Origin of the sequence: Apibacter adventoris (assembly GCF_002964975.1) — a bacterium.
Classification (GTDB): domain Bacteria; phylum Bacteroidota; class Bacteroidia; order Flavobacteriales; family Weeksellaceae; genus Apibacter; species Apibacter adventoris.
The window spans coordinates 57,672-157,814 of record NZ_PSZM01000024.1 but is presented as its reverse complement, the minus strand read 5'-3'; the positions used below and the strand labels follow the sequence as shown (position 1 = coordinate 157,814).

At 28.6% G+C, this 100,143-nt stretch carries 89 protein-coding genes, 3 tRNA genes, 1 rRNA gene and 2 pseudogenes (1 of these 95 cut by a window edge); 58 read left to right on the top strand and 37 right to left on the bottom strand.

Going from position 1 to position 100,143, the window contains the following annotated elements; all coding sequences use genetic code 11:
- Window positions 1-711 (bottom strand): 16S ribosomal RNA (locus C4S77_RS03800); the annotation flags it as partial.
- A gap of 563 nt (window positions 712-1,274) precedes the next feature.
- Here C4S77_RS03800 and radA point away from each other — a divergent pair.
- From radA to C4S77_RS03785, 3 genes are all read left to right on the top strand, one after another.
- On the top strand, window positions 1,275-2,633 hold the full coding sequence (radA, locus tag C4S77_RS03795; protein ID WP_105246183.1) for a DNA repair protein RadA: 1,359 nt from the start codon (window positions 1,275-1,277) through the stop codon (window positions 2,631-2,633).
- A gap of 176 nt (window positions 2,634-2,809) precedes the next feature.
- Complete coding sequence (locus C4S77_RS13460; protein ID WP_105246181.1) at window positions 2,810-3,700, top strand: M23 family metallopeptidase; 891 nt, start codon at window positions 2,810-2,812, stop codon at window positions 3,698-3,700.
- 18 nt (window positions 3,701-3,718) lie between these two features.
- On the top strand, window positions 3,719-4,120 hold the full coding sequence (locus C4S77_RS03785) for a bactofilin family protein (protein ID WP_105246180.1): 402 nt from the start codon (window positions 3,719-3,721) through the stop codon (window positions 4,118-4,120).
- Window positions 4,121-4,169: 49 nt separating this feature from the next.
- Here the strand turns inward: C4S77_RS03785 and C4S77_RS03780 are convergent, their stop codons facing one another.
- Entirely contained in the window at window positions 4,170-5,435 is a 1,266-nt protein-coding gene (locus C4S77_RS03780) for an NAD(P)/FAD-dependent oxidoreductase (RefSeq protein ID WP_105246178.1), read from the bottom strand.
- Between the two features lie 129 nt (window positions 5,436-5,564).
- Here C4S77_RS03780 and C4S77_RS03775 point away from each other — a divergent pair, with 129 nt between their 5' ends.
- Window positions 5,565-6,158 (top strand): DUF3109 family protein, encoded by a 594-nt coding sequence (locus C4S77_RS03775; RefSeq protein WP_105246176.1) that lies wholly within the window; start codon window positions 5,565-5,567, stop codon window positions 6,156-6,158.
- A 30-nt stretch (window positions 6,159-6,188) separates the two neighbouring features.
- On the opposite strand, the gene C4S77_RS03770 is transcribed toward C4S77_RS03775, so the two are convergent.
- From C4S77_RS03770 to tamL, 6 genes are all read right to left on the bottom strand, one after another.
- Window positions 6,189-6,707 carry a TlpA family protein disulfide reductase gene (locus C4S77_RS03770; RefSeq protein WP_105246191.1) on the bottom strand — a complete coding sequence of 173 codons (519 nt, stop codon included), beginning with the start codon at window positions 6,705-6,707 and terminating at the stop codon, window positions 6,189-6,191.
- A gap of 22 nt (window positions 6,708-6,729) precedes the next feature.
- A complete protein-coding gene (gene lptB, locus C4S77_RS03765; protein ID WP_105192328.1) occupies window positions 6,730-7,458 on the bottom strand; it encodes an LPS export ABC transporter ATP-binding protein in 729 nt (242 codons plus the stop codon).
- Window positions 7,459-7,625: 167 nt separating this feature from the next.
- Window positions 7,626-7,763 (bottom strand): tryptophan-rich sensory protein, encoded by a 138-nt coding sequence (locus C4S77_RS13515; protein WP_221405077.1) that lies wholly within the window; start codon window positions 7,761-7,763, stop codon window positions 7,626-7,628.
- 7 nt (window positions 7,764-7,770) lie between these two features.
- The gene (locus C4S77_RS03760) at window positions 7,771-8,091 is read right to left on the bottom strand and encodes a TspO/MBR family protein (protein WP_221405076.1); all 321 of its coding nucleotides are present in this window, start codon (window positions 8,089-8,091) and stop codon (window positions 7,771-7,773) included.
- 213 nt (window positions 8,092-8,304) lie between these two features.
- On the bottom strand, window positions 8,305-9,453 hold the full coding sequence (locus C4S77_RS03755) for a sensor histidine kinase (protein ID WP_105246174.1): 1,149 nt from the start codon (window positions 9,451-9,453) through the stop codon (window positions 8,305-8,307).
- Between the two features lie 15 nt (window positions 9,454-9,468).
- Window positions 9,469-12,327: a translocation and assembly module lipoprotein TamL gene (gene tamL, locus C4S77_RS03750; protein WP_105246172.1), complete on the bottom strand. Its 2,859-nt coding sequence runs from the start codon at window positions 12,325-12,327 to the stop codon at window positions 9,469-9,471.
- 3 nt (window positions 12,328-12,330) lie between these two features.
- Here tamL and C4S77_RS03745 point away from each other — a divergent pair, with 3 nt between their 5' ends.
- The 7 genes from C4S77_RS03745 to C4S77_RS03715 all read left to right on the top strand — a co-directional run bounded on the left by C4S77_RS03745 (window position 12,331) and on the right by C4S77_RS03715 (window position 18,678).
- Window positions 12,331-13,065 carry an RNA methyltransferase gene (locus C4S77_RS03745; RefSeq protein WP_105246170.1) on the top strand — a complete coding sequence of 245 codons (735 nt, stop codon included), beginning with the start codon at window positions 12,331-12,333 and terminating at the stop codon, window positions 13,063-13,065.
- Window positions 13,066-13,126: 61 nt separating this feature from the next.
- Window positions 13,127-13,888 carry a lipopolysaccharide kinase InaA family protein gene (locus tag C4S77_RS03740; RefSeq protein WP_105246168.1) on the top strand — a complete coding sequence of 254 codons (762 nt, stop codon included), beginning with the start codon at window positions 13,127-13,129 and terminating at the stop codon, window positions 13,886-13,888.
- A 21-nt stretch (window positions 13,889-13,909) separates the two neighbouring features.
- The gene (locus tag C4S77_RS03735; RefSeq protein WP_105246166.1) at window positions 13,910-14,875 is read left to right on the top strand and encodes a YheT family hydrolase; all 966 of its coding nucleotides are present in this window, start codon (window positions 13,910-13,912) and stop codon (window positions 14,873-14,875) included.
- A gap of 142 nt (window positions 14,876-15,017) precedes the next feature.
- On the top strand, window positions 15,018-15,584 hold the full coding sequence (locus C4S77_RS03730; protein ID WP_105246189.1) for a cob(I)yrinic acid a,c-diamide adenosyltransferase: 567 nt from the start codon (window positions 15,018-15,020) through the stop codon (window positions 15,582-15,584).
- Between the two features lie 249 nt (window positions 15,585-15,833).
- On the top strand, window positions 15,834-16,382 hold the full coding sequence (locus tag C4S77_RS03725) for a hypothetical protein (RefSeq protein WP_105246164.1): 549 nt from the start codon (window positions 15,834-15,836) through the stop codon (window positions 16,380-16,382).
- Between the two features lie 243 nt (window positions 16,383-16,625).
- Window positions 16,626-17,237 carry a thiamine diphosphokinase gene (locus tag C4S77_RS03720; RefSeq protein ID WP_105246162.1) on the top strand — a complete coding sequence of 204 codons (612 nt, stop codon included), beginning with the start codon at window positions 16,626-16,628 and terminating at the stop codon, window positions 17,235-17,237.
- Between the two features lie 7 nt (window positions 17,238-17,244).
- Window positions 17,245-18,678 (top strand): hypothetical protein, encoded by a 1,434-nt coding sequence (locus C4S77_RS03715; RefSeq protein WP_105246161.1) that lies wholly within the window; start codon window positions 17,245-17,247, stop codon window positions 18,676-18,678.
- Between the two features lie 11 nt (window positions 18,679-18,689).
- On the opposite strand, the gene ffh is transcribed toward C4S77_RS03715, so the two are convergent.
- The gene (gene ffh, locus C4S77_RS03710; RefSeq protein WP_105246159.1) at window positions 18,690-20,039 is read right to left on the bottom strand and encodes a signal recognition particle protein; all 1,350 of its coding nucleotides are present in this window, start codon (window positions 20,037-20,039) and stop codon (window positions 18,690-18,692) included.
- A gap of 179 nt (window positions 20,040-20,218) precedes the next feature.
- Between ffh and C4S77_RS03705 the strand changes: the two genes are divergently transcribed.
- The gene (locus C4S77_RS03705) at window positions 20,219-21,151 is read left to right on the top strand and encodes a manganese-dependent inorganic pyrophosphatase (protein WP_105192305.1); all 933 of its coding nucleotides are present in this window, start codon (window positions 20,219-20,221) and stop codon (window positions 21,149-21,151) included.
- 73 nt (window positions 21,152-21,224) lie between these two features.
- Here the strand turns inward: C4S77_RS03705 and C4S77_RS03700 are convergent, their stop codons facing one another.
- From C4S77_RS03700 to C4S77_RS03680, 5 genes are all read right to left on the bottom strand, one after another.
- Window positions 21,225-22,961 carry a thiamine pyrophosphate-dependent enzyme gene (locus tag C4S77_RS03700; protein WP_105246157.1) on the bottom strand — a complete coding sequence of 579 codons (1,737 nt, stop codon included), beginning with the start codon at window positions 22,959-22,961 and terminating at the stop codon, window positions 21,225-21,227.
- A gap of 681 nt (window positions 22,962-23,642) precedes the next feature.
- Window positions 23,643-25,160, bottom strand: a complete 1,518-nt coding sequence (gene gpmI, locus C4S77_RS03695) for a 2,3-bisphosphoglycerate-independent phosphoglycerate mutase (RefSeq protein ID WP_105246155.1) — start codon at window positions 25,158-25,160, stop codon at window positions 23,643-23,645.
- A gap of 139 nt (window positions 25,161-25,299) precedes the next feature.
- Entirely contained in the window at window positions 25,300-27,144 is a 1,845-nt protein-coding gene (gene glmS, locus C4S77_RS03690) for a glutamine--fructose-6-phosphate transaminase (isomerizing) (RefSeq protein ID WP_105246153.1), read from the bottom strand.
- A 37-nt stretch (window positions 27,145-27,181) separates the two neighbouring features.
- Window positions 27,182-28,690: a DUF4270 family protein gene (locus C4S77_RS03685; protein WP_105246151.1), complete on the bottom strand. Its 1,509-nt coding sequence runs from the start codon at window positions 28,688-28,690 to the stop codon at window positions 27,182-27,184.
- 8 nt (window positions 28,691-28,698) lie between these two features.
- Entirely contained in the window at window positions 28,699-29,508 is an 810-nt protein-coding gene (locus C4S77_RS03680) for a glycogen/starch synthase (protein ID WP_105192295.1), read from the bottom strand.
- A 46-nt stretch (window positions 29,509-29,554) separates the two neighbouring features.
- Between C4S77_RS03680 and panC the strand changes: the two genes are divergently transcribed.
- Together panC and C4S77_RS03670 are read left to right on the top strand one after the other, a co-directional pair.
- Window positions 29,555-30,460, top strand: a complete 906-nt coding sequence (panC, locus tag C4S77_RS03675) for a pantoate--beta-alanine ligase (protein ID WP_317614909.1) — start codon at window positions 29,555-29,557, stop codon at window positions 30,458-30,460.
- A 242-nt stretch (window positions 30,461-30,702) separates the two neighbouring features.
- Window positions 30,703-31,725: a lysylphosphatidylglycerol synthase transmembrane domain-containing protein gene (locus tag C4S77_RS03670; RefSeq protein ID WP_105246147.1), complete on the top strand. Its 1,023-nt coding sequence runs from the start codon at window positions 30,703-30,705 to the stop codon at window positions 31,723-31,725.
- A gap of 239 nt (window positions 31,726-31,964) precedes the next feature.
- Here the strand turns inward: C4S77_RS03670 and C4S77_RS03665 are convergent, their stop codons facing one another.
- The 4 genes from C4S77_RS03665 to C4S77_RS03650 all read right to left on the bottom strand — a co-directional run bounded on the left by C4S77_RS03665 (window position 31,965) and on the right by C4S77_RS03650 (window position 36,407).
- Window positions 31,965-32,564 carry a 50S ribosomal protein L25/general stress protein Ctc gene (locus tag C4S77_RS03665; RefSeq protein ID WP_105192291.1) on the bottom strand — a complete coding sequence of 200 codons (600 nt, stop codon included), beginning with the start codon at window positions 32,562-32,564 and terminating at the stop codon, window positions 31,965-31,967.
- 10 nt (window positions 32,565-32,574) lie between these two features.
- Window positions 32,575-33,510 carry a ribose-phosphate pyrophosphokinase gene (locus C4S77_RS03660; protein ID WP_105192289.1) on the bottom strand — a complete coding sequence of 312 codons (936 nt, stop codon included), beginning with the start codon at window positions 33,508-33,510 and terminating at the stop codon, window positions 32,575-32,577.
- Window positions 33,511-33,630: 120 nt separating this feature from the next.
- Window positions 33,631-35,142: an SGNH/GDSL hydrolase family protein gene (locus C4S77_RS03655; protein WP_105246146.1), complete on the bottom strand. Its 1,512-nt coding sequence runs from the start codon at window positions 35,140-35,142 to the stop codon at window positions 33,631-33,633.
- 23 nt (window positions 35,143-35,165) lie between these two features.
- Complete coding sequence (locus C4S77_RS03650; protein ID WP_105246144.1) at window positions 35,166-36,407, bottom strand: OmpP1/FadL family transporter; 1,242 nt, start codon at window positions 36,405-36,407, stop codon at window positions 35,166-35,168.
- Between the two features lie 238 nt (window positions 36,408-36,645).
- Between C4S77_RS03650 and C4S77_RS03645 the strand changes: the two genes are divergently transcribed.
- From C4S77_RS03645 to C4S77_RS03615, 7 genes are all read left to right on the top strand, one after another.
- On the top strand, window positions 36,646-36,891 hold the full coding sequence (locus tag C4S77_RS03645) for a FeoA family protein (RefSeq protein WP_105246142.1): 246 nt from the start codon (window positions 36,646-36,648) through the stop codon (window positions 36,889-36,891).
- 9 nt (window positions 36,892-36,900) lie between these two features.
- Window positions 36,901-38,934 carry a ferrous iron transport protein B gene (feoB, locus tag C4S77_RS03640; protein ID WP_105246140.1) on the top strand — a complete coding sequence of 678 codons (2,034 nt, stop codon included), beginning with the start codon at window positions 36,901-36,903 and terminating at the stop codon, window positions 38,932-38,934.
- A 348-nt stretch (window positions 38,935-39,282) separates the two neighbouring features.
- Window positions 39,283-40,509 carry an isocitrate dehydrogenase (NADP(+)) gene (locus C4S77_RS03635; RefSeq protein WP_105246138.1) on the top strand — a complete coding sequence of 409 codons (1,227 nt, stop codon included), beginning with the start codon at window positions 39,283-39,285 and terminating at the stop codon, window positions 40,507-40,509.
- Window positions 40,510-40,568: 59 nt separating this feature from the next.
- Window positions 40,569-40,820, top strand: coding sequence for a type B 50S ribosomal protein L31 (locus tag C4S77_RS03630; RefSeq protein WP_105192279.1), 252 nt, complete (start codon window positions 40,569-40,571; stop codon window positions 40,818-40,820).
- A gap of 216 nt (window positions 40,821-41,036) precedes the next feature.
- Complete coding sequence (locus C4S77_RS03625; protein WP_105246136.1) at window positions 41,037-41,348, top strand: hypothetical protein; 312 nt, start codon at window positions 41,037-41,039, stop codon at window positions 41,346-41,348.
- Between the two features lie 77 nt (window positions 41,349-41,425).
- Window positions 41,426-42,145 carry a bacillithiol biosynthesis deacetylase BshB1 gene (gene bshB1 / locus C4S77_RS03620; RefSeq protein ID WP_181042806.1) on the top strand — a complete coding sequence of 240 codons (720 nt, stop codon included), beginning with the start codon at window positions 41,426-41,428 and terminating at the stop codon, window positions 42,143-42,145.
- A 39-nt stretch (window positions 42,146-42,184) separates the two neighbouring features.
- A tRNA-His gene (locus C4S77_RS03615) sits at window positions 42,185-42,258 on the top strand.
- A 380-nt stretch (window positions 42,259-42,638) separates the two neighbouring features.
- Here the strand turns inward: C4S77_RS03615 and C4S77_RS03610 are convergent.
- From C4S77_RS03610 to C4S77_RS03600, 3 genes and pseudogenes are all read right to left on the bottom strand, one after another.
- Window positions 42,639-43,622 (bottom strand): aldo/keto reductase, encoded by a 984-nt coding sequence (locus tag C4S77_RS03610; protein WP_105246133.1) that lies wholly within the window; start codon window positions 43,620-43,622, stop codon window positions 42,639-42,641.
- Between the two features lie 126 nt (window positions 43,623-43,748).
- A pseudogene (locus C4S77_RS03605) lies at window positions 43,749-44,069 on the bottom strand (SDR family oxidoreductase); the annotation flags it as partial.
- A gap of 189 nt (window positions 44,070-44,258) precedes the next feature.
- A complete protein-coding gene (locus tag C4S77_RS03600) occupies window positions 44,259-44,975 on the bottom strand; it encodes a helix-turn-helix domain-containing protein (RefSeq protein ID WP_260209382.1) in 717 nt (238 codons plus the stop codon).
- A 557-nt stretch (window positions 44,976-45,532) separates the two neighbouring features.
- Between C4S77_RS03600 and C4S77_RS03595 the strand changes: the two genes are divergently transcribed.
- Window positions 45,533-46,351: an AraC family transcriptional regulator gene (locus tag C4S77_RS03595; RefSeq protein WP_105246128.1), complete on the top strand. Its 819-nt coding sequence runs from the start codon at window positions 45,533-45,535 to the stop codon at window positions 46,349-46,351.
- A 237-nt stretch (window positions 46,352-46,588) separates the two neighbouring features.
- Window positions 46,589-47,449, top strand: coding sequence for a carboxymuconolactone decarboxylase family protein (locus tag C4S77_RS03590; RefSeq protein ID WP_181042805.1), 861 nt, complete (start codon window positions 46,589-46,591; stop codon window positions 47,447-47,449).
- Between the two features lie 956 nt (window positions 47,450-48,405).
- Here the strand turns inward: C4S77_RS03590 and C4S77_RS03585 are convergent.
- Both C4S77_RS03585 and C4S77_RS03580 read right to left on the bottom strand, forming a co-directional pair.
- Window positions 48,406-49,158, bottom strand: a complete 753-nt coding sequence (locus C4S77_RS03585) for a LytR/AlgR family response regulator transcription factor (RefSeq protein ID WP_105246126.1) — start codon at window positions 49,156-49,158, stop codon at window positions 48,406-48,408.
- Window positions 49,159-49,160: 2 nt separating this feature from the next.
- Window positions 49,161-50,183: a sensor histidine kinase gene (locus tag C4S77_RS03580; protein WP_105246124.1), complete on the bottom strand. Its 1,023-nt coding sequence runs from the start codon at window positions 50,181-50,183 to the stop codon at window positions 49,161-49,163.
- 145 nt (window positions 50,184-50,328) lie between these two features.
- Here C4S77_RS03580 and C4S77_RS03575 point away from each other — a divergent pair, with 145 nt between their 5' ends.
- The 7 genes from C4S77_RS03575 to C4S77_RS03545 all read left to right on the top strand — a co-directional run bounded on the left by C4S77_RS03575 (window position 50,329) and on the right by C4S77_RS03545 (window position 56,188).
- Complete coding sequence (locus C4S77_RS03575) at window positions 50,329-51,231, top strand: DUF6268 family outer membrane beta-barrel protein (protein WP_105246123.1); 903 nt, start codon at window positions 50,329-50,331, stop codon at window positions 51,229-51,231.
- A 3-nt stretch (window positions 51,232-51,234) separates the two neighbouring features.
- The gene (locus C4S77_RS03570; RefSeq protein ID WP_105246120.1) at window positions 51,235-51,990 is read left to right on the top strand and encodes a CPBP family intramembrane glutamic endopeptidase; all 756 of its coding nucleotides are present in this window, start codon (window positions 51,235-51,237) and stop codon (window positions 51,988-51,990) included.
- A gap of 221 nt (window positions 51,991-52,211) precedes the next feature.
- Window positions 52,212-53,168, top strand: coding sequence for a DUF6268 family outer membrane beta-barrel protein (locus C4S77_RS03565; RefSeq protein WP_105246118.1), 957 nt, complete (start codon window positions 52,212-52,214; stop codon window positions 53,166-53,168).
- A 90-nt stretch (window positions 53,169-53,258) separates the two neighbouring features.
- Window positions 53,259-53,537 carry a DUF3887 domain-containing protein gene (locus C4S77_RS03560; protein ID WP_181042804.1) on the top strand — a complete coding sequence of 93 codons (279 nt, stop codon included), beginning with the start codon at window positions 53,259-53,261 and terminating at the stop codon, window positions 53,535-53,537.
- Between the two features lie 287 nt (window positions 53,538-53,824).
- On the top strand, window positions 53,825-54,541 hold the full coding sequence (locus tag C4S77_RS03555) for a serine hydrolase domain-containing protein (protein ID WP_105246114.1): 717 nt from the start codon (window positions 53,825-53,827) through the stop codon (window positions 54,539-54,541).
- Between the two features lie 45 nt (window positions 54,542-54,586).
- A complete protein-coding gene (locus C4S77_RS03550) occupies window positions 54,587-55,516 on the top strand; it encodes a hypothetical protein (protein ID WP_105246112.1) in 930 nt (309 codons plus the stop codon).
- Window positions 55,517-55,765: 249 nt separating this feature from the next.
- Window positions 55,766-56,188, top strand: a complete 423-nt coding sequence (locus C4S77_RS03545) for a hypothetical protein (protein WP_146106031.1) — start codon at window positions 55,766-55,768, stop codon at window positions 56,186-56,188.
- Between the two features lie 11 nt (window positions 56,189-56,199).
- Here the strand turns inward: C4S77_RS03545 and C4S77_RS03540 are convergent.
- The 6 genes and pseudogenes from C4S77_RS03540 to C4S77_RS03515 all read right to left on the bottom strand — a co-directional run.
- Window positions 56,200-57,659, bottom strand: a pseudogene (locus tag C4S77_RS03540) (TraM recognition domain-containing protein); the annotation flags it as partial.
- Window positions 57,548-57,817, bottom strand: a complete 270-nt coding sequence (locus C4S77_RS03535; RefSeq protein ID WP_105246108.1) for an Arm DNA-binding domain-containing protein — start codon at window positions 57,815-57,817, stop codon at window positions 57,548-57,550. The gene C4S77_RS03535 and the pseudogene C4S77_RS03540, both read right to left, overlap by 112 nt.
- 274 nt (window positions 57,818-58,091) lie before the next feature.
- Window positions 58,092-58,165 (bottom strand) — tRNA-Asp (locus C4S77_RS03530).
- Between the two features lie 26 nt (window positions 58,166-58,191).
- Window positions 58,192-58,265, bottom strand: a tRNA-Asp gene (locus C4S77_RS03525).
- A 148-nt stretch (window positions 58,266-58,413) separates the two neighbouring features.
- Entirely contained in the window at window positions 58,414-59,031 is a 618-nt protein-coding gene (locus tag C4S77_RS03520) for a YceI family protein (protein WP_105192253.1), read from the bottom strand.
- Between the two features lie 42 nt (window positions 59,032-59,073).
- Window positions 59,074-59,316: a hypothetical protein gene (locus C4S77_RS03515; RefSeq protein ID WP_105246106.1), complete on the bottom strand. Its 243-nt coding sequence runs from the start codon at window positions 59,314-59,316 to the stop codon at window positions 59,074-59,076.
- 167 nt (window positions 59,317-59,483) lie between these two features.
- Here C4S77_RS03515 and C4S77_RS03510 point away from each other — a divergent pair, with 167 nt between their 5' ends.
- On the top strand, window positions 59,484-60,053 hold the full coding sequence (locus tag C4S77_RS03510; RefSeq protein WP_105246104.1) for a TlpA disulfide reductase family protein: 570 nt from the start codon (window positions 59,484-59,486) through the stop codon (window positions 60,051-60,053).
- A gap of 11 nt (window positions 60,054-60,064) precedes the next feature.
- Window positions 60,065-61,447 (top strand): phosphoglucosamine mutase, encoded by a 1,383-nt coding sequence (glmM, locus tag C4S77_RS03505; protein ID WP_105246102.1) that lies wholly within the window; start codon window positions 60,065-60,067, stop codon window positions 61,445-61,447.
- Window positions 61,448-61,538: 91 nt separating this feature from the next.
- Here the strand turns inward: glmM and C4S77_RS13165 are convergent, their stop codons facing one another.
- Window positions 61,539-61,715, bottom strand: a complete 177-nt coding sequence (locus C4S77_RS13165; RefSeq protein ID WP_221405075.1) for a hypothetical protein — start codon at window positions 61,713-61,715, stop codon at window positions 61,539-61,541.
- A gap of 58 nt (window positions 61,716-61,773) precedes the next feature.
- Here C4S77_RS13165 and C4S77_RS03500 point away from each other — a divergent pair, with 58 nt between their 5' ends.
- Entirely contained in the window at window positions 61,774-62,556 is a 783-nt protein-coding gene (locus C4S77_RS03500; RefSeq protein WP_221405074.1) for a metallophosphoesterase, read from the top strand.
- A 45-nt stretch (window positions 62,557-62,601) separates the two neighbouring features.
- Here the strand turns inward: C4S77_RS03500 and C4S77_RS03495 are convergent, their stop codons facing one another.
- Complete coding sequence (locus C4S77_RS03495) at window positions 62,602-64,638, bottom strand: dipeptidyl-peptidase 3 family protein (RefSeq protein WP_105246098.1); 2,037 nt, start codon at window positions 64,636-64,638, stop codon at window positions 62,602-62,604.
- Between the two features lie 204 nt (window positions 64,639-64,842).
- On the opposite strand from C4S77_RS03495, the gene rlmH reads away from it, so the two are divergent.
- The 4 genes from rlmH to asnB all read left to right on the top strand — a co-directional run bounded on the left by rlmH (window position 64,843) and on the right by asnB (window position 68,678).
- Window positions 64,843-65,316 (top strand): 23S rRNA (pseudouridine(1915)-N(3))-methyltransferase RlmH, encoded by a 474-nt coding sequence (gene rlmH / locus C4S77_RS03490; RefSeq protein ID WP_105246096.1) that lies wholly within the window; start codon window positions 64,843-64,845, stop codon window positions 65,314-65,316.
- On the top strand, window positions 65,309-66,121 hold the full coding sequence (locus C4S77_RS03485) for a CPBP family intramembrane glutamic endopeptidase (protein WP_105246094.1): 813 nt from the start codon (window positions 65,309-65,311) through the stop codon (window positions 66,119-66,121). The genes rlmH and C4S77_RS03485 overlap by 8 nt, the downstream gene beginning before the upstream one ends.
- Window positions 66,122-66,259: 138 nt before the next feature.
- Window positions 66,260-66,838 (top strand): RdgB/HAM1 family non-canonical purine NTP pyrophosphatase, encoded by a 579-nt coding sequence (gene rdgB, locus C4S77_RS03480; RefSeq protein ID WP_105246092.1) that lies wholly within the window; start codon window positions 66,260-66,262, stop codon window positions 66,836-66,838.
- 175 nt (window positions 66,839-67,013) lie between these two features.
- Window positions 67,014-68,678, top strand: coding sequence for an asparagine synthase B (gene asnB / locus C4S77_RS03475; RefSeq protein WP_105246090.1), 1,665 nt, complete (start codon window positions 67,014-67,016; stop codon window positions 68,676-68,678).
- A 147-nt stretch (window positions 68,679-68,825) separates the two neighbouring features.
- Here asnB and C4S77_RS03470 read toward each other — a convergent pair whose 3' ends face one another.
- A complete protein-coding gene (locus tag C4S77_RS03470) occupies window positions 68,826-70,103 on the bottom strand; it encodes an N-acetylmuramoyl-L-alanine amidase family protein (RefSeq protein ID WP_181042803.1) in 1,278 nt (425 codons plus the stop codon).
- A gap of 92 nt (window positions 70,104-70,195) precedes the next feature.
- On the opposite strand from C4S77_RS03470, the gene C4S77_RS03465 reads away from it, so the two are divergent.
- From C4S77_RS03465 to C4S77_RS03455, 3 genes are read left to right on the top strand one after another with little or no spacing between them, the layout of a single operon-like run.
- Window positions 70,196-72,766, top strand: a complete 2,571-nt coding sequence (locus C4S77_RS03465) for a putative LPS assembly protein LptD (protein ID WP_146106030.1) — start codon at window positions 70,196-70,198, stop codon at window positions 72,764-72,766.
- Between the two features lie 38 nt (window positions 72,767-72,804).
- Window positions 72,805-73,182 (top strand): RidA family protein, encoded by a 378-nt coding sequence (locus C4S77_RS03460; protein WP_105192231.1) that lies wholly within the window; start codon window positions 72,805-72,807, stop codon window positions 73,180-73,182.
- 8 nt (window positions 73,183-73,190) lie between these two features.
- The gene (locus C4S77_RS03455; RefSeq protein WP_260209378.1) at window positions 73,191-73,622 is read left to right on the top strand and encodes an MFS transporter; all 432 of its coding nucleotides are present in this window, start codon (window positions 73,191-73,193) and stop codon (window positions 73,620-73,622) included.
- On the opposite strand, the gene C4S77_RS03450 is transcribed toward C4S77_RS03455, so the two are convergent.
- Together C4S77_RS03450 and xerD are read right to left on the bottom strand one after the other, a co-directional pair.
- Window positions 73,611-74,105 carry a YkgJ family cysteine cluster protein gene (locus C4S77_RS03450; protein WP_105192227.1) on the bottom strand — a complete coding sequence of 165 codons (495 nt, stop codon included), beginning with the start codon at window positions 74,103-74,105 and terminating at the stop codon, window positions 73,611-73,613. The genes C4S77_RS03455 and C4S77_RS03450 overlap by 12 nt on opposite strands.
- Window positions 74,105-75,016, bottom strand: a complete 912-nt coding sequence (gene xerD / locus C4S77_RS03445; protein ID WP_105246084.1) for a site-specific tyrosine recombinase XerD — start codon at window positions 75,014-75,016, stop codon at window positions 74,105-74,107. The genes C4S77_RS03450 and xerD overlap by 1 nt, the downstream gene beginning before the upstream one ends.
- Window positions 75,017-75,373: 357 nt before the next feature.
- Between xerD and rocD the strand changes: the two genes are divergently transcribed.
- The 14 genes from rocD to rpiB all read left to right on the top strand — a co-directional run bounded on the left by rocD (window position 75,374) and on the right by rpiB (window position 90,930).
- On the top strand, window positions 75,374-76,609 hold the full coding sequence (gene rocD, locus C4S77_RS03435; protein WP_105246080.1) for an ornithine--oxo-acid transaminase: 1,236 nt from the start codon (window positions 75,374-75,376) through the stop codon (window positions 76,607-76,609).
- Window positions 76,610-76,936 carry a nucleotide pyrophosphohydrolase gene (locus tag C4S77_RS03430; protein ID WP_105192219.1) on the top strand — a complete coding sequence of 109 codons (327 nt, stop codon included), beginning with the start codon at window positions 76,610-76,612 and terminating at the stop codon, window positions 76,934-76,936. It begins immediately after the preceding gene.
- Window positions 76,937-77,008: 72 nt separating this feature from the next.
- A complete protein-coding gene (locus tag C4S77_RS03425; RefSeq protein ID WP_105246078.1) occupies window positions 77,009-78,202 on the top strand; it encodes a 3-phosphoshikimate 1-carboxyvinyltransferase in 1,194 nt (397 codons plus the stop codon).
- Window positions 78,203-78,320: 118 nt separating this feature from the next.
- A complete protein-coding gene (locus tag C4S77_RS03420; RefSeq protein WP_105246076.1) occupies window positions 78,321-79,160 on the top strand; it encodes an FkbM family methyltransferase in 840 nt (279 codons plus the stop codon).
- A gap of 41 nt (window positions 79,161-79,201) precedes the next feature.
- Window positions 79,202-80,164 carry a glycosyltransferase family 2 protein gene (locus C4S77_RS03415; RefSeq protein ID WP_105246074.1) on the top strand — a complete coding sequence of 321 codons (963 nt, stop codon included), beginning with the start codon at window positions 79,202-79,204 and terminating at the stop codon, window positions 80,162-80,164.
- Window positions 80,165-80,203: 39 nt separating this feature from the next.
- Window positions 80,204-81,301 (top strand): EpsG family protein, encoded by a 1,098-nt coding sequence (locus C4S77_RS03410; RefSeq protein WP_181042802.1) that lies wholly within the window; start codon window positions 80,204-80,206, stop codon window positions 81,299-81,301.
- 48 nt (window positions 81,302-81,349) lie between these two features.
- On the top strand, window positions 81,350-82,108 hold the full coding sequence (locus tag C4S77_RS03405; RefSeq protein WP_260209377.1) for a glycosyltransferase family 2 protein: 759 nt from the start codon (window positions 81,350-81,352) through the stop codon (window positions 82,106-82,108).
- Window positions 82,095-83,213 (top strand): glycosyltransferase family 4 protein, encoded by a 1,119-nt coding sequence (locus tag C4S77_RS03400; RefSeq protein ID WP_105246070.1) that lies wholly within the window; start codon window positions 82,095-82,097, stop codon window positions 83,211-83,213. Before C4S77_RS03405 ends, C4S77_RS03400 begins: the two co-directional genes overlap by 14 nt.
- Window positions 83,214-83,217: 4 nt before the next feature.
- Window positions 83,218-84,339: a DegT/DnrJ/EryC1/StrS family aminotransferase gene (locus C4S77_RS03395; protein WP_181042801.1), complete on the top strand. Its 1,122-nt coding sequence runs from the start codon at window positions 83,218-83,220 to the stop codon at window positions 84,337-84,339.
- Window positions 84,340-84,354: 15 nt separating this feature from the next.
- A complete protein-coding gene (locus tag C4S77_RS03390; protein ID WP_181042800.1) occupies window positions 84,355-85,395 on the top strand; it encodes a polysaccharide biosynthesis protein in 1,041 nt (346 codons plus the stop codon).
- A gap of 30 nt (window positions 85,396-85,425) precedes the next feature.
- Window positions 85,426-86,232 (top strand): polysaccharide biosynthesis/export family protein, encoded by an 807-nt coding sequence (locus C4S77_RS03385; RefSeq protein ID WP_105246064.1) that lies wholly within the window; start codon window positions 85,426-85,428, stop codon window positions 86,230-86,232.
- On the top strand, window positions 86,232-88,736 hold the full coding sequence (locus C4S77_RS03380; protein ID WP_105246062.1) for an exopolysaccharide transport family protein: 2,505 nt from the start codon (window positions 86,232-86,234) through the stop codon (window positions 88,734-88,736). Before C4S77_RS03385 ends, C4S77_RS03380 begins: the two co-directional genes overlap by 1 nt.
- A gap of 13 nt (window positions 88,737-88,749) precedes the next feature.
- Complete coding sequence (locus C4S77_RS03375) at window positions 88,750-89,952, top strand: BaiN/RdsA family NAD(P)/FAD-dependent oxidoreductase (RefSeq protein WP_105246060.1); 1,203 nt, start codon at window positions 88,750-88,752, stop codon at window positions 89,950-89,952.
- A 516-nt stretch (window positions 89,953-90,468) separates the two neighbouring features.
- Window positions 90,469-90,930 carry a ribose 5-phosphate isomerase B gene (gene rpiB, locus C4S77_RS03370; RefSeq protein ID WP_105246058.1) on the top strand — a complete coding sequence of 154 codons (462 nt, stop codon included), beginning with the start codon at window positions 90,469-90,471 and terminating at the stop codon, window positions 90,928-90,930.
- Window positions 90,931-91,229: 299 nt separating this feature from the next.
- Here rpiB and upp read toward each other — a convergent pair whose 3' ends face one another.
- Both upp and uvrA read right to left on the bottom strand, forming a co-directional pair.
- On the bottom strand, window positions 91,230-91,889 hold the full coding sequence (upp, locus tag C4S77_RS03365) for a uracil phosphoribosyltransferase (RefSeq protein ID WP_105246056.1): 660 nt from the start codon (window positions 91,887-91,889) through the stop codon (window positions 91,230-91,232).
- 309 nt (window positions 91,890-92,198) lie between these two features.
- Entirely contained in the window at window positions 92,199-95,021 is a 2,823-nt protein-coding gene (gene uvrA / locus C4S77_RS03360) for an excinuclease ABC subunit UvrA (protein WP_105246054.1), read from the bottom strand.
- A 693-nt stretch (window positions 95,022-95,714) separates the two neighbouring features.
- On the opposite strand from uvrA, the gene C4S77_RS03355 reads away from it, so the two are divergent.
- The 3 genes from C4S77_RS03355 to C4S77_RS03345 all read left to right on the top strand — a co-directional run bounded on the left by C4S77_RS03355 (window position 95,715) and on the right by C4S77_RS03345 (window position 99,397).
- Window positions 95,715-96,824 (top strand): hypothetical protein, encoded by a 1,110-nt coding sequence (locus C4S77_RS03355; RefSeq protein ID WP_105246052.1) that lies wholly within the window; start codon window positions 95,715-95,717, stop codon window positions 96,822-96,824.
- Window positions 96,825-96,936: 112 nt separating this feature from the next.
- Window positions 96,937-98,136: a hypothetical protein gene (locus tag C4S77_RS03350; protein WP_146106029.1), complete on the top strand. Its 1,200-nt coding sequence runs from the start codon at window positions 96,937-96,939 to the stop codon at window positions 98,134-98,136.
- A 100-nt stretch (window positions 98,137-98,236) separates the two neighbouring features.
- Complete coding sequence (locus C4S77_RS03345) at window positions 98,237-99,397, top strand: hypothetical protein (protein ID WP_105246050.1); 1,161 nt, start codon at window positions 98,237-98,239, stop codon at window positions 99,395-99,397.
- Window positions 99,398-99,537: 140 nt separating this feature from the next.
- Here the strand turns inward: C4S77_RS03345 and C4S77_RS03340 are convergent, their stop codons facing one another.
- Window positions 99,538-99,861, bottom strand: a complete 324-nt coding sequence (locus C4S77_RS03340) for a zinc ribbon domain-containing protein YjdM (RefSeq protein WP_105246048.1) — start codon at window positions 99,859-99,861, stop codon at window positions 99,538-99,540.
- A 193-nt stretch (window positions 99,862-100,054) separates the two neighbouring features.
- On the opposite strand from C4S77_RS03340, the gene proB reads away from it, so the two are divergent.
- On the top strand, window positions 100,055-100,143 hold the 5' portion of the coding sequence (gene proB, locus C4S77_RS03335) for a glutamate 5-kinase (protein WP_105246046.1). The gene runs 991 nt beyond the window's last position; only the first 89 of its 1,080 coding nucleotides appear in the window; it begins with the start codon at window positions 100,055-100,057; its stop codon lies off the right edge, out of view.

Below are 100,143 nucleotides of genomic sequence, written 5' to 3'. Positions count from 1 at the left end.
GGTGTTCTGTGTAATATCTATGCATTTCACCGCTACACTACACATTCCAGCTACTTCAATACTATTCAAGACTCGCAGTATCTATGGCAGTTCTACAGTTAAGCTGTAGGATTTCACCACTGACTTACAAATCCGCCTACGGACCCTTTAAACCCAATAAATCCGGATAACGCTCGCATCCTCCGTATTACCGCGGCTGCTGGCACGGAGTTAGCCGATGCTTATTCGTATGGTACCTTCAGCACATTACGCGTAATGTGGTTTATTCCCATACAAAAGAAGTTTAAAACCCATAGGGCTGTCGTCCTTCACGCGGGATGGCTGGATCAGGCTCTCACCCATTGTCCAATATTCCTCACTGCTGCCTCCCGTAGGAGTCTGGTCCGTGTCTCAGTTCCAGTGTGGGGGTTCACCCTCTCAGGCCCCCTAAGGATCATTGCCTTGGTAAGCCGTTACCTTACCAACTAACTAATCCTACGCATGCCTATCTATATCCGATAAATCTTTTAATACAATGTAAGGCTACATCATATGTTATCCGGTATTAATCCGAGTTTCCCCGGGCTATCCCCGTGATATAGGTAAGTTACATACGCGTTACGCACCCGTACGCCGGTCTCTCTTGAAGCAAGCTCCAAAATACCCCTCGGCTTGCATGTGTTAGGCCTCCCGCTAGCGTTCATCCTGAGCCAGGATCAAACTCTCCATTGTAATTCTTTTAATCTTACAAAAGTTTTTTCCTGCACCCTAATTCTTAATAGAGCTTTCCCAAGTCGTTTTTGCTACTTTTTATCTTAAAATTTTTATGTCAATGATCTGTTCGTTTTCAATTTAATATTTTGTTGTTATTAAATTGGAGTGCAAAGATAGGACTTTTTTTATTGCTTCCAAATTTTTACAAAACTTTTTTTTAATATTTTTTTTATATTTTTGATAATGCATTAATTATCTGTAAGTAATGAATCAATTATTATTTTTATTTAAATCTCTTTAATATTATATCAAGTTAAATCTTTCTTATTAAAATATGTTAATCATAATTTTTATTAGTATTATATCTATCTATAAGTTAAATTATTTAAAAATTTCATTCATTTTACAAATTTTAAATTTTATTGTATTATTACTATCCATAAAAAGGTTAAATATAACCTCATCTCTTTTCTCGTTCTTATGATTTTTTTAATAAAATTTTTTATAGATAATATTTTAATTATACTCATTATCTTTTATAATAACTTTAACTTTGTAAATATTTAAATTAAACAGAATAAATGAAAAAGACAAAAACAACTTTTTTTTGTCAAAATTGTGGAACTCAATACCCCCAATGGGTAGGCCAATGTAAGGTTTGTGGTGAATGGAATACTATTGTTGAGGAATTGGTAGTGATGGAAAAAGAAAATAAATATAATTCTTCTTTTACTGATAAAAAGCCTAAAAATACAATACATAGAATAACTGAAATATCCTCACAAGAGGAAACGCGTATTATCACTGGTAATCTGGAATTAGATAATCTTTTAGGGGGAGGAATTGTTCCCGGTAGCGTTATTTTAATAGGTGGAGAACCGGGAGTGGGAAAATCAACACTTTTATTACAAATTTCATTACAAATATCTAAAAAAGTTTTATATGTATCCGGAGAAGAAAGTAATAATCAGATTAAAATGAGGGCCGACAGAATGGAAATACTTAATTCTGATTGCTATATTTTAACTGAAATTCAAACTCAAAAAATTATAAAAAAAGCACAAGAATTAAAACCAGATCTTGTGGTGATAGATTCTATACAGACTTTATATTCTTCTTATATTGAATCTTCTCCCGGAAGTATTTCTCAAATAAGAGAGTGCACATCAGAATTAATTAAATTTGCAAAAGAAACTTCTGTTCCTGTTATTTTAATAGGACATATTAATAAAGAAGGCACTATTGCCGGACCTAAGATTTTAGAACATATGGTAGATGTAGTCCTACAATTTGAAGGGGATAGAAATTATATTTTCCGTCTACTGAGAGCCAACAAAAACAGATATGGATCTACTTCTGGATTAGGTATCTATGAAATGTTTTCATCTGGACTGAAAGAGATCAAAAATCCTTCTGAAATATTGATATCTAAAAAAGATGAAAATCTATCTGGCAATGCTATTGGTGTTACTCTTGAGGGTTTACGACCTATGTTAGTTGAAATTCAAGCACTTGTATCTACGGCCGTGTATGGTACTCCGCAAAGAGTTACAACGGGATTTGATGCAAAGAGACTCAATATGTTACTGGCTGTATTAGAAAAAAGAGCCGGTTTTCACTTAGGGGTAAAAGACGTTTTTTTAAATATTACAGGGGGCATTAGAATAGACGATCCCGCTATTGATTTAGCGGTAATAAGTGCTATTTTATCTTCTAACGAAGATATTCCTTTACCTGATAATTGCCTTTTTACTGGAGAGGTAGGATTAAGTGGAGAAATTAGAGCTGTAAATCGAATTGAACAAAGAATTTTAGAAGGAGAAAAATTAGGTTATGATGTTATTTTTATTTCTAAATATAATAAAATTGATACAAAGAAATATAATATAAGAGTTGAAAAAGTATCTAAAGTAGAAGATATTTATAAAATTTTATTTTGAAAAGTTTCTTGTTTTCTTTGTTAATTTAACTTTCCTATTCTTTACTTTATTAATAAAATATAAAAAAAATATCTCGTTGTTTTATTAAAGAATTGTTAAATTTTTATTTTATTTTTTGTATTTACTAAATATCTAATACTTTTACTGCTCATTTTAATAATAATGTTAAATTTTCTATGAAAAATTCTAACTATTCTACCATTATAATTACCAATAAACATAGTAACAAGACTAAAATATACACAATAAAGGATAAACATGTAAAAAATATTACTCTTTATAAAAAATTGGTTTTTTATTTTTCTTTGTTTGCTTTAATTTTATTTCTTAGTCTTTTTATTTTTATAAAATATGAGAGACATGAAAAAGAAAAATTATATAATAAAGTTGTAATGCTTGAAAACAAACTGGGAAATAAATTAAATAATCAAAAAAACAATAAGAATTCAATTCATCAAAAGCTAGATAATCTTAATAAAGCAGAAGATTATTTACTTAAAATTGAAAAATATTTAAATGAACGTGAGGTTAAAACTCTAACATCTTCTAAAAGAAATGAAAGAAATAATCGTGCTGAAGTAGGTGGAGAATATTATTCTGTAGAAGAAATGAATTCTGATTTAATTAAATCTAAGCAAGAAAGAGTTTCGGAGATACTAAATAAAATTCAATCTATTCCTATAGGACTTCCACATATTGGTCGTCTTACTTCTACTTTTGGTGTAAGGGGAAATCCTTTTTCTCATCAAGGAGGAGAATTTCATCCTGGTTTAGATTTAGCAGGTACAATTGGAGATCCTATTAAAAGCACCGCGGATGGAAAAGTTATTTTTGCAAGTATTAAAGGTGGTTATGGAAACTGTGTAATTATTAAACATGCATACAAATATGAAACCCTTTATGGGCATTTATCTGAAATTGATGTTAAAGTCGGTCAAAATGTAAAAGCGGGAGACGTTATTGGAAAATTAGGTAGTACTGGCAGATCGACCGGACCACATGTTCATTATGAAATTATACATAATAACGAAAAGAAAAATCCTATAAATTATTTATATATTCCATAAACTAAATATTTAAAATATATGTTCGCATCAAAAAAAAATGATTCTTCTAAATCAATACCTGAAAATATTACTACAATTATTGCAGAACATTGTTCTATTGATGGATCTATAGAATGCAAAGATTATGTAAGAATAGATGGACATGTTTTAGGCAATGTTGTAAATAAGGAAGGTGGAGTTATACTTGGAAAAACAGGCATGGTAAAAGGAGATATTAAAGCTAAAGAATTGATTGTTTTTGGCATTGTTGAAGGTAATATACATGTTGACAATTTATCTCTAAAAGAATCCGGAACCATCTTAGGAAATATGGAACTTAAAAATTTTACAGTTGAAAACGGAGCTGTTTATAAAGGTACTGTAAGCATGGATACTTCTATTTCTGACTCTATTCCTCAAAATCAAAAAAATAAAAATTAAAAGTATGTCCATATTTAAAAAATATGGACATTTTTTGCGAGTTTAATAGTTATTTTTTAGGCTCTCCTATTTTATAATTTATACCTAACGAAGTGTTTTTAGAAAAATACATTGTTAGCCATCTATAAAAGGTATTCAATTTATTTCCTATAGATACTAATGATATTAAATGAATAGAAGACCATATAGCCCAAGCAAAAAAACCTTTAAGAAACATTTTGGGAGCGACTAAATCTGCTACAGCTTTATTTTTACCAATAATAGCCATTGATCCTTTATCTATGTAATGAAAGGGTTTCCAATCCTTGCCATTTATTTCCCTTTGCAGATTTTTTGCTAAATTTTCTCCTTGTTGCATGGCTACTTGTGCTAATTGTGGATGCCCTTCTGAAAATTTAGGATCGGTAGTCATAATGCAAGTATCTCCTACAGCAAATATATTATCATAACCTTTTACTTTATTAAATTCATCTACCTGCATTCTTCTACCTCTGGCATATAAATCTTTAGGAAAGCCATCAAAAACCCTGGATGTTACTCCTGCTGTCCAAATAATAGTTTTAGTATCGATTTTGGTTCCATTAGCAAAAAAAATAGAATTTTCATCACAATCTTTTACTTGGGTATTTAATAAAATTTCTACTCCTAATTTTTTCAACGTATCATATGAAACTTTATGTGATTTATCGCTCATAGGTCCTAAAAGTACATCTGATCCTTCTACCAGATAAACATTTACTTTCGATTTTAATTCACGATAATCTAAAGGAATCATATGATTCATAATTTCCCGTACTACCCCAGCAATCTCTACTCCAGCAGGCCCACCTCCTGTTATAACAATATTTAATAATTGTTTTTGCTTATCCAAATCTTCTTCTCTTGAAGCCTTTTCTAATCTCTCCAAAAGTGTATTTCTTAGTAATAAAGCATCATTTAAAGTTTTCATAGGAATAGAAAATTTTTCTATGTTTTCCATTCCAAAATAATTACTTTGTGTACCTGTACCTATTATAAGAATATCATAATCTATTTCTCCATTAGATAATATAACTTTATTTTCTTCAGGCTTTACTTCAATTAATTCGGCCTGACGAAAACTTACATTCTTTTTATGTCTTATAAATCTTCTGAAAGGATAACTTATGGCTACAGGATCTAATACACTGGCTGCTACCTGATATATAAGGGGTGGAAAAAAATTGTAATTGTTCTTATCTATTAAGACGATTTCATAATTTTTATCATTTTTTAACTGCGTTAAGATATTTATACCGGCAAAACCACCACCAATTAGTAAAATTTTTTTTTTCATATGTAAAGTTTTATATATTTAAGTGAAATCAAATGCATAACAAATACTTCGCCAAAAACAATTTATTTACTATTTTTTTAAATTTAATATAAATTATAACCGTACCTTTGCTTTCATATTTTTTACTATATGATTCAAATAGACGACACTATTATTTCTTTAGATGTTTTTCGTAAAAAATTTGTTTGTAACCTTAATAAATGTAAGGGTATTTGTTGTGTAGAAGGAGATTCGGGAGCTCCTCTAGATAAAGATGAATTACCTATACTAGATCGAATTTACTCTAAAGTTTCTCCTTATCTAAGAGAGAAAGGTCGAAGAGCTATTGAAAAACAAGGAAAATATATTACTGATTTTGATGGAGATTATGTCACTCCTCTAATTGATGGGGAAGAGTGCGCATATGTTATTTTTGATGAAAATCAAACAGCTAAATGTGGTATAGAAAAAGCCTATGAGGAGGGGAAAATAGAGTATAAAAAACCTATATCTTGTCACCTATATCCGATAAGGTTACAAAAATTGCGTAAATATATCGCTGTTAACTATGATGAATGGTATATTTGTTCTGATGCCTGTGTTTTGGGAAAAGAATTAAAAGTTAGAGTATTTGAATTTTTAAAAGAACCTTTGATACGAAAATTTGGAGAGGATTGGTACGCACAATTAATAGAAGCCGGACAACTTATAGAGGATAGTCTACCCCAAATAAAAATAAATTAATTAAATATTTTTTATCTACTTATCTTGTAATTACTGCAATAATAAATTTATAGTTTCTTGAAGTTCGGGATCTTTTGCTGAAATTGCATAATATTTGGCTATTTTACCTTTAGTATCGATAACCATGTAACGAGGAATCCAATTCAAATCAATAAATTCGTTAAAAGGATTTTTCCAACCAGAAGAAAACCAGTAGTTATCACCCATAGATAAATTATATTTTTCTATACCTTTTTTCCAAGTATCCTCAGATCTGTCTAAAGATAAGTATATAAAATCTACTTGTGGATTATTTTCACTAAGTTTATGAGTTTCAGGCATACTTAATAGACAATCTTTACACCAACTTGCCCAAAATTCTATTACGACTATTTTGCCCAAATGTTTTTTTAATACAGAATGTATTGAAGTTTTATCTCCTTCTATATTATCTACAGTTTGTACCAATGATTCTTGGCTAAACTCTTTCTTTAAAATTTCTGGAACTTTTTGCGCAGTTAATGGATAAAATAGAAAACTTAATAAAAAAGAATAAAAAATATGTCTCATGGATCTAATGATTATTAAAACTTTAGATTTTTTCAAAACGAAAGTTTTCACCTAAATATACTTGTCGAACCAAAGGATCATTAGCTAAATCCTCTGGATACCCTTCTTTTAATATATTTCCTTCAAACATTATGTATGTACGATTGGTGATTGCTAAAGTTTGTTGTACGTTATGGTCTGTAATTAATATACCTATATTTTTATTTACCAAAGAACGAACGATTTTTTGTATATCTTCTACTGCAATTGGGTCTACTCCAGCAAAAGGTTCGTCTAATAGAATAAATTTAGGATCTGTAGCCAGACAACGAGCTATTTCACACCTTCTACGTTCACCACCTGAAAGTAAATCCCCTCTATTTTTTCGAACATGTTCCAAACCAAATTCTTCAATAAGTGAATCTGTTTTGGTTTTTATTTCATTTTTAGAAAGTTTAGTCATTTCCAAAACTCCCTTTATATTATCTTCTACAGACAATTTACGAAAAATTGATGCTTCTTGGGCTAAATATCCTATCCCCTTTTGTGCTCTTTTGTACATAGCATCTTGGGTAATATCTATTTTATCTAAAAAAATTTCTCCTTGTGTGGGCTTTATCAAGCCTACTATCATATAAAAAGTTGTAGTTTTCCCTGCCCCATTAGGTCCTAAAAGACCAACAATTTCTCCTCTTTGTACATTTAGGGAAACATCTTTTACTACCCTTTTACTTCCATATGTTTTGATTAAATGGTCTCCTTTTAAAATCATAGGTTCAAAAATAATATTTTTTTTAATCCGTAGATGATAGAATATTGTTAATTTTTTACTAAGTGATGATAAAACACAGAATAAACAAAATTTCTATTTTTTTTTGATTATTAAATTTTTGTAATTAATATTAAATGAAATGAGTCATGAAACAAATCTCTTGTTTTTTAATTATATATTACAATATAACTGTTTAAATAAGTGGCCAATCCCAACCAAATTATATAAGGAAAAAACAACCATGCGCTTATTTTTTGTATAGAATAACACTTAAATGTAAAAATTAAAACAGCACAATCTAGCAAAATAATGTTAAATAAGTCCTAAAAGAGGGTTTTGATAATAAAAGAAAGAAATACTCCAAGTAAAATTGAAAAATAATTGTATACAAAAATAAAATACTGCAGATTTTTTTTGTAAACCCTTTAAATTGAAAATGAGCCCAATGGATATGCCCATACATAAGTAAATAATACCCCAAGCTATAGGAAAGGCTATATTTGGCGGTGATAATATTGATTTATGTAAATATGGATACCAAGTTCTAAGCGAATCAGATTGAAAATACTTAGCTGTACTACCAATTAATAAACAAATAAATGTTGGGACTATTATATTACACCATTTTTTCATATGATTAATTTTTTTTAATACAACAATATTTATAACACAAAAATAATTTTAAATTATATATTATTTTTTTATTAATCACTGGAATTTATCTATAATATTACCATTGGATTTTACCTTCTTAATTAATAATAATACTATAGCTTTTTAATAAAACAAATAAAGGAATTATATATTTTTTATTTTAAGGCTTAGTATTTTGCAGTATAAGCGGTATTATTTTTTTAACATAATTCTGAATGTAGTACCTTTTTGAACTTCTGTATGTAATACAAATATTTTTCCGTGATGATAGTCTTCAATGATTCTTCGGGCTAAAGATAGACCTAAACCCCAACCTCTTTTTTTAGTAGTAAATCCGGGCCTGAATATTTTTTTAGTGTTTGGAGATGAAATTCCAGAACCTGTATCTGAAATATCTATGTATAAATGATGTTTATTTTCCTTTATTTCCAGTTTTATATATCCTTCACCTTTCATAGCATCAGCTGCATTTTTTACAAGATTTTCTATAACCCAACTAAACAAAGATATGTTCAATTTTACTGGCATAGGTTTCTCCGGTGCCTGAAAACAAAATTGAATATGGTTGGATACTCTATTTTCCAGATAATAAAATGCTTGTTGTGAAACTTGTACTAAGTCTGCTTCTTCCAAGGAAGGTAAAGAACCTATTTTAGAAAACCTATCTGTAATGGTAAGAAGACGAGTTACATCTTTTTCTATATTCTGAACAGGTTTGGGATCTATCGGTTCATTTTTGAGGATTTCTACCCACCCTATAATTGAGGAAAGAGGAGTTCCTATTTGATGTGCTGTTTCTTTCGCCATACCTGCCCACAAAAGGCTTTGCTCTGTTTTTTTGGTTAATTTGTAATACCAGTAAGTAAACCAAAAGAACAAGGAAATAAAAAGAAATAACAATATGGGATAGTATTCTAACTGGGAAAGAAATATAGAGTTTTTATAATATACATATTGTTTTCCAAAAGGTAGAATTATAGGAATGGGAGCATAGGAGTCTCCCATATTTTTTAATTCTTTTTTAAGTTTTCCGGGATTAGATATAATTTTTTTATCTACATTTTTTGAATCCAGATAATTACCTTTTTCATCTACTAAAATAACAGGAATAGTAGTATTTTGCTCTATTAATTGTACTAAAAATAGTTGTGTATTGGAGGGTAATGACTGTTCTGTATTTAATAATTGTAAAGTTTTTGCATAATTAGTTATTTTTACGGATTCTTCTTTTTTTAATTGATTGACCTTTTCATTAGAAAAAATAACAGTTATTACAGCTACCATAAGAGCTACAAAATATCCTAATGAGTTACTGAGCCTTATACTAGAATAGAATTTCATTATAATAGTTTTAAATTAAAACGGATAATCTATAGCAAAATTAATTTGTGGTTTTAAAGGTTTAATGTATTTAAAATACCACCGATCATCTTCATCTCTTGTAGGATCATGGAATTTATAAGCAAAATCAAAACGAATAATAAAATTGCTTATATTCCAACGAATTCCCCAACCTCCTCCAATACCTAATTCTTTATAGAAGGAATTAAATTCAAATTTATTGTGAGAATTTTTCTGAGTTCCCCATACATTGCCTGCGTCTACAAACAAAGCACCTTCAAATCCTTTACTTGGTAAAGGCAATCTATATTCTACTGAGGAAAATAACTTGAAATTATCTAAAGCTACTAATTCATAACCGTTCTTAGAACTTAATTTTGAAGTTCCAGGCCCAAATCCGAAAGCTTTCCATGCTCTAACATCACTAGGTCCCCCGACAGAATAACTCCGATCAAAAGGCATATCAAAAGAATTACCATATGGAATTCCTATACCGGCAAAAAAACGAGAATTTAAGGATCTTTTCCCTGAAAAATTCCAATATTTTCTAATATCAATATCTAATTTTATAAATTGTGAGTAAGGAACTCCAAATATTTCTTTTACTATTTTATTGTTTGAGGTTTTAAAATCTTTTAAGGAATTATTAAAGAGAGATAGCAGATTACCTGCAAACTCAACCTGAGTTCTAAAATAAAGTAGATTTTTTTTTGGAAAAAATCCTAACCTCTGATCATAAGTAAAATCATATTTAAATGATGATATTAACACATTCTGAGTAAATCTATATCTTCGTCTTTCGACCAAATTATAATAACTATCATACAATTTCGCATTTTGTTTTTGTAAATAGTCTTGAAAAGTTCTGTCGTCTTGTAAAGTAACTAATAGCTGATCGTCTTTAAGAGTTTTGGTATCATTATAATCTACACCGGCCGAAGGATTATATTTAAAATAATATTCATATACTTCATTTCTTGTTTTTCCATCTTCCTCATAGATATTAAAATAATTTCCTGGATTTAGAAATTGCGTATATTGTAAATTCCAAAGAGAAATTTGATGTATGGTAGTTCGCGTTGGAGTTACATTATAAGATATTGCCGCATTATAATTATGTCTATCAAGACCAATATTGTATTGAGCATTATAACCAAGCGATATGGCAGAGGAAGGTCCCCATTTTTTAGGAACTAAACTTTTAACATTAAACGGGACTAACAATCTTGGAAAAGACAAACTGGCTTGTATTGATATTTCTGAAGCATTAAAGAGTTTTTGGTTATTTTTTTTAGATTCTATATTACCTAAAGATCCGCCAAAAGTTATACTTAGATTTTCTGCACCTCTGAAAAGATTTTTAGCTGTAAATGTTAGGTTGGGGGTTATCCCAAAATTGGCAACACGAGAACTAAATGATTCAAATCCTATTTCATAAGAATATTTATCCATAGGTGATAATATTATATTAGATATAAGAGTAGAATCTGAACCTCTTTCAGCAAAGGTATTAAATCCTAAAATATTGAAATTATTTACCTTATATATATTCCTACGAGTTTCTATTTCGGAATTTAAACGATATTTATCACCTATTTTAAACACCATCATATCCGAAAGTACACGGTTTTTATATCTTCCTCCACTTTTATTTACTATAAGTATAGAATCTCGTGTTAGAGTTTTAATTTTCTTACCATTAATTTTAACAATTTTTCCTAAATTATCTTTTTTAAATTCTTTTTTTTTAACTATATAATAAGTTGAATCTATAGGCACTCCATGGTTCGGTTGATATCTGGCTCTATCTAAAGTAACATTAACCTGATTATAGGTAAACCTTTTGAAATGAGGGGCTTTTTTTATCGTGTCTGATTTCAAGGAATCGGTTGATGTGTTATTATTCAATAAACTCTTACTTATTTTTAAAGTTACAGGAACTTCATAGATACTTTTTGCAGTATCTACATAAAAAATAACTTCATCTTTTAAATCATTAAATCCAAAATATCCTAAATTTTTAAAAATATTTTCTAGTTTAGAAATTTCATTTTCAAACACATATGCATCTAACCTATCTCCTTTTTTTATAATAGAATCTCTTCCAAAAATAGAATAAATAAATTTCTCCTTACTCATGGTATCTTTTTTATTTTTCAACCTTTCCTTTACATATCGTAAATACCCTGCATACATAGGATTTAAAATTCCATCATCAATATCATACTTTACAGATCCTATCGTCATAGGTCTGCCTAACCTTATATCATACTGTGTTTTGGCTTTCTTTTTATTGGTAATAAGACTATCTGTAACTATAGCTTTACGCCAACCTCTATTAATAAAATATTTTTGTAAGTTTTCTGCAGACCCTCTAGATATATTTTCATCTATCATTACAGGAGCTTCGCCATTATGATAAAAAAAACGATCTATCCAACGTGACTTTCCAACATATTCTTTCATATTATATTTTATGTATAAAGAGTCTAATAAACTTTGTTTTCGTTGTTTTGAGTTTACAGCGTAATATTCGCTATAAACAGAGTCAAATTTTGGGTTAGAAATATCATATAGCCAAAGCCTTAAAGGAATATAAAATAGAATTTTCCTATTAGGCTTTTGTTTTACATAGTTAGGTAATTCATCTAAATAAGGACTTCTATATTTATTTAAAATAGGTTGTCCTTTTTCATTTAAATATGGATTTCCATACGAATCCAAATACGGACTTCCTTTTTTATCTAAATACTTAAAATTACTTCCAATAAAAAGATGTTCATTTTTAGCTACTTTATTAGTTCTACAAGAAAAAACAAATAGTATTTGAACAAAAATTAATATCTTTAATGTAATATTGTTTTTTAATTTCATTTTATGTTGTCCTCAAGTAAAGTTAAACTTATTCAGTCTCTTAATAAAAAAAAATATAGACAAAAATATAATTTATTTGTGGTTGAAGGTATAAAAAACATTAAAGAGTTTGTTTTCTCGAATTTTTTAATTTCTAATATATATACTACGGAACCTATTCCCTTTATGCAGGAGCATCAATATCAAATTATATCTCATGAAGAATTAAAAAAAATCAGTTTTTTAAAAACTCCGCATAATGCTCTGGCTTTAGTGGAACTGCCTGATACTTTACCTTATTCTATTCAGGGAATTCAAATTGCTTTAGATTCTATACAAGATCCCGGGAATTTAGGAACTATTATACGTTTGGCAGATTGGTATGGTATAGAGCAGATTTTCTGCAGTGAAACGTCAGTAGATGTTTATAACCCTAAAGTAGTTCAAGCAACCATGGGATCTTTAGCAAGAGTACAAGTAAATTATACAGATTTAAAAAAATTATTAACTACCTCTCCTATTCCTGTTTGTACAACAGACATGGATGGGGAAAATATTTATACCTCTTGCCTTCCTCAAGAGGCTTTTCTCGTAATGGGAAATGAAGGAAACGGTATATCGGAAGATATTAAATCAATTTCCAATCTTAAGCTTACGATTCCCAGATTTGGGAAAAAACAAAAAACAGAAAGTTTAAATGTAGCTATATCTACAGGAATTATATTAAGCGAATTTTTTTCTCAAAAAGAAAAGATTTAATTTGAAAAACTAAAAAGAAAAAACTATTATAAAACTACAAAAATAAGAAATATTTGTCAATATGAAATGGAAAATTCACATTATTGAAGAATTTAAATATGAAAAACATTTGTTTTTTGATATTATTAAAAATTTCAATACACTAGGATGTCTTATATTTAAAGAAAGGAATACTTTAAGAAAGATTCATAACGATGTATTAGGTACTTTAGCTGTAAAATCTTTTAAAAAACCTATTTTAATAAACCAATATATTTATTCAACATTTAGAAAATCAAAAGCTTATCGTTCATTTTATAATGCAAAATTTTTACTTTCAAAAAATATAAATACTCCTAAGCCTATTGCTTTTTTTGAACAAAAAAAAGGTAAAAAACTAATTCACTCGTTTTATTTTTCAGAATATTATAATTATGATTTTACTTTTAGAGAACTTATTGAAAAAAAAGAAATGTTTGCAGACTGGAATATAATTTTACAGAAATTTACCGAATTTATCTATAAAATGCATAATTCACAAATCTTATTCAAAGATTTATCTCCGGGCAACATATTAATAAAAAAAATAAACAACCTATATGAATTTTCATTAATTGATTTAAATAGAATGGCTTTTAAAGATTTATCATGGGATGAAAGATTACAAAACTTTATACGATTGTCTATGACTGAAGATATGATTAATATAATTGGTAAAACATATGCTAAACTTACAAATAGGAATGAAATGGAAACTATAAAAATTTTAATAGATAAAAATCAAATTTATCTCACTAAAAAAAGCCAAAAACAAAAATTTAAAAAATTAATAGGAAAAAAATAATTTATTATTTAACTTTAATAAATGCAATATATTAATCAATCAAGTTATGAGCCTCCAGACAATATTATTTATAAAAATGCTCATATATCTACTATTATACCCGGAATATTAAAAAAATATCCAATTCCTCCATATGTAAGGGAGCGGTTAGAATTAAGCGATGGGGATTTTTTACTTCTGGATTGGTGGAAACAAAGTAATACTGACAAACTGATTATTATTTCTCACGGTTTAGAAGGTCATTCTAGAAGAACTTATGTCAATAGCTGCGCCAATTATTTTCATAATGACGGGTATTCTATTTTAGCATGGAACCAAAGAAGCTGTGGAGGAGAAATAAACAGGTTACCCAAATTGTATCATATGGGACTTATTGAGGATTTAAATGAGGTAATAAAGCATGCTATTGATCACGGTTATAAAGAAATTGATTTAATAGGATATTCTATGGGAGGCATTTTATCTTTAAACTTTCTTGGTCGAATGCATACTCCTTCCTGTATTAAAGCTTGTGTTACTTTTTCCACTCCTCTAGATCTCCTTTCTAATGCAGCAGTTTTCAGAAAACGTTCTAATATTATTTACCTGAAAAATTTCATGGTAGATTTTATACGTAAACTTAAAATTAAACAATCTCAATTTCCTGAAATTTTTGATGAAAAAAAATTACGAGATATTAAATCTTTTGATGAATTAGACGATTTTTTTACAGCACCTCTATTTGGTTTTAAGAATAAAGAAGACTATTACAAAAAAAATTCGCCTTTATTTATTTTAAACGAAATAACTATTCCTACTTTAATAGTGAATGCTGAAAATGATCCTTTTTTAACACCTGAAAGTTTTTTAAATAACTTTGATATTCCTAATCATAACCTCTACTTTGAAAAACCCAAATTTGGTGGACACGTAGGTTTTAGTTTAAAAGATACCTCTTATTCCTGGGCAGAAATACGGGCTAAGCAATTTATTGAATCAATATCTTAAATCTAAAAAACTACTAACTATCAATTTATTCACACACAAAACAGTTTTTTATACTTTTTTATCTATTTAAAAAAGAATGAAAAAAAGGAATTTGAAAAGTCATTTTTTCGTAATTTACTCTTTTCAATTAAATTTATATTTTATGAAAGTATATACAAAAACAGGAGATACGGGAACTACATCATTATACGGAGGTGATCGTGTATCTAAAAATCATATGCGAATTCATACTTTTGGAGAAGTGGACGAGTTAAATTCTTATATCGGTCTGATAAGAAGTTATAACAATCAAAAAAAAATTGACAACCAACTGCAAATTATACAAAATTCCTTATTTGATCTAGGTGCAGAATTAGCTACTCCAGAAAATAAAATAATCTTAGCAAATGGTAAGCCACGTCTTAAATCTCTAATTTCAGAAAAATATATTACCCAACTTGAAAAATGGATTGATACAATGGATAAGCAACTTCCGACTCTGACTCAGTTTATACTCCCAACAGGAAATGTTCCTACCTCTATTTCTCATATTGCAAGAACTATATGCCGACGTGTAGAAAGAAGTATTATTTCATTAACTAAAGCAGAAGAAATACGCCCTATTCTACAAAAATATTTAAACCGTTTATCTGATTATTTATTTGTTCTTGCCAGATATTTGGGATATAAAGCCGGGGTAAAGGAAACTTTTTGGACTCCGAACCAATAAAGCTTTACTATTATCGTAAATACTAAAAATCTTACCATGTTGTCATTTAAATAATTACGAAGAATTAAAAAATTATCTAATTATTTTATTTGAAAAAAATATTTTGTAACATAAAAAATAATTGACAAATTTCTTTACATAATACATCATTTTTTTATCAAAAATATTGATTATATAGTAGAAAAAATAAAAATACTATAATTATTTTTTTTATCTAAATTGTACATATATTTGCAAAAAATTAATTATATGAAAAAATTATTATTTTTATTTAGCTTTATATTAATTGTTAGTTGTAATAAAAAACATAACACAACACAAAATGCTAATACGCATCAAGCTACTGACTCTTTAAATAATGGATCTACAAAAAAATTAAATTCTAGTAAATGGGAATATTCTGAAGAAGAAGATAAGATGGGCAGTAAAAATTATTATGCTATTGTTAAAAACCCTGAGAATTTAGAACTTGAGTTTCCTTATAACAATTCATATGCTTATTTATGTATAAGAAACCTAGATGGTCAAAATTCTCTTATTTTTTCAGTTACAGAAGGGCAAATAGATCATAATTTAGATGGAGGAAGTATTAAAGTTCGTTTTGATAGTGAAAAACCTTTTACAGTCAATTTTACTACTTCTCCTGATCTTAGTAGCAATTATATTTATTTAAATAACTCTGATAAATTAATTGAAAAATTAAAAACTTCTAAAAAAATGGTTATCGAAGTGCTATTTTTCCAAAATGGAATTAGACAAATTGAATTTAATACCGCTAATCTGGTTTGGAATCATTAAATTACTTTATTCTTAAATCTTTAATATTTTTATATATTTTTAATGAATGTAAACAAACAAGATTAATCATTAGTTTGCAATAAATATTATGTAGATCAATAAAAAAAGGTAATTTTACAAAATTACCTTTTTTTATTCTCTTTTTTTATGGACTGTTTTCATATGTTTACTTAAAATTATTTATTCTTTCGTGTAGAATAATTTATTAATTTAGCAAGATGAAAGTTACTTCATGGATTCCTAATGAATAAAGCCTTGCTTTTTATAAACGGAGAAATTCCTAAATCAATACCTGATTTTAATTATCCTTATTCAATCATTTCCTGTACAGATGGGGCATACACTCAATATGTATATAAATATCCTATAAAAATTAATTATATATCCGGAGATATGGATAGTATTTCTCTTCCCCATATTCCCCAAGATATTCCATTTATAATTACTCCTGACCAGAATAAAACTGATTTTCATAAAGCATTAGAAATACTTATTAATAAAGGAATTCGCGAAGTTGATATTTGGGGAGCATCGGGAAAAGAAAGTGATCATTTTATAGGAAATCTATCTACTGCTTTATTTTTTAAGAACCAAATAAAAATTACTTTTCATGATGACTATTCAATCTTTTTTTTTACTGATAAAAAAACAAAATTAAGAGGAGTAAAAAATAAAATTATTTCTCTTATTCCTTTTTTTGAAACACGTGGAATTACAACTACTGGATTACAATATCCGTTAAATAATGACGTTTTATCTTTTGCTACCCGAATCGGAACCAGAAATAGGGCTTGTTTGGATGAAATTTCTGTTTCTTATAGCCAAGGGGAACTTCTAATTTATATAGGTAAATAATTATTTTATGAGACTCTATCCTAAACAATATGTTATTTCTTCTCAACACAAAATATATGCAGAAAATGCTCAGATTTACGAATGGCAGGGCTTATCTATTGCCATTTGTAAAGATGATATAGAAAAGTTAGTTATTGGTGATAATTATGTTTTTTTTGGAGAAACTTTTGATTTTGAAAACCCAAAATTACTAAATGATCAAGTAGTCAGATCTATAGATTTTTCGTTGCCTTTACAATCTATAATTAAGCAAATAAACAAATGGACAGGATATTTTATTTTACTTATTAAACTTAATGATCGGTTTATATTATTGAATGATGCCTCTTCCCAATTAGAATGCTATTTTACCCATGATTCTTCTGAAATTAATTTAGCAGAGCAACCACATCTGCTATATAAATTACTAGGTGAAAAATATAGCATAGTGTCTGCAGATGTTCCACTTAATGTATTAAGTAATCGACGAAATATTTTTTACAAAACTATTTATCAAAGAATAAGCAAATTAATTCCTAATCATTTTTACGATTTTCAAAATAAACAATTAATTCGTTTTTATCCTTTTCAAAAAATTGAAAAAAAGGACACTTCTTATTGTATATCTGAAATTATACGAATATTAGAGAATACTATGCTTTCCTTAATACACCGAAAACCTTTGGTTTCAGCATTAACTTCCGGTTGGGATTCTCGTATTTTATTAGCCTGTAATAAAAAAAATATTGATAAAATTGATTTTTTTACTATAGACAAAATTCACTCTTATTCAGATATAGATGTGAAAATTGCTAAAGAAATATTGCATAGATTGGGAAAAAGGTTAAATATTTTTGAATTTAATAAATATCTGAGTAATCATTTCCCGCAAGAGGCTATATTTGTTTCTGATTATAATTCTGAAATTATTACTGATAATTTTTATCGACCTCATTTTAAAGATAAGTATTTAATTAACGGAAATATAAGTGAAGTGGGAAGGTTTTATTATCGACCCTTACCCAAAAAATTATCTCCTAAAGATCTGGCTTATATTGTTAAATGTGAACAAGACAAATATCATTTAGATATTTTTAAAACCTGGCAAGATGATTTTGCTCCATTTAAAAAAATGGGATATGATGAACTTGACTTTTTATATTGGGAACATAGAATTTCTAATTGGCTTGGTTCCTTAAAAACAATTTATAATATTTATACAACTGTGATTTCTCCTTTTAACAATAGATATTTACTAGATACATTATTTTCTATGGAAAAAAAATATAGAGATTCACGTTTCCCAAAATATTATAAAATTATTTTACAAAAATTAGTTCCTGAATTGAATGACATTCCTGTAAATCCAATGGAATCTATACAAAAAATTAAAATATCCAAGGCTTTAAGGGTCTATCCTATAACTAAAGCCTTACGATTAAAATTTAGAAAATTACATTAAATATATATAATTTAAAAAGGTTTTGCTCCACCTCCCATTTGTTTAGCCATAGCCTGCATCATCATTCTTCCTTGCGGGGTTTGCATCATTTTCATCATCTTACTCATTTGCTCAAACTGTTTTAATAACTGATTTATATCCTGAATGCTCCTTCCGCTTCCTTTAGCGATCCTATTTTTACGAGATGTATTAATAATTGCTGGATTTCTTCTTTCTTGAGGAGTCATAGAATAGATAAGAGCTTCAATATGTACAAAGGCATCATCTTCAATATTTACATCTTTGATGGCTTTTCCTACACCAGGAATCATTCCCATTAGATCTTTCATATTCCCCATCTTTTTAATTTGCTTGATTTGATTTAAGAAATCATCAAAACCAAATTGATTTTTAGCAATTTTCTTTTGAAGTTTTCTGGCTTCTTCCTCGTCAAATTGTTCCTGCGCTTTTTCAACTAAAGAAACCACATCTCCCATGCCCAAGATACGATCTGCCATCCGTTCAGGATAAAAGATATCTAAAGCTTCCATTTTTTCTCCTGTAGAAATAAATTTAATGGGTTTTTCTACAACAGTCCTTATAGTTAACGCAGCTCCTCCTCTAGTATCACCATCTAATTTTGTTAACACAACACCATTGTAATTAAGTACATCATTAAAGGCTTTAGCTGTATTTACGGCATCCTGCCCCGTCATAGAATCTACTACAAAAAGTGTTTCTTGAGGTGTTACGGCTTGATGAACATTTCTTATTTCATTCATCATTTCCTGATCTATAGCTAAACGACCAGCAGTATCTATTATTACAACGGTAAATTTATTTTGTTTTGCATAGTCTAAAGCATGTTGTGCTATTTCTACGGGATTTTTATTTTCTAATTCAGAGTATACTTCAACTCCGATTTGCTCTCCCAACACCTTTAGCTGATTTATTGCAGCAGGCCTATAAACATCTCCAGCTACTAATAAAACCTTTTTTTGTTTTTTGTTTTTAAGGTAATTAGCTAATTTCCCGGAAAATGTAGTTTTCCCTGAACCTTGTAATCCTGCAATTAATATAACCGTAGGATTCCCAGATAAATTAATGCCTACATTTTCACCCCCCATAAGTATTGCCAACTCGTCATGTACAATTTTAACCATTAACTGCCCGGGTGAAATGGAGGTAAGTACATTTTGTCCTAAAGCTTTATCTTGTATACGTTTTGTAAGGTCTTTGGCTACTTTATAACTAACATCTGCATCTACCAGGGCTCTGCGAATTTCTTTAACTGTTTCCGCAATATTTATCTCAGTTATTTTTCCTCTTCCTGATATGTTATGTAAAGCCTTATCTAATTTATCTTGTAAGTTTTGAAACATGGTTCTTCATTATAATATTATGCAAAAATAGAAAAGTTTTAGTTAATTTAAAAATATGATACCTTTATAGAATTTAATCTTTATTTTACAATTAAAATAAGATTTTTTCAAATTATGTATCTTTGTACCCTTAATATAAAATAATCATTTTATATTATAAATAATTTAAATAATAACTCATGAGTAAAATATTAATATTCGGACATTTAAATCCTGATACAGATGCTATTACTTCTGCAATTTCTTTTTCTTATCTCCAAAATGCTATAGGTAAAAATACAGAACCTGTAGCTCTTGGGATCCCTAACGATGAAACACAGTATGCTCTAGATTATTTTAAAACGAAGACTCTGAGAGTCATTACTAAAGCTTCAGAGGAAACATTAGAGGTAATGTTGGTAGATCATAATGAATTTCAACAATCTGTTTCTGATATTTCCGACCTAACTATTGGAGCCGTCATAGATCATCATAGAATTTCGAATTTTCAAACTGTAAATCCATTATATTACCGTGCTGAACCTGTAGGTTGTACTCAAACCATTATTTTAAAGCTGTTTAAGGAAAACCATATTCAAATTCCTCCTGAAATTGCAGGACTTATGTTATCCGGTATTATTTCAGATACTTTGTTATTTAAGTCTCCCACTTGTACTGAAGAAGATATTAAAGCAGCCCATGAGCTGGCTTCCATTGCAGGAGTAAATGTTAATGTATATGGACTAGACCTTCTTAAAGCGGGTACTAATATTTCTGATAAAAAAGCTGAAGAATTGTTATCTATGGATGCAAAATCTTTTGAAGTTGATGGTAAAAAAGTACGTGTGGCTCAAATAAATTGTGTTGATTTTAATGATGTTTTTTGTAAAAAAGCTGAACTGATAAATGCTATTAATAAAGAAATATCAATTCAGAATTATGATCTATTTTTATTAGTTGTAACTAATATTCTTGATAGTGATTCTAAAATTTTGGTTTTAGGTAATGCAGCTCCTATAGCAGAAAATGCTTTTGGAATTACTTTACATGAAAATGAAGCCATTTTAAAAGGTGTTGTTTCCCGTAAAAAACAAATTATCCCTCCTCTTACAAAAGCTTTATCTAACAAATAATTGTCTATTATATGATTATTTAAATGCAAAAGCAGTTATAAGTCTATAACTGCTTTTAATGTATTTTTAGGTTTTAAATGATCTCTTTAATATGTTTTATATTACCACTTATAGTATCTACTACTTCCTTAACATTTCCACTCAACATCATTTTTATCATAGCAGTACTCATTCCTTTAATTTGGCTCCATTCAATTTTAGGAGGTAATGCTAAAGAGTTTGGATCGGTCATAAAGTTTACCAAAACCGGTCCTTCAGTACTAAATGCTTCTTTAATAGCTGCTTCAACTTTTTCCGGATCGTGAACATTAATTCCTTTAAATCCCATTGCTTGGGCAATCATCCCAAAATCAGGATTTATCATATCTGTTTCATTATCAGGTATTCCATCTACTTCCATTTCCAGCTTTACCATACCTAAGGCTCTATTATTAAATACAAATATTTTAACTGGTAATTTGTATTGATAAATAGTTGCTAAATCGCCTAATAGCATAGATAAACCACCATCACCACAAAATGCAATCACCTGTTTCTCAGGTTGCGAAAGTGCTGCTCCTATAGCCATAGGCATAGCATTCGCCATAGTACCGTGATTAAAAGAACCTAACATTTTTCTTTTTCCTGTTGCATGTATATAACGAGCTCCCCATACACAACACATACCGGTATCTACAGTAAAAATAGCATCGTCTTCAGCTAATCTGTTTATTGTATCTGCAACATATTCCGGATGAATAAGATCTTTTTTTCCTTTATCATCTACATATATTTTCAAACCTTTTTTTACCTCCTTATATCTTTCAAGCTGTTCCTTTAAAAATATGTCTTTTGCTTTATTTTTAATTAATGGTAACAAAACTTGCAGGGTGTCTTTAATTTTTCCACATACCCCTATTTCCACTTTAGCTCTTCTTCCTAAAATTTCAGCTCTTTCATCTATTTGTATTATTTTTTTATCTAAAGGCATAAATTGCGCATAAGGAAAATCTGTTCCTAAAAGTAATATAACATCAGATTTATGCATACTGTGAAATGCGGAAGGTAATCCTAATAATCCTGTCATACCTACTTCATAGGGGTTATCATATTGAGTAGCCATTTTTCCTCTAAAAGAATACCCTATTGGTGATTTTAATTTTTCTGCTAATTGAATGAGTTCTGAATGTGCCTCTTTTACACCTATACCGCAATATACTGTTATTTTTTCATTATTATTTAATATATCTGCTATTTGATATAGCTCTTCATCAGATGGTCTTATTATGGAAGTATGTTTATAAATTTTAAGTGAACTAGGTGCTTCTTTAGCTTGTTTCGCTGCTAAATCTCCGGGAATACCAAAAACAGCTACTCCTTTTTTTGTTATAGCATGTTGTATAGCTGCCTGTAACATTCTAGGTGCTTGTTCCGGAGTTGTGGCTATTTGATTGTACACACTACAATCATCAAATAATTTTGTGGTGTTTGTTTCTTGAAAATAATCTGTTCCGAATTCAGTACTTATACAGGTGGAGGCTATGGCTATTACGGGTACATGTCCCCTATTAGCTTCATATAAACCATTAATTAAATGAACATGACCAGGACCTGAACTTCCTGCACAACAAGCTATACCTTCTAACTCTGCTTCTGCTGCTGCTGCAAAAGCTCCTGCTTCTTCATTTCTAACATGTATCCACTCTATCTTTCCATTTCTTTTTACGGAGCTATTTAATTCATTTAAGCTATCTCCTGTAACAGCATAAATTCTTTTAACTCCGCTTTGTACAAGTATATCTACTACTTGATCCGCTACTTTTTGACTCATAATTAATATAATATTTTTTTTCGAATATAACAAATTTCATTCCTTTTATTTAACTTAATAAAAAATAAATTCTTAATATATTTATATTATATTAACAATAATACATATTTATTTATAATTTTATTTTATATTTAAATTAAAATAATTAAATTAACCATTTCCTAAACTATAATAGCTTACATTATTTAACATTATGACATAATAATTTTAAATAATTTAATTAAATGAAATTATTTGCATTAAATATTTTTTATATATAAAAACATTTAAAAATATAATCACACTATTAAAATAAAAAATATTATAAAGAAATTATATAAAAAAAAGTAGTATAAAAAAATGTTTTTAAATAAATAATTTTTTAGGATTTTATTTTCGAATAATTTTATATAGATTAATATTGCGCCGAAATAATAAAGGGTATTATAATCAAATATAAAATAAGTTATTTTTTATAATCCAAAAATATCATTCATTTATTATTTAGTAGTATTTTTAAATGCTCAAATACTTTTATTTCAAGAATGTTACAGGTATAAGATAATGTCTTATAAATTATTATTCAGAAGAAAAATATTGAATTGAAAATTCAAAAAATAAGATTAATATATAATTATTTATCTATCTAAGTAAAACAAAAAGGAAGATTATAATCTTCCTTTTTTTAATTTTTAATTATTTTTAAATTAATACATCTCCTGTCATTTCTTTAGGTATAGGTATTCCCATAAGAGTTAGAATTGTAGGAGCTATATCTCCTAACTTTCCTTGATGTAATTTATATTGTTGATTATCTACAATTATCATTGGTACTAAATTGGTAGTGTGCTGAGTATTAGGTGAGCCATCTTCATTTTTCATTTTATCTGAATTCCCATGATCTGCTATAATAACTGTAACATAGCCATTTTCTAAAGCAGTTTGACATATTTCTTTAGCACATTCATCAACTGCCTCACAAGCTTTAACGGCTGCTTCAAAAACACCGGTATGACCAACCATATCGGCATTGGCAAAATTTAAGCAAACAAAGTCTACCTCCTTCTTTTTTAATTCCGGTATAATGGCATTTTTAATATCATATGCTGCCATTTGAGGTTTTAAATCATAGGTAGGAACATCTTTAGGAGAAGGGCATAATATTCTACTTTCATTTTTAAACTCTTCTTCTTTTCCTCCTGAAAAAAAGAATGTTACATGTGGATATTTTTCAGTTTCTGCTATTCTGATTTGTTTTTTTGTAGCATTGGCTATTACTTCTCCTAAGGTATTTTTAATGGTATCTTCTTTAAAAATTACTCGGATATTTTTAAAATTTTCATCATATTCCGTCATTGTAACAAAGTATAAATCTAGTTTCTTCATGCTTTGTTCTGGATAATCATTTTGTGTCAAAACCTCAACTATCTCTCTTGGTCTATCTGTTCTAAAATTAAAACATATCACTACATCTCCTTCTTGTATGGTTGCTATAGGTTTATCATTCTCCGTCACAATAATCGGCATTAAAAATTCATCAGTAATTCCATCTTCATAAGATTTTTGTATAGCATTCAGTGGATCAGAAGTTTTTATTCCTTCAGCATTTACTATAGTATCATAGGCTATTTTAACTCTCTCCCATCTCTTATCTCTATCCATTGCATAGTATCTACCAACAATTGAGGCTAATTTTGCGTTATTTTCTTTGCAAAATTGTAAAGTTTCTTTAATGAAACCTTTCCCACTTTGAGGATCACAATCTCGTCCATCTGTAAAAGCATGAACAAAAATATTTTTTACTTGGGAAGTATTCGCTGCTTCTACCAAAGATTTTAAATGTGAGATATGCGAATGAACTCCACCATCAGAAACTAATCCTATAAAATGAACCGGTTTATTATTTTTTTTGGCATATTCAAAGGCTTTTTTTAATTCTTCTTCATTTCCTAAAGTTCCATTTTCAACGGCAAGATTTATTTTTGCTAAGTTTTGATATACGACCCTTCCGGCTCCTAAATTCATATGTCCTACCTCTGAATTTCCCATTTGTCCTTTTGGTAAGCCTACATCTAGTCCATAAGTAATCAATGTTGTATTAGAATATTTTTGAAAGCAACTGTCAATAAATGGAGTTTTTGCTTGATCTATTGCTGATACTTTTTTATCTGTGGCAATTCCCCAGCCATCTAAAATCATTAAAATTACTTTTTTATTCATCTCTTGATATTTTTTGCAAAAATAGGCTATTTTTATTTTTTAATGTAATTAAATATTTCTATTTTTTTATGATTTTTGTACTATTTATAAAAAAAAGACTTAGATACCTAAGTCTTTTATATAACATATATTTTTTAGATTATTCAACTGTAACTGATTTAGCTAAATTTCTAGGTTGATCTACATTAACTCCTCTCATTACAGCTATATCATAGGCTAATAATTGTAATGGAACAGAGGCTAAAATAGGAACAAAATATTCTGAAACAGCTGGTATTTCTATAGCTTGAGAAACTATATTCTTAACTTGTGAATCTTCTTGAGTTACTATAGCTATTACTTTTCCTTTTCTAGAATTAATTTCCTGTATATTACTAACTATTTTATCATAATGAGTAGTTTTCGGTGCTATTACTACTACTGGCATATTTTCATCAATTAATGCAATAGGACCATGTTTCATTTCTGCTGCAGGATATCCCTCGGCATGAATGTAAGAGATTTCTTTTAATTTTAATGCTCCTTCTAATGCTACGGGATAATTATAACCCCTACCTAGATATAAAAAGTTATTAACATTTACATATAATTCTGCTATTTTTTTAACTTGCTCTTCTGTATCTTTAATTACTTGTTCTACTTTTACAGGAATTGATTCCAATTCTGTTAATAAAGAATTAAATTTTTCTTTACTAATGGTTCCTTTATGTTTTGCTAATTTTATGGCAATCATAGTTAAGACTGCAAGTTGTGCTGTAAAAGCTTTAGTAGAAGCTACCCCAATTTCTGGCCCTGCATGGGTATAAGACCCTGCATCTGTTAGCCGTGCAATAGAGGAGTCTACCACATTGCATATACCATATATAAATGCTCCTTTTTCTTTTGCCAATTTAAGTGCTGCGAGAGTATCTGCTGTTTCCCCTGATTGCGATATAGCAATAACTATATCTTCATCTGTAATTATGGGATTTCTATATCTAAATTCAGAAGCATACTCTACTTCTACAGGAATTCTGGCTAAATCTTCTATTAAATATTCTCCAATTAATCCTGCATGCCATGAGGTTCCACAAGAAATAATAATAATTCGTTTGGCATTTAAAAATTTTTCCTGATAATCCCAAATTCCAGCCATCTGAATTATGCCTTTTTCTACTAACAAACGCCCCCTCATAGTATCCATAATAGATTTAGGTTGCTCATGGATCTCTTTTAGCATAAAATGGTCATACCCTCCTTTTTCGATTTCTTCTAAACTAATTTTTAATTCTTGGATTATCGGATTAACTTTTTTATTATCTTTTATTTTATGTACATCTACTCCTTTGAGAGTAATAGTTGCCATTTCGCCATCTTCTAAATATACAGCTTCTTTGGTAAATTCTATAAATGGAGAAGCATCTGAGGCTACAAAATATTCATTATCTCCAATACCTATAGCTAAGGGGCTACTAAGTCTAGCTACGACCATCTCTTGAGGTTGATCTACTTCTATTACCGCTATAGCATATGCCCCGATTACTTCATTTAAAGCAACTCTAACAGCTGTACTTATATTTAATTTTTGAGAATCCTGAATGTATTGAATAAGATTTACCAAAACTTCGGTATCTGTTTCGCTTTGAAAGGTAAATCCTTTTGATAATAACATTTTTTTAATGGTATCATAATTTTCTATAATTCCATTATGTACTATAGCTATTTTACCATTATTAGATAGATGAGGATGTGAGTTTTTATCACTGGGAATTCCATGAGTAGCCCAACGGGTATGTCCCATCCCAACAGTTGCGGTAGAATTCAAATTAGAACATATTTTTTCTAAATCTGAAACTTTTCCTTTTGTTTTTTTTAGCTTAAAACTATTATTTTCGTTTAGAATAATTCCTGCACTATCATACCCTCTATATTCTAATCTTTTTAATCCGTTTATAATGATTGGATATGCTTGTTTATGTCCTATATATCCGGTTATTCCACACATAAAAAATAAAATTTAATTACTGTTTAATTTTTACAATTTAATTTTTTGTATAGGCTATTTCTAACCTTAATTGTTTGTCTCCTGCTGTTTTATTACCATAGAAAACTAACCTGAATGGTTCATAGGCCCGTGTTGTTTTGGTATATCCTAAATATGCATTTGAACTATTTTTTAAAAAATCTCCCATTTCTACTAAAATTTCATCATTAGGAAGATTTTTTTCTATTATATCTTTTATTTGTTTTGTTATATTTAAAGTATAATATCCTGGATTCCCAATAATATCATAAATTGGATTAAGGATATATGAACTTCCATAACCATTAGTCAGATCGGGCAAAAATTTCTTTTGAGTAACATTATATGCATAAATATAATTTGGCTTAGAAGCAAAATTTTCTGTCATATAGAATTTTAATTTAGCTCCCATAATAGCCCAACCTTTATTTTGTACTGAATCTTTTACGGCTAACAACTGGGAATCATTTAATTTTATATGAATAGATGGACCTCCCATTCCTTGTAGAAATAATTTAGATTCTCCTGATATTTTATCTGGGTTATCTCTATTATGTAAAAATTCATTACTCGCAGTAGCTCTTTTATAAAAGTTATATTCCCCTAAAGATGTATTATAATTACCTCCCATAGTGAAGGAATAAGAAGCATTAGTATATTTTGAATCTGATGAATTAACTTTATATCTGTAATATGCTATTAATTTTATTTTATTAACAGGAAAATTAAACATAAATTGAGAATATTCATTAATAGGTGAAATTCTTATTCCTTGAAAGTATTGAATGAAATGAGAATTATCCGCAATATTGACACTCCCTTTTTTATCGAAAAAATTTTGTTTAAAATAAGTAGGGTCTAATTTTATATAATAACCAGGAGTTGTTGCTTCCAAAATCGTACTTCCATTACTGGTTCTTATAGATGTGCTTATTACTGAATCCCCTATAGTTTTAGTACCTAAAAGTTCTCCTACAGTTACAGTTTTATTTGAATAAAATTTAGACTCTATTGATTCTAAAAAAGTATTAATTTTGTTTACTGACAGTTGCATTGTGGATCCAGTTTTTCCTAAAAATGAAGTTATAGGATATCGAGTTATATATTTTATAGTATCAATACCACTTGTAGTACCCGGATTTAGTGTAATTTGTTTTACTTTTGACTGAGAACTGTTATATTCAGGAAATAGAGATAATACCACAGAATCTACTATTTGCATAGAACCTTTAATTTCATCGGAAGTACTTAATCTTAACTGAGTACTGAATGAAGCTTTCGATTTGCCAAAAATATTATCTTCATAAACACCAATTAAACCTTTGGTAAGAGTTTTATAATCGGCTCTAATGGTATCGTTATTTGAAACATTATAAGCAACTAAATCAACATAAGCAATATTTCCTGCAGATTTATCCGGAATGAGATTAGCTCCAATATCTGTAGTATCATTTTCACAACTTAACAAAAAAGTTATTGATATAAAACACAATACCAATAACTTAAGATTAAATTTCAATATTTTCATATATTCCTTTACTCTTGAATATTTATTTCATTTGTATCTTGATAGATATTTTCTACATTTTCATCTTGTACAAAGCCAAATTTTGGAGTATCTAATTTATTAAATAAATCTTCTAATTCGTCTAATAAAACTTCTTCCCCTTTAACAATTGAATCTGAATCATTCATAGCCTGTTTAATAATACTTGTATACGAGTTATCTGTTAAAAATTGTAATTTACTAGTATCTATATTATCAAACTCTAAAATATCTTTTAGATTTTCACTAAATAATCCCCCATCACCATGATTATATACAGATGTTATAATCTTTATATCATTAAAGAAAGCATCGTTTGCATAAATAGTTCTTAAATAAATGGGTAAAAAACTGGCCATCCAACCATGAATATGTATAATATCGGGCACCCAGTTTAATTTTTTTATAGTTTCTAATACTCCTTTGGTAAAGAAAACAGATCTTTCATCATTATCTTCAAACCATTGATTAGAATTATCATGATATATTGCTTTTCTTTTAAAGTATTCTTGATTTTCTATAAAATAAACTTGCATCCTTTCTCCAGGTAAAGAAGCAACTTTAATTACTAAAGGTTGATCTAAATCATTAATGATCAAATTCATTCCAGACAATCTAATTACTTCATGAAGCTGAAATCGTCTCTCATTGATCATTCCAAACCTTGGCATAAAAATTCTTACATCGTTTCCTTGTGCAAACATTTGTTTGGCTAAATTGTAAACTCCTGATGAAATAGGATTTTCATTAAAATAGGGAACTAACTCAGAAGTTACATGAAGTATTCTTTTTGAACTCATTATAAACTGTAGACTGATTTTTAATTCTCAAAGTTACAAAAAATTAATGAAATGTAGTACTTTTGCGTCGTTTTCAAATATATTGATAATTAAATTTACCATAGTTATGCTGGTATTAAAAAATAAACAAGAGGTAACAGATTTTATTCAATCTCTTAAATATAAAGGGCTTACCATAGGCTTTGTACCTACAATGGGAGCCTTGCATTCTGGCCATCTTTCCTTAATAAAAAAATCAATAGAAGATAACCAATATACTATATGCAGCATTTTTGTTAATCCTACTCAATTTAATAACTTAATGGATTTGGAAAAATACCCTAGAACTGAAGATTCTGATATAGAGAAGTTAAATGCTGTGGGGTGTGATGCTGTCTATCTGCCTAAAATAGAAGATATTTATCCTAAAGGTACTGAAATTGATCCGATTGATTTAAAAGGGCTAAATTCTGTTATGGAAGGAGCTTCTAGGCCTGGACATTTTGAAGGGGTTGCTACTGTGGTAAAAAGATTATTTTTACAAACTCAACCCACCAATGCATATTTTGGAGAAAAGGATTTTCAACAATTACAAGTAATTAAACAAATGGTTAAAGATCTAAATTTACCAATTAACATTATAGGAATTCCCATAAAAAGAGAAGAAAATGGTTTGGCTATGAGTTCTAGAAATATCAGATTGTCTCAGGATTATATTAATAAATCAACAATACTTTATAAGTCATTAATACAAGCTAAAGAGTTAGTTAAATGTCATAATAATCCAAAGGAAATAACTCAAATTATTAAAAAATTATTTAATAATTCAGATCTGAAACTAGAATATTTTAATATAGCTGATGAAGAATCTTTACTGACACCTGAGGAATTTTTACAAGGTACACATTACCGTGCATTTATTGCAGCTTATGCCGGAGATGTCCGACTAATAGATAATCTTAGAATACTGTAAAATAAAATATTTAACTATTATTAATCATTATAAACATATAACCCAAAAATCGCTAATTATAAAAAAATTACTATTAAAATGTAAATTTATTAAAGTAAAATTGAACGCTATTATTACAGAAAATTAGAAAAGATATAATGTTAATTTTAAAAGTATAAACTAAGATTATATTTTAGCTTGCTATTTTTTATCTTTTTAAATCATTATTTATCAATTAAATATTAAACGAATTTCTTTTATTTATGAGTAAAAAATTAAAAAATTTTATCACTATTGTCATATCTTTATTTATAGCGGGTACTTTGATGTATTTAGTTTCGCGAAGCCTTGGTGGTGATTTCATACAAAAAACAGTCTCTGTAGTAAAACGTGCAAATTACTTATGGGTAGGTATTGCTGCTATTTTTGGTTTAGGGGCATATTGGATTAGAGCTATAAGATGGAATTTATTATTAGAACCTATGGGATATAAAATAAGCAATTCTAATTCTTTATGGGCTTTATCTTTTGGTTATTTTTTAAACTTAGGCATACCCAGAATGGGAGAAATAGGAAGAGCTACAGCTTTACAAACTGTTGAGGATGTTCCTTTTTCAAACTCTTTTGGAACTATCGTTACTGAAAGAATCATTGATTTTTGTTTTATGATTTTATTTTTACTTTTAGCACTCATATTTAATTATAGTTCCCTTCTTTCCTTTTTTGATTTACTTGGAAATAACTCTGATACATCAAACATCGAAAAAAGTTATACGATATATTATATTTTTCTAGGTATCTGCATTTTTTTAGGTATTTCTTTCCTTATATTTAGAAAAAGAATTTTAAAATTATCTTTTACAAAAAAATTAATAAATCTTTTGAATGGTATAGTTACCGGATTAATTTCTGTGTTTAAACTAAAGCAAAGAGTCAAATTTTTCTTACTTTCTTTTGGTATATGGATATGTTATTTTTTTGCTGCCTATATGGTTGTATTTGCTCTTCCAGAAACTTCTTTTATACCCATTAAAACCGGTTTTTTCCTTTTAGCTGTTGGAACTTTAGGTATGCTAGTTCCTGCTTCCGGAGGAATAGGTGCTTATCATGGAGCTATGATGATAGGATTTTCAGCTCTTTTTTTAAGTATGAATCAATCTGCTAAATTAGGTAAAGATATTGGGTACTCTTATGCCATATTATCTCATAGTTTACAATTAATAATTATGATTATTATGGGATTGATTTCTGTGTTTATGCTAGCTAAAAATAAAAAGGTAAAATAACTATTTTTTATTGAAATTACTTTTTGAAATATTAATTTAAGATTTCAGAAGCAAGTTATAGATATAATTAAAAAAAGAATTTTCAAACAAAATGTTACATTTGAAACCTTACTGGATAATTAAATATTTCAACAGTAAATATATACTGAGTTCTATATCTAAAAGTTTTATAAATATAAATTAAGAAAACAAAAAAACTGCAAAAAATTGCAGTTTTTTTATTTTTGAAAACTTCTTTCTTATTTTGCTGAATCAGCTTCAGTACTATCTTCTGCTGTATCTGCATCACCTTTAACATTACGCGATGTTTTAACAGCTGCAATAACCGTATTAGACGGATGTAAAATTTGAAATTTTTCAGCTTCTATTTTAGAGACTTCAAACTTATCTCCAACATCTAAGTCAGTAACATCTATTACTACCTCATCCGGTAAGTTTGCCGGTAAAGATTTAACTTTTAACTTTCTTAAGTTAACACGAAGTGCTCCTCCTCTAACTACCCCTTTAGATCTTCCCGTAATAATTACAGGAACTTCCATAGTTACTAATTTTTTAGGGTTTAATTCGTAAAAATCTGCATGGATAATTTTATCAGTTACAGGATGGAACTGAACATCTTGTAAAATAGCCTCTATTTTTTTACCCTCTACTTCTAAAGTAACTGTGTGTGCTTCGGGAGTATAAACTAAATTCTTAAAACTTTTTTCGTTTGTAGAAAAGTGTAATACTTCTTTTTCCCCATAAACAACACAAGGAACTTTTTCAGCATTACGTAAGGCTTTAGATGAATTTTTACCTACGCTTTCTCTTTTTTCTCCTTGAATTGTAATTGATTTCATAAAATTATATTTACATGATAAATTTTGTACTAATGGATTCTCTATTATGAACTAAGTTCATCACCTCACCAAATAGAGGGGCGCAAGATAATACTTTTATTTTACTTATGGAAGTATTTTTCAACGGAATTGAATCGGTAACAATTACTTCCTGTAATTTAGATTGATTAATTCTATCAAAAGCACCCCCAGAAAATATAGGATGAGTAGCCATAGCTCTAACACTTAATGCTCCGGCATCCATAATTAAATCAGCAGCACGAGTTAATGTTCCAGCCGTATCAATCATATCATCTACTAAAATAACATTTCTTCCTTTAACATCACCGATTAAGGTCATGAAATCTACATTATTAGCTTTTTTCCTTTCTTTATAACAAATTACTACCTCTGCATTTAAATAACTGGCATAACTTCTTGCCCGTTTAGCTCCTCCCATGTCCGGTGAAGCTATTGTAAGATTTTCTAAATTTAAGGATTTAACATAGCTGATGAAAATTGTAGATGCAAACAAATGGTCTACCGGAATTTCAAAAAAACCTTGAATTTGATCTGCATGTAAATCCATAGTCATTACACGCGTTGCTCCGGCTGCTGTTAAAAGATTTGCTACTAATTTTGCTCCTATAGGAACTCTAGGCTTGTCTTTCCGATCTTGTCGAGCTAAACCAAAATAAGGAATTACTGCTGTAATCTTCTCTGCTGAAGCTCTTTTTGCAGCATCTATAATAAGAAGCAATTCCATTAAATTATCAGCCGGAGGAAAGGTCGATCCTATTACAAAAACTCTAGAACCTCTTACTGATTCTTCTAAACAAGGTTGATATTCCCCATCGCTAAAATCCAAAAAACTAAGTTTCCCTAAAGGCATCCCATAACACTGAGAAATAGTTTCTGCTAATGAAATATTTTCTCTTGTTGCAAAAATATGAACTGGCTGATTCATTTATTATAGTTTATTTATATAGTTCCATAAAATTTTACGATGTTACAAATTTATTATTTTTAAGTAATATATAAAAAAATGAGTAACATTTCGCCTATTTTTAATTCATTAATTAGGTTATCAAGGATATTTTATTCCTTGGTATGCATTAGGATCTACATAGGGTAAATTTGATTTATATTTTTTATTAATAGCTTTTATAAATCCATTTGCAATTATAGCGTATCCTCTACTTGTAAAATAAATTCCATCTAAAGAAAAAGCCCCACCTGTAATAAATTGGCTAGTATAATTTACCCCATTAAAATTTAGACCAGAATTTTTATTAAAATCATTAATTAAGGCATTAGCATCAAAAAAAGCTAAGTTATATTGATCTGAGAGATTTTTTATTATGTTATTAAATTGCATTGTTGCTAAATTTGTTTTCTCTCTTTCTTTCGCTGTAAGAACCCATGAATCTATTAATGGATAAGTTACTCCATTTACCGCTAAACTAGAAGGAATTCCTTCAGAGATAGCTTTTGAATTGATTTGAGCAATACTTCTTAATGCTGTTAAAGCAATAAAATCTTCACCAGTTGCCTGTCTAGATTGTCCATATAAAGTACCCATCAATTCGGCCTGATTTGTAGAAACACCTTTAGAAATTAAAACCATTTTAATTTGAGATTTTAAATCTACTAAATCTTTATCTTTTATCAATAATGGATTAGCTTGCGTAGAGGAATACTTTATTTTTCTTTCCGGATGTTGTAAAAAATCAAAAACATTATTTAAAGATTCAAAAGCATTATTCAACTCCTTAATCTGATTAGGGTTGGTTTTTGTTAAATTTTGAGGGGTTAATGGATTATATGGAACAGTGGTAAAAAAAGGGCTTGCTGTTACATTGGGTATACTTGCCACTATTCCTTTAGCTCCTTTAGAAACTAATTTACTTAATAAAGTATTATATGTAGTTTGAAATGTTGAGACTGAAGTGAGGGTATTACTCCCATCTCCTCCGGACATAGCGTAACCCAATATATCATTATACCCTATCCATAAAGAGAAAAAAGTTGGATCTTGCTTCATAGCATCTTCTAGTATTGAGGTATTAGGTGATGATGCAAATCTTATAAAATAGGGGTTTGCTGCACCTAATGGTAGATTTGTAGGATCACCATATCCTAATGATATTAAATGATATGATTTAGCTCCAGGTACCCCCATATTTTGATAAGGACCTTGTGAATAAATATTCGTTAATGTGGTTATTCCCTTACCTTGTGCTACAGTCGGAGAAAGACCTCCATTTACAATTTCTAAAGATAATTTATTAGAAATTCCTAAAAAAGGAATTCCGCCTAATTCATCTTCCATATAGGGTATTTTAAACATCCCTCCTCCGACTCTTTTCATTTGTTCTGCTATAATAGCAGGATAAGATTGTTTTTGTCCTTCAATATATAAAGCTCCATCTTTAAAACCTGATGTTAATGATCCCCCTAAAGCTATATATCTAGAAAAATTTGCTTCTCCAGAGTTCACTTCAATATCTGAAACATTTCCTTCTCCATCAAAATCATTGTTACAAGAGAAAATAATAGTTAAAAAACTAAATAAAAAGGGGTATATAATTTTTTTCATTGTTTCTTTAAATAGTATAAATTTTAAAAGGCATTCCATGATAACCCTAAACCAACCATGTAGCTACTTGATTTTACCTGCCCATAGAATCCTGCATTTTCATTATCTATATTTCTAGATTCTCCAACAAAATAAATTCCTGACAAGTCAATATATAAATTATCTGTCAACTTATAACCTAGTCCTCCGGTTATAGCTTGATTATCCGTACTGGGTGTTTCTGGGTTCCAATATTCATCTTTTACCGGCGATTCGTCATAATAATACCCTAATCTAAAAGCAAGTTTATCTGAAGGCGAATATTCTGTACCTATCCTGTATGCACTACTGTTTTTAAATTTTCTGGGAGATGAAGATATAGTGGGGTTATGAGGGTCATTCCCTATTTTATTTTGATAAAATTTAAATGTTAAATCTTTATATTCATGCCATCCTGAAAAATTCCAATCTGAAGATATTGACCAACTTTTAGAAATTTTATAAGTTAATCCCAATGTTAATTCTGATGCCAAAGGTATATTTGTATCAAAACGATCTGTAGTAGTTGCAAACTTATCCGTTCCAATTAATGAAGACGGGATATGTAAATAAACATTTCCTTTTCTAGCTTTTATTTTCACTTCAGACCTATAGGATATTCCTACATCTAGTTCTTTTGTAGGTCTAAAATACATACCTAAATTATACCCATACCCGGGAGCACCTCCGGCTTTTAATTTCATACTTCCATTTATATTAGATATAGCCTTTTCTAAATTTGCTGATGCTGTCGCGAAAATATAACCTCCTCCAATACTAAACCAATCTGTTATTTTATACGCTACTGTTGGTTGAATAAAAAATGCTTCTAATTTAATTTTTGTAATTAAATTTTTACCCATCCAATCTTTACCCCAATCTACACTACTGCCATAAGGGGTAGATACACTTAAACCTACAGATAAATTATCTGTAGCCTTATATGCCGCAGCAAAATTAAAGGGAGGGCTAACCGGATTATCTGTTTTTGCTTTATATAAACTATTAACACTCTGAAATTCAGCTTTTGTTATCACAGCAAACATTCCTCCTGTAATGCTTAATTTAGAAGGAATAAAAGACATTCCGGCAGGATTAAAAAAAACAACACTAGCATCTCTTGTATGTGCACTGGTATGTGCCATGGCTGCTTGGCGTATTCCTTGTAAAGAAACCCTAAAACCTCCTGCTTGCAATAAGTAAAAAGTAATCATAAAACATAGTAAAAAAGATAATCTTTTTTTCATAAATCTGAACTTAGAGTGTGAAAACAAAGCTAAGACTATCTTTTAATATTCATACTAATATTTTGCTCTTATTTTATAATTAAAATAATATATATTAATAATGGATTTATACTATCAATTACATTTTAAAAATATCTATTTTTTTTAGAATATTTAATTTAGATTAAATACAAATAATTATATATATTTGCCATCAATTAGTACATTATATATAGTACATTTATTTTTAATTTGAATTATGCTTTCTGATAATAAAATTTCCCTTTCCGAGTTGAAGCCCACTCAAATAGCTAAAGTAATTGGCTTCACTGAAGATATTATACCAAATAAAATTTTGGAAATGGGAATTGTTCCAGGAGTATCTGTGAGACTTAAAAGAAAAGCTCCTTGGAACGGTCCGCTATTTTTAGAATACGGCAAAGAAAAAAGTGCGGTTATGTTAAGAAAAGAAGAAGCTAATTGTATATTAATAAAGCTGGAATAAAATAATAAAATGAGTGAAAAAAATATTATTCTTGTAGGGAATCCAAATGCAGGAAAAACCACTCTTTTTAATCAATTAAGTGGATTACACCAAAAAACAGGAAATTATCCCGGTATTACTGTTGAACAAAAAAAAGGAAAATTCAAATATAAAGATGTTAACTATACACTTATAGATTTACCGGGAACGTATAGTTTATGTCCTTCTTCTGAAGATGAAAAAGTAGTCTTAAATGCATTTTCCGACCCTTCAAATTCAGATTATCCTGATCTAATTATTGTTGTTGCCGATGTTCATAATATGAAAAGAAGTCTTTTTTTATATGAACAGGTAATAGATTTAGAAATACCAACCATATTAGCTATTAACCAAATAGATGAAATAGAAAAAGAAGGTATTCTTTTACGAAAAGATAATCTTTCTACTTGTTTTGATACTCCGGTTATACTTATAAGTTCCAGAAAAGGCATAGGTATTAAAGAACTTAAAGAAGCCATACATAATGGCGGAAGTAAAAAAAAACAAAACACTTTCAATTATCCTAAAGAAATAACTGGTGCTATAAATATTATTACCCAGACATTTCATACAAATGATTATTTAGCATGGTTATTTTTATCACAAACCAACTTACAGAATATTCCTGAAAAATACAGAAAAAAAGTATCTGAAGTTATTAAAGAATACAAAATAATACCCAAAAGATTACAAATAAAAGAGACCATCTCCAGACATCAATTTATAGATAACTTAATTGAAAAGGTTGTATATAAAGATCCTACATATCAAACCATTACTAATAAGCTGGATAAAGTTTTACTTCATCCTTTTTGGGGATATGTAATATTTTTTGGAATTTTATTTTTGATTTTTCAAGCTTTATTTTTTTTATCAAGCTATCCTCAAGACTGGATAGAAGGTTTTTTTGCAAGTTTTAGCTCCTTTTTATCAGAAAAATTACCTGCCGGACCGTTAACTGAGTTATTAGCAGATGGTTTAATTCCGGGTATTAGTGGTGTGGTAGTTTTTGTTCCGCAAATTGCTATTTTATTTTTCTTCCTTTTATTAATGGAGGAAAGCGGATATATGGCGAGGGTTGTTTTCATTATGGATAGGTGGTTCAGACCTTTTGGTTTAAGTGGAAAAAGTGTGGTTCCACTTTTATCAGGTGCAGCTTGTGCAATCCCTGCAATTATGTCTGCAAGAAATATTGAAAATTCTAAAGAAAGATTAATTACTATTCTAGTAACTCCTTTTATAACCTGTTCCGCAAGATTGCCTATTTATTCCATCATTATAGCATTAATTATACCTAAAGGACATGGTTTATTTAACTTACAAGGAGTAACTATGATGATTATGTATCTATTAGGTGTTATAATGGCCTTTATAGGAGCAGCATTTGCCAATAAGTTTCTTAAATCTACCTATAAAAGCTATCTTATTTTAGATATGCCTAATTACAAAATTCCATTTTGGAGGAATGTATTTTACGGGTTATTTGAAAAATCATGGAGTTTTGTTGCTAATGCCGGTAAAATAATATTAGCTGTCAGTGTTATTTTATGGGTACTAGGTTCCTTTGGTAAGACTAATAACAAATCTAAAGAAACTTCCTATTTCACAAAAACTACATTAGAAAATTCCTACCTAGGTGCTTTTGGTAAGACTATTGAACCCATATTTGAACCTTTAGGATTTGATTGGAAAATTGATATTGGTATATTATCTTCTTTTGCTGCCCGAGAAGTTTTTGTTGGAACATTAGCTTCCATATACAGTATGGAAGATGACGGGGCTGAAAATTTAAAACTAAAAGAATTAATGAAAAAAGATATAAACCATAATACAGGAAAACCAACATTTAATTTTGCTACTGGTATATCTATTCTTTTATTTTATGCTTTTGCTATGCAATGTGTAAGTACTCTGGCTATTGTGAAAAAAGAAACAAATTCATGGAAATGGCCTTTTTTACAACTCTTTTTTATGACAGGTATAGCTTATTTTATAGCATTTTTATGTTACCAAATTTTAAAATAATATTCATTTTTATTCTAAATTCAACTTTTATAAGTTAAAAATATAACAAATACCCTGTCATTTTTATTAAAAAATAATATTCTCATATGATACTAATTATACAATTAAATAAACAAAATGTATGTAAATTCATATTTTAATCAATCATCTTAAACAGATTTTAAACATTTTGTTAATTAGCTATAAACTGATATTTACATAACTTAACCAAAATATTATTCAAAAAAATTTAAAATAATATATAATTTTTAATACAAGTTTTTAATAAATGTTTAATATTTATAAAGTAAATATTTTTTTTTCTATGATGACTCTTATTATATTTGAAGAAATCAATTAAAGGTAATTATGCAAAAAATAAAAGTACTAAACCCTATTGTGGAAATGGATGGTGATGAAATGACAAGAATCATCTGGAAATTCATTAAAGATAAATTGATTCTCCCTTACTTAGATATAGATCTAAAATATTATGATTTAGGAATTGAAAACCGGGATAAAACCAATGATCAGGTCACTATAGATTCAGCAGAAGCAACTAAAAAATATAATGTTGCCGTAAAATGTGCAACTATAACCCCCGACGAAGCACGAGTTAAAGAATTCAACTTAAAAAAAATGTGGAAATCTCCCAATGGTACTATTCGTAACATTGTAGGAGGTACTGTTTTTAGAGAACCCATAATTATGAAAAATGTTCCCAGATATGTTCAGGGATGGACGCAGCCAATAGTTATAGGCAGACATGCTTTTGGGGACCAATATAAAGCTACCGATGTTCTTACCAATGGTCCCGGAAAACTTACCATGATTTTCACTCCTGAAAATGGAGAAGCTCAAACATGGGAAGTATTTGACTTTAAAGATAGTGGGGTTGCTATGTCTATGTATAATACAGATGAATCTATTAAAGGTTTTGCACATTCATCATTTCAAATGGCTTTAACAAAAAAATGGCCTTTGTATCTTTCTACAAAAAATACTATATTAAAAGCTTATGACGGTCGTTTTAAAGATATATTCCAAGAAATTTACGAAAAAGATTATAAAAATAAATTTGAAGAACTAGGGATTACCTACGAACATCGACTAATTGATGATATGGTAGCATCGGCTATGAAATGGAACGGAGGTTTTGTTTGGGCTTGTAAAAATTATGATGGAGATGTACAATCTGATACTGTGGCGCAAGGTTTTGGATCATTAGGACTTATGACTTCTGTTTTAGTAACCCCTGACGGTAAAACTGTTGAAGCAGAAGCTGCTCATGGTACAGTAACAAGACATTATCGTTTATATCAGGAAGGTAAAGAAACCTCAACCAATCCAATTGCTTCGATTTTTGCCTGGACCAGAGGATTAATGCATAGAGGAAAATTAGACAATACTCCTGAAGTAACAAAATTTGCAGAAACTTTAGAAAAGGTTTGTATCGATACGGTAGAATCCGGAAAAATGACAAAAGATTTAGCGCTTTTAGTTAAAGGAAAAGAAATGACAAAAGATGATTATCTAAATACTGAAGATTTTTTAGATATTATAAATGAAAACTTAAAAAATATATTTGAAAAATAAATTTCAGTTCTTGTTAATTTAGAAAAAAATTGTATTTTTGCATCTCAAATTTAATAATAATGAAAAAAGACATTCATCCTGAGAACTATAGATTGGTTGTATTTAAAGATATGAGTAATGACGAAATGTTTATTTGCAGATCTACTGCAGAAACTAAAGATACTATAGAATACGAAGGGCAAGAATATCCTTTGATAAAAATGGAAATATCCAGTACTTCCCATCCTTTCTATACAGGAAAAGTAAAATTAGTTGATACTGCCGGTAGAGTAGATAAATTTTTTAATAAATACAAAAATTATAAAAAATAATATTTTTAAAGATATTTTTTACTTATAGAAAAACAACCCTGATCCTAAATACGGAACAGGGTTACTTTTTTTATAATATTTATTTAAACTTATGGCACAAATATTGACATTAATAAATGCATATTATTTTAAATGCTATTTATTCTAATTTTATACAATTTCCCCCTTATACATTAACAAAAAACAACTTTATAACTAACAAATGAAATAACAATTATGAAAACAAAACTTTTAATTTTATTTTTAACTATTTTTTCAGTTTTTGGTATAGCACAAGAAAATATGTATAAATATAGTAATGAAATACAATCTACCCCTGAAAAAATAGAAAAAGTGGAATCTCTGATACAACAAACATTCGGAGAGCCATCTTCTCCAGGAATATGGACTTCTAAAAGTGCAGATTACGGATTAATAATAAGAACCAAAGGTAATACATTTACTATAAGAGCCTGGCAAATATCCCCAAATTCAGACATTAAATCTAAAATAGAAAGTTTGATGGCACAGGTTGAATCTCAATTATAAATTATATTTTAAAAATTATTATATAAAAATTTTAGTATTATAATGTAATATTTATATATGAGCATCAATTCTTTATTATGACAAAATTAGATATTCTTGCCATAGGTGCACATCCAGATGATGTAGAGCTTGGTTGTGGAGGTACTTTGGCTAAAATGGTTGCTTCAAATAAAAAAGTAGGAATCTTAGATTTAACCCAAGGAGAGCTGGGTACACGCGGAACATTTGAAACCAGAAAAATTGAAGCTGAAAAAAGTATAGAAATTTTAGGAATTTCTATAAGAGAAAATCTAAAATTTAGAGATGGTTTTTTTATAAATGATGAAAAACATCAAATAGAAATTATAAAAATTATTAGGAAATATAAACCTACTATTATATTGGCTAATGCTATAGCAGACAGGCACCCGGATCATGGAAAAGCTTCTAAATTAGTTTATGATTCTTGTTTCCTTTCGGGATTAAGAAAAATTAAAACGGAAATAAATAACATTGAACAAGAAAATTGGAGACCTAAACACCTCTTTAATTATATTCAGTGGAATGAAGATAAACCTGATTTTATTATAGATATTTCGGAATATTTAGACAAGAAAACTGAAGCTTGTATGGCTTACAAATCTCAATTCTATGATCCTGAATCTCAGGAACCAATTACGCCTATTACATCCAAAAATTTTAAAAAAAGTATTATTTACAGAGCAGAAAATTTAGGTAGACTTATAGGAACTGATGCCGGAGAAGGGTTTACTTCACCCCAATGGATCGGTCTTAAAGATTTTGAAAATTTTGTTTGAAAATAAAAAATCTATTTATATATTTGCACTCTCAAAACGGTGACCATAGCTCAGTTGGTTAGAGCGTCGGATTGTGGTTCCGAAGGTCGTGGGTTCGAGACCCATTGGTCACCCAAAGCTCTAAAGCCGCTCCCATATTAGGTTTTAGAGCTTTTTACCAAATCACTTCAAATGTGTAATTACTGAAAACGGCAATGTGAACGGCAATGTAAATTACACATGATAACGGAAACAAAATTTGGGTGCTCATACTCTGAAATTTGGGTAAGCCCCTCGGATTGGAAATCATCCAAAAGAAAAATCTAACAGCTGACTGGTATGTACAGTGTATTTTTTTATCCTGCTTTCAATGAATTTCTTTTATTAATATCATACTTATAATAATTCTGAACTTTACTAATAAAATAATTTACATTCATTTATAAATAATATTTTATTTCTATTTTTTGACATTTTTTAATCTTTTGAAAGAAAGTATCTTGTATTCATAAAATTATAACCCTGTTCTTTTTTCTAGTTCTTCCGGATAACGATCTCCTTCTATTTTAATTTTTTCGAGTGCTCTGTTTATTTCTTGTAAAGATTGACTGTTCAAATCGATTTCTACGGCTTTATTATTTTCAAGCATTCGATTTTTTTTAGTTGTACCAGGAATAGGTACAATCCAAGGCTTTTGAGCTAATAACCAGGCTAAAGCTATCTGTGCCGGAGTAGCATTTCTTTCCTGTGCTATTTTTTGAAGTAACTCTATAAGTTTTTGGTTAGCTTGCAGATTTTTTTGTGTAAAACGAGGCACAATACTACGGAAATCTCCCTTTTCAAAAGTTGCATTTTTTTTAATTTCACCGGTAAGAAAACCTTTTCCCAATGGACTAAATGGAACAAGTGCTATTCCTAATTCCTCTAATGTTGGAATAAGTTTTTCCTCTGGCTTTCGCCACCAGAGAGAATATTCACTTTCTACAGCTGTTACGGGTTGAACTTTATGTGCTCTTTTTATAGTTTCAACACCTGCTTCAGATAAACCCCAATATCTTATTTTTCCTTCTTTAATTAAATCTTTCATTGTCATAGCAACTTCTTCAATTGGGGTATTCAAATCAACACGATGTTGATAATATAAATCAATATAATCAGTTCCAAGTCTTTTCAAAGACCCTTCCACTGATTTACGAATATGTTTAGGATTGCTATCCTGTTCCTGCTTACCATTTACTAGCTTAATACCAAATTTTGTAGCTATTACTACTTTATCACGTACAGATGTTAAAGCTTTTCCTACCAGTTCTTCATTTGTATATGGTCCATACATTTCTGCTGTATCAAAAAAATTAACTCCACTTTCATAAGCAGATTTTAAAAGTGATATACTTTCCTTTTCATTTAATATTTGAGAATAAGCATAATTTAGCCCCATACAACCAAATCCCATTGCGGATACCACTGGTCCACTTTTACCTAATTTTCTTTTTTTCATTTTTTTAAGTTTATTTATAATACTAAGATTATTTATGATTGTTTTTTTAACTATTTTAAATACCTAACATTTTTCTGTTACATATGTCTTCATATAAACTAAAATTTTCATATTCCGTTTTATGATCTAATAACTTTTATTTTTTTTTATTACTCGAACTGCAAATTTTGTTGCTGAATAAACCGCACTACCAGGTGATACCTTATGCCCTGCTACTGAAGAAACATTTATTATATGTCCTGATTTTTGTTTTTTTATATAAGGTAAAGCTGCTGCGATTCCATATAATACTCCTTTAATATTTACATCTATCATTCTATCCCAGTCATCAATTTTCAAAAGCTCCAATGGAGATTGTTGCATTAATCCTGCATTATTTAGCATAACATATATTTTGCCAAATTTTTCTACTGCTGCTTCCACTAATTTTTTCACCTGATTAGAGTCTGTTACATCTGTAACCTATGCATATAGGCTATCCCTCCCTTTTTAATTAAATATTCTGTAAATTATATTAATTTTATTATATAAAGTAACTTATTATATTATTTTTTAATTCAACACACGAAAGGTACAAATTAAAAATTCTTATCTGTTTTTTCAGAAGCTCAAAATATTTTGCAAAATCGCTCATTTTTATTTAGAAGGCGGAAAACCATACTGCCGTTTAAATGCAGTAGAAAAATGAGAAAAATTTTTAAATCCCACTTCTAAATACACTTCAGAAACTTTCTTATTTTCGTTTTTCAAAAGATCATAAGCGGTTTTCAAACGTCTTTCGATTAACCACTTTTGTGGAGATAAATCACTTATCTTTTTAAAATCTCTTTTAAATGTAGATAAACTACGTCCTGTAAAATGAGCAATTTCATCTATTGAAAGATCATACATATAGTTATTTTCTAAAAACTCCATAATATCGATTTTCCATATAGCTGTAAAATCAAACAAACAAGTATAAAAATGCTCGTCAATTTGTAATAATGAATATACACCTTCTAAAAGTTTAAGCTTCATGAGTTTTTCCATCGGTTTTTCTTCAGAATCAAAATAAGGAATCATTGATTGAAAAAGACTGGTTATGGCAGAACTCTTGGGTAATTTTATAACACTTTGCTTAAGTTTTTCTATATTTTGAGGTATTTTATTTTTATCTAATGACTGATAAAATTCACGTAAAAAATTACGATTAAAAACCATAAATATTCCACTGAACTTTTCTTTACCATTAGGCTGTTTAATCATATTTACCCGGTTATCTTTTTTTAAAAAAACACATTCACCTTTATGTATTTTTATTGTATTTTTTTCTTCTAACAACAATAATTCTCCTGAATATACAAATACTAACATATGATCTTTTATCATATTTCGACAAATACGTTCATTATTAAAATAATATGAAAAAAAAATATTTGAATAACTAAATTTTAGTGCATCATTATGAGTGTTTTCCATGTTTATAATATTTATTTTTATTAGGTAATATGCAGAGAGATACCTTTAATTATTAATTTTTCTATATTATATAAAAGAATTTATACAATATTTTTTATTGAATAATTCAATTTTAAAAGTCAATAAATAATTTAACTTTTTATCCAATTACAATATACAAAATATTGAACTTTATGGAAGACTTCTAACATTTACTAACGAATTAACAAAATAAATTTTCTTTTTCAATTTTTCTATTTCAACGATAATAAAATCCTATTTCTGTGAATGATATATTTTCATTTAGTTCATATATAAAGTAAAAATAAGTAAATTTTTAGCTATTTGTTTTCCTATAGAGCTCAATATAATTTTCATTAAAAGTTCAAAAAGAAATCATGATAAGAACTAAAAACATAAATTCAATAAAACATATAAATACTGAATTGAAAGTTTTTCATTAAATTTGAACTATGTTGAAAGAATACTCCATTTCTGATATACTTGATTTACCTTCTCAACATATTCCATATTTTGTAGGAACATTTGAAAATACTGAAGATGCTGAATTAGACTGGCCTCATCGTCATAATTTTTACTCCTTAGTCTGGTTTACCCAAGGCAATGGGTTTTATGTTATTGATATGCAGGAATATGAAATAGTCCCTAATCGATTGTTTTTAGTCTATCCGAAACAAATTCATAATTGGAACTATTCGGAAAATTGTAAAGGATATATTTTATTATGCGATCCCACCTTGGTTTTAGAGCTTAATTTAACCTCTATTGCTTCTTACTTAGATATAACATATAACAAATTATTTATTGAAAATATATTTACAAATTTATTAAAAGAAAAAAAACGTAATGACCATTTGACATATGAGAGTATTAAAGCGGGAATTTTATATCTTCATTCTGTTTTAAAAAGAGTTGCAGAAGAAAGTCAAGTAGTTAGAACGGTTGTAAATAAAACAATAAATAAATTAAACCAAATAATTTTTGAAGACCCTTACTGTATTAAAATTGAAAGATATGCAGAGAAAATCGGAATGCCAATTGAAAATTTAAATACTCTATGTAAAAATATTACCGGAATTTCTGTAAAACAATATATATTAGATATTAAAGTAACTGAAGCAAAACGTTTATTGATCTATACTTCTAACAATATAAGCGAAATAGCTTTTTCACTAGGCTTTGAAGATAGTTCCTATTTCGCTCGTATTTTCAAAAAAAGAACTACCCTATCTCCTACTGAATTTTTAAAAAAGTACCGAAAACACTTATAAAAATCCTATAATATATATTTCTGATCCCACTAATTTTGTATTTGTAAATTAAAAACAGATATTAAATAAATAATCTGGAAATTGTGCAAAACAATTTTTGTCTTTTTATATCAATTAAATCAAAAGGAGCAAAGATTTTAATAGATGAAAATGTAAAAAAATCTGATCTTTTATGTAAGTTAAAAACAAAAGAAAAAATTTTACTAGCATTCAAATAAAATATGTAAATCAACAAATATGAAATCATACATTTTTATATTTTTAACACTTATAAATATTACAATAATGAACTCACAACCCAACAAAACTTCAGAGAAATATAACAAAGGCTGGAATAAGTTAAAAGAAATAGATGGAGAAGCAGGAGAAAAAGTGGTGAATGGATTAAAAGATATTTCACCTGAACTCAGCAGGTTTATTATAGAATATTCTTTTGGAGAAGTCTATAGCCTTACTACTTTGGATAATAAATCTAAAGAAATCGTTGCCATTTCGTCTTTAATTGCACAAGGTGCTATTCCTGAACTAAAAGTTCATCTAAATGGAGCTTTAAATACCGGAAGTACTATTAATGAAGTTAAAGAAATTATTTTACAAATGTCTGTTTATTGTGGATTTCCGAAATGTATAAATGGAATGAAAGCTTTGAGGCAAGTTTTAGAGGAAAGAAAAGCCTTAGGCATTATTGATAAAGAAGGAAAAACAGCATCGACAAATACCACTATTGATAAATACACTTTAGGAGCTAAATTTTTAGCCATTTTAAAAGATAATCAAGAGCAAATTCTAAAGGAAAATTTCCAAAATTTATCTCCAGAATTAGTCAGACTTACTATTGAATATGGATACGGAGATATCTTCTCTCGTGACAATTTGGATAAAAAGTATAGACAGATCTCAACAATTTCGGCTTTAGCTACTTTAGGTAATGCACAACCCCAATTAAAATTTCATATTGAGGCAGGTTTAAATATTGGATTGACTGTTGATGAAATAAAAGAGATCATGTTAATGATGACAGTTTATGCAGGTTTTCCGGCATCTATTAATGGTACAAACTCTTTAAAAGAAGTTATACAAGAACACAAAAATCAATAAGTAAAAAACATATAATAATTCTAATATATGTTTTTAATTATCAGCAATATAATTAAAATATTTTTTAATTGAAAATAAATTGATCTTTATATTTAAATTTAATATTAAAATGTTTTATTTCTTATAATTAAGAGTAGAGTTATGAACAATTTTCAGTAAATTAATTTTCAGTGTTTAAAACTAAATAGTCCTGATATTTCACTAGAATACAGGACTTTTATTTTGTTTTAAAATTTATTGTGATATAAGACAGTAATTAAACAAATTAAATTTATTTTTCTATAACCAGTTATAAAAGGATTAAATCAAATTAGGAAAATATTATTTGCATTTTATTTGAAATATTCAAATTATTTTAATCTAAAAAACATACAGAAATGAATGCACAAGATAGTATTATCAGATACATAACTAAACTTTAATTTATTAAACCCAAAATATATATTAATGTTTGTTTTTATAAAATAATTATATCATGAAAAATTAGATGCTTTCTAAAACTAAATGTTTTATTTTTTGATATTAATGAAACTGTTTTAAATACTGATATCCTCAAATCTTTTCTCAATATTATGATTGACAAGTTATTTATGATTTATGGTTTACGAAATTATTACATTATTTTTTAGTTTCTACAGTTACTAAAACTTATAAAAGCTTTAAATTAATAGCACTTGATGTTTTAAAAACAGTATTATCTAAAATTAATAAGTTTTGATATTAGACAAAAAACTGCAAAGCAGAATTCGACTACACTAAAATATTCTGAAATTAAACAAAACTCATATGGAGTTGGTATTCATAGAAACGTTTAATCCGTATGAACAAGAGGTAAATAAAATTTATCTGTTGAATAACAGATGTTTAAAGATAGGAAAGTCAACAATGATAATAATTTTGTGTTTCCATTATTTCAAATAGCTATATTACAAATAGATAACATAATATTTAGAATCTCATTTACTTATCAAATTCTTATATACCACAGTGTTTAAAAGTTTCTCTCGTCTTGGCTTCGCAATAGGTAGGAGACTGCCATTAATAAGAACCTGTCCTCCCGATATTTTATGAATATGAGATATATTTATCAAGTACGATCGGTGTATCCTGAAAAAATAATATTGAGGTAGGATTTCTTCCAAAGAAGCCATTGTCTGATGTATTGTTAATACCTTATTCGTAAAATACAATTTTACATAATTCTGCATTCCTTCGGCATAAAGAATATCTTCCCATGCAATTCGTTGAAAAGCATCTCCTTGCCGAACATACATATTTGTCATCACTCCCTCTTGTTCATTTTGCAATATCTCTTGAGATCGAAACATATCCTGAGCTTTCGATATAGCTTGAAAGAAACGCTGAAATGCAATTGGTTTCAAGAGATAATCAACGACATTAAGTCTGAAGCCATCAAGTGCATACTCAGAATAAGCGGTAGTGATTATCGTTAACGGAGGTTTCCCAAGTGATTCTAAGAACTCTAACCCTGAAAGATGAGGCATATTAATATCCAAAAACATCAGATCGATCTTTTTCTTTTTGAATATCTCAGCTGCTTCTAATGCTGATGAACATGTATCAGTAACTTCCATAAAATCTATTTTGCTTATATAATTCTCAATTCCTTTTATCGCAATAGATTCATCATCAACCACTAAACAGCTTAGTTGAGTTTGTATTGTATTTTTTGAGATTAGTTCAGTCATTTTTATATATTAATAATAATTTTGGTATGGTATGTAGCCTCTGTTTCTTTTACAGACAAGTTATATTTTCCAAAATATAGAATTTCCAATCGTTGTTTTATATTTTTTAAACCTAAACCTCCTACGTTCTTTTTCTTTGTGGATAATGTGGACTTAGAGTTTTCCACATTTAGGGAGATTGTATTCTCTTTTTGCTCAAAGTCAATATTGATATATCCTTTTTCAAAACCGGACTTCGATACATGCTTAAATGCGTTTTCGATAAATGTGATAAACAACAATGATGGTATCTCCATTTGAGGTTTTTCTATTTCCCAAGAACTAGAAACTGTTAATTTATCTTCCCAACGAAACTCTTCAACCGCAATATAATCTTTCAGGAATTGAATATCTTGCTCCAATGTTATTTGCTTGTCTCCATTATATAGTTGATAACGCAAAATTTCGGAATATTTAATCAACAGATTAGATGCCAATTTTACATTTGTCTGCATCAATATATGGATATGGTTCAATACATTGAACATAAAATGCGGAGTAACTTGGTGTTGTAAAGATCGAAGCTGGTACTCGATAAGTGTTCGTTTCAACTTTGTATTTTCCTGAAAAAAACGTAGTCCACAAATGCATAAATTGATCAAAATTCCTGACGAGAGAAAGATAAGTATATAAAAGTTAGGAAGATCATCCATATTGAAATATATCGATAGAGGAAAAACTCCTTCTTTCTCTAAAAAAGTGAAAAAATATTGATATAAGGTGAAAATTATACCTGTAATGATTGAAATACCTAAAAACTGAAGGATGAAGACCACTGTTGTTTTTTGCTTCATTGCCCTCTGTAATAATGTCTCGCTTAGATATTTTACAAATGGGAAAACAGATAACATTGCCAAAACTGGATATAATGTAGCTTCAATCAAAGACTCTGTTTGTGGAATGATCTGTAACCACATAACAAAAGTTACAATTACCCAAAAGATAAGAATAATGTAATTCTCTATTATATAATTTTTTATTCTCATACTACAAATTTAACGCATTAACTGACAGGTCTATTATCATTCGTCAAAGGCAACTCAATGATTCGTCAAAAAAAATCGTAATAACATTCTAAAAAAATGAATTTTGATGAAACAGAATCAAATTATTCATTAAAAAAAACTCAATATGAAAAAGATATTAGTTATTGCATTTATGCTTATTGGATATACAAACATAAATGCACAAATCATGTTTAAAACGGAATATTTCGGTAAATCCGGTTACCGTATGACAGAAGGAGATCGAGATGAAAAGATCGGAAATAGCAAAGGTTCAGCAACAGTATATCAGGGAGGTATTAATATTCCATTGTCTGTGAGTCTAAATGATAAGAACCGTCTAAAGATGTGGTCTATTAGTGCAGGAGGAGCTTATGCAAAACTTGATAACAAAAATTTTACAGAGCCTTTAGTCATCGATGAAATTATGAATATGGGGCTAAGTCTTGATCATCTTCGTCCATTAAATGACAAATGGTCTATGATGGCAAGTGTTGGCGGAGGTATTTATATGCCAAGTACCCAATTTTCCAAAATCCGATTAAAAAATGTACTTGGAAATGCTTCTGCTATTTTTATTTATCATTTTAAACCAAATCTTGAACTCGGTTTAGGTATATCTATGAATAATTCTTTCGGCTATCCAATGGTATTTCTTGCTTTTTATTTTAATTGGACTGCCGAAGGGAAATATGCTGTAAAGATATCAATGATGGACGGCTTAGAAATGTCAGCAGGATATAACGTCAACAAATATTTAAGCCTAAATATTGTAGCCGAAATGAATGGACAAATGGCTTTTATAGAACAAGATGGAAAAGATAAGATATTCTCACACCAATATATTGTAGCAGGATTCCGTCCCGAAATAAAGATAGGCAAACAGATTTTTATACTCATTACAGCTGGTATTAGTGCAATACGCCCAGCTGAGATAACGAATAGAAACATAAAAAGCATGTTTCAGGATAAAGAATATTATTTTCAAATAGCTCCTTATACTTCAGCAGGGCTAAATATAGGATTTTAGGGTATGAAAAAATTTATAGCCAATCATTTAATTTCTTTATATAGTCTATTAAATATCTGTTTGGTATTAGCGATTACGGTAATCTATTCCTTAGATGAAGTACCACAACAATGGACTCCTGCCTTTTTTGCGATTTGGATGACTTATTTGATAAATGGGAAAATTGGTCTGAAAAAACTTTTGTATAAAATGGCTTTCAATAAAACTGATATTAAATGGTATATATTGGCTTTTACTATACCTTTTGTTGTATGTGGAATTTCTTTCTTGATAATATCGTTTATAAAACATCAAGGGTTTTTATTTCCAACTTTACATCATTCTTTAGGTATGTATTCTTTATACCTACTCTTGATTATCTTGGGCAGTATTGGAGAAGAAATAGGATGGAGAGGTTTTATGTTACCCATACTTCTGAGAAAACATTCATATTTAATTTCAAGTGTTCTTATTGGTGTTTTTTGGGGCATTTGGCACTTACGATTTCAAGCAGGAATTTTCGTTTTTTTTATATACATACTATTAACCACAGAACTTTCTATTATTATCAGTTGGTTATATCTAAAAACAAAAGGAAATATAGTCGCTGCTATCATAATACATTCATCATTTAATTTATGTGCCTTATTACTATTTGAAGAAATTGTTGTCAATATATCTCAAAATATAAAATTGATAGAAATGCTATATTTAAGTCTTGTTGGTTTGTTTATGCCATTCTGTATTTATATCGTAATAAAAATGAGAAAATACAAGTAAAAAAGAATAACATATTTCAAGAGTATTCTTTGCTAAAACCTTGCTTTTATTATTCTCTTTTTAGAAAGATGGTTTATCAGTTGAAAAGAAAAAATAATATTCAAACTAACAGATATGTGTTCTTGATTTCGTTTGTCTACAAAAATATTACTTTGGTCTATATAAAAAATCTGCTATCTCTTATTGTCTACTTTCGTTTTTGTAATCATAAAAAAACAATTATGGAATATAAATTAATGAAAATAGTAACGATTAGCTTTTTTATCATAGTATTTGGAAATAATGGATACGCACAGATAGAGATAAAATCAGAATATATTACATCATCAAAATTTAAAGATGCCGACGGAAATAAATTAGGAGGAAAGGGTGATTTAAAAACAATTGATGGAAGTGTACAGGTACCAATATCCATCAAAATGAATGAAAATAATAAGCCTAAAGCGTGGGCTGTTGCATTAAGTGGTACTTATGCTTCTTTAGGAAACGAAAATTTATCAAAAATTTATTCTGAATCTGAAATTCTTAATGCTCAAGTGGGATTAATTCATATACGACCATTAAACGATAAATGGTCAATGATGGCTTTATTGGGTGTAGGCATATTTACATCTGACTTAGATAAAATATCAGGAAAAGCAATATTAGGACAAGGTGGAGTCTTATTTATCCGTCATGCCAAACAGAATCTAGATTGGGGTGTAGGTGTTGCTCTAAATAATGCTTTGGGTTATCCAATGATATTCCCCTCATTTTATCTAGATTGGAGGTTAGACGGTAAATATCAATTCAATTTGTCTATGTACAATTCATTTAAAATCGGTGTTACTACTCAGTTTAATGACAAGTTTAAATTAGGATTAATTGGTGAATTTAAAGGGTTGATGTCTGCTGTAAATAAGGATGGTAAAGATATGTATTTTGTTACTCAATATGGATATCTAGGATTGCAACCTGAATTTTTGCTAGGTAAATCTCTATCAATTCCTATAACAATAGGAGTAAGTATGTCGCGTGAAGTGTACTATAAGGATAGGACTATCAAAGCTTTTTTTGATGATGATAAGTCTATTTCTTATGATAATAATGGATTTAATAAAATAGAATCTGATAAACATCCTAGCTTTGGTGTCTCTGCCTATGGCTCTATTGGATTGAAATATAAATTCCAAAGATAAATTGATATATATAATCTGCTTGATATGACAAGAAATATGAGAGTGTATCTAAATTTATTATTTCTAATAATTAGCTTACCTAGCAATTACATGTCGGCTCAGAATAAGAAATTTGACAGCATAGCAAGTAAACTACAAGACTCTTACAATTCCGGTAATTACGATACATTTCAGAATTCATTCTCTAATGAGATGAAACAAGTATTAACCTTAGATATTACAAATCAATTTTTATCATACCTTAAAAACAACTGTGGTAATATCATCAATAGTCAATTAGTAAAACAATCGGAAAATGGTTCTAATGTATTCTATAAAATAACTTTTGAGAGAAAAAAGCTTGTTCTGATGTTAACAATCAATGAATAAGATAAAATAGAAGAGTTTCTTTTCAAACCCTATAATATATCTAGATCAAACCCTAAGTCCTATGAAAAGAGTGCATTAAAGAATCTCCCTCAAAAACAGATTAATGCAATTGTAGAACAGACTAAAGACTTTCCTAACAATACTCAGATAGCGATTGCTTTTATAAAAGATGGAGTTACTAGCTTTTATGGTATTGTAAAATCAAATAACACATTAAAAGAAGTAGAAAACAAAAATGCGGTTTTTGAAATAGGTTCTATATCTAAAGTTTTTACAGCAACTCTTTTATCAAATTAGACGATAATATTAGCAAGTGCTATAATTTTCCGTTCAAGGATAATATAGAGCTTAATTTCAAAAGTTTATCTAATCATACATCGGGTTTATCTGCATTGCCTTCAAATTTAAATGCTCTAAATTATTTAAAGTTAAGTACAAAAGAAAATTTTGTTAATCCATACAAAGAATATAATAAAAATGATTTGTACTCCTATCTTCAAAAAGATTTAGATTCTATTCAATTGTCTCATAAACAATATAAATATTCAAACTTAGGAGTTGGTATACTAGGGTATACATTAAGTTTAGTTGAAGGAGAAAATCTAGAAGACCTATTTGAAGAAAAAATTTTCGAAAAATATGAAATGACAAGTTCGTTCACAAATATAAGTAAAGTCAAAGGAAGTTTAGTCTGCGGATTAGATGATGGAAACACAATTAAAAACTGGGAGTGGAATTCCGATGTATTATTAGGTGCAGGAGGGATTTTGTCAACAACAAATGATTTATCTAAATTTGCAAAAGCCCAATTTGATAGTACCAATGTGGAATTAGCTTTAACAAGGACTCCAACTTACATCTTAAATGAAAGAATCGAGGTGGCATTGGGATGGCATATTATCAAATCAGAAGATAATAAAGAGTTATATTGGCATAATGGAGCAACTGGAGGTTATTCTTCTTCTATGGTTTTAGATATAGCTCATAAGTGTGGACTTTATTGAGAAATAGTAACCGGTATGATGGAATTATAATAAAGATAAGAAGCTATGGAAGAAAATATAAAGGCAATTATTGAGAACTATACTCTAAACGCATTCCAAGTGGCTCTAATAAGTGCCATTGTTTCATTTATAACATTTTTGCTAACAATAGTAATTAAGAATTACTTTGAAAATAAGCTACACAAAAGGAAACTTGAAACAGAACATAAATTTAATCAGCAAAAAAAGATTAAAGATGTTCTTGCAAAGTACAAAGTTCATCTGCTTACTGCTTGTGAAGACTTTAATTATAGAATGTGGAATTTTTCAGAAAACCATTCAAAAGGATGGCATTGCATTCCAGAAAAAGATAATGATTATAGCAAACCGCACTATTATTTTCATTCTTTTATTTATCGTTTCCTTTCTATATTTGCTTGGATAAAAAAAATCCAAAAAGAGATAATATTTATTGACACTACCTTAGCATCAAAGAATGATCTAGAGTTCATTAAGTTTTTACGAGTAATTTCTCAGTTATTTTGTGATTTACAATTTGTTGAAGGAAAAAATGCAGATGGTACACATGCAACAGATCATTTTTTTAGGGATAACCTAAATTTATTTCCAGATGTAATTATTACGGAAAATGGTCTTAAATCTTATTCAGAATACATACAAAACTTAAAGGAATTACAACAATCACTTCACGAATTATATTGTTGGTTTGATGGAATTTCTCCAGTAGAAAATAGAAGAAGATGGGATAGATTATATTTTCTCCATTTGACAGTAATGATATTTCTCAATAATTACGGATATGATTTCCAGAAAACTGACAAGGACAAATTAAGGCAAGTATTAGCTAATTCAAAAAGACAGGTAAACATGAATGGTTTTTTCGAGTTGTTGAAAAGATATAAATTAAATGACAATAATGAAGTTGAAAAATTGATGCAATTAAATGCAAATTTAAGAAAAGAAAGTAATGAGTGAAACATTAGTCAATAACATTTATTACTATTAATATCGGCTTAGAAAAGATACCGAAAAATAGCAAGAATAAGACAACAATTTATTAAGTTAATTCAACGACGGAGTAAGGAAAATGCAGAATCATTGAAGGATGACTTTGATAAGAAACGAATAGGAAAATGTATTTCAACATTGAGAGAAGAACTTGACTCTTTTATCCGAGTTATGTATTTAGGGAGAATAGCGGATTTCACAGAAAGAGAAAGATTGATGACACAGACGCTATCTGGGGATAAATGGACTATTATAACACATAACGGCAAATGGAAGCAAGTTACAGATAAAGATATGGTAAACAAAGCGAATGAATTGAAAGGTTATATAAGCTATGTTTATAAATTAGAGTGCGGTTTTATTCATTTGTCAGATTTTCATAATTATGAAACTAAAAATCCGTTTATTAAATTAGATTTCTCCGAGCAGTTTGATATAATTCTTTATCTCCATCAATATCACAACTATCCAAGAGATAGACTACTAACTGTCGAAAGTATTGCTCCTTTCATTCCTAATGTTTTTGAAAAAATTTCCACAAATTTAGCTTGTTATTTTGATGCTATTTTGAATGATGAAATGATATGTACTAAAAACCACAACCTTAATCAAAACGAGTTTAAAGTTGTGGTTTTTTAGCGTAAAATTAATTATTCCCCTTGTTGCAACAAATGGGCCAATGCCAGGTCATTCTTGATTCGCTCCAATTCATCAGCAACTATTAGCTTAACTTCCTCTTTTATACGATTATAGTTGAGTTGTATTCGTTCTTTCATTTTATTTTCTCCGTTTTCATCTGTAAAATCGGTAATAACAGGGATAGGTTGATACGCCTTAGTTTCGGCGGCTACCTTTGCATTATCTACAACAATTTCGCAATGAAAAATCTTTTGCTCGATACGTTCGTCGAAATTGTCCGCAATAGCTCCGACAAATATACCTTGTGTCAGATTGGAGATTTTAGACGGTGGTATCAGGCTGTCCATTTGTGTGCTGATAGAGGTCGTTTTATCACTTCGGGTAATACTCATACTTTGGCGTTTCTGTAATACCTTTCCAAACCTGTCGGAAAGCGTTTTTGCTGTTTCTCCCACGACTCGACCAGAGAAAATATTGCCGACCGTGTTCATCACGACTTTAGCTTCTTTATCTCCATAGTCCCTTGTTAATTGGGAAAAGTCCTGAAATCCCAACAGTACGGCAACCTTATTACTACGTGCAGTTGCTATCAGGTTATCTAGTCCCTTAAAATAAATTGTGGGCAACTCATCAATTACAAACGAACTTTTTAGCTGACCTTTTTTGTTGATGAGCTTCACAATACGAGAGTTGTACTATCCCAGAGCTGCACCGTAAATTAAATATTCTGACGGTCAGGATTATTACCTACAACCAATACTTTCGGATCATCGGGATTGTTTATATCCAATGAAAATTCATCGCCACTCATAACCCAGTATAACTGTGGCAAAACCATCCTCGATAGCGGAATTTTCGCACTGTTTATCTGTCCCATCAATTGATCTGCTGCCCCTCCAAGCCTCGCATCCATAAAGGAACTTAAATAGTTTTCGAGTTCGGGATATGAGGTGAGAATCGGAAATATATCTTCGTAGCGTTTATTCAGGAACTCAATCGCGTGTGGGAACGTACAATACTTTCCGTCCTGATAAATTCGGAGATACCATATTATAGAAGCAAATAGGATAATCGGAGATTCTACAAAGAAATCGCCTTGCTTCTGCACCCACGTTTTATTCAAGTTAAGCATTATGGTATAAGCACTTTCGTATGCGTCCGAAATGTCGTCCATAAAGGACGGATTAATCGGGTTGCATCGGTGCGAACGGGAAGGATCGTCGAAGTTTATCACATAAAAGGTCGGTACTTTCTTGTAGCCTAATTAATTGTTTAGTAAATGGTTGTAAGCAATCATTGATAAGTCTGGAAACTTGAAATCATACACGTACATAGAGAATCCTTTTTCAATCTGTTGTTTCATATACTGATTAACAACGGCGTATGACTTACCCGAACCGGGAGTACCCAGTACAATATATCTAACAATCCATTCAGCTTTATGGCATTTGCGGATCTGCCATTTGCCTTTCCTGCTTTTAGGTTCCATTCTGCGGGATCAATTTCGCATTTCACACTAAACTGGGAAATTTCTCCATTCAAGGTTATTCTTGCCATTATGGGAGCTTTCCCGTTACTCTTAATCGCATTCTTTTTGATGTAGAAAAGAATTTTAAATGTACTATGCATAATTAACTCATTTTAGAAAATTACAAAATTACGTTCTTGTGATCTCATATGAGGTATTTCTGCTACGCCAATTAGCGACAAATCAACGCCTTATCGCGACATTCGTTACTTATTTAAATTTTTGAAAAATAGGTAATGATTTGGTAACGGAACTCTGTCCGACTTTGGCTTTTTGATGACTTTAGTGTGTCCTAAAGAAAAATAAAAAAAGCCCGTAAAGTGCTACTTTACAAGCTTCTTGTCTTCGTATTCGACTGATTGTCAGTCTTTTAAGCGGTATGGACGGGACTCGAACCCGCGACCCCCTGCGTGACAGGCAGGTATTCTAACCAGCTGAACTACCACACCTTTAGAGATAAATGCAAAATTTACTGCGATCCGGACGGGACTCGAACCCGCGACCTCCGCCGTGACAGGGCGGCATTCTAACCAACTGAACTACCGGATCTCCTTCCTAAATTCACCTATAAATAAGTGTTTTTTTGAGTGGTGCAAAGATAGAATCATTTTTTTATTTTACAAACTTTTGTTAAAAAAATTACATTTTTTATTTACATTTTAAATTAAAATAGAATTCTATCTATCTGATTTAAATATTATTCAGAGATTTTTGCTATAATATCTACTTCTGTCCAGGTTTTACCTTCATGTAAATCATAACAGGCTCGATGTAGGCTGGTAAATGCTTTTTCCGCACCAAAATCTTTAAGTATATCTATACTCCCCTTAATGGTTAACTCCTTTCCTTTTAGAGTATAATCAAAAACTTTAGTTACTGTTTTGCCATCTAAAATAAAGGTTATAGGAACTTTATTGTTTTCAAATTTACCAAAATTTCCTTGAATAGTAGTATCTTGTAAACGCTTAAAGAAGAATGCTGTTAAAGTACCATCTCTTGCAGTATCTCCTGTTGATACAGTTGTACCATCACATGAGAACTTAGCACCTTGTAAAGATTCCAAAATAGGCTTTTCTTCTTGGGTATTAGTTAATGAAATTGAATTAAAAGTTCCAATTACAGGAACTTTTTCTTTCATTTTGTAAGCTGTCCACTGTAATGTTTTTGTATAACTAGATTCCTTGGCCGGAATAACTGTATTTGATGATTCGGAGTTGTTATTTTCTACAACTACTCCTTTATTTCCTCCGGAATTATCTCCACAAGAAATTAAAGCAAATGAGTAAAGTAGTAATCCCCCTATTAAATTTTTCATAAATCTTAATTTATAATTTCAATTAAAAAAATTGTGTGTGTTTTATTTAGTTTGGGTATTAGCTTTCGTTGAATCTGCCTTTACCGAACTTTCTTTTTCCCTATAGTGATACGAATCTTGATTTTTTAGTGTATCCGTAACCTTTTTCTCTATAGTAGAATTAGATTTTATTTCTACAATATCTTTTGAGTCTTTGGGTAAAATATTTTTATTTCCTCCGGAAGTATCACCACAAGAAAAAAAGCTAAATGAAAGTATACCCAAAGCTAAAATATTTTTTTTCATGATTACCTTATTTTTTTCAAAGATAAAAATTTTTGATGAGTTTAATTTAGTTATCAGGGGAGTAAGATTTATGTAAAACTTTTCTAGTATGTAGAAATTCGTAATTCTATTCTTAAAAAAATATATAGCAAAATTTATTACTTTTGTTACATTAAAATAAATAAAAAATGAAAAATTGTCTCATAGGTTTATCTATTGTTAGCTTTATTTTTTTTACTTTTTCCTGCAAAGATAAACCTAATGAAACTCAACAAAAGGCAGATTCTCTTTCACTTGAAGCAACTTCTAATAAAACTATTAAAAATACTCGTACCAATATTATAAAATCTAATTTTGAAAAAATACAAACCCTTGCTCATATAGATAGTGATACGGTTTATATAACTAATTACTGGGCTACCTGGTGTCCTCCTTGTGTTAAAGAAATACCTGATTTTGTGGATTTTCAAGAAAAGTATAAAAACAAAAAAGTAAAATTTGCATTTGTAAATGTAAATAATGAAGAAGAAATTCAAACTCAAGTAATACCATTTGTAGAAAAAAATAAAATGAAAAATTTATATCATATAAATATTTCTGATTTAATGGATAATATAGGTACCTTAGATCCTCAAATGAAAGAATTAGGAATACCCATTACAGTTATTCAGAAAAAAAATAACAGAGAATTATTTTTAGGAGATCTTTCCAAAAATTTTTTATATAAAAAAATAGAAGAATATTTAACAAAAAAATAGTTTAATATACTATGTCATTGATCAAAAGCATATCTGGTATCCGAGGAACTATCGGCGGAAAAGTAAATGAAAACCTCACTCCGGTAGATACCGTCAAATTTGCCTCTGCATATGGCACTTGGCTAAAAAGAAATTCTAATAATGAATCTATAAAAGTTGTAATTGGTAGAGATGCCCGTTTATCGGGGCAAATGATTTCTAATTTAGTTGCCTCTACTTTACAAGGAACAGGAATTGATGTAGTGGATTTAGGTCTTTCTACTACCCCTACTGTAGAAGTCATGGTTACTCATCTTAAGGCTGATGGTGGAATAATTTTAACCGCAAGCCATAATCCTAAACAATGGAATGCTTTAAAATTATTAAATAATAAAGGAGAATTTATATCGAAAGAAGAAGGAGAAATGCTATTGGATATTGCAGACAATGAAGATTTTGATTTTGTTGATGTGGATCACCTAGGTTCATATTCTCAAAATTCTTCAGGTATTGACTATCATATTAAAAAAATATTATCTCTCCCTTTGGTTAATCCCGAAGCTATTAAAAAGGCAAAATTTAAGATCGTAGTAGATGCTGTAAACTCTACCGGAGGCATATCTGTAATTCCACTTTTAGAACAACTAGGCGTTGAAGTTATAAAACTATACTGTGAACCGAATGGACATTTCCCTCACAATCCGGAACCTTTAGAAGTAAATTTACAGGATATTATGAAAAAAGTACCTAAAGAAAAAGCTGATTTAGGTATTGTCGTAGACCCGGATGTAGATCGTTTAGCTTTAATATGTGAAGATGGTTCAATGTTTGGAGAAGAATATACCTTAGTGGCCGTTGCTGATTATATATTATCAAAAACTCCTTCAGCTACTGTTTCAAATCTTTCTTCTTCCAGAGCATTAAAAGATATTTCTGAATCATATAAACAACCTTATGCGGCTTCGGCAGTAGGAGAAGTAAATGTGGTTACTAAAATGAAAGAATTGCATGCTAAAATAGGCGGTGAAGGAAACGGAGGAATTATTTTCCCTGAATTACACTATGGCAGGGATTCTTTAGTAGGTATTGCTTTATTCCTTACTTTCCTTGCTGAAAAAGGAATTTCATGTAAATCTTTAAGAAATACTTACCCTTCGTATTACATGGGAAAGAAAAAAATAGATTTAAATCCTGAAGTAAATACTGATTCTATTCTGGAAAAATTAACAGAAAAATATAAAAATGAAAATATTTCTACAATAGATGGGTTAAAGATTGATTTCCCTAAATATTGGGTGCATTTACGTAAATCGAATACAGAGCCTATTATTCGTATATATACTGAAGCATTATCTCAAAATGAAGCAGATCAGTTAGCCGATCAATTCATTGAAGAAATAAAAAATATTTCTTAATTTTATTTCTTACTACAAAATTGAAATTAATACGTTTTTTTTTATTACTCGTTATTTACATAGGAGCTAATTATTATGTGTTTAGTCATTTTTATAATTTAGTTCCTATACGATATTCAGTAATATATATACTTTTAGTGGTTTTATCTATATTTATATCTTTTTCAATTTTACCGGTTTTAATTATTCCTAAAAAATTAACTATTAAGAGTATTACTTTTTTATATACATTAGGAACATCCTGGATTTTTATTCTTATATATGCCATATTAATTTTTGGGATATTGGATTTAGTTATCTATTACTTATATCCAATACCTCTCTGGATGAACGTAGGGTTAGCTTTGATTTGTTTATTTTCAATATTTTATTGTGGAAACATAAATTATAAAAAAAAGAAAAGGGTTGAATTAAATATAGCTATAAATAAACCCCTGAAGAAGAATATAAAAATTGTTGCTATTAGTGATTTACATTTAGGATATACTATTAATAGCAAAGAATTGAATGAATGGATACAATTGATAAATCAGGAAAAAGCTGATATTTTACTCATTCCCGGTGATATTATTGACAATAACGTAAATCCTTTATATTATTACCAACTAGCCCCTTATTTTAATAAATTTCATGCCCCTTTAGGTATTTACGCCTGTTTAGGAAATCATGAATATATTTCGGGTATTGATTCCAGTATAAAATTTTTAGAAAAGACTAATGTGCATCTTCTAAGAGATTCTTATGTGGATATAGAAGGTATTTTTTATCTTATAGGTAGGGATGATAAAACGAATAGCCATAGAAAAACCTTAAAAGAGGTAATAAAAAATATAGATTCCTCTCAACCCATTATTTTATTGGATCATCAACCTTATGGTTTAGAAGAATCTCAAAAAAACGGAATAGATATTCAATTATCAGGACATACTCATAGAGGACAAGTTTGGCCTATATCCTGGATTACAGATAAACTTTATGAAGTATCACATGGCTATAAGAAAAAAGGTAATACTAATATTTATGTAAGTTCTGGAATCGGTATATGGGGTGGAAAATTTAGAATAGGGACTCAATCCGAATATGTTGTAATTAATTTATCCAGCATATAAAAAAAGCAGTCATTTAAGACTGCTTTTTTTATAAAGTATATAATATTAATTATTTAAAGGTAAAAAACCGTAATTTTCTGAATAATACAACATTTGTTCTGCAAATGTTTTCGGATATACAATTTCTATATCTATAATTTCTCCTTTAACATTTACTTTAGGGGTTAAAATCGGATTAATAAATCCTTTATAGGCTGCTGTATTAAATTTAGCATTTCTTTCTAATATTTCTTTATGTAAAGCCGGATCTACTTTAACTCCATAAGTTTCTACTAAATCCTTACCGGCTTCATAATCACCTTCTGATTTTATTCTCTGTGTTTCACGTAATAAGTCACCAAATAATTTATGCAGCTTTTTATAATCATTAATTTTAAAATAGGTTTTTCCGTTCTTTACAATTTTTTCTATTACTTTTTCATCTTTTCCCTTTTCATATACCCAAGCACTCACCCACTGTCTATTTCTCATATGAGCTTCTTCTATATCTTTCCCAGGTTCTATTCGCACTAATTGTGTCATCAAGCCATTACGTATATAATCATTATATGCCGTTTTACCAACTTTTTCCCAATCTTCTACTAACCCTAATTCCTGTAATTTAGGGTCATACAAATAATATAACCCAACTAAATCTGCACGTCCTTCCTCTAAAGTTGAGGCATAACTTTTTAATGTTTCCTTAGGAGTCCCTATACCTTTATTAATTTGTCCCGAAGCATGTCCTACTACTTCATGAAGAGCTGTATGTAATTTATCAGCCAACTCCCCATATTTTTTAGACAATTCAAACTCCTCTTCATCATAAGCAAATTCTTTTAATTTTTCTGTTCCTCCTGCCATATTATATGCATCTATTATATTCCCTAAAGAAACCGATTTAGATCCATATTCTGCACGTATCCAATCTGCATTAGGCAAATTTACTCCTATGGGAGTACTTGGCGAGGAATCTCCAGCTTCTGAGGCTACAATTACCGTTTTATAAGTTACTCCTACCACCTCTTTCTTTTTATGCTCAGGTTTCAGTGGTGAATGATCCTCAAACCATTGTGCATTTTTAGAAATTACCTCCATTTTAGCAGACATATCAAAATCTTTAATTTGTATAATGGTTTCATAAGATCCCTTCTGTCCTAAAGGATCATTGTAAACTTCAATAAACCCGTTAATATAGTCAATGTTACCTTCTGTAGCCTGTAACCAAGCAATATTATAATCGTCCCATACTTTTAAATCTCCAGTTTTGTAAAATTGAATCAATAATTTAAGAGCTTCTGCCTGAGGTTTATTCTCAGCCACTGTAACCGCCTTTTCAAGCCAAAAAATAATTTTATTTATAGCAGAGTCATACATTCCTCCACTTTTCCATACTTTTTCTTCTAATTGTCCATTAGCGTTTTTTACCAATTGAGAATTTAATCCCAAAGATAAAGGTCTGTCTTTATCAGGAGTCCCTTTAGTAGCATAATAATCTTCTACATCTTTTACTGTAATTCCCTTTCCATAAAAATTAACCGCAGATCCTTCAACTAAATCTTTAGATTCGTCTAAATTTACTTTTTTATTATCTGCGTCATTGAAAAGAATTGCTATTATTTCGGAATTTAACTCTGTTTTAGTAGATCTTAACAATGCTTTAAAATATTCCTTAGTAAATTCCGGTTTAATTTTATCATTTGAATAATGATGATGTATTCCATTCGAAAACCATACTCTTTTTATATATGTTTCAAAATTTTTCCAATCCTCTGTATTTTTATCTCCTTTATATTTTTTATAAATATTTTCTAAAGCTTTTCTTATACGTAAATTATATTTATAATTTTGATCCCAAAAAATATCTCTACCGGATAATCCTGCTTGCGATAAATAATACACCAATTCTTTTTCTTTCAAAGTTAGTTTATTCCATTCTGGAACTTGATATTTTAAAACTTCTATATCTGCAAAACGGTCTACTTTGAAATTAAAAGATTCCATTTCTCCTTTAGAATTTTTTTTATTTTGCGCTCTACCATCTAAAGATACTAAAAGTGAGGAAGCAGCTAAAGCCCCTATGGCTATCATATGTAATCTCATCTATATATTAATTATTTTTTAACAAATATAATAAATGAAGAATTTATGTTCAACATTAATATATATTCATCTTTTAATTTTAAATATTCCATTATATCTTCTTTATTTTAATATACTCTATTCTTTAAATGTTTATATGTATTACATAAAGCTTTTAAATTGAATAAAAATTAATAATAAAAAAATATATTACTTTTGTATAGCATGAAAATAACTTTACTTACAATAGGTAAAACTAATTCTAAAGAATTGATATATTTAATAAATGAATTAGAAAAAAGACTGCCATTATTTGTTAAATTTAATAGAAAAGAATTGCCTGATATAAAAAATGCAAAAAATTTATCTGAAAATGAATTAAAAAATTTAGAAGCTGACTTACTTATATCTCAGTTAGAACCTTCTGATACTTTAATTATCTTAGATGAAAGAGGGAAGGAATATACCTCTTTAGAATTTTCAAAATATTTAGATCAACAAATGAATTTATCTAAAAAGCATTTGGTTTTTTGTGTGGGTGGAGCTTTAGGCTTTTCCGATAAAATACAAGCGCTCAACCCTCATAAAATAGCCCTTTCAAAAATGACATTTACGCATCAAATGATTCGATTATTTTTCGTGGAACAATTATATCGTGCATTCAGTATACTACAAGGAAAACCTTATCATAATGAATAACTATATACGTCTTTCTTATTTAGAAATTATTTTTATACTTATTATTTACTTTTTTAGCGGAAGTATAATTAGTTACCTATTTCAAAATATAGGAGATTCATTACATATAAACTCTTATATATTTTCTCCATTTAGTATATTAATGAACTATTTGTTTATTTTTCTTTTTTATAAATTCATAGTATTTAGTTCTAAACACGAAAAATTTATTATCAATTATTCAGTACAGAGGTTTAGTTTATTTCCTATTGCTTTATTATTATTTATAGGTCAATCTATTATAGCTGAATTCTTAACCGGACTTATTCCTACAGAAGGTAAATACTTTGGGAATCTATACCATTCCATGGAAAATGCACTTTTAGGAAATTTAACCCAATATCCCATTATTACTTTTCTGAATATATGTATTATCGCGCCAATATGTGAAGAAATATTTTTCAGAGGTTTAATTTTAAAAGGACTATTAAATTATAAAGTACAACCGACAAAAGCTATAATTATATCTGCTTTTATATTCGGAGGAGCTCATATTTTTCCATGGCAAATGCTAGGAGGTATAATGGCCGGTATAGTTTTAGGAGTTGTTTTCTATAAAACAGGTTCTCTTCTTACTAGTACTATACTCCATATTATAAATAACCTAACTGGATATGTTATGTATATAAAATACAAACATTTAAATACTCCTGATTTTTTTTTATCATATGATACTTTTATTTTATGTTTTGGTATTGTTTTATTAATACTTTTTGGATATTTATATTCCCGACTAACTAAAAATTATATTTGGAATCCATATTAATTAAAATCTAAAATTTCATCTACTTTCAAAGAATTTTAAATATTTAAAACACATGAATATAAATATTTTTTTAGGTTGCTTGCCTAAAAAATAACTTTTTATCCTTATTTTTGAAGTCAAAATATTCTAAAATGTAAAATGGAAATTTTATTAGCTACACAAAACGAACATAAAAAAGAAGAAATATTATCCATATTACCTAAAAATCTTCTATTAAAAACTTTTGCTGATTATAATTTTCAGGAAGATATTGAAGAAACAGGAAAAACCTTCCAGGAAAATGCTTTTATAAAAGCTAAATCTGGATATGAACTTGCTGGCATTCCTAGTTTTGCAGATGATAGTGGATTGGTTATTGAAGCGTTAAATGGCGATCCGGGCGTATATTCCGCACGATATGCAGAAACAGGTTCTTTTGTTGATAATATTAACAAGGTTCTAAAAAACATGAAAGGTGTTAAAAACAGGAAAGCTTACTTTATAAGTGTAATCTGTTGGGTTAATGGTGACGAAATTAAGTATTTTGAGGGTAAAATAAACGGAACAATTTCTACTGAAATAAAGGGAGAGCAAGGCTTTGGATATGATCCTATATTCATTCCTGATGGATATTTAAAAAGTTTTGCCGAATTTTCCGCCAATGAAAAAAACAAAATAAGCCATAGAGCTCTTGCTTTAAAAAAATTAGTACGTTTTTTAGATACTTATCAGTCTTAAATCCATTTTTACCTTCTTTATTTTTACAACTAAAACGAAACATTCTTATGTTTTTCAGTTTAAAATATAAATTAAAAACAAAAAATCAATTTAATAAATAAATTGATTTTTTGTTTTTAGTAGTTAATTAATAATAATAGTCGGAAATTTGCTTTCAATTATTAATTAATATAACATGTGTGGATTTGTTGGTGTTTTCGAATTAAAAGAGAATAGTAATACCTTAAGACCTGAGGTTTTAAAAATGGCAAAAAAAATTCGTCATAGAGGTCCCGATTGGTCTGGGGTTTATTGTGATGACAAAAGTATTTTAGTACATGAGCGATTATCAATTGTAGATATTGCTTCTGGCGGACAGCCTTTATTTAGTGAAGACAAAAATTTAATACTCGCCGTAAACGGAGAAATTTATAACCATAAAGATATTCGTGAAAAATTTAAAGGTAAATATAATTTTCAAACTCAATCGGACTGTGAAGTAATTCTAGCTTTATATAAAGAAAAAGGAATTAAATTATTTGAAGATATATCAGGTATATATTCATTTGTCCTATATGATAAAATTAAAAATGCCTATTTAGTAGGAAGAGATCATATGGGGATTATTCCATTATACATGGGATATGATGATAAAGGACAATTTTATGTAGCCAGCGAATTAAAATCTTTAGAAGGAGTATGTCCGGATATTAAAGAATTTGAACCAGGAAAATACTTTTATAGCCCTGATGGTGAAATCAAATCCTGGTATCACAGAGATTGGATGAGCTTCGATAATGTCAAAGAGAATAAAACGGATATTGAAAAACTAAAAAAAGGGCTTGAAGACGCTGTGCATCGTCAACTTATGTCTGATGTTCCTTATGGTGTTTTACTTTCTGGAGGATTAGACTCCTCTATTATTTCTGCAATTGCAAAAAAATATGCCAGTAAAAGAATTGAAGATGATAATAAATCCGAAGCATGGTGGCCTCAATTGCATTCTTTTGCCATTGGATTAAAAGGTGCTCCTGATTTATTGGCTGCAAGAAAAGTAGCCGATTATATAGGTACGGTTCATCATGAAATTCATTTTACTATAGAAGAAGCTCTAGATGCTCTAAGTGATGTAATTTATCACGTAGAAACTTATGATGTAACTACTATACGAGCCTCTACTCCCATGTATTTACTAGCCCGATATATAAAATCAATGGGAGTAAAAATGGTTTTATCCGGAGAAGGATCTGATGAAATTTTCGGAGGTTATTTATATTTCCATAAAGCGCCAAATGCTCAAGCTTTTCATGAGGAAACTGTAAGAAAACTGGACAAACTTCATTTATATGACTGCCTCAGAGCTAACAAATCTTTAATGGCTTGGGGTGTAGAAGGACGTGTTCCTTTCTTGGACAGAGAATTTATGGATATAGCTATGAGTGTGAACCCTAAAGATAAAATGTGTGGAAATGGAAAGATTGAAAAGTATATTTTACGTAAAGCTTTTGAAGATTATTTGCCCGAAGATGTTGCTTGGAGACAAAAAGAACAATTTTCTGATGGAGTAGGTTATTCATGGATTGATACATTAAAAGAAAAAGCTAATGAAAAAGTAAGTGATAAACAAATGGAAAGGGCTGCTGAACGTTTTCCTATTAATCCACCTATGACAAAAGAAGAATATTGGTTTAGAACAATATTTGAAGAACATTTTCCATCTCCCGCAGCTGCTCATACAGTTCCATCTGTTCCATCTGTAGCTTGCAGTTCTGCTGTTGCATTAGAATGGGATGAAGCTTTTAAAAATAATCCTGATCCTTCAGGTAGAGCTGTAAAAACGGTACATACTGATGCTATATAAAGACATAATAAAATCGGCTTGAAAAAATTTCAAGCCGATTTTATTATAATTTATTATTTCGTAAAAAATAAACACTTCATTAATAAATAGTATTTATTCAAATGTAAAGTATATTTTATATTTTAATCTGAATTATTTTGATTATAATTAGAATGATAATTTAGATATTACAGCATCAGTAAATCCTATTTTTTTTATATTTTCAAGTAATCTTTTAGCAGATTCATAATTTGTTACTTTTCCACAAGTATAAACATATACATCATTATTTTTTTCTCTAATTACATTATTAAGTCCTCTAAAAATAGCATCTCTTTCTTTATATTTTTTAGGAGAAAGTAATATTTCAATTGTATAATACTCATTTTTTAAAGATTCTTTATCATTAAATTCTACAACTTTAGCATCTGTAAAACCAGCTTCCTTTGCTATTTTCAAATTGCTTTCTCCTTCAGACCTCAAATTAGTATTTCCCGTATAGTATATATATTTTCCTCCGGATTTGATAATCTCTATATTTTTAAGTCCTCTCAGTTGGGCTGAACCTGGAAAATATTTATTAAAAGAAGCTAAAAATTGTACTTTTAAGCTAGTATTTTCAAGAGGTTTTTCTTTTACTACTTCTTTTACCTCTTCTGTTTTTCCAGATTTTTTATCATATTCTTTTTTGTATTTTATTAATGCACCATAAATGTCATTAGCTATAACATTCTGTCCTTCTTCTGAAGCAAGATACTTCCCTTCTTGATAATTGGATATAAAACCTGTTTCAATTAAAACAGAGGGCATAGCGGTTTGTACCAAAACTAAAAAACCTGCTTGCTTTACTCCTCGTGACAGCCTACTTTCATTTTTAAAATTATCTTCAACCAAAGAAGCTATTTTTAAGCTGTTTTCCAAAAAAACATTCTGCATTAAAGTAAGCCCTATAATTGATTCTGGTGAAGATGGATTAAAACCTTCATAAGTACTTTTATAATCTTTTTCTAAATAAATAACCTCATTTTCTCTTTTAGCAACATTAAAATTGTCATTATTTCGATGAGCACCTAACACATAAGTCTCCGTACCATAAGGTGCACTACTTGAACTGGAATTACAATGTATTGATATAAATAAATCTGCTTTGTTTCGGTTTGCGATATCTGCTCTGGTCATCAACGGAATAAATTCATCCACTTTCCTGGTATATATAACTTTAATATTCTTGTTATTTTTCTCAATCAAAGCTCCTACTTTTAAAACTAAAGAAAGGTTAACATCTTTTTCAAAAGCATAAGGACCTTTGGCTCCAAAATCATTCCCACCATGACCGGCATCCAACACTAGTACAAAATCTTTTTTTTGAGAATATGATAAACTGCTTATCGAGATTAAAAATAATATTATTAGATTTTTTAAGTTAAATACTGTTAAAACTCGCATTAAAAATTTTTTTTGATTAATTTTGGCACTTAAATTTCTCTCTGAAATTATATACATTGATTAATTCAAGATTCAAATATAGTATACTTTGTTTGTTTATTCTAATTTTTAACATTCTGTTAGCACAGAATAAGGTTGGAAAAAGCATCCCAGATTCCACACATATAACCCGAGATACAATTCAAAATAAAAAAGAAAAACTTGAAGATATTCTTAACACTCAAGGAGATGAAATAAGAAATTTGTTTTCTAAAAAGTTAACTTATTTAATTCACAATGCCAAGGTCGATTATGAAAATATGTCTATTGCAGCAGACTATATCGTCATTGACTGGAATTCCGGAGATATTTTTGCGCGTGGTAAAACTGACAGTTTAGGAAAAATTACAGATAATATTCTTTTTACACAAGGGGATAAAAAATTTGAATATAAAGAAGCTGTATTCAATATGAAAACGAAACAGGGCACTGCTTTCAATATAAGAACCGATGAAGATGAAATGGTAATATTAGCGGAAAAGGCTAAAAGAGTAGATGATGAAAATTACTATATGAGAAGTGGTATTATGACTACTGATGAATACTTTAAAGCTAAAAAAGATTCTTTGCCCGACTATCATTTATCAACCAACAAAATGAAGATGATTACGGGAAAAAACCAAAAAACTTTGGTTGCCGGACCTACTCAAATGTATATTGAACAGTTCCCAACTCCGTTTATTCTTCCTTTTCTATATCTACCTTCTTCTGGTAAAAAAAGAGAAGCAGGAGTTCTTATTGGTACCTTTGGAGAAAGACAAACTAAAGGGTTTTACCTTGAAAGATGGGGATTTTATGTTCCCATCGGAGAATATTTAGATTTGGAAAGCCGGTTTGGTGTTTACACTAAGGGTAGTTGGATGACAGACAACAAATTGAGATATGTTAAAAGATATAAATATTCAGGAAATTTTAATATTATTTACGAAAAAAATATAACCAGCACAAAAGGTTTAGATGATTATTCGGAAATTGAAAACTATAGAGTAGTATGGTCTCACTATCAGGATTCCAAAGCCAATCCTACCCTTTCTTTTAATTCAGCTATTAATTTTGTAAGCCAAAATTATTATAATAATAGCATATATAATCAAAATGCACTGAATGGAAGTGTAAATAATAACCAAGCTTCGTCCTCAATCTCTTTAGTAAAAAGATTCAATAATAACCCTTTAACTATTTCTTTAAATGCATCTGCTTCTCAAAACATTACATCGGGAAATTCAAATTCGGGAGATGTAACAATGATATTACCCAACTTATCTGTAACTATGCCGCAGGTTTATCCTTTTTCACCCAAATCAGGTGCTAAAAAAGGCATGTTCCAAAACATCTACATGGATTACAAAATGAACCTTCAAAATACAGTTAATACTACCATGGATGACATTTTTACCTCTAAAATGTTTGATAATTCTAAAAATGGCATAACAAATCAAACAAATTTTGGAACTACTGCTAATATTTTCAATTATTTTCAAATAGGTATTAATGGAAATTATAAAGAGGCCTGGACAACCAAAACGATTAAAAAAGATTATAACCTTACTGAAAATAAACTAGAAATTAACAATCATAATGGTTTTAAATCTTACCGTACTTTTGGTGGGTCTGCTAGTATTAGCACTACATTATATGGAATGGCAAAATTTAAAAAAGGAGGAGTTATAGAGTCAATTAGACACATGATATCCCCTACTATCAGTTATAACTATATGCCTGATTTTTCCAGTGATTCATGGGGGTATTATGGGACCTACATAAATCAATCAGGGCAAAAAATTAAATATTCTTATTTCGAAGGTGGAATATTGGGGGATCCTTCTAATATTGAAAATAGTTCAGTTTCTATCTCCATAGCAAATAATTTGGAAATGAAAGTAAGAGACAAAAATGAAAAAAGTGGAGTGAAAAAAATAAAAATATTTGAAGCTTTAAATATTTCTACCGGTTATAATTTCGCTGCAGATTCATTAAAATGGTCTCCTTTAATTGCAACAGGATCTTCTTCTGTTTTCAATTCCAAACTAAAAATTAATTATGGAATGAAAATTAACCCTTACAAAATAGTATTTGACAATCCCACAAATAACAATTTTGGACATATGGTAGATAAGTTTGGATATTTTACAATTGCCAGTTATACTATGGGGTTAAATTTTTCTTTAGATCCGTCCTTATTTGGAATAAAAGAAGATAATTATTCCAAAAAATATAATAAACAGGGACAAATTAGATATGAAAAATATTATTTTGATGACGAAAATTACGCTCATTTCTATATTCCATGGAAATTGAATATTGGATTAAACTATTCTCATACTAAAGAATATAACAGATTTTCAACTACATCTGCCACAGTAAATATAACAGGTGAAGTTTCTCCGTCTCCTTACTGGAAAATAACCGGATCTACAAATTATGATATGGAAAGTAGAGAGTTTGGTTATACCCGCCTTGGATTTATGCGAGATTTACGTAGCTTTAATATTAGTTTTAATTGGGTTCCTATCTCTTCTGGTTATAATAAAACATGGGATTTTTATATAGGAATTAAGGCAAATCTTTTAAAAGATGCTATAAAATATGAAGCAAGAAATTTTAATGATAACACTAATTTTTAAATTTTTTTTATATTTATAAAATTAAATTAACATAAAAAATGTCTAAAAATATAATAAATACCACTAAGGCTCCTGCAGCTATAGGACCTTATTCGCAAGCAATAAAAATAAATAATCTATTATTCATTTCGGGGCAAATTCCTGTTCATCCATCAACAAATGAAATCCCTACAGGCATTGAAGAACAAACCCAGCAGGTAATGAAAAATATAGAAGCCATTCTAAAAAAAGCAAATCTTACATGTAATAACATAATTAAATCTACTATTTTTTTAACAGATATAAAGGATTTTGGAATAGTAAATGAAATATATGCTTCTTATTTTTCAGAAATTTTTCCAGCTAGAGAATGTGTACAAGTAGTTGCTTTGCCTAAAAATGTTAAAATAGAAATTTCAGTAATAGCTTCTGAATAAACATAAAAATGATTAGAAACACAATTGCTGTAATAGCAGGTTTATTTGTAGCTTTGGCTATAATTACTTTTTCTGTAATGATTAATTCTTACTGGATTCCTTTTGATTATAAGGGATTACCTATAGAACATTGGAGGTCGGTTGTAAGAACTGCTAAAGTAGAATTTTTTATAGCTTTATTAATTTCCTCAGGGATAGCTTCTCTTATGGGAGGAATTGTATGTGCTTTAATAGTTAAAACAGCGAAAAAAGCCTATGCTATGTTAATAGGTTTTATACTTTTAATAGCTGCAATTGCTACTATTTTCACGTTTAAAGGTTATCCTACCTGGTATATCGTATGTATGTTTTTTATTTTTTTCCCTTTTTCATGGTTGGGGGCCCAATTGGTAGAATGGTTGCAAAACAAAAAGAACAAAAAAGTTAATTTACAAAGGTAGTTTTTTTATTAATTCTTCAACAACTTTGTAGGTTGCCGGACATATTAAAGTATTTTGCAAGGTTAATTTATTAATCTGATAAAACTTCTTTCGATCTGTATGTGGATATTCTTTACAAGCTTTGGGGCGAAATTCATAAATCAAACAATAATTTTCTGAATCTAAGAATGGACATGGCAATTGTTTTAATACCCAATCATTATCTTCATCTTTATATAAATATTTCTCTATAAATTCAGAAGCTTTTATATGTAAATTTTTAGATATTCTTTCTATATCTCTTTCCGTATATAAGGGACCTGTTATTTTACAACAATTTGCACATTTTAAACAATCTACATTTTTAAAAACATTTTGATGTATTTCCTGCATAATTACATCAAGTTTTTTAGGCCTCTTACTTTTTAATTTTTCTAAATATTTTTTATGAGTTTCCTGCTTCTTTAATGCTTCTTTTTTATGTTGTATTATATTTACAGACATCATTCTAAATTTTTTCTATAAAAAGGGTGATATTTTTCAATTGCATCTCGGAGTTGCTGTTTATCTAAATGTGTATATATTTCAGTAGTAGTAATACTTTCATGTCCTAACATTTGTTGAATAGATCGTAAATCAGCACCATTTTTTAATAAAACAGTAGCAAAAGAATGTCTGAAAGTATGTGGGGAAACTTTTTTACAAATTCCTGCCCTTTCTGCAGCATCTTTAACTATTATAAATATCATCTCTCGGGTTAATTTTCCTCCCCTTCTATTTAAAAATAAAATATCTTCATTTTTAGGCTTTATATTTTGATGTGATCGCACAGTTTCTTTATAAATAGTAATATATTTGATGGTCCAATCTGATATAGGTACTAATCTTTGCTTATCTCCTTTACCAATCACCCTTATAAAATTTTCTTCAAAAAATAAATCTGATAATTTTAAATTTACTAATTCTGATACTCGCAGACCACATCCATACAATGTTTCAATAATGGTCCGATTTCTTGTTCCTTCAGGCATTGATAAATCTATTGTTGAAATAATTTTTTCAATTTCTGAATGACTTAGAGTATCCGGTAATCTAAGCCCGATTTTGGGACTTTCAATCAGTTCTACAGGATTGTCTTCCCTCCTATCTTCTATTTGTAAAAAATTAAAAAAGGCTTTTAAAGATGATATTAATCTTGCTTGGGATTTATCTGACTTTGTTTTTTTAGCAAAATCATATACAAAATCCTGCATAAAAAATTTATCTATCAAACAAGGGTTAGATTCGTTATGTAGTTCAGCAAATATTCTTAATTTATTTAAATCCCTTATATATGCTAATTGTGTGTTCTGAGAAAGCCCTTTCTCCAACAACAAATATTCATTAAAATCTATAAAAGCAGAATTCCAATCCATTATTTTTGCAAAGCTACTATTTTTGTTTAATTTATAGATTAATGTAAACATGCTTATTTTAAAAATTCTAAAAGATCAGTAATTTTTTAAATAAAAGTTACATTTATTGAATGTTCTAGTCTTTATAATACCTAAGGAATTTTCAGCTAAAGTTGAATTTTTATTGATATAAGTAAGTTGATACGTTTCCTTTTTAATTGGGATATTTCCTTGCAATGAGTAGAAATTATTTTGTAATAAAGGATTGCCTATAAAATTTGAGTCTCCATGCATTGTAAGGTAAAATAATAAACCTGATTTTACTAAATTTAAAATTCCCATAATTTTTAATTAATTTAGCAAAAAATAAATTTGTTCATGGAACCAAAATTATCTCCACTTCATTTAATGGAATACGAAAATGAATATGGAGCTCACAACTATCATCCCTTACCTGTTGTATTAGAAAAAGGAGAAGGGGTTTTTTTATGGGATGTTGAAGGAAAAAAATATTATGACTTCTTATCCGCTTATTCAGCTGTCAATCAAGGACATTGCCATCCAAAAATTATAAACACACTCATTGAACAATCTAAAAAATTAACACTTACCTCAAGAGCTTTTTATAATAATAAATTAGGAATATTTGAAAAATATATAACAGATTACTTTGGTTATGAAAAAGTTCTTCCTATGAATACAGGTGCAGAGGCGGTTGAAACAGCGATAAAACTTTGCCGTAAATGGGGTTATGAATCTAAAGGAATTAAAGAAAATGAGGCTCAAATCGTTGTTTGCGAAAATAATTTCCATGGAAGAACTACTACTATTATTTCTTTTTCATCTGATACTGAAGCATCTACTCATTATGGACCGTTTACTCCCGGATTTATAAAAATTCCTTATAATAATGTTCAGGCTTTGGAAAAAATTATAAATGAAAATTCCAATATAACGGGTTTTTTAGTTGAGCCTATTCAAGGGGAGGCAGGAGCCTATGTACCAGATGATGGATATTTAAAAGCATGCTATGATATATGTAAATCCCACTCTGTCCTTTTTATTGGTGATGAGATACAGACCGGAATTGCTAGAACCGGGAAACTATTAGCTTGTGATTATGAAGATATAAAACCAGATATTTTAATTTTGGGTAAAGCTCTTTCCGGAGGAACCTATCCTATTTCTGTGGTATTATCAAACAAAGAAATTATGAATGTTATAAAACCAGGACAACACGGATCTACATTTGGAGGGAACCCTATGGCTGCAGCAATTGGTATTGCATCATTGCAAGTAATACAAGAAGAAAACTTAGCAAAAAATGCTTATGATATGGGATTGATATTTAGAAATAAAATGAAAACTTTTTGTGAAAATTCTAAAATTGCCAAACAAATTAGAGGTAAAGGATTACTAAATGCTCTTATTATTAATAATTCTTCATATAAAGAACTGGCTTGGGAAATATGTCTTAAATTAAAGGATCGTGGACTATTGGCTAAGCCGACTCATACCAACATAATTAGATTTGCACCTCCTCTTACTATTACAGAAAAACAAATAAAAGAATGTTTAGAAATCATTAAATTAACTATCAGAGAGTTTGAATAAATGGGATTAGATAAAATACAACATCAGGTAGATCAATGGATCAATAAATACGGAGTAAGGTATTTTAATGAGCTAACTAATATGGCTCAACTTACTGAAGAAGTTGGTGAAGTTGCTAGAATTATTGCCAGAAGATATGGTGAACAGTCAGAAAAAGAATCTGATAAAAATAAGGATTTGGGTGAAGAGTTAGCTGATGTTATTTTTGTAGTTACCTGTTTAGCTAACCAAACAGGGATAGACCTTGAAGATGCTTTTCAAAAAAATATGAAGTCTAAAATGCTTCGTGATAAAACAAGACATCTGAATAATAAAAAATTGAAATAATTTTTTGATTGATTATTTTTTTAACTTATATTTTATTTTTTTATTCCTAAATTCAGAATATAATACTTTCTCATGAAAGAAATACACATTCAATTATCCGGTTCTAAAAGTATAACTAATCGATTGTTAATTTTAAACGCTTTATACTCTAATACTATTCGATTAATTAATACTTCTAAAAGTCAGGATTCACAACTTATGCAAGATGCCTTATCTTCTAATAATGAACTTATAGATATACATCATGCAGGAACTGCTATGCGTTTTTTATCAGCATATTACTCTATTCAAAATAAAAGAAAAACGATCCTTACCGGGTCTCACCGAATGAAAGAACGTCCTATTGAAATTTTAGTAACTGCATTACAAAAGCTGGGTGCTAATATTTCTTATCTAGAAAATAATGGATATCCTCCCTTAGAAATTAATGGGAAAGAATTACATGAAAATAAGATTAAAATTTCTTCTCAAGTAAGCAGTCAATATATAACCGCTTTATGTTTAATAGGCACTCAATTAAAAAATGGTTTAAATATTGAACTTGAAGGAAAGGTTACTTCTTTTCCTTACATAAATATGACTCTCAACATTTTAACCCAATTAGGCATCAAGGTAGACTTTTATAAAAATATTATTTCTATAGCTTATACTAATAAACTAAAAAAAACTGAATTTGTAATTGAAAGCGACTGGTCATCGGCATCCTATCATTACTCACTTTGTGCTTTAGGAAATGATTTTAAGATTAGATTAAAATATCTTTTTAAAAATTCTTTACAAGCAGACCGAAAAGTTGAAATTATATATAAAGATTATTTTGGAGTAAGTACAGAATTTATCAATGGCGAAATTATTTTATCTAAAATAAAAGAATTCTGCTATCCAAAATCAATTCAACTAGATATGAATGATTGCCCCGATATAGCTCAAACTGTGGCCGTTACAGCTTTTGGACTACGAATCCCTATACATATAACCGGATTGGAAACTTTAAAAATAAAAGAAACTGATCGCTTACACGCACTTAAAACAGAAATTGAAAAATGTGGTGGAGAAGTTTTTATAACAGATAATAGTCTAAAAATTAATTCATGTAATAATTTTATTGATAATATAAATATACAAACATATAACGATCATAGGATGGCTATGAGCTTTGTACCTCTTAAATTATTATTCCCATTGCAAATTGAAAATCCTGAAGTTGTTAAAAAATCTTATCCAGAATTTTGGGAAGATATCAAAAAATATAATTTTTTTTATTAGTAATTAACCTAACCTATTTTAAATATATTATGATTATGCACTTATTAAAATACATATTTTTTAATTTGTTTTATTGTTTTTTAAATAAAAGTATAACTTTGTACAATATTTAATAAAAATGTCTAGATCATTAAAAGAATTAATTCCACAAAGTAAAAAAAATAAAATAATAAAATTTATTTCTGATAAAAGAAACAAACAACCTATTAAATCTGTCTTACAAATAGCTGAATATCTTACTTATGCTCAGAATAATGTTAGCTATGATTCTTCTTCAAATGGAGAAAACTTATTGTTTAAAAAATTAGCTAAACATAATTTTGATATTGTAGTGGATTGCGGAGCTAATGTAGGAACCAATACGAGAATTTATAAAATTTTTAATCCAAAAGCTACTATTTATGCTATAGAAGCAATAGATGAAACACTTAGTAAATGTAAAGAATTTACTCAACAATTTAAAGATATACATTATTTTAACCTAGCACTTGGAAGTGAGCGATCTGAAACAATTTTTAAGCATTTTCCTACAAGCCATTATCTCTCTACAAGATATGAGAACAACTCCGATAAAAATATAAATTATATTGAGAAAAAAGTAGAAATTTACGCAGGCGATCAATTTTGTTCAGAAAATAATATTTCTCACATCAATTTCTTAAAAATTGATGTAGAAGGAATGGATTTTGAAGTTATTAAAGGCTTTAAAAATATGATAAAAAATAATAAAATTGATGCTATACAATTTGAATATGGAAAAAATTTTATTTATTCGGGCTCATTTTTAAAAGATATATACAACTTTTGTATTCCTAATAATTATATTATAGGGAAGATATATCCTAACGGGGTTCATTTTTTAGATTATAATGTAAAAATGGAAAATTTTTTAGACTCTAACTTTCTTATTATAAATAAAAATTTTCATAATATTATTGAAGAGATTAAAGAAAAATAATTTTTTTAATAGACAGAAAATCATTATGATTTAGGCAATTTATGCATTATAAAATATCTATTATAGTACCTGTTTACAATGTTGAGCCTTATATAGCCAAATGCTTGGAATCTATAATTCATCAATCATTAAAGGAACTTGAAATAGTAATAATTAATGACGGTTCTACAGATAATTCTCTAAATATTATTGAACAATACTCTAAAAATTATTCTTTTATTAAAGTATACAATAAATCTAATGGAGGATTAAGTGATGCAAGAAATTATGGTATAAAACATGCTAATGGTGAGTATTTAGCTTTTGTTGATGGAGACGATTGGATTGATTCCAAAATGATGGAAGAAATGTATAATTTAGGCATAAAACATAATGCAGAAATCGTTTTTTGTAGTCTTGAAAAAGTAAATGAAAATAATAACTCCATAGAATTTCTTCCTCAAATGCCTCAATCTAAAGAAAAAATATTTTTAAATGAAGATTTTTCTATATTTGGTGAAATGTCTTGTTTTGCTTGTAATAAGATATTTAAAAAAGAATTATTTGAAGGAATTACGTTTCCTAAAAATTTACATTTTGAAGATATAGCCACTATTCCACGTCTATTTTTAAAAGCAAAAACTATAGCTAAATCCGATAAATATTTTTACAAATATTTTGTTAGAACTGGATCTATTACCAGAAATTATAACATAAAAGGTTTAGATATATTTGAAGCTATAAAAATTGTTAAAAAAGATTTCAATACATGTTTTTACAGTAAATGGACTAATGTGTGGAAAAAGTTTGTAATACTGCAAGGTTTTTATAGCTTCCTGGCTTATTATGCTTATGTAAAAACTCCTGAAAAGAGTTATATGTTTTCTAAATTAAAAAAATTAATAAATCAAGAAAAAATAACTAAAAAAGATATAATATGTTATACTAGATTTGCTAAAAATTATCTTTTTTCCCTTGGAATAAAAAAGAAAATATATTATTTAATACAAATAATAAAGATATAAGGAATGATACACCCCGTATTTTACTTAATTATGATTATTATGACTTTCTATAGTTATATGGAAGTTTCAAGTAATTATAATATAAAACCAAAAATTAAAATTCCATACATCTGCATGGTTATAGTTTTAATTTTTATTACGGGAACAAGAGGAAACCGAGGAGCTGATTATTGGCCATATGTAAGATTTTTTGTTGGAGCTAATACTTTTATTAGATGGAATCAAATATTCGATTCTGGTGTAGAGCCTACCTATATAATATTTTCGAAAATAATAGGGAATTTACATTTACCTTTTTTCATTCTTCTATTTACTTTTGCCACTATATCCATAAGTCTCAGAAGTTCATTTTACTATAAATTTTCTCCTTATCCATTTTTTACTTTATTATTTTATTATATGCCTACATATTTTTTTCAAGATTCAGGGCATATCAGACAAGGAGCTTCCATAGCTATTTGCCTATTTTCATTTCAATATATTACACAAAGAAAACTGTTAAAATTTTTGTTATCTATTTTAATAGCTTACTATTTTCATAAAACTGCTATAATTTTTTTGCCAGCTTATTGGATAGCAAACATTTATATATCTACTTTCAAAGCTTTTTTATTGATTGTATTATCTATTTTAATTGCTCCATTAGAACCTTATAATTGGTTCGGAGAAATTTTTAATTCATTATCTGCTGATACCTTATCTGATGCTTACAATTCTTATCAAAAATTAGGTGAATCAACCTTTTCTGTTGGAGAAATTGTTAAAATATGTTTTTTAGTAATCATTTTTTCTTTTGATAAGTATAACATTAAAACAGCAAATAATTATAATTATTTAAAAATTAGAAATTTATGTCTCACCTATTATTGTATTTATTATTGTTTTCGTCAGAATGAAATATTTTCAATTAGACTTCCTATTGTTTATGATGCATTTGCTGGTACTTTATTCGCAATTATTATAAAAAACAGTAAAAGTCAAATTAATAAATATTTTATTTACTCTTTTTTGATTATTTACCTATATCTTTTGAGCTTTCGGTTTGCTGCAAATGCAAAAAAATTAAATTTTGATAAATTTGATACCCTTTTTACAGACGGATCTGCTATTGTTATAATTGATGAAACAATTGACTAAATAATAAATACATATGTTTTAAAGTTTAATTTCAAAAATTTTACAAAATTGAACCATATTTCGCAAAATCATATATCTATAATTACAGCTTGTTATAATTCTGAAAAATTTATATCAGAAACTATAGACTCTGTATTAAATCAAACATATCCAAATTGGGAATGGATTATAGTTGATGATTGCAGCACAGATTCTTCTATAAAAATTATTGAAACTTATAAAGACGATAGAATTAAATTACTAAAACTAAAAAAAAACATGGGTACTGCTATTGCTAGAAATTATGGTATCAATCAAGCTAAAGGAAGATATATATCTTTTATTGACAGTGATGATCTATGGTTACCTACTGCTTTAGAAGAACGAATTAAATACTTACAAGAAAATAATGAATCTGCAGTTTATACCTCTTATAAAAGAGTAAATGAAAAATTAGAACCTTGTTTAAAGGATTTTAGTGCAGAAGATAATGTGAATTTTAACAGATTGTTACTAAATTGCCCTGTTTTTATCTCAACATTAATATATGACACTAATAAAATTGGGAAAATAATTTTTCCTGATGTTTGTAGAAGAGAAGATTATGCCATGATACTAAATCTTTCAAAAAAAACTATAATTAGAGCTATAAATAAACCGTTAGTAATATATAGAATAAGGTGTAATTCCTATTCTAGAAATAAATGGCTAATGTTTAAATTACAATTTTTTGTTTATTATAATTTTTTGCAATTATCTTTGTATAAATCTATCTATTATACAGTTCAATGGGCATTTAATGGATTAAAGAAATATGAACGAATTTGACATAAGAGATCTAAAAAATATTTTTGGAATAAATAGTTTCTATTTAAAATGTTTCTTAGGGTTAGTAGGATCATTTCTTTTGACTTATATATCTATTCCTAAAATTATAAAAATATCTTATAAAAAAGACTTAATGGCTTTACCTGGAGAGCGGAGCTCTCATAATAAAAGAACTCCTAATTTAGGAGGAATTGCTATTTTTTATTCAATTGCCATTATGTCTTCTATTTGTGCTTACGAATTATTTTCAAGTTATATTTTCTTGTTTTCTTCCATTATTATCTTATTTTTCATTGGATTAATGGATGATATACTAGTCGTTACACCTAATAAAAAACTTTATGCACAAATTATAGCTTCATTAATGATCTCAATAGGATCTAATGTAAGAATTGGGAGTTTTTTTGGTATTTTTGGAATTGAAACTTTACCTTACGGAATCAGTATCATTTTTACAGTTATAATATTTATTTTTCTAATTAATGCTTACAATTTAGTTGACGGTATTGATGGTTTAGCCTCAGGTATAGCTTTACTTGCTTGTTGTGCTTTTATATTTACTTTTTGGAGGCTAGGAAGTATAAATTATCCTATGATAGTATTGGCATTAACCATCATAGGAAGCCTATTAGCTTTTTTACGATTTAATTTTAATAAAAAATATAAAATTTTTATGGGAGATACCGGCTCCATGATCATTGGTTTTCTATTATCATTTATGGGTATTAAATTTTTAAATTTATTTTTAATATTATCACCATTTGGCACCCCTATTTATCATTTACAATCTGCACCGGTAATAGTGATTGCAATTTTAATTATCCCAATAATAGATACTATTGGAGTTTTTATTATTAGAATATTAAAAGGAAATTCTCCATTTAGAGGCGATAAAAACCATATGCATCATAGGTATTTAAGATTAGGGTTAGATCATAAGAAGGTTTCTTTAATTATGATTTCTGAGAATGCTCTTATAATTTTAACTGCTTATTTTCTTAGACATATTAAGGTTCATCTTTTATTATTAATAATATTAACTTTAGGTTTAATATTTTCATTTTTACCATTATTAATTACAAAATCAAATAAAAATAAAAATTAATTATTTGGACACAACAAATAAAATATATCTTTCCCCCCCCTGCATTACAAATAAAGAAATAAAATTTGTAAATGAAGCATTATTGAGTGGATGGATATCACCTTTTGGTTCATTTATTGATAATTTTACCAAAAAATTATCTCTTTATTATTCCCATAAAAATATATTACTTACTAATAATGGTACATCTGCTATTCACTTAGCATTAAAAATTTTAAATATAAAAGAGGGAGACTATGTTTTATGTTCTGATTTTACTTTTGCTGCAACAGCATTTCCGATATTGTACCAAAAGGCAATACCAGTATTTATTGGTGCTGATCAAAAAAGTTGGAATTTATCTCCTGAATATTTAGAACATGCATTAATAAATTTAAAAAATAAAAATATACAACCAAAAGTATTAATTGTAGCTCATATATATGGGATGCCTTGTAATATGAAAAGTATTTTTGATATTTGTAAAAATTATAATATTAAAATTATAGAAGATGCTGCAGAAGCTTTAGGATCTAAATATTTTAATTTGCCACTAGGACAATTAGGTGACTATGGAATTCTTTCTTTTAATGGCAATAAAATTATTACTTGTTCTACAGGAGGAGCTTTAATATTACCTAATCAAAAAGATTATTCCTATGCTAAAAAACTAGCTAATCAAGCTAAAGAAGATATAGATTATTATAAACATGAAGAATTAGGATATAATTATTCTCAAAGTAATATATTAGCAGCCATAGGATTAGCCCAGTTTAAAAGTCTCAATCAAAAAGTTACACAACGAAGAAATATTTTTAACTATTATTTATCTTATTTTAAAAATAAATTAGAAATTGAATCTCAAATAGAAGATGAAAACTGTTTTTCTAATAGATGGTTAAGTTCATTTATTTTCCCCAAAGACTTAAACAAAAAAATTAAAGATATTTTAAATAAAAAAGGAATAGAATCTCGATATTTATGGAATCCATTATATAAACAAACAGTTTTTAAAAATTACTTTTTTTATGGAGATAAAAGTTTTGAAAATTATTTATTCAAACACGGTTTAAGTTTACCTTCCGGAAATAATCTTACCAAGAATAAATTAAAAAGAATTATAAATATAATTGATAAAAATTTATAAATAAAGTTGAATGTTTTGATTGATACAGCAGACATATTAAATATAAATAATCAAATAATTCATTTTGAAGATATTTTTGACAAGAAAATTGATGTTTCATTACAGAAGAATAATTATTTAAAAAACAAAACTATTCTTATAACAGGTGGAGCTGGTTCTATTGGTAGTTCTTTAATTAAACATCTTTTAAATCAAAATATTAAAAAGATTATAGCCCTTGATCATTCTGAATATGGGATTTTTCAATTAGGGTTGTTTTTTAAAACAGCTATTGAAAATAAAAAGCTTTTTTTAATTTTAGGAGATATAAGAAATCAAGATACAATAAATCATATTTTTTCTACTTTTCCTATTCAAATCATATATCATGCTGCAGCATATAAGCATATTGCTATTTTAGAAAATAACAGCACCGAATTAATTTCTGTCAATACTGAAGCTACCTTAAATATTTTGTTTACTGCCAAAAAACAAAATGCAGAACAATTTATTTTTATATCTACAGATAAAGCTGTTAACCCAATAAATAAGATGGGAATTTCTAAAAGAATAACTGAACTCTATCTTATTAAGGAGGTTCTTACAAAAAAAGATAATTTTAAAGTTAAAATTTTACGTTTCGGAAATGTTTTCAATAGTAATGGGTCCATATTTAACATTTTCAAATTTCAAATTGAAAATAAACTTCCTATTACAATAAATCATAAAAGTATGAAACGTTATTTTATATCTAAATTTCAAGCAACTAAGGGATTAATTATTCTATCAAACCCTTTATTTTCATCAGGAATTTATATACTCAATATGGGGCAACCTTATATAATAGAAAAAATACTCTTTAAAATTTTACAAAAATTAAATTTGGATTATACCCCCAATATCTCTTACACAAAATCTAAATCTAAAAAGTATGAAAAATTTGATGAAGAACTTAATTTTTCATATGAAACACAAGAAAAGATATGTTCAGAATGTAACAAAATAAATTTAAACAATTATAATTTAAAAAAAATAGAAATGGAAATTAAAAAGTATAGCCAATTATTAAAAATTTAACTATTTTTGCCAACTATTATCATTCTCACTATGAAGATAAAAATATTTATATTTATTATATTAAATTCAATCTTGCTTAGTTCTTGTATAGGAGTTAAAAAATTAAAATACCTTCAACCAAGTGAAAATTTACAATTAAACCAATATGGATTAATTCCTGTAGCTTATGAAAAATATAGGATAAAAAAAGATGATATCCTTACAATGACTCTTATCACTTCTGATGAAAATGCAGCAAAATTTCTAACTAATGAAAATACTACTTATTTTAAAGGTGGAACTAATCCAAATGATGGCAGATTAAGAACAGGAGGCCTAATAGTCGACCCTAACGGATATATAACTATATATGGATTGGGTGAATTTTATGTTTATGGACTTACTTTAAGTGAGGTTACAGATTTAGTACAAGCAAAATTAAACCAAGTATTATACAATGAAGGAAAAGCTGAAGTAAGGATGAACATTGGTTCTATAAAATATTATATGGTTGGGGAAGTATCTAACCCAGGAGAAAAAATTGAACAAAGTAACAGAATTGATCTACTGCAAGCTATTGCAAAATCTGGCGATTTAACAAGATTTGCAGATAGAAGACATATACGTATAATTAGAGAATATCCAGAAGGTAAAAAAAATATTACTTTAGATATAACACGTGATGATATTCTAAATTCTCCATATTTTTATCTTCAATCAGGAGATCAAGTAATTATAGATCCTTTAAAAGAGAAAATATCCGGACTCGGTGGGGGTACAACTCTTGGAGATGCAACCCAATTTTTGTCTTTAGGAATGCAGGCAATTGCAACATATGTGTTCTTTAAAAGTTTATAATGAATCAGCAAAATAATAACAAAAACAATATAGACAATAATCAGTCTGTCAATCAAAAAAGTAAAGCTTCAGAAATTCTTGAGAATAATTTCTTTAGTATCGAAAGATTTATCAAACGTTTGTTAAAAAATTGGTACTGGTTTATCATATTTTTTATTATTGGATGGCTCATAGCATTTATAATAAACAGATTTTCTGATAGGTTCTATCAAACCTCAGTTTCTGTAAGTATATCTTCTAGTACTTCTAATGTATTAGCTCCCAGCCAATCAATAAATTTTATTTGGGGAGGAAATAACGGTGGTACTCAAGGAATTTTTTATAAAAAAATATTGACTTCCCGTACCCATAATGAAAATCTAGTTAAATCTTTAAATTTATATATAAATTATTATCTGAAAGGAAATATTAAAACCACTGAAATTGACTATGTTGATATTCCTTTTAAAGTATTAATAGACACAAGCTATGCACAAAGTCTTAACTCTCATGTGAAAATTAAATATCTTTCTAAAAATAAATTTGAATTAACATTTCCAGAAGAAGTAAATGAACAATGTTTTTATTATCCAAAAGAGGAGTATATCAATAGAAAAGATACATACAAAAAACAATTAATAGTTTCTTTAAATACATGGGTAAAAACAAATAATTTAAAATTTAAAATAGTACCTAATCCAGAATATATTGGAAATATGTCTATGCAAAATTTTGAATTTTATTTTTATCTTTCTACAATAAACAATGCTGTTAATAAAATTTTAGCTTCCACAAGTGTTGATTTTGATTCTGATTTATCTTCAATAATGATTGTTTCTAAAAAAGGATTAAGTTTAAATGGAACAATTAATTTTTTAAACAAATCTATTGAAGAATTGATAAAAACTCGATTAAAAGATAAAAATCTAGTTAATCAAAATACAATTCTATTTATAAAAAATCAAATTATTATTACAAAGAAAAAACTTGATAGTGCCTCAGCTATCTTTCAAAAAGTACAACTTGAAAATAAAATTTTCTCAAAATCAGAAAGTTCTACTAATTTAGTTTTATCTAAAATACAAACTTTAGATCAACAAAAAGAAGAACTAAAAACTAAGATTAATGCATTATCACAATTAAAAAACTCTATATATAACAATAAAGATGTTATTGATTTTTCGTTAGCAGGAATTACTAATCCTGAATTTAATACCACTCTACAGCAAATACATAGCCTTGAGGAAGAAAAAAGAGAAAAATTATTTTTATATAGACCTAATTCAGAACCTATAAAAGAAATAAATTATAGATTGAATAACGCTAAATCAAAAATTTCTTCCATGTTAAATAGCTCTTCTAAAGACCTATTGAATAATATGGATAACATTAATAAGCAAATAAATAACCTAGAACTCGAAATAGAAACTCTTCCTGAAAAAGAACAATTATATGTTAATGCTCAAAGAGGCTACTTACTAAATGATGGAATATATAATACACTATTAGATAAGCTTTCAGAAGCAGAAATGAGGAAAGCCACTACAGTTTCTGATATTAATATTTTAGATAAGGCTAAAAATACCGGTCAAGGACCTATTACCCCTAATATCAAAAAAAATCAAATCACATATACAAGTATTTTTCTTTTCATACCATTTTTAGCTTTATTTTTAATAGAATTATTAGATAATAAAATAAAATTATTTTCTGATTTAAAGAATATTACAAAAATACCTATAATAGGAACTATAGGAAGTAAAAATGTGGAAAATAACCTTGTCGTATTTAATAGACCCAAATCCAGTATTTCAGAAAGTTTTAGAGCTATTCGTTCAAATTTAAGATTCTTATTTAATGAAAAAGAAGTAATAGGGGGTAAAGTTTTTCTTATTACATCATCTATTGGCGGAGAGGGAAAAACATTTATAGCAATAAACTTAGCCTCAGTTATTGCTTTAAGCGGAAAAAAAACTGTATTGGTAGGAATGGATTTACGTAAGCCTAGGATTTTTGATGATTTTAAAATAAGTAATAAAATTGGGTTATCTGGTTACTTATCAGGAATCAATACTTTGGATGAAATAATTAAGAAGACTGAATATGAAAATTTAGATATAATACCAGCTGGTCCTATTCCACCTAATCCTGGAGAATTATTGATTAGCGATGAAAATGAAGAACTTATAAAAAAATTAAGAGAATTATATGACTTTGTTATTATTGATTCGCCTCCCGTTGGATTGGTAATAGATGCATATGACCTTATGAGATTTTCAGATGCCAGATTATATATTACCAGATGTAATTACACATATAAACAATTACTTAAAGGAATTAATGAAAAGTATAATGAGGGAGAAGTTAATCACATAGGTATAATTTTCAACGATTACATGAGTTCGAGTGAGTATGGATATGGTTATGGTTACGGATATGGTTATGGTTATGGCTATTTTGAAGAAGATGAAATCTACGATAATTCATTAATTTCAAGAATAAAAAGATTATTTAAAAAATCTTAAACCTAAATAAGAGATGAAGCAGCTTATCATAATAGGTGGAGGTGCTGCTGGATTCTTTTTAGCCTCAAACCTAAAATATTGTAATTGGAATGTGCTAATAATAGAACAGGCAAAAAAACCACTTCAAAAATTAAAAATTTCTGGGGGAGGAAGATGTAATCTTTCAAATGCTTGTTTTGTTCCAAAAGAATTAACTAAATTTTATCCCAGAGGGGCTAAAGAACTCTTGAATGTTTTTCATCAATTTCAACCATTAGATACTATTGAATGGTTTAAAAATAAAAATACCAATATAAAAATAGAATCTGATAATAGAATTTTTCCGGAAACTAATTCTTCTCAAACTATTATAGATACATTACTTAATGAAACCTCGTCCAACCAAATAAATATAACCTATGAAACCCAAGTTACACAAATCACTAAAAATGAAAATAAATTTAATATTCAAACAAATCAAAATTTATATTGTGCAGACTCTGTAGTCATATGTACTGGAAGTTCCCAAAAAATGTGGAAAATCATTGAAAAACTAGGTCATAAAATTATTCCACCCGTACCAAGCTTATTCACTTTTAATTGTAAAAATTCTTTAATCCAAAATTTACAAGGAATTTCTTTTCTAAATGCAGAAGTTTCTATTCCTCAATTAAAAATAAAGGAAAACGGTCCAATTCTTATTACCCATTGGGGTCTCAGCGGCCCTGCAATACTCAGACTTTCTGCATGGGGAGCTCGAGAAATTGCTAATCTTAATTATAATTTCTCTATAAATATTAATTGGATCTCTGAAAAATTTGATACTGTCAAAGAAAATCTATATAAAATTAAACAGGCACATCCTAAAAAAACTATTTCTTCTCTAAAAATTTATAACATAACACAACGATTTTGGTTAAATCTCTTAGATCATGTAGGAATATCCAATAAATTATTAGCAGATCTAGGAAAAAAAGATATCAATAGAATAGCTGAAATTATAACTCACACACAATTAATTATTGATGGAAAAAGTACTTATAAAAATGAATTTGTAACAGCTGGCGGGGTTGATTTGAAAGAAATAGATTTTAAAACCATGCAATCTAAACTGATTTCCGGATTATATTTTGCAGGTGAAGTGTTAAATATAGATGCTGTAACCGGAGGTTTTAATTTTCAGGCATGCTGGAGTGAAGCTTTTATAATCAGCAAACAATTTAAATACAAAAAGTAAAATATTATAATCTTCTTTTGGTTAAAATTTATAACTTTTCTAATTTCCTTAAAAATCATTAATTTTAATTAGATTAATATTAACACTTATTTTTAGATCAAAAATTCTTAAAATATTTTTTTATATAAGATTGTATTTATCTTAAAAAGGTTGCTCTATTTGTAAAATAATAAAAATAATTTATAATAATTTCTTTAATTAATTGTTATTTATTATCTCTTAATTTCATTGTTTTTTTCCCATAGTATAAATAAATTTTATAGAATAGGCAAAAGAAGTTTATTAAAATAAATAACTGCTAAAAACACTTAAAATATTTCGATTTCGAAACATGAAAATATCTCAAAAAAAATAACAACAAACTAATAATCAACAACATAAACAATAAATTAATAAAAAAACTGTTAATTATCATTAAAAATATTTCGAATTTATATTGTTTAATTTTGCTTTAGTAATTAAATTTGTGTAAACGAAAATACCTATATTTTGTAATTTTAAAACATACCAATTATCATGAAAAATAAAAAAATAGCAATCGGATGCGATGAAGCAGCATATGCACTAAAGGTAGTATTAAAAGACCATTTAGAAAAACTTGGTTATGAAGTAAAAGATTTTGGTGCAGAAAAAGGAGAAACTGTTCTATATCCAGATGTGGCTGCAAGTGTAGCAAAAGCAGTAGCTGACGGAGAATTTGAAAGAGCAGTGTTAACTTGTGGTACAGGAATCGGAATGGCAATTACAGCTAATAAAATCCCAGGAGTAAGAGCAGCAGTTTGTCACGATCCGTTTTCTGCTGAAAGAGCGAGAAAAAGCAACAATGCACAAATCATCTGTTTTGGTGAACGAGTTATTGGACATGAATTAGCCAAAAGCCTATTAAATACTTGGTTAGACTCAGAATTTAGCGGAGGCGGATCTGCTCCAAAGGTAGAACGTATATGCCACTATGAAAATGAATATTCTAAAAAATAAAGTTTTTTAAGAATAAAAATTTATTTAAAAAAGAATAACAAGAGTAATTGTAATATTTGTAATTACTCTTGTTATTTTTTTATAACTCTTTTTAGTTTAAAACTTCAATAATACTATTTTTTCCATTTCACTTTTCACATTAAAAATCCTTAATACTAAAAGTGAATTATATAAAAAAATCTTATCAATAATTTACTTTCTACTCAATAATAATTAATGATAAATATATAAACTTTATAAAACAATATAAAAAATTTACATAATAGTTCTTAAGTTTAATATAATTTAAAACTTGAGTTTTATTTAGATAATTTTTTCCCGAATGCTAAATCGCCTGCATCCCCTAAGCCCGGAACAATATATTTATGATTATCAAGTATATCATCTACAGAAGCTATCCACAATTCAGTATTTTCAGGTAATTTAGTTGAAATATAATCTAATCCGGGTTTGGAACCAATAGCTGCAACTATATGTACTTTTTTAGGCTTTCCTTCACTTAATAAAACTTCATATACATTTGCTAAAGATTCACCAGTTGCCAGCATAGGGTCAGATATAATTAAAGTTTTATTTTCTAAAGAAGGAGTGGCAAGATATTCCACCACTATCTCAAATTCTTTCTCTCCGTTAGGATGATGTCTAAATGCCGAAACAAAAGTAGTTTCTGCCTTATCAAAAAAGTTCATCATTCCCTGATGTAAAGGCAACCCTGCACGTAAAATTGTACACAAAACGGGTTGTTGTTTTAAAAGTTCTGTAGGTTTTACTCCTAATGGAGAATTTACATCTGTAATACAATAATCTAACGTTTTACTCAACTCATATCCTAAAATTTCCCCTATTCTTTCTAAATTTTTCCTAAAACGCATTCTGTCTTTTTGAATTTCTACATCTCTAAGTTCTGCAACAAAATGATTTAATATGGAATGGGTACGACTAAAATCGTGTACAATCATTTTTTATATTTTTTGTAAAGGTAGGTATTTGAATTACATTCATGCAAATGTAATTTTTAAAGTTTTTTAACGATTCATCAATCTCAGAAATGATACATTAACCGGATCATTTTTAAGATCCTTCTTACCTATTTATCGTTTTTTTATAACTTTCGGAATTTAATAATCTTATAAATTTAAAAAAGATAAATATCTATCTAAACTCCTTCTTTTAATATCTTCTCTATTTATAAACTGAGCATGAAATATATTTACTGAACTTAACATTAATATTATTATCATTGCTCACATAAATTATATACTTATAATTTATAGCTCATCTTTTAGATATTTAGCCGTAAAACTTATTTTATTTTTCACAACTTCTTCAGGAGTTCCTTGTACAATGATCTTTCCTCCCATATCCCCTCCTTCTAATCCAATATCTACTATATAATCCGCTGTTTTAATAACATCTAAATTATGCTCAATAATAATTACAGAATTTCCTAATTCTACTAAACGATTAATTACTTCCATCAATACCCTAATATCTTCAAAATGCAAACCGGTTGTAGGTTCATCTAAAATATAAATGGTATTCCCTGTTTGTTTTTTGCTAAGCTCTGTGGCTAGTTTTACTCTTTGTGCCTCCCCTCCCGAAAGAGTCGTAGATTGTTGGCCTAAAGTAATATATCCTAGTCCTACTTCCTGTAAAGTTTTTATTTTACTATAAATTTTAGGTATAGGTTGGAAAAATTCTACTGCTTCGTCAATTGTCATATCTAAAACATCAGAAATAGACTTTCCTTTGTATCTGACTTCTAAAGTTTCTCTATTGAATCTTTTTCCGTGACAAGTTTCGCAAGGAACATAAACATCCGGAAGAAAATTCATTTCTATCAATTTTAATCCTGATCCCTGACACATCTCACACCTTCCTCCTTTAACATTAAAAGAAAATCTTCCCAATTTATATCCTCTTATTTTAGATTCCGGTAACTGTGTAAATAAATTCCGTATTTCTGTAAAAACTCCAGTGTAAGTGGCAGGATTAGATCTGGGAGTTCTGCCTATAGGCGACTGATCTACATCCACAATTTTATCCAGATATTCTAATCCTTCAATTTTTTTGTAAGGAAGTGGTTCTTTTTCTGCCCTGAAAAAATGTTTATTAAGAATAGGGTATAATGTATTGGTTATTAATGAGGATTTACCACTTCCTGATACTCCGGTGATACAAACTAAAACTCCTAAAGGTATTCTAAAATTTACATTTTTTAAATTATTTCCTGTACATCCACTCAACGTTAGAAAATGACCATTACCTTCCCTTCGTTTCTGAGGAATAGAAATTTCTAAATCTCCATTGATATATTTAGAGGTTAAAGTGTTTGCTTTTTTTAAATTTTCAGGAGGTCCCTGCCAAACTATTTTTCCTCCTCGTTTTCCCGCATAAGGACCCATATCTACCACATAATCGGAATTGAGGATCATATCCTTATCATGCTCTACAACCAATACAGAATTTCCCAGATCCCTGAGTTTTTTCAGTGATTTTATCAGCTTAACATTGTCCCTTTGGTGAAGTCCTATACTAGGTTCATCTAAAATATATAGCACATTTACTAATTGAGATCCTATCTGAGTGGCTAATCGAATTCTTTGAGACTCTCCTCCCGAAAGTGTTTGAGAGGGTCTATGTAAACTCAAATATTCTAACCCTACATCCAAGAGAAAACTTAATCTTTTAGTAATTTCCTGTAATAGTTCCTTGGCTATTATATTTTGACTTTTACTCAACTTATCTGGCAATTCTTCTATCCAGTTTTTTAATTCTAACAAGGACAGTTTCGATACTTCATATATATTCTTGTTATCAAGTCTAAAAAATAAACTTTCTTTCTTCAATCGGGCTCCCTTACATTCTGGACAAACTTTATCTTCAAAAACTTGAGTTTTAAACCGATTTATTTCCCCGTCTTCTCCCTCTTCTCTTAATTTATTTAAATAAGCAAAAACACCTTCAAAACTAATTTTATAGGTTTTTTTAATTTTTGCATAATCTAGATCTACAGTTAATTTTTCTTCTACTCCATATAAGATTTCATGTTGAGCTAGAGAAGATAATTTTTCCCAGGGAGTTTTTTTATCAAACCCATTTTTTTTCAGAATCATTTCTATCTGTGAAAATAACCAGTCTGTATATTTCAGCTCTTCCAACACAGGCATTACATTTTTACTAAAAGAAAGTTTAGGATTAGGAATCAGCTTAGATAACTCTATTTCTTTAATTCGTCCTAAACCACTACAAGTTTCACATGCTCCCTTTGGCGAATTAAAAGAAAAAGTGTTTGGTTCTGGTATTTGATAGGAAATCCCTGTGGAAGGACACATCAAATTCCGGCTATAATATCTTCCGTCTGTTTCATTTTGCTTTAATAACATAATAGTACCCTCTCCATATTGCATAGATAAACGTATAGATGAAAGTACTCTTTGTTTTTGGTCTGAATTATCGATGATCAACTTATCAATTACTACATCAATATCATGCGTTTTATATCTATCTAACTTCATGTCTCTTTCTATATCCAACAATTGGCCATCTACCCTGACCTGTAGAAAGCCTTTTTTAGCTAAACTGGAAAATAGTTCTCTATAATGACCTTTACGAGATCTTACTAACGGTGCAAGAAGTAAGACTTTCTCGTCATTATATTCCTGATATATCAGTTCAATAATTTGATCTTCCGAATATGTAACCATTTTCTCTCCTGTATTGTAGGAATATGCATCGGAAGCACGGGCATATAGTAATCGAAAAAAATCATATAATTCCGTAATGGTGCCCACTGTTGAACGAGGATTTTTAGACGTGGTTTTTTGTTCTATAGCTATAACCGGCGATAATCCATCAATCTTATCCACATCTGGGCGTTCTAATGTTCCTAAAAACTGACGGGCATAAGCTGAAAATGTTTCTATATACCTGCGTTGTCCTTCTGCAAAAATGGTATCGAATGCTAAAGATGATTTTCCGCTTCCGCTGAGTCCTGTTATGACTACTAATTGATTTCTGGGAATACTTATAGAAATATCTTTAAGATTATGTTCCCTGGCTCCATAAATGTGTATAAATTCTTGACTCATAATTTATATAATCCTGTTCTTTTTTCAAAAAACCAATAACAAAAATACGAAAAGTATATACTATAAAAAAATATACCTTATTCATCAAACATTATACCTATAGAATTATGTTTATTAAGAAAATAATCAATACATATTTTACATTTTTTTAATAAAATATAATTTTTTATAAATACTAATTGATATTAATCGATATTAAACAGGAAATAACTAAAATTATTTTATTTTTATCTTATTTTTAATGCATTTTCATTTAATAACATAGTATTAATACAAAAAATACTCTATTTACATACTAATTATAAAAATAGAAACATACATTACACCATAAATATAAATAGTATTCACTAATAGTCTGAAAATATAAATTCAATTTCAATATTATTGAATGTATTTAAAAACTCTCCATGAATTATTTCTAAATTATTTTATGATAGATTACAAATGTGATATATCCAAATTCCATTGCAAAAGCAAGTATATATGAAAAAAAATCCTAAACAACATTTATTTTTAAATATTATAAAATACAATATATTTTCACCATTATTATTTTTAAAAAAAATAATTGTTTTAATATAAAAATAAATTAAATTTGTATTATTTTAATGAATAAAAAAATAAAAAAATCTATTAGTTCTTTTATTTTGTCATATGGGCTAAAAAATATTTTAAATATTTAATAAATTAAAAATGAAAAAAAAATTATTCTTAGTTAGCTTATTATCATCTTACAATTTGATCTTTTCTCAAATAGGTATCGGCACAGACAAACCCGATCCTTCTGCTATACTAGACATTAACGCAGATCAAACATCTCAAAAAAAAGGCGTTCTGTTTCCCAGAGTGGCACTAACTTCCAGTACAGATATCGTTACTATCCCAAAACCTACTGTCGGATTAATCGTCTTTAATACAGGGGATAATCCCGGATTTACGACTCGAAGTTTTTATTACTGGGACGGAACTGAATGGAGGCTCCTTGACAGTAGTACAGCCATAGAACCTTCCGTAAATTCCCTTCAATGTGAAAATGCTATGCTTACCCCTCCTAGATATATTGCGGGTCAAAAATATTCAGGAACTATTACCCTTCCCTATATTATGGGAAATGGAGGAAAATATACTAATAATGGTATCTTAGAAGAAAACGGTTTAAGTTATGGACTGCAACCTGGAACATTAAATTTTGGAAATGGAACTCTTTCTTATACGGTAACCGGATCCCCATCAGTATCTTCTCCTACTGGTACAAAATTTACCCTTAAATTTTTAGATAAGTCCTGTGAGGTTACCTTAGGAACCCTAAATGAAATTAAAACGGTTAATTTTGCCCGTAAAAATACTTCCCCTATTGATATATTTACACCTGAAAATTCTGTGACAAAAATCGGAAATTTAGAAGTAAGATATAATGGTACGGATCCTACAATAAATGGTTTTATAGAGTTCAGACCTTTAATTCCGACCCATGTTACTCTTAAATATGATAAAGTTGGGTCTGGAGGACAAAATCTTGAAATATATGGAACAATACCTGCAAGTAATGATGGTACTTGGTATAAAACAGTAACGGATGGTGTTTGGAAGTGGGGATGGGGAGTTCCTTCTTCTACATCTGGTTCTTTTCCGGATTTAAGTGCTTTAAACAGAGATATAGGCACGGTTTTAATTACTTTTCAAAACAATACAACACAGGAAGTTTATAGAGTCAGTGTAAATATAAACGATGCTATTCCGGCTTATAATAGAATTCCTGCAATTAAGTCAGGAGTTACGTTTTTCATTGAAAAATTAGAGTAATAGCATTTAAGAAGCATATTTAAACTTTTATTGATCTTACAATTAATATATGCTTTTTCTTTTTTTTAACAAATTATTCTCTTAATACTATATAATGAAAAAAAATAAAATAATGAAAAAAAAATTATTCTTATTAACTTTATTATCCTTTTCCTATTTTGTCTTTTCTCAGGTAGGGATAGGTACTAAAAACCCTGATCCTTCTTCCGCATTAGACATTAACGTAGATCAAATTAATCCCAAAAAAGGAGTTTTATTTCCTAATGTGACTTTATTATCTATCGACGATAAAACGACTATTCCTAATCCCGCCATAGGTTTGGTAATTTATAATACAGGAAAAAATAAAAATTTTTCTACACCCGGTTTTTATTTTTGGAACGGAACCGAATGGAGACTTCTTGACAGTAGCTCCGGAATTAACCCCTCTATCAACACATTACAATGTGGAAGTGCTATGCTTACTCCTCCCAGATATGAGAAGGGGAAAACTTATTTTGGTACTATTACTCTGCCCTATACCATGGGAAATGGAGGAAAATATTTTTCCGGTGTATCTAAAACTGTAAATGGACTTACTTATGTATTGCAAGGAGGTGAGTTAAATTATGGAAATGGAAATCTTTTTTACACAGTTACCGGAACTCCTACTGTATCATCACCTGAAGGTTCTTTATTTGAACTGAATTTTTTAGATAAATCCTGCAAAGCTACCTTAGGAGATCTTAACGAAATTAAATCCATCCAATATGCACGAAAATATACTGATACTATTAATAAAGATAAAGTAATAATTAATAATAAAAATAATGAAGTTGTTGTAAAGGAAGGCACTACCCTTCGTTCTGTAACAACAATAGGAAATATACAAGTTAGATATAATGCTACGAAAATATCTTCAGAGCATGATAGTTTTATTGAATTCCATCCTTTAGTAGATACCTACGTTACTATTAAATACGACAAAGCAGGTGCCGGAGGACAAAATCTTGAACTATGGGGAAAAATAGCTGCTAAATCAAAATTTTACAAGCTAAATGAAGAAACACATAAAGTTGAAGCTAAAGATTTATGGTATAAGTTAGCAGATGATTCTTGGACTAATCCTGCATATTATCCACCTTATTCTTCAGGTGCATATCCCGACTTAAATTCCGGTTTAAGGGATTTAGGTACGGTTATAATTATATTTCACAATACTCAAGAAATATACAGAGTCACACTTAATGTAAACGGAAATATAGCCAGAGGAAACATACTAGATGAAGATGTCCCTTCAGGGGTTACTATATTTATAGAAAAGCTGGATTAACTTAGTAATTTTTTTAGATATAACTAGATAATAAAACACAATTAGATCATTTTTTTTAACAAAATAAAAATAATTCTTTTAAAAACTTAACAAAGTAAAAATGAAAAAAAAATTTTTCTTTCTCTTTATAATTATATTTTATAATTATATTTTTTCACAGATAAACATAGGTTCTGTGTCTACAGATTCTTCTGCCATATTAGACATTAACGTAAATCATTTATCTGGCAAAAAAAAAGGAGTATTATTTCCGAAAGTAGCTTTAAAATCTATTTATGATACTATTACAATACCTAACCCTGCTAAAAGCCTGATAGTGTATAATACTGGAGAAAAAGCAGGATTATCAGTACCTGGATTTTATTTTTGGAATGATAATGAATGGAGATTACTGGACAATAGCTCCGGAACAGCCCCTACAATTGAATCATTACAATGTGGTAATGCTTACCTAACCCCACCTAAATATATAAAGGACCAAGAATACAATGGTACCATAACCCTTCCTTACACCATGGGTAACGGAGGCAGATTTAAAGCCGGTCAACCTAAAAAAGTAAATGGACTTACCTATGTACTGCAACCCGGAAAGTTAAATTACGGAAACGGAAATATTTATTATACGGTCACCGGAAAACCTGATATATCTTCTCCTAAACCTTCAAAATTTGAACTCTCTTTCTTAGATAAAACCTGTATTGATAGCTTAGGAGACCTTAATGAAATTAAACCTGTGATGTATGCACGAAAATATACCTCTCCTATTAATGAAAAAACTCCGGCTCGATCTGTAACTACTATAGGGAATATTACTGTACGATACAATGGAACGCATGTATCTACTAATCAAGATAGTTATATTGAATTCAGACCTCTAGTTAACACACATGTCACCATCAAATATGAAAAAGCCGGTGGTGGAGGACAAAATCTTCAATTATGGGGTAAAATACCTGCTTATAAGGACGGAAATTGGTATAAATTAGCAGATGAATCTTGGGGTGGTAGTGGCATGCCTAAGTATTCTTCAGGCGGTAGAACTTTTCCGGATTTAAATTCAGGGTTTAGAGACATAGGTTCGGTTTTACTTGTTCTTCACCAAACACAGGAAGTATATAGAATTACCCTTAACGTAAATGGTAAAATTGATGATCAAGAAAAAGCTATTCAAGGTTTAAAAGATGACCAAATAGATAAATTAAACCCTCCTATACCTTCAGTAGAATCCGGAGTAACTATATTCGTAGAAAAATTGGAATAAATTTAATTAGCAAAGATGTAAAAACCCAAAAGGTATCTTTTAATAAAAAGATACCTTTTTTATTCTTAAGTCTTCATTTTTGGTAATAAAAATCTCTTAATAGTAAAAATTCTTTGGACATTTCTCAACTAATTAGTCGCTTATTTTTTAAGAAAGCAGGTTTTTAAAACTATTCCTGAACCATCTATTTTACATTCTACTTCTTCAGGATTACTTGTCAACCGAATGCTTTTTACTTTGGTTCCTCTTTTAATTACCATAGAAGAACTCTTAACTTTAAGATCTTTGATTACGGTTACAGCATCTCCATCCTTCAGTTCAGCGCCATTACTGTCTTTAGAAATAACAGAAATTTCTTTTTCTTCTAATGTCCATTCATAAAAACAATCCGGGCAAACATAAGAAGTTCCGTCAAAATAAGTATTTTGCATAGAGCACTTCGGACACGGTATTACATCTATCATTATTTATTATTTTAAATATTTTTGAAAGCAAAAATAAATATTTTATACTGCTCCTACAACCTTGAAGAAATTATATCTAAGGATTCTTTTACCTTCTCATTTTTATTTATTTAGATTAAAGCATCCCTAATGAGTAATAAACATTAAATGAAATTAAAGTTTTAACTTTGTTTTTCAATCTTATTGCTTTGTTATGAAAATGAGAATTGTTATAAAAATCGGAAGTCAAATACTTACCCGAAAAGATGGTTCTTTAGACATTACACAAATGTCTGATATAGT

Excerpts from the sequence above, each read along its gene's own strand:
- radA (WP_105246183.1), top strand. The coding sequence starts at position 1,275 with ATGAAAAAGACAAAAACAACTTTTTTTTGTCAAAATTGTGGAACTCAA.
- C4S77_RS13460 (WP_105246181.1), top strand. The coding sequence starts at position 2,810 with ATGAAAAATTCTAACTATTCTACCATTATAATTACCAATAAACATAGT.
- C4S77_RS03785 (WP_105246180.1), top strand. The coding sequence starts at position 3,719 with ATGTTCGCATCAAAAAAAAATGATTCTTCTAAATCAATACCTGAAAAT.
- C4S77_RS03780 (WP_105246178.1), bottom strand. The coding sequence starts at position 5,435 with ATGAAAAAAAAAATTTTACTAATTGGTGGTGGTTTTGCCGGTATAAAT.
- C4S77_RS03775 (WP_105246176.1), top strand. The coding sequence starts at position 5,565 with ATGATTCAAATAGACGACACTATTATTTCTTTAGATGTTTTTCGTAAA.
- C4S77_RS03770 (WP_105246191.1), bottom strand. The coding sequence starts at position 6,707 with ATGAGACATATTTTTTATTCTTTTTTATTAAGTTTTCTATTTTATCCA.
- lptB (WP_105192328.1), bottom strand. The coding sequence starts at position 7,458 with ATGATTTTAAAAGGAGACCATTTAATCAAAACATATGGAAGTAAAAGG.
- C4S77_RS03760 (WP_221405076.1), bottom strand. The coding sequence starts at position 8,091 with ATGAAAAAATGGTGTAATATAATAGTCCCAACATTTATTTGTTTATTA.
- C4S77_RS03755 (WP_105246174.1), bottom strand. The coding sequence starts at position 9,453 with ATGAAATTCTATTCTAGTATAAGGCTCAGTAACTCATTAGGATATTTT.
- tamL (WP_105246172.1), bottom strand. The coding sequence starts at position 12,327 with ATGAAATTAAAAAACAATATTACATTAAAGATATTAATTTTTGTTCAA.
- C4S77_RS03745 (WP_105246170.1), top strand. The coding sequence starts at position 12,331 with ATGTTGTCCTCAAGTAAAGTTAAACTTATTCAGTCTCTTAATAAAAAA.
- C4S77_RS03740 (WP_105246168.1), top strand. The coding sequence starts at position 13,127 with ATGAAATGGAAAATTCACATTATTGAAGAATTTAAATATGAAAAACAT.
- C4S77_RS03735 (WP_105246166.1), top strand. The coding sequence starts at position 13,910 with ATGCAATATATTAATCAATCAAGTTATGAGCCTCCAGACAATATTATT.
- C4S77_RS03730 (WP_105246189.1), top strand. The coding sequence starts at position 15,018 with ATGAAAGTATATACAAAAACAGGAGATACGGGAACTACATCATTATAC.
- C4S77_RS03725 (WP_105246164.1), top strand. The coding sequence starts at position 15,834 with ATGAAAAAATTATTATTTTTATTTAGCTTTATATTAATTGTTAGTTGT.
- C4S77_RS03720 (WP_105246162.1), top strand. The coding sequence starts at position 16,626 with ATGAATAAAGCCTTGCTTTTTATAAACGGAGAAATTCCTAAATCAATA.
- C4S77_RS03715 (WP_105246161.1), top strand. The coding sequence starts at position 17,245 with ATGAGACTCTATCCTAAACAATATGTTATTTCTTCTCAACACAAAATA.
- ffh (WP_105246159.1), bottom strand. The coding sequence starts at position 20,039 with ATGTTTCAAAACTTACAAGATAAATTAGATAAGGCTTTACATAACATA.
- C4S77_RS03705 (WP_105192305.1), top strand. The coding sequence starts at position 20,219 with ATGAGTAAAATATTAATATTCGGACATTTAAATCCTGATACAGATGCT.
- C4S77_RS03700 (WP_105246157.1), bottom strand. The coding sequence starts at position 22,961 with ATGAGTCAAAAAGTAGCGGATCAAGTAGTAGATATACTTGTACAAAGC.
- gpmI (WP_105246155.1), bottom strand. The coding sequence starts at position 25,160 with ATGAATAAAAAAGTAATTTTAATGATTTTAGATGGCTGGGGAATTGCC.
- glmS (WP_105246153.1), bottom strand. The coding sequence starts at position 27,144 with ATGTGTGGAATAACCGGATATATAGGACATAAACAAGCATATCCAATC.
- C4S77_RS03685 (WP_105246151.1), bottom strand. The coding sequence starts at position 28,690 with ATGAAAATATTGAAATTTAATCTTAAGTTATTGGTATTGTGTTTTATA.
- C4S77_RS03680 (WP_105192295.1), bottom strand. The coding sequence starts at position 29,508 with ATGAGTTCAAAAAGAATACTTCATGTAACTTCTGAGTTAGTTCCCTAT.
- panC (WP_317614909.1), top strand. The coding sequence starts at position 29,555 with ATGAAATGTAGTACTTTTGCGTCGTTTTCAAATATATTGATAATTAAA.
- C4S77_RS03670 (WP_105246147.1), top strand. The coding sequence starts at position 30,703 with ATGAGTAAAAAATTAAAAAATTTTATCACTATTGTCATATCTTTATTT.
- C4S77_RS03665 (WP_105192291.1), bottom strand. The coding sequence starts at position 32,564 with ATGAAATCAATTACAATTCAAGGAGAAAAAAGAGAAAGCGTAGGTAAA.
- C4S77_RS03660 (WP_105192289.1), bottom strand. The coding sequence starts at position 33,510 with ATGAATCAGCCAGTTCATATTTTTGCAACAAGAGAAAATATTTCATTA.
- C4S77_RS03655 (WP_105246146.1), bottom strand. The coding sequence starts at position 35,142 with ATGAAAAAAATTATATACCCCTTTTTATTTAGTTTTTTAACTATTATT.
- C4S77_RS03650 (WP_105246144.1), bottom strand. The coding sequence starts at position 36,407 with ATGAAAAAAAGATTATCTTTTTTACTATGTTTTATGATTACTTTTTAC.
- C4S77_RS03645 (WP_105246142.1), top strand. The coding sequence starts at position 36,646 with ATGCTTTCTGATAATAAAATTTCCCTTTCCGAGTTGAAGCCCACTCAA.
- feoB (WP_105246140.1), top strand. The coding sequence starts at position 36,901 with ATGAGTGAAAAAAATATTATTCTTGTAGGGAATCCAAATGCAGGAAAA.
- C4S77_RS03635 (WP_105246138.1), top strand. The coding sequence starts at position 39,283 with ATGCAAAAAATAAAAGTACTAAACCCTATTGTGGAAATGGATGGTGAT.
- C4S77_RS03630 (WP_105192279.1), top strand. The coding sequence starts at position 40,569 with ATGAAAAAAGACATTCATCCTGAGAACTATAGATTGGTTGTATTTAAA.
- C4S77_RS03625 (WP_105246136.1), top strand. The coding sequence starts at position 41,037 with ATGAAAACAAAACTTTTAATTTTATTTTTAACTATTTTTTCAGTTTTT.
- bshB1 (WP_181042806.1), top strand. The coding sequence starts at position 41,426 with ATGACAAAATTAGATATTCTTGCCATAGGTGCACATCCAGATGATGTA.
- C4S77_RS03610 (WP_105246133.1), bottom strand. The coding sequence starts at position 43,622 with ATGAAAAAAAGAAAATTAGGTAAAAGTGGACCAGTGGTATCCGCAATG.
- C4S77_RS03600 (WP_260209382.1), bottom strand. The coding sequence starts at position 44,975 with ATGTTAGTATTTGTATATTCAGGAGAATTATTGTTGTTAGAAGAAAAA.
- C4S77_RS03595 (WP_105246128.1), top strand. The coding sequence starts at position 45,533 with ATGTTGAAAGAATACTCCATTTCTGATATACTTGATTTACCTTCTCAA.
- C4S77_RS03590 (WP_181042805.1), top strand. The coding sequence starts at position 46,589 with ATGAAATCATACATTTTTATATTTTTAACACTTATAAATATTACAATA.
- C4S77_RS03585 (WP_105246126.1), bottom strand. The coding sequence starts at position 49,158 with ATGACTGAACTAATCTCAAAAAATACAATACAAACTCAACTAAGCTGT.
- C4S77_RS03580 (WP_105246124.1), bottom strand. The coding sequence starts at position 50,183 with ATGAGAATAAAAAATTATATAATAGAGAATTACATTATTCTTATCTTT.
- C4S77_RS03575 (WP_105246123.1), top strand. The coding sequence starts at position 50,329 with ATGAAAAAGATATTAGTTATTGCATTTATGCTTATTGGATATACAAAC.
- C4S77_RS03570 (WP_105246120.1), top strand. The coding sequence starts at position 51,235 with ATGAAAAAATTTATAGCCAATCATTTAATTTCTTTATATAGTCTATTA.
- C4S77_RS03565 (WP_105246118.1), top strand. The coding sequence starts at position 52,212 with ATGGAATATAAATTAATGAAAATAGTAACGATTAGCTTTTTTATCATA.
- C4S77_RS03560 (WP_181042804.1), top strand. The coding sequence starts at position 53,259 with ATGTCGGCTCAGAATAAGAAATTTGACAGCATAGCAAGTAAACTACAA.
- C4S77_RS03550 (WP_105246112.1), top strand. The coding sequence starts at position 54,587 with ATGGAAGAAAATATAAAGGCAATTATTGAGAACTATACTCTAAACGCA.
- C4S77_RS03545 (WP_146106031.1), top strand. The coding sequence starts at position 55,766 with ATGACACAGACGCTATCTGGGGATAAATGGACTATTATAACACATAAC.
- C4S77_RS03535 (WP_105246108.1), bottom strand. The coding sequence starts at position 57,817 with ATGCATAGTACATTTAAAATTCTTTTCTACATCAAAAAGAATGCGATT.
- C4S77_RS03520 (WP_105192253.1), bottom strand. The coding sequence starts at position 59,031 with ATGAAAAATTTAATAGGGGGATTACTACTTTACTCATTTGCTTTAATT.
- C4S77_RS03515 (WP_105246106.1), bottom strand. The coding sequence starts at position 59,316 with ATGAAAAAAAATATTTTAGCTTTGGGTATACTTTCATTTAGCTTTTTT.
- C4S77_RS03510 (WP_105246104.1), top strand. The coding sequence starts at position 59,484 with ATGAAAAATTGTCTCATAGGTTTATCTATTGTTAGCTTTATTTTTTTT.
- glmM (WP_105246102.1), top strand. The coding sequence starts at position 60,065 with ATGTCATTGATCAAAAGCATATCTGGTATCCGAGGAACTATCGGCGGA.
- C4S77_RS13165 (WP_221405075.1), bottom strand. The coding sequence starts at position 61,715 with ATGGCATATATAAGAATAAAAATCCAGGATGTTCCTAATGTATATAAA.
- C4S77_RS03500 (WP_221405074.1), top strand. The coding sequence starts at position 61,774 with ATGAACGTAGGGTTAGCTTTGATTTGTTTATTTTCAATATTTTATTGT.
- C4S77_RS03495 (WP_105246098.1), bottom strand. The coding sequence starts at position 64,638 with ATGAGATTACATATGATAGCCATAGGGGCTTTAGCTGCTTCCTCACTT.
- rlmH (WP_105246096.1), top strand. The coding sequence starts at position 64,843 with ATGAAAATAACTTTACTTACAATAGGTAAAACTAATTCTAAAGAATTG.
- C4S77_RS03485 (WP_105246094.1), top strand. The coding sequence starts at position 65,309 with ATGAATAACTATATACGTCTTTCTTATTTAGAAATTATTTTTATACTT.
- rdgB (WP_105246092.1), top strand. The coding sequence starts at position 66,260 with ATGGAAATTTTATTAGCTACACAAAACGAACATAAAAAAGAAGAAATA.
- asnB (WP_105246090.1), top strand. The coding sequence starts at position 67,014 with ATGTGTGGATTTGTTGGTGTTTTCGAATTAAAAGAGAATAGTAATACC.
- C4S77_RS03470 (WP_181042803.1), bottom strand. The coding sequence starts at position 70,103 with ATGCGAGTTTTAACAGTATTTAACTTAAAAAATCTAATAATATTATTT.
- C4S77_RS03460 (WP_105192231.1), top strand. The coding sequence starts at position 72,805 with ATGTCTAAAAATATAATAAATACCACTAAGGCTCCTGCAGCTATAGGA.
- C4S77_RS03455 (WP_260209378.1), top strand. The coding sequence starts at position 73,191 with ATGATTAGAAACACAATTGCTGTAATAGCAGGTTTATTTGTAGCTTTG.
- C4S77_RS03450 (WP_105192227.1), bottom strand. The coding sequence starts at position 74,105 with ATGTCTGTAAATATAATACAACATAAAAAAGAAGCATTAAAGAAGCAG.
- xerD (WP_105246084.1), bottom strand. The coding sequence starts at position 75,016 with ATGGATTGGAATTCTGCTTTTATAGATTTTAATGAATATTTGTTGTTG.
- rocD (WP_105246080.1), top strand. The coding sequence starts at position 75,374 with ATGGAACCAAAATTATCTCCACTTCATTTAATGGAATACGAAAATGAA.
- C4S77_RS03430 (WP_105192219.1), top strand. The coding sequence starts at position 76,610 with ATGGGATTAGATAAAATACAACATCAGGTAGATCAATGGATCAATAAA.
- C4S77_RS03425 (WP_105246078.1), top strand. The coding sequence starts at position 77,009 with ATGAAAGAAATACACATTCAATTATCCGGTTCTAAAAGTATAACTAAT.
- C4S77_RS03420 (WP_105246076.1), top strand. The coding sequence starts at position 78,321 with ATGTCTAGATCATTAAAAGAATTAATTCCACAAAGTAAAAAAAATAAA.
- C4S77_RS03415 (WP_105246074.1), top strand. The coding sequence starts at position 79,202 with ATGCATTATAAAATATCTATTATAGTACCTGTTTACAATGTTGAGCCT.
- C4S77_RS03410 (WP_181042802.1), top strand. The coding sequence starts at position 80,204 with ATGACTTTCTATAGTTATATGGAAGTTTCAAGTAATTATAATATAAAA.
- C4S77_RS03400 (WP_105246070.1), top strand. The coding sequence starts at position 82,095 with ATGAACGAATTTGACATAAGAGATCTAAAAAATATTTTTGGAATAAAT.
- C4S77_RS03385 (WP_105246064.1), top strand. The coding sequence starts at position 85,426 with ATGAAGATAAAAATATTTATATTTATTATATTAAATTCAATCTTGCTT.
- C4S77_RS03380 (WP_105246062.1), top strand. The coding sequence starts at position 86,232 with ATGAATCAGCAAAATAATAACAAAAACAATATAGACAATAATCAGTCT.
- C4S77_RS03375 (WP_105246060.1), top strand. The coding sequence starts at position 88,750 with ATGAAGCAGCTTATCATAATAGGTGGAGGTGCTGCTGGATTCTTTTTA.
- rpiB (WP_105246058.1), top strand. The coding sequence starts at position 90,469 with ATGAAAAATAAAAAAATAGCAATCGGATGCGATGAAGCAGCATATGCA.
- upp (WP_105246056.1), bottom strand. The coding sequence starts at position 91,889 with ATGATTGTACACGATTTTAGTCGTACCCATTCCATATTAAATCATTTT.
- uvrA (WP_105246054.1), bottom strand. The coding sequence starts at position 95,021 with ATGAGTCAAGAATTTATACACATTTATGGAGCCAGGGAACATAATCTT.
- C4S77_RS03355 (WP_105246052.1), top strand. The coding sequence starts at position 95,715 with ATGAAAAAAAAATTATTCTTAGTTAGCTTATTATCATCTTACAATTTG.
- C4S77_RS03350 (WP_146106029.1), top strand. The coding sequence starts at position 96,937 with ATGAAAAAAAAATTATTCTTATTAACTTTATTATCCTTTTCCTATTTT.
- C4S77_RS03345 (WP_105246050.1), top strand. The coding sequence starts at position 98,237 with ATGAAAAAAAAATTTTTCTTTCTCTTTATAATTATATTTTATAATTAT.
- C4S77_RS03340 (WP_105246048.1), bottom strand. The coding sequence starts at position 99,861 with ATGATAGATGTAATACCGTGTCCGAAGTGCTCTATGCAAAATACTTAT.